General features: G+C 57.1%; 78 protein-coding genes, 2 tRNA genes, 2 rRNA genes and 2 pseudogenes (1 of these 84 running past the window's edge). 57 read left to right on the forward strand and 27 right to left on the reverse strand.

What is annotated here, in order from left to right; genetic code table 11:
* Both G8764_RS19365 and rrf read left to right on the forward strand, forming a co-directional pair.
* Window positions 1-76, forward strand: a 23S ribosomal RNA gene (locus G8764_RS19365); the annotation flags it as partial.
* Window positions 77-289: 213 nt separating this feature from the next.
* A 5S ribosomal RNA gene (gene rrf, locus G8764_RS19370) occupies window positions 290-405 on the forward strand.
* 397 nt (window positions 406-802) lie between these two features.
* Here rrf and yhbY read toward each other — a convergent pair.
* Complete coding sequence (gene yhbY / locus G8764_RS19375) at window positions 803-1,105, reverse strand: ribosome assembly RNA-binding protein YhbY (protein WP_166166906.1); 303 nt, start codon at window positions 1,103-1,105, stop codon at window positions 803-805.
* A gap of 96 nt (window positions 1,106-1,201) precedes the next feature.
* On the opposite strand from yhbY, the gene rlmE reads away from it, so the two are divergent.
* From rlmE to G8764_RS19410, 7 genes are all read left to right on the forward strand, one after another.
* Window positions 1,202-1,825, forward strand: a complete 624-nt coding sequence (gene rlmE, locus G8764_RS19380) for a 23S rRNA (uridine(2552)-2'-O)-methyltransferase RlmE (protein ID WP_166166909.1) — start codon at window positions 1,202-1,204, stop codon at window positions 1,823-1,825.
* Window positions 1,826-2,044: 219 nt separating this feature from the next.
* Complete coding sequence (gene ftsH, locus G8764_RS19385; protein WP_166166912.1) at window positions 2,045-3,961, forward strand: ATP-dependent zinc metalloprotease FtsH; 1,917 nt, start codon at window positions 2,045-2,047, stop codon at window positions 3,959-3,961.
* A gap of 117 nt (window positions 3,962-4,078) precedes the next feature.
* Window positions 4,079-4,873: a dihydropteroate synthase gene (folP, locus tag G8764_RS19390; RefSeq protein WP_207951982.1), complete on the forward strand. Its 795-nt coding sequence runs from the start codon at window positions 4,079-4,081 to the stop codon at window positions 4,871-4,873.
* A gap of 22 nt (window positions 4,874-4,895) precedes the next feature.
* Window positions 4,896-6,233 (forward strand): phosphoglucosamine mutase, encoded by a 1,338-nt coding sequence (gene glmM / locus G8764_RS19395; RefSeq protein WP_166166918.1) that lies wholly within the window; start codon window positions 4,896-4,898, stop codon window positions 6,231-6,233.
* A gap of 127 nt (window positions 6,234-6,360) precedes the next feature.
* A complete protein-coding gene (gene tpiA / locus G8764_RS19400; protein WP_166166921.1) occupies window positions 6,361-7,101 on the forward strand; it encodes a triose-phosphate isomerase in 741 nt (246 codons plus the stop codon).
* A 73-nt stretch (window positions 7,102-7,174) separates the two neighbouring features.
* Entirely contained in the window at window positions 7,175-7,594 is a 420-nt protein-coding gene (gene secG, locus G8764_RS19405; RefSeq protein ID WP_166166924.1) for a preprotein translocase subunit SecG, read from the forward strand.
* Between the two features lie 8 nt (window positions 7,595-7,602).
* Window positions 7,603-7,687: transfer RNA gene (locus tag G8764_RS19410), tRNA-Leu, on the forward strand.
* 134 nt (window positions 7,688-7,821) lie between these two features.
* On the opposite strand, the gene G8764_RS19415 is transcribed toward G8764_RS19410, so the two are convergent.
* The 3 genes and pseudogenes from G8764_RS19415 to G8764_RS19425 all read right to left on the reverse strand — a co-directional run bounded on the left by G8764_RS19415 (window position 7,822) and on the right by G8764_RS19425 (window position 10,551).
* Window positions 7,822-8,331 carry a Fic family protein gene (locus tag G8764_RS19415; protein WP_166166927.1) on the reverse strand — a complete coding sequence of 170 codons (510 nt, stop codon included), beginning with the start codon at window positions 8,329-8,331 and terminating at the stop codon, window positions 7,822-7,824.
* A gap of 826 nt (window positions 8,332-9,157) precedes the next feature.
* Window positions 9,158-9,367 (reverse strand): annotated as a pseudogene (locus G8764_RS19420) (ATP-binding protein); the annotation flags it as partial.
* Window positions 9,368-10,551, reverse strand: a pseudogene (locus G8764_RS19425) (IS3 family transposase).
* A 350-nt stretch (window positions 10,552-10,901) separates the two neighbouring features.
* On the opposite strand from G8764_RS19425, the gene G8764_RS19430 reads away from it, so the two are divergent.
* From G8764_RS19430 to G8764_RS19440, 3 genes are all read left to right on the forward strand, one after another.
* The gene (locus G8764_RS19430) at window positions 10,902-12,620 is read left to right on the forward strand and encodes an arylsulfatase (RefSeq protein WP_166166930.1); all 1,719 of its coding nucleotides are present in this window, start codon (window positions 10,902-10,904) and stop codon (window positions 12,618-12,620) included.
* Window positions 12,621-12,954: 334 nt separating this feature from the next.
* The gene (locus tag G8764_RS19435) at window positions 12,955-13,380 is read left to right on the forward strand and encodes a hypothetical protein (protein ID WP_166166932.1); all 426 of its coding nucleotides are present in this window, start codon (window positions 12,955-12,957) and stop codon (window positions 13,378-13,380) included.
* An 82-nt stretch (window positions 13,381-13,462) separates the two neighbouring features.
* Window positions 13,463-14,518: a transporter gene (locus G8764_RS19440; RefSeq protein WP_166166935.1), complete on the forward strand. Its 1,056-nt coding sequence runs from the start codon at window positions 13,463-13,465 to the stop codon at window positions 14,516-14,518.
* 31 nt (window positions 14,519-14,549) lie between these two features.
* Here the strand turns inward: G8764_RS19440 and G8764_RS19445 are convergent, their stop codons facing one another.
* The 3 genes from G8764_RS19445 to hppD form a co-directional block, all read right to left on the reverse strand.
* Window positions 14,550-15,656, reverse strand: coding sequence for an AI-2E family transporter (locus G8764_RS19445; RefSeq protein WP_166166938.1), 1,107 nt, complete (start codon window positions 15,654-15,656; stop codon window positions 14,550-14,552).
* 109 nt (window positions 15,657-15,765) lie between these two features.
* Window positions 15,766-16,992: a hypothetical protein gene (locus G8764_RS19450; protein ID WP_166166941.1), complete on the reverse strand. Its 1,227-nt coding sequence runs from the start codon at window positions 16,990-16,992 to the stop codon at window positions 15,766-15,768.
* Window positions 16,993-17,222: 230 nt separating this feature from the next.
* Complete coding sequence (hppD, locus tag G8764_RS19455; protein ID WP_166166944.1) at window positions 17,223-18,311, reverse strand: 4-hydroxyphenylpyruvate dioxygenase; 1,089 nt, start codon at window positions 18,309-18,311, stop codon at window positions 17,223-17,225.
* Between the two features lie 180 nt (window positions 18,312-18,491).
* Between hppD and G8764_RS19460 the strand changes: the two genes are divergently transcribed.
* The 4 genes from G8764_RS19460 to G8764_RS19475 all read left to right on the forward strand — a co-directional run bounded on the left by G8764_RS19460 (window position 18,492) and on the right by G8764_RS19475 (window position 21,748).
* Window positions 18,492-18,968 carry an Lrp/AsnC family transcriptional regulator gene (locus G8764_RS19460; RefSeq protein ID WP_166166947.1) on the forward strand — a complete coding sequence of 159 codons (477 nt, stop codon included), beginning with the start codon at window positions 18,492-18,494 and terminating at the stop codon, window positions 18,966-18,968.
* Between the two features lie 278 nt (window positions 18,969-19,246).
* Window positions 19,247-19,654 carry a YidB family protein gene (locus G8764_RS19465; protein WP_166166950.1) on the forward strand — a complete coding sequence of 136 codons (408 nt, stop codon included), beginning with the start codon at window positions 19,247-19,249 and terminating at the stop codon, window positions 19,652-19,654.
* Window positions 19,655-19,814: 160 nt separating this feature from the next.
* Window positions 19,815-20,060 (forward strand): hypothetical protein, encoded by a 246-nt coding sequence (locus G8764_RS19470; RefSeq protein WP_166166952.1) that lies wholly within the window; start codon window positions 19,815-19,817, stop codon window positions 20,058-20,060.
* Window positions 20,061-20,254: 194 nt separating this feature from the next.
* On the forward strand, window positions 20,255-21,748 hold the full coding sequence (locus tag G8764_RS19475) for a helicase HerA-like domain-containing protein (RefSeq protein ID WP_166166955.1): 1,494 nt from the start codon (window positions 20,255-20,257) through the stop codon (window positions 21,746-21,748).
* 97 nt (window positions 21,749-21,845) lie between these two features.
* On the opposite strand, the gene G8764_RS19480 is transcribed toward G8764_RS19475, so the two are convergent.
* Complete coding sequence (locus G8764_RS19480) at window positions 21,846-23,519, reverse strand: oxaloacetate-decarboxylating malate dehydrogenase (protein ID WP_166166958.1); 1,674 nt, start codon at window positions 23,517-23,519, stop codon at window positions 21,846-21,848.
* A 240-nt stretch (window positions 23,520-23,759) separates the two neighbouring features.
* Here G8764_RS19480 and aroG point away from each other — a divergent pair, with 240 nt between their 5' ends.
* Window positions 23,760-24,833, forward strand: a complete 1,074-nt coding sequence (gene aroG / locus G8764_RS19485) for a 3-deoxy-7-phosphoheptulonate synthase AroG (protein ID WP_166166961.1) — start codon at window positions 23,760-23,762, stop codon at window positions 24,831-24,833.
* Between the two features lie 246 nt (window positions 24,834-25,079).
* Here aroG and G8764_RS19490 read toward each other — a convergent pair whose 3' ends face one another.
* From G8764_RS19490 to G8764_RS19530, 9 genes are all read right to left on the reverse strand, one after another.
* Window positions 25,080-25,862: a slipin family protein gene (locus G8764_RS19490; RefSeq protein ID WP_166166963.1), complete on the reverse strand. Its 783-nt coding sequence runs from the start codon at window positions 25,860-25,862 to the stop codon at window positions 25,080-25,082.
* Between the two features lie 2 nt (window positions 25,863-25,864).
* Window positions 25,865-27,214 (reverse strand): NfeD family protein, encoded by a 1,350-nt coding sequence (locus tag G8764_RS19495; RefSeq protein ID WP_207951984.1) that lies wholly within the window; start codon window positions 27,212-27,214, stop codon window positions 25,865-25,867.
* Between the two features lie 284 nt (window positions 27,215-27,498).
* On the reverse strand, window positions 27,499-28,779 hold the full coding sequence (locus G8764_RS19500) for an MSMEG_0569 family flavin-dependent oxidoreductase (RefSeq protein WP_166166969.1): 1,281 nt from the start codon (window positions 28,777-28,779) through the stop codon (window positions 27,499-27,501).
* Window positions 28,780-28,846: 67 nt separating this feature from the next.
* The gene (locus G8764_RS19505) at window positions 28,847-29,131 is read right to left on the reverse strand and encodes an MSMEG_0570 family nitrogen starvation response protein (RefSeq protein ID WP_166166972.1); all 285 of its coding nucleotides are present in this window, start codon (window positions 29,129-29,131) and stop codon (window positions 28,847-28,849) included.
* Window positions 29,124-30,197: a sll0787 family AIR synthase-like protein gene (locus tag G8764_RS19510; protein WP_166166975.1), complete on the reverse strand. Its 1,074-nt coding sequence runs from the start codon at window positions 30,195-30,197 to the stop codon at window positions 29,124-29,126. The genes G8764_RS19505 and G8764_RS19510 overlap by 8 nt, the downstream gene beginning before the upstream one ends.
* Entirely contained in the window at window positions 30,187-30,795 is a 609-nt protein-coding gene (locus G8764_RS19515) for an MSMEG_0567/Sll0786 family nitrogen starvation N-acetyltransferase (RefSeq protein WP_166166978.1), read from the reverse strand. Before G8764_RS19515 ends, G8764_RS19510 begins: the two co-directional genes overlap by 11 nt.
* A 35-nt stretch (window positions 30,796-30,830) precedes the next feature.
* Window positions 30,831-31,937, reverse strand: coding sequence for an MSMEG_0568 family radical SAM protein (locus G8764_RS19520; RefSeq protein WP_166166981.1), 1,107 nt, complete (start codon window positions 31,935-31,937; stop codon window positions 30,831-30,833).
* On the reverse strand, window positions 31,915-32,919 hold the full coding sequence (locus G8764_RS19525; RefSeq protein WP_166166984.1) for a Nit6803 family nitrilase: 1,005 nt from the start codon (window positions 32,917-32,919) through the stop codon (window positions 31,915-31,917). The genes G8764_RS19520 and G8764_RS19525 overlap by 23 nt, the downstream gene beginning before the upstream one ends.
* A 12-nt stretch (window positions 32,920-32,931) precedes the next feature.
* Complete coding sequence (locus G8764_RS19530) at window positions 32,932-33,414, reverse strand: MSMEG_0572/Sll0783 family nitrogen starvation response protein (protein WP_166166987.1); 483 nt, start codon at window positions 33,412-33,414, stop codon at window positions 32,932-32,934.
* Between the two features lie 411 nt (window positions 33,415-33,825).
* On the opposite strand from G8764_RS19530, the gene G8764_RS19535 reads away from it, so the two are divergent.
* Complete coding sequence (locus G8764_RS19535) at window positions 33,826-35,226, forward strand: aminotransferase-like domain-containing protein (RefSeq protein WP_166166990.1); 1,401 nt, start codon at window positions 33,826-33,828, stop codon at window positions 35,224-35,226.
* 166 nt (window positions 35,227-35,392) lie between these two features.
* Window positions 35,393-35,469 (forward strand) — tRNA-Met (locus G8764_RS19540).
* Between the two features lie 640 nt (window positions 35,470-36,109).
* Here the strand turns inward: G8764_RS19540 and G8764_RS19545 are convergent.
* Entirely contained in the window at window positions 36,110-36,898 is a 789-nt protein-coding gene (locus tag G8764_RS19545) for an SDR family NAD(P)-dependent oxidoreductase (protein ID WP_166166993.1), read from the reverse strand.
* Window positions 36,899-37,001: 103 nt separating this feature from the next.
* Between G8764_RS19545 and G8764_RS19550 the strand changes: the two genes are divergently transcribed.
* A complete protein-coding gene (locus G8764_RS19550; RefSeq protein WP_166166996.1) occupies window positions 37,002-37,901 on the forward strand; it encodes a LysR family transcriptional regulator in 900 nt (299 codons plus the stop codon).
* A gap of 192 nt (window positions 37,902-38,093) precedes the next feature.
* Here G8764_RS19550 and G8764_RS19555 read toward each other — a convergent pair whose 3' ends face one another.
* Window positions 38,094-39,380: a type II toxin-antitoxin system HipA family toxin gene (locus G8764_RS19555; protein WP_166166999.1), complete on the reverse strand. Its 1,287-nt coding sequence runs from the start codon at window positions 39,378-39,380 to the stop codon at window positions 38,094-38,096.
* Window positions 39,377-39,709, reverse strand: a complete 333-nt coding sequence (locus tag G8764_RS19560; protein ID WP_166167002.1) for a helix-turn-helix domain-containing protein — start codon at window positions 39,707-39,709, stop codon at window positions 39,377-39,379. The genes G8764_RS19555 and G8764_RS19560 overlap by 4 nt, the downstream gene beginning before the upstream one ends.
* 376 nt (window positions 39,710-40,085) lie before the next feature.
* Between G8764_RS19560 and G8764_RS19565 the strand changes: the two genes are divergently transcribed.
* Both G8764_RS19565 and G8764_RS19570 read left to right on the forward strand, forming a co-directional pair.
* Complete coding sequence (locus tag G8764_RS19565) at window positions 40,086-41,195, forward strand: polysaccharide lyase family 7 protein (RefSeq protein ID WP_166167005.1); 1,110 nt, start codon at window positions 40,086-40,088, stop codon at window positions 41,193-41,195.
* 163 nt (window positions 41,196-41,358) lie between these two features.
* Entirely contained in the window at window positions 41,359-42,141 is a 783-nt protein-coding gene (locus G8764_RS19570) for an enoyl-CoA hydratase/isomerase family protein (protein WP_166167008.1), read from the forward strand.
* Between the two features lie 88 nt (window positions 42,142-42,229).
* On the opposite strand, the gene G8764_RS19575 is transcribed toward G8764_RS19570, so the two are convergent.
* From G8764_RS19575 to G8764_RS19605, 7 genes are all read right to left on the reverse strand, one after another.
* Window positions 42,230-42,505, reverse strand: coding sequence for a hypothetical protein (locus tag G8764_RS19575; protein ID WP_166166903.1), 276 nt, complete (start codon window positions 42,503-42,505; stop codon window positions 42,230-42,232).
* Window positions 42,506-42,699: 194 nt separating this feature from the next.
* Window positions 42,700-43,869, reverse strand: a complete 1,170-nt coding sequence (locus tag G8764_RS19580; protein WP_166167011.1) for an NnrS family protein — start codon at window positions 43,867-43,869, stop codon at window positions 42,700-42,702.
* A 293-nt stretch (window positions 43,870-44,162) separates the two neighbouring features.
* Window positions 44,163-45,521, reverse strand: coding sequence for an NAD(P)(+) transhydrogenase (Re/Si-specific) subunit beta (locus G8764_RS19585; RefSeq protein ID WP_166167014.1), 1,359 nt, complete (start codon window positions 45,519-45,521; stop codon window positions 44,163-44,165).
* Window positions 45,521-45,814: an NAD(P) transhydrogenase subunit alpha part 2 gene (locus G8764_RS19590; protein ID WP_166167017.1), complete on the reverse strand. Its 294-nt coding sequence runs from the start codon at window positions 45,812-45,814 to the stop codon at window positions 45,521-45,523. Before G8764_RS19590 ends, G8764_RS19585 begins: the two co-directional genes overlap by 1 nt.
* Before the next feature lie 14 nt (window positions 45,815-45,828).
* The gene (locus G8764_RS19595; RefSeq protein ID WP_166167020.1) at window positions 45,829-46,974 is read right to left on the reverse strand and encodes a Re/Si-specific NAD(P)(+) transhydrogenase subunit alpha; all 1,146 of its coding nucleotides are present in this window, start codon (window positions 46,972-46,974) and stop codon (window positions 45,829-45,831) included.
* 286 nt (window positions 46,975-47,260) lie between these two features.
* Window positions 47,261-48,280, reverse strand: a complete 1,020-nt coding sequence (locus tag G8764_RS19600) for a tyrosine-protein phosphatase (protein WP_166167023.1) — start codon at window positions 48,278-48,280, stop codon at window positions 47,261-47,263.
* A gap of 206 nt (window positions 48,281-48,486) precedes the next feature.
* A complete protein-coding gene (locus tag G8764_RS19605) occupies window positions 48,487-49,389 on the reverse strand; it encodes an AraC family transcriptional regulator (RefSeq protein WP_166167026.1) in 903 nt (300 codons plus the stop codon).
* 390 nt (window positions 49,390-49,779) lie between these two features.
* Here G8764_RS19605 and G8764_RS19610 point away from each other — a divergent pair, with 390 nt between their 5' ends.
* From G8764_RS19610 to rpsN, 35 genes are all read left to right on the forward strand, one after another.
* Window positions 49,780-51,198: an aldehyde dehydrogenase family protein gene (locus G8764_RS19610; RefSeq protein WP_166167029.1), complete on the forward strand. Its 1,419-nt coding sequence runs from the start codon at window positions 49,780-49,782 to the stop codon at window positions 51,196-51,198.
* 46 nt (window positions 51,199-51,244) lie between these two features.
* Window positions 51,245-52,411, forward strand: coding sequence for an acyl-CoA dehydrogenase family protein (locus tag G8764_RS19615; RefSeq protein WP_166167032.1), 1,167 nt, complete (start codon window positions 51,245-51,247; stop codon window positions 52,409-52,411).
* Window positions 52,408-53,181 carry an enoyl-CoA hydratase gene (locus G8764_RS19620; RefSeq protein WP_166167035.1) on the forward strand — a complete coding sequence of 258 codons (774 nt, stop codon included), beginning with the start codon at window positions 52,408-52,410 and terminating at the stop codon, window positions 53,179-53,181. Before G8764_RS19615 ends, G8764_RS19620 begins: the two co-directional genes overlap by 4 nt.
* Before the next feature lie 40 nt (window positions 53,182-53,221).
* A complete protein-coding gene (locus G8764_RS19625; protein WP_166167038.1) occupies window positions 53,222-54,334 on the forward strand; it encodes an enoyl-CoA hydratase/isomerase family protein in 1,113 nt (370 codons plus the stop codon).
* 25 nt (window positions 54,335-54,359) lie between these two features.
* Window positions 54,360-55,250 carry a 3-hydroxyisobutyrate dehydrogenase gene (gene mmsB / locus G8764_RS19630; protein WP_166167041.1) on the forward strand — a complete coding sequence of 297 codons (891 nt, stop codon included), beginning with the start codon at window positions 54,360-54,362 and terminating at the stop codon, window positions 55,248-55,250.
* Between the two features lie 382 nt (window positions 55,251-55,632).
* Window positions 55,633-56,088 carry a ribosome maturation factor RimP gene (gene rimP / locus G8764_RS19635; protein ID WP_166167044.1) on the forward strand — a complete coding sequence of 152 codons (456 nt, stop codon included), beginning with the start codon at window positions 55,633-55,635 and terminating at the stop codon, window positions 56,086-56,088.
* Window positions 56,089-56,147: 59 nt separating this feature from the next.
* Window positions 56,148-57,641: a transcription termination factor NusA gene (gene nusA / locus G8764_RS19640; protein ID WP_166167047.1), complete on the forward strand. Its 1,494-nt coding sequence runs from the start codon at window positions 56,148-56,150 to the stop codon at window positions 57,639-57,641.
* 28 nt (window positions 57,642-57,669) lie between these two features.
* Window positions 57,670-60,393 (forward strand): translation initiation factor IF-2, encoded by a 2,724-nt coding sequence (gene infB, locus G8764_RS19645; protein WP_166167050.1) that lies wholly within the window; start codon window positions 57,670-57,672, stop codon window positions 60,391-60,393.
* A gap of 30 nt (window positions 60,394-60,423) precedes the next feature.
* Complete coding sequence (gene rbfA / locus G8764_RS19650; RefSeq protein ID WP_166167053.1) at window positions 60,424-60,855, forward strand: 30S ribosome-binding factor RbfA; 432 nt, start codon at window positions 60,424-60,426, stop codon at window positions 60,853-60,855.
* 42 nt (window positions 60,856-60,897) lie between these two features.
* A complete protein-coding gene (gene truB / locus G8764_RS19655) occupies window positions 60,898-61,839 on the forward strand; it encodes a tRNA pseudouridine(55) synthase TruB (RefSeq protein ID WP_166167056.1) in 942 nt (313 codons plus the stop codon).
* A 226-nt stretch (window positions 61,840-62,065) separates the two neighbouring features.
* Window positions 62,066-62,335 carry a 30S ribosomal protein S15 gene (rpsO, locus tag G8764_RS19660; protein WP_166167059.1) on the forward strand — a complete coding sequence of 90 codons (270 nt, stop codon included), beginning with the start codon at window positions 62,066-62,068 and terminating at the stop codon, window positions 62,333-62,335.
* Between the two features lie 261 nt (window positions 62,336-62,596).
* Window positions 62,597-64,732, forward strand: a complete 2,136-nt coding sequence (gene pnp / locus G8764_RS19665) for a polyribonucleotide nucleotidyltransferase (RefSeq protein WP_166167062.1) — start codon at window positions 62,597-62,599, stop codon at window positions 64,730-64,732.
* Window positions 64,733-64,879: 147 nt separating this feature from the next.
* Window positions 64,880-66,007 carry an NAD(P)/FAD-dependent oxidoreductase gene (locus tag G8764_RS19670; RefSeq protein ID WP_166167065.1) on the forward strand — a complete coding sequence of 376 codons (1,128 nt, stop codon included), beginning with the start codon at window positions 64,880-64,882 and terminating at the stop codon, window positions 66,005-66,007.
* A 541-nt stretch (window positions 66,008-66,548) separates the two neighbouring features.
* Window positions 66,549-67,838, forward strand: coding sequence for a TolC family outer membrane protein (locus G8764_RS19675; RefSeq protein WP_207951987.1), 1,290 nt, complete (start codon window positions 66,549-66,551; stop codon window positions 67,836-67,838).
* An 80-nt stretch (window positions 67,839-67,918) separates the two neighbouring features.
* Window positions 67,919-101,134 carry a DUF4347 domain-containing protein gene (locus G8764_RS19680; protein ID WP_166167091.1) on the forward strand — a complete coding sequence of 11,072 codons (33,216 nt, stop codon included), beginning with the start codon at window positions 67,919-67,921 and terminating at the stop codon, window positions 101,132-101,134.
* Between the two features lie 45 nt (window positions 101,135-101,179).
* On the forward strand, window positions 101,180-101,494 hold the full coding sequence (locus G8764_RS19685; protein ID WP_166167094.1) for a DUF3467 domain-containing protein: 315 nt from the start codon (window positions 101,180-101,182) through the stop codon (window positions 101,492-101,494).
* Between the two features lie 117 nt (window positions 101,495-101,611).
* Entirely contained in the window at window positions 101,612-103,450 is a 1,839-nt protein-coding gene (locus G8764_RS19690) for a GAF domain-containing protein (RefSeq protein WP_166167097.1), read from the forward strand.
* 107 nt (window positions 103,451-103,557) lie between these two features.
* Window positions 103,558-105,708 carry a hypothetical protein gene (locus G8764_RS19695; RefSeq protein WP_166167100.1) on the forward strand — a complete coding sequence of 717 codons (2,151 nt, stop codon included), beginning with the start codon at window positions 103,558-103,560 and terminating at the stop codon, window positions 105,706-105,708.
* Window positions 105,709-107,691: a preprotein translocase subunit SecA gene (locus tag G8764_RS19700; protein WP_166167103.1), complete on the forward strand. Its 1,983-nt coding sequence runs from the start codon at window positions 105,709-105,711 to the stop codon at window positions 107,689-107,691.
* Between the two features lie 44 nt (window positions 107,692-107,735).
* Window positions 107,736-108,578: an efflux RND transporter periplasmic adaptor subunit gene (locus G8764_RS19705; protein WP_166167106.1), complete on the forward strand. Its 843-nt coding sequence runs from the start codon at window positions 107,736-107,738 to the stop codon at window positions 108,576-108,578.
* Window positions 108,579-108,874: 296 nt separating this feature from the next.
* On the forward strand, window positions 108,875-109,186 hold the full coding sequence (rpsJ, locus tag G8764_RS19710) for a 30S ribosomal protein S10 (RefSeq protein WP_111643375.1): 312 nt from the start codon (window positions 108,875-108,877) through the stop codon (window positions 109,184-109,186).
* Window positions 109,187-109,313: 127 nt separating this feature from the next.
* Complete coding sequence (gene rplC / locus G8764_RS19715; protein ID WP_166167109.1) at window positions 109,314-109,955, forward strand: 50S ribosomal protein L3; 642 nt, start codon at window positions 109,314-109,316, stop codon at window positions 109,953-109,955.
* Between the two features lie 19 nt (window positions 109,956-109,974).
* Window positions 109,975-110,589 (forward strand): 50S ribosomal protein L4, encoded by a 615-nt coding sequence (rplD, locus tag G8764_RS19720; RefSeq protein ID WP_166167112.1) that lies wholly within the window; start codon window positions 109,975-109,977, stop codon window positions 110,587-110,589.
* Window positions 110,586-110,882: a 50S ribosomal protein L23 gene (gene rplW, locus G8764_RS19725; protein WP_166167115.1), complete on the forward strand. Its 297-nt coding sequence runs from the start codon at window positions 110,586-110,588 to the stop codon at window positions 110,880-110,882. The genes rplD and rplW overlap by 4 nt, the downstream gene beginning before the upstream one ends.
* Before the next feature lie 13 nt (window positions 110,883-110,895).
* Window positions 110,896-111,723 carry a 50S ribosomal protein L2 gene (gene rplB / locus G8764_RS19730; protein ID WP_166167118.1) on the forward strand — a complete coding sequence of 276 codons (828 nt, stop codon included), beginning with the start codon at window positions 110,896-110,898 and terminating at the stop codon, window positions 111,721-111,723.
* 36 nt (window positions 111,724-111,759) lie between these two features.
* Entirely contained in the window at window positions 111,760-112,035 is a 276-nt protein-coding gene (rpsS, locus tag G8764_RS19735) for a 30S ribosomal protein S19 (protein WP_166167121.1), read from the forward strand.
* 11 nt (window positions 112,036-112,046) lie between these two features.
* Complete coding sequence (gene rplV, locus G8764_RS19740) at window positions 112,047-112,379, forward strand: 50S ribosomal protein L22 (RefSeq protein WP_166167124.1); 333 nt, start codon at window positions 112,047-112,049, stop codon at window positions 112,377-112,379.
* A 12-nt stretch (window positions 112,380-112,391) separates the two neighbouring features.
* Complete coding sequence (gene rpsC, locus G8764_RS19745; RefSeq protein ID WP_166167127.1) at window positions 112,392-113,069, forward strand: 30S ribosomal protein S3; 678 nt, start codon at window positions 112,392-112,394, stop codon at window positions 113,067-113,069.
* Window positions 113,070-113,081: 12 nt separating this feature from the next.
* Window positions 113,082-113,495 carry a 50S ribosomal protein L16 gene (rplP, locus tag G8764_RS19750; protein WP_166167130.1) on the forward strand — a complete coding sequence of 138 codons (414 nt, stop codon included), beginning with the start codon at window positions 113,082-113,084 and terminating at the stop codon, window positions 113,493-113,495.
* Complete coding sequence (rpmC, locus tag G8764_RS19755; RefSeq protein ID WP_166167133.1) at window positions 113,495-113,686, forward strand: 50S ribosomal protein L29; 192 nt, start codon at window positions 113,495-113,497, stop codon at window positions 113,684-113,686. The genes rplP and rpmC overlap by 1 nt, the downstream gene beginning before the upstream one ends.
* A gap of 2 nt (window positions 113,687-113,688) precedes the next feature.
* A complete protein-coding gene (gene rpsQ, locus G8764_RS19760) occupies window positions 113,689-113,949 on the forward strand; it encodes a 30S ribosomal protein S17 (protein ID WP_166167136.1) in 261 nt (86 codons plus the stop codon).
* Window positions 113,950-114,003: 54 nt separating this feature from the next.
* Entirely contained in the window at window positions 114,004-114,372 is a 369-nt protein-coding gene (gene rplN / locus G8764_RS19765; protein WP_166167139.1) for a 50S ribosomal protein L14, read from the forward strand.
* A gap of 42 nt (window positions 114,373-114,414) precedes the next feature.
* A complete protein-coding gene (gene rplX / locus G8764_RS19770) occupies window positions 114,415-114,732 on the forward strand; it encodes a 50S ribosomal protein L24 (protein ID WP_166167142.1) in 318 nt (105 codons plus the stop codon).
* Between the two features lie 53 nt (window positions 114,733-114,785).
* Window positions 114,786-115,325: a 50S ribosomal protein L5 gene (gene rplE / locus G8764_RS19775; RefSeq protein ID WP_166167145.1), complete on the forward strand. Its 540-nt coding sequence runs from the start codon at window positions 114,786-114,788 to the stop codon at window positions 115,323-115,325.
* Between the two features lie 11 nt (window positions 115,326-115,336).
* Window positions 115,337-115,343, forward strand: partial view of a 30S ribosomal protein S14 gene (rpsN, locus tag G8764_RS19780; RefSeq protein ID WP_166167148.1) — the start only. The gene runs 299 nt beyond the window's last position; 7 of the gene's 306 nt are visible here — the first part of the coding sequence; it begins with the start codon at window positions 115,337-115,339; the stop codon falls past the right edge of the window.

A 115,343-nucleotide genomic window follows, 5' to 3' on the forward strand; every position in this document is an offset into this window, starting at 1 on the left:
ACGTTGATAGGCTGGGTGTGTAAGCGTTGTGAGGCGTTGAGCTAACCAGTACTAATTGCCCGTGAGGCTTGACCATATAACTGAAGTTACTGAAGTGTGCGGACAATGCACGGACAGGTACGACAGTGAGAAATACACACGATTGATCGGTAAACAACTTTATACTCGCTTTTTGCTCCTGCAAAAGCGATGTACCCTCCATCCCTGGAGGGCATCCACCACCCTATTTGGACACGGCCAGAGCAGCGCGTAACAGCGCATCAGACTCCAACCGATCCAAGCCAGTTTGGCTGACAACCATAGAGCTTTGGTACCACCTGATCCCATCCCGAACTCAGTAGTGAAACGAAGCATCGCCGATGGTAGTGTGGGGTTTCCCCATGTGAGAGTAGGTCATTGTCAGCCTCTTAAATTAAAAAGGGCCCGTCGCAACGCGACGGGCCCTTTTTTAATTTAAAGATACTATGAGTTAGTGTCACTGTATAACGGGCAACATGTGACCTCCCCTGCGCCGTCGGCGCGGGGAGGGGGCGCCGCAGGGCGCCGCGAAGCGGATGGAGGCAAAGCCTTCATCCCACTGTAGGTCATTGTCAGCCGCTTAAATCAAAAAGGCCCATCGCTGCGCAATGGGCCTTTTTTTGTGTTCGTGGATTGGTGTCCTGTGCCCCTATACTCCGCCCACAAAAAAGCCCCAACCGATTACCGGCACGGGGCTTTCTGTCAGTTGCCTGTGTAGCTTTTACAAGCTTACAGCTGCAGGCGGCTCGGGGACCTTCCGTCCAGGGCCGTCAGGCCCATTCCATTAGCGCAATATGTTCGACAGCCTCGGGTTGGGCTTTTGCGCCGCCCGGTACAGCAGCACTACCTTGCCAATTTCCTGCACGCTCTCCGCCCTGGATTGCTGGCACAGCTGCTCGACAACCTGTTTGCGCAAGTCGCGGTCAACAATCGCCAGCTTTACCTTGATCAGCTCGTGGTCTTCCAGGGCCCTGTTAACCTCTTCCAGCACCGCCTCGGTCAGGCCTTTGCCGGCTATGGTGACCACCGGATTGAGAGTGTGACCGATAGAACGGTATTGTTTTTTACGCTCGTTTGTTAAAGGCATACAATGGTCCAAAATAGCTGTGAATATTGCCCTGCAATCGCAGAAAGGGCGGTATTGTAACTCAAACTTCGATGCAATATAGGTTCGGTAGGAAGTATGGCCAGGTCAAAAAGCAGTAATCGGTGGCTGGATGAGCATTTCGGGGATCAGTATGTAAAGCAATCCCAGCAGGATGGCTATCGCTCGCGGGCCAGCTATAAACTATTGGAGCTGAATAAAAAAGACAAGGTTATCAAGGCCGGGGATACAGTGCTCGACCTGGGCGCGGCACCGGGTGGCTGGAGTCAAGTGGCCGCCAAGCTGGTTGGGCTCAAGGGGCGTGTGATCGCGTCGGATATTCTGCCGATGGACTCACTGGCCAATGTGGAATTTATCCAGGGAGACTTCACCGAGGATGAAATCTTCGAGCAGCTGCTGGCCCAGCTCGGAAAAGGCAAGGCGGACGTTGTAATTTCCGATATGGCCCCCAATATGAGTGGTATGGCCGACGTTGATCAGCCCCGTGCCATGTACCTGGTAGAGCTGGCGCTGGATATGGCGAGGGCAACCTTGAAACCAAATGGCTTTTTTGTGGCCAAAGTATTTCAGGGTGAAGGTTTTGACGAGCTGGTCAAAGACGCAAGAACTTCCTTCAAAAGCGTATTGATACGCAAACCGGATTCCTCCAGGGCTCGATCCAGGGAGGTCTTTGTGGTTGCAAAAGGCTTTCTCAGTGGTTGAGTGTCAGTATCTGCACGGACGTTTGGCACCTTCGACATCGTTTAGAGGTCGTATACAGGGTATACTGCAGGTTGATCCATTTATCTGTGCCAGCACTATATATCTATAGTCCCGGATTGCTGGGTCTGGGCTGACAGGCCGGAAAAGAGAGGCGGGGCCGTTGTTTACAGGCGGTGGTCGCTTTAAAGAGTTTTATACGAGGGTGCTTGATTGAACGACATGGCAAAAAATCTGATCTTGTGGCTAGTAATTGCGGCGGTTCTGCTGGCAGTGTTCCAGAACTTTAACCCGCAAACAGCCCAGGACACCTTGACGTACAGTGAGTTCGTCAAAGAAATTCAAAGCGACAGGGTACGAGAAGTATCCGTCGACGGCCTGATCATTGTCGGTACCCGTCATGACAACAGCCGCTTCGAGACAGTGAGGCCGCAGATCGCTGACGACCGCCTGATGGATGACCTGCTCAACCACAACGTCACAGTGAAGGGCCAGAAGCCCGAGCAGCCGAGTCTATGGCAGCAATTGCTGGTGGCCAGCTTCCCGATACTGTTGATTATCGTCGTCTTTATGTTCTTTATGCGGCAAATGCAGGGCGGTGCTGGCGGCAAGGGCGGGCCGATGAGCTTTGGCAAGAGCAAGGCCAGGCTGCTCGGTGAAGACCAGATCAAAACCACTTTCGCGGATGTGGCTGGCGTTGACGAGGCCAAGGAAGAAGTGCAGGAGCTGGTAGAGTACCTGCGCGACCCATCCAAGTTCCAGCGCCTGGGCGGCAAGATCCCCCGTGGTGTGCTGATGGCCGGACCTCCCGGTACTGGTAAAACCCTGTTGGCCAAAGCTATCGCCGGCGAAGCCAAGGTGCCGTTCTTTTCTATCTCCGGCTCCGACTTTGTGGAAATGTTCGTCGGTGTGGGTGCGTCCCGAGTGCGGGACATGTTTGACCAGGCCAAAAAGCAGGCCCCCTGTATCATCTTTATCGATGAGATCGATGCCGTTGGTCGCCACAGAGGGGGCGGTCACGGCGGCGGTCACGACGAGCGCGAACAAACCCTTAACCAGCTGCTGGTAGAAATGGACGGCTTCGAGGGTAATGAGGGCATCATTGTTATCGCCGCGACCAACCGTCCGGACGTACTCGATAAAGCTCTGCTGCGCCCCGGCCGTTTTGACCGCCAGGTATTCGTCGGCCTGCCCGATATTCGCGGTCGCGAGCAGATCCTCAAAGTGCATATGCGCAAGGTGCCAATCGATGAAAAGACCAAGCCGTCGATTATCGCCCGCGGTACTCCCGGCTTTTCCGGTGCTGACCTGGCCAACCTGGTGAATGAGGCGGCGCTGTTTGCGGCCCGCTCCAACAAGCGCCTGGTGACCATGGAAGAGTTTGAGAAGGCTCGCGACAAGATCATGATGGGCGCCGAGCGCAAATCCATGGTTATGGGGGAAAAAGAAAAGCAGAATACCGCCTATCACGAGGCGGGGCACGCCATCGTGGGGCGTCTGGTGCCCGAGCACGATCCGGTGCACAAGGTTACCATTATCCCGCGCGGTCGCGCGCTCGGCGTCACCCAGTTCCTGCCGGAGGACGACAAATACAGCCTTAGTAAACGCGCCCTTGAATCCCAGGTATGTACCCTGTTCGGCGGGCGGATAGCCGAGGCCATGACTCTGGGCGAGGATGGGGTCACCACCGGTGCACAAAATGACATTGAGCGAGCCACCAGTCTGGCACGCAATATGGTGACCAAGTGGGGCCTGTCGGAAAAGCTGGGTCCCCTTCACTACGGCGAAGATGAGACTGGTATGCCCGGTGTGAGTGGCGCCCCGAACTATTCCGCAGCTACCTCGCAGGCCATCGACGAGGAAGTGCGCAAGATAATCGATGAGTGCTACGCCAAGGCGAGAAGCCTGCTGGAAGAGAATCGGGACATCCTGGAAGCGATGAAGGATGCCTTGATGGAGTACGAGACTATCGATGCGGAGCAGGTGGACGACCTGATGAAGCGCAAGAAGGTGCGCCCGCCTCGCGACTGGCATGACGATGACTTTAGCGGCCATATCAAGGACGAAGAAGTCAAAGACAAGCCGGCGGACAATGGCAAGAAAGGCAACCCGATCGGCGGTCCGGCTGAACATCACTAGTCACCTTCGGGACCCGGCTCCGGGTCCCGTTTTCCCCCGTTTATTTGTAGCGATATCTCTATGACCTCTCTGTTGCGTTGCGGCAAACGCAATCTCGATTTGTCCCGGCCTGCCGTTATGGGAATTCTGAATACTACGCCGGATTCCTTTTCAGACGGTGGTCAGCTGCAGCGTGACGGCGCGCTCGATCTCGACTCTGCGCTGGCCAGGGCCAGGGATATGGTCGCAGCTGGCGCCGATATTCTGGATATTGGTGGCGAATCGACCCGGCCAGGAGCCGAGCCTGTGTCCGTTGCCGAGGAGTTGCGACGCGTCATCCCGCTAGTGGCCGCCATCGATCGCGAGCTGGATGTGGTTATCTCGGTCGATACCAGTACCCCGGAGGTGATGCATGAAGCGGCCGCAGCCGGTGCCGGGCTTATCAACGATGTTCGTGCCCTGCAGCGCAAGGGCGCCATGGAGGCAGCTGCCGCCACGGGTTTGCCCGTCTGCCTGATGCATATGCGCGGCGAACCGAAGACCATGCAACAGCAAACCGACTACCAGTCGGTGGTTGCGGAGGTGCTGGACTATTTACTGGGGCGGGCAGGCGCGGCGCAGCAGGCAGGGATCTCAGCGGATCGGATCCTGCTGGACCCGGGTTTTGGTTTCGCCAAAAGCCTGGAGCAAAATTTAAGCCTGGTGCGGCATTTGCCCGAACTGGCGAAAAAGGGCTACCCCATCCTGGTGGGGATGTCGCGCAAATCAATGCTTGGCCCGATCACCGGCCGTGATGTGGATCAAAGACTGGCAGGAAGTTTGGCGCTGGCACTGCTGGCGGCCCAATCGGGTGCTAAAATTATAAGAGTTCACGATGTGCGGGAAACCGTTGACGTATTGCGTGTGTGGTCCGCGGTAGGCTCTGCGGTATAAGACAGGTTAAGAGGGGCAGTTAATGTCACGTAAATATTTTGGTACCGACGGAATTCGCGGCCGGGTGGGCGATGGCGCTATCACCCCGGAATTTGTCCTGCGGCTGGGCTGGGCCGCCGGCAAGGTGCTGGCGAACCGGTTTCTTGGCAATAAGGGCATCCTGATTGGCAAGGACACGCGCATCTCGGGGTATATGTTCGAGTCGGCGCTGGAGGCGGGGTTAATCAGCGCCGGTGTCGATGTCGGCCTGCTGGGGCCTATGCCCACGCCGGCCATCGCCTACCTGACGCGCACCTTCAATGCCCAGGCCGGCATTGTCATCAGTGCGTCGCACAACCCCTATTATGATAACGGCATCAAGTTTTTCAGCGGCACCGGCACCAAGTTGCCAGACGACATCGAGCTGGCCATTGAGGCGCAACTGGAGTTGCCAGTCACTACGGCAGAGCGGTTGGGCAAGGCCTGGCGTATCGCTGATGCCACCGGCCGCTATATCGAATTCTGCAAAGGCACCCTGCCCTGGGGGTTCAGCCTGGCCGGGGTGAAAATCGTTGTCGATTGCGCCAACGGTGCGACCTATCACGTGGCCCCCAATGTATTCAGGGAGCTGGGCGCCACGGTTGACGCGCTGGCGGTCTCGCCCGATGGCGAGAATATTAACTACGAGTGCGGTTCTACCGAGCCCCAGAAGTTGCAGCAGCGGGTGCTGGAAACCAAGGCCGACTTGGGAATCGCTTTTGACGGCGACGGCGATCGCGTGGTGTTTGTCGATCACAAGGGTGAGGTTGTCGATGGTGACGAGTTGCTCTACCTGATCGCGCTTTACAAGCAGCAATTTGCCGGGGGCTGTAGCGGTGTGGTTGGCACCCTGATGAGCAATTATGGTTTTGAATTGGCGCTGCAGCAGCTCGATATCCCCTTTGCGCGCGCCAAGGTGGGTGACCGCTATGTGATTGAGCAGATGAACTCGCTCGGTTGGTCACTGGGAGGCGAGAACTCCGGGCATATTATTTGTAACGACGTGACCACCACTGGCGACGGCATTGTGGCAGCTTTGCAGGTTTTGCTGGCACTTTCCGTAGCCGGCAAATGTTTGCATGATCTCAAGCAGGGCATGCGCAAATTGCCGCAGCACATGATCAATGTCCGTGCCAGCGGTGATATGAACCTGCACGGCAACACCACTATTGACCAGGCGGTAAAAGCAGCGGAAAGCGAATTGGCGGGCCGTGGTCGGGTGCTGCTTAGGCCGTCCGGCACCGAGCCGGTTGTACGAGTGATGGTTGAAGGGGAAGATCCGGAGGTGGTCGAGCGCATAACCCGGGAGCTGGCCGAATCGGTGGAGCAGGCGCTGGCCTAAACAGCGTTAAAAATTGCTCCAGAACGGCGATAAGGCGTTGTAACCTATGATCTTTTCCGCTACCATTTGCGCCCGTTTTGGCTGGAGCCTAAAGCTTCGGTGGGACAATAGTCTCGGTGAGTGAGTAATGCGACGACCCTTGGTGGTAGCCAACTGGAAGATGAACGGCAGCAAACAGACTAACAGTCAGTGGCTGCAAGAATTTGCCGGATTGTGGCAGGGACAGCAGAACGCTGAAGTCGCGGTCTGTCCACCAGCAGTGTATTTAGCCCAATTGCAACAGGCCTTGGCAGGCCAAGCGGTACTGTTAGGGGCGCAGGATGTTAGCGCCGCGGAGTCCGGGGCTTATACCGGTGAAATATCCGCCGCGATGCTGTCCGAATTTAACTGTCGCTACGCGATAGTTGGGCACTCGGAGCGCCGCGAGTATCACGCCGAAAGCAATGCCCAGGTAGCCGCCAAATTTGTGGCTGCCCAGGCCCAGGGCTTGGTTCCTTTACTCTGCATTGGCGAAACCCTCGCCCAGCGAGAGGCCGGAGAGACGCTGGCGGTAGTGGGAGAGCAGCTGCGGGCAGTGGCAAAATTGGCTGGAGTTGAGGCCATGACCCGCTCCGTTATAGCCTATGAGCCGGTATGGGCAATAGGTACAGGCTTGACCGCCAGCCCGGAGCAGGCGCAAGAGGTGCACGCCTTTATTCGGCAGCAGTTGGGCGGCGTGGCGCAGGACGTCAGGGTGCTCTATGGCGGCAGCGTCAAGCCAGGCAGCGCCGTTGAGTTGTTTGCCCAGCAGGATATAGATGGCGCGCTGGTAGGCGGAGCCTCTTTGAACAGTAAAGATTTTTACGACATTTGTCGGGCGGCGCAGTAGCGAGTCCGGACAAGCGAAATTACATGAACGATTGTTGCTGCGAGTGAGCAGTGACGAGCCTTAAGGCGTAGTGATGGAAAATATCATTCTGGTAGTGCACGTGATCACGGCACTGGCGATTATCGCTCTGATTCTTTTGCAGCAAGGCAAAGGGGCAGAGGCGGGCGCATCGTTCGGTTCCGGTGCATCGCAGACCGTTTTCGGCAGCCAGGGCGGAGGCAACTTCTTCACCCGGGCGACGGCCATATTGGCAACCGTATTTTTTATAACCAGTTTTGGTTTGGCTATAGTTGCCAAGCAACAAGCGAGCATCAGCATGACGGACGGTGTCCCGATGGTTGATGATGCTGCAGCAATACCGGCAGCTGTTCAGGCCGGAGCCAAAGAGAGTGACAGCGACGTCCCAGTGGGTGATGTGCCCGCGTTTGATGCAGGTGGCGCACCAGCGTCGGACATACCTGCAGCTCAGGATCCAGCGGATATTCCTCAGTAAAAGTTTATGCCCAAGTGGTGGAATTGGTAGACACGCTATCTTGAGGGGGTAGTGGCGTAAGCCGTGCCGGTTCAAGTCCGGCCTTGGGCACCATATCAAAGTCTGGAGTAATCCAGAAAAGTACAGAAAGCCCCGCCAGCCGGGGCTTTTTTGTGCCTGGGTGTCCAGCATGGTCTGTTGGTATCCAATGGCGTCCGGCAAATTGGGTAGGTATCGTTGTTGGTATCCTAGTGCAATTCAGAGTCGATACCAACAAATCTTCCTGAGGCCTCCTCGATCGTAATTATTATATTGTTATCCGGCATTGCCCGTGTAGATCTCGCCGCGGTGGCTGAAGGTATTCCGCTATTGGATGTGAATTTATTGTTGCGAAATACTGGGTTTGTGAAGACAAAATCAAGTGCGACTACGTTCCATTTCGAAGACAGAATCTCAGAAAATTTTTGTTTCATCTCTTCATAGAGTGCCCTTATGTTCTCAGCGATGGTTAGATTTCTAATTGCTTGCTGTTCAATTGCCACCAGGAAAAAAGAGCACCATTCGTCCCAGTTCCCACTTTCTGGCACGCGCCGTATGGTATCAATATACTCATCTTTATTTTCTTCAAAGTAGCCGCTGACATAAAAATGAGGCGCTGAAAAAGTCCCGGATCGCCATAGCATTAATATTATTAATATGCGGCCAATCCTTCCATTTCCATCTTTAAATGGATGCAATGCTTTAATGCCTGGCGTCAACTATCTTGGCCGACCGGCCACGCTAATTGTCGCCGAACAGCAAACTATTAAAGGCGGTAGCAGAATATTGTAGGTATCCCCCCCAAAACTTGGCGAACCAGAAGAGGCCCCTTTGTCGCCAATTGGGATGAAATCAGGTTGCGACTTGAATTGATGCCAGAAACGGAAACCACTGCCATAGATAGGGATTTATATTACTATAAGTAACACTAATTTACACTTGCTGTATATGGGGCTAAGTGAGCGTTTTTATCGTCACTCCTACTATATATAGTAGTTTTAGCTATCTTATTAAGTTTTTTAACCCAATCAGGTCGACAAAGTAATCCCTTTCCAGCTAGCTAAACACAAACGGCAGTGTTACTATGTGTAACGAAAGGTAGCAAATCGGTGGTGGTCGAGTTTCCAAGCCCTGACCATCACAAACATGAACCAGACCAGAGGGCCTGAATATGAAAAAGCTTGGTGTACTGTTATGGATGGCATTCCTCGCGCAAGGCGCGGCTCCTGCTACGACTTCACTGATCTCGCGGTCCTGGTGGCAGAGGCCAGAGCCGACTGGGTTACCCGGTCGCCAACTGGTTAACAGCGATGCGCCGTCAAGCTCGAACAACACATCCGTTTTGCCAGTGAAATGCTGCCCGTGAATTTGACACAACGGTCCACGGAGTAGCTCGAAGCTTCAATTGAGCTCTGATCGGCGTGCGCATTGAGCGAATGCGCTCATCTGAGCTGGCCACCACTACTCTGCTAGCGCGAGATTATCCACGCATGTAAAGGCGTATTGCGCCAGTTAACTTTGTTGGTTGATAGGGGGTGATTGTCGTCAGCTCATGATTTGCATCTCCCTTCTATTGAGTGAAGCCTTTTTAGGGTAGCTCTTGCCCTTGATTTCCAGAATGGTGGCGTGATGTACCAGGCGGTCGATAGCGGCAACCGTCATCATGTTGTTGTCGAAGATTTAGTCCCAGGCACTGAAGGGTTGGTTCGAAGTAATCATCAAACTGGAGTGGTCAAGTAATTTGTGACAGACCAGTTAAGCAACTTTCTTCAGTTCAGCCATAGCTGATTCGTAATCATTGGAGCTGCTGCTGTAATCCAGATAGGAGTGCAGCCGCCAGCTGTTATAAAACAACACAATGTAATCCAGAATACCCTGCTTCGCCTCGTCACGAGTTTTATATTGTTTCCACTGGACGCGCTCTTTCTTCAAGCTCCCAAGGAAGCTCTCTGCACACCATTGTCCCAGCAGTTTCCTTTGCGGCTCATGCTGCCTACAAATCCATATTCCCTCAGTAGGCGCCGGTATGCTTTGCTGGCGTACTGTGAAACCCGGCCCGAGTGCACGATCAATCCTGCTTCCGGTTGCCGCCTCCACATGGCCATACGCAGTGCATCAGTAACCAAGTGGGGATTCATTCGCGACCCCATGCTCCAACCCACTACCCGACGGTTGAACAGGTCGATAAACATTGTCAGATACAGCCAGCCATCCTGGGTCCAGATGTAAGTAATGTCTGAGACATACGCTTGATCTGGTTTGTCCGTGGCGAACTGTCTCGCCAACACATTCTCAAGTACCGGTTGTTTGTGATTGCTATTGGTCGTCACCTTGTACTTCTTGCGGTAGCGTGCCCTGACACCTGTTTCGCGCATCAAAGACCGTGCCTTTCTGCGACCCACTGGATAACCTAGTGCATTAAGCCACCGCCGTATTTTCCGGGAGCCGTAGCTGTAACCACTGGATTTCCCAATCTTTTTTACCGCTGCCAGCATCGCTTGATGATCAGGATCTGGGCGTTCATTCTGTTGACCCCTACCTCGCTGGTAATAGGCATTGCGGCTTACACCCAGTAGGCGACACATCACATCTACAGGCAAGTCTTCTTATATTGGGTAATGAGCGCGTACTTTAACGCGCTTCCTTTGCAAAGAAGTGGTGAGGCATTCCGACCGTCGCCTTTTTTAGAATATCTTTCTCCATTTTCAGGCGGCGATTCTCTTCTCGCAATCGACAAATTCGGCCTGCTCCTCCGTCAGCTTGCCATTACCCAGGAACGCCTGCCCATCGCCACCTTGATGCTCTTGTATTCAGCGACCCAGCATATTGGCATTAATTTCCAGGTTGCGCGCTGCCTCCGCTCGCGTATAACCTTGCTCTAGCATCAGACTGATAGCATCCAGCTTGAATTCTTTTGAATACTTCTTTCTTGTAGTCATGTTCAGCCTCCAGGTTCAGGATTTAACTCCTTAACTGGGCTGGTCACATCTATTGAATCACTTCACTATCGAAGACTAGACACCAATAGAGAAAGTAACCCTTATGCGGACGGAAGGCAGCGTCGCAAGAGACCGAGTAGAATCAATTCTTCAAGAGAGTTTGTCGCTGGTTCGCACCTCGTCTGCCCACAATAGTTTGCTCGCCAGCAATCAATGAAAACCCGATGGAGAGTTTAAAAAGACATTCAACTCGATTGCCAATAGTCCGCTATCTACTGTAAATTGGTGGGCTCGGGTATTGACCCTTTCTTATTCTTATAGTGCATATAAATATTTATTCGGGGAAGAAAATGAGCCATAAAAGACTGTGTAAAATAACTTCCAGCTCAGTGTTATTGGTCCTGTTTATTGTATTGATGGGATGTTCTGGTGAGGGTGGATATATTAAAACCACCGCAGAAGATAAATTTGAAGTCGGCAAAGATGAGCAGCGTCCAAATATTGTAGTAATAGTTGCTGATGACTTGGGTATGGCCGATATAGGTGCTTTTGGGAGTGAAATTCCTACGCCTAATATTGATGCATTAGCCAAATCTGGCGTACAACTTACTAATTTCCACACAGCGCCTACCTGTTCACCCACTCGCGCCATGCTACTTTCAGGTACAGATAACCATCAAGCTGGAATCGGTGCAATGAAAGAATTTATGGGGTCTAGTGCACGCTATCTTCTCGAAAAGCCTGGTTATGAAGGGTACTTGAATAACCGCGTCGCAACTTTGCCAGAAGTAATGGCTGAAGCAGGCTACGAAACCCTAATGGTAGGTAAATGGCATTTAGGGTATAAAGAAGATCAAGTGCCATCTGCTAGAGGTTTTCAACGCTCTTTTACTTTGTTAGAAGGAGGGGCAGGCCACTTTGATGATTTCTCAATGATGCCTTTCGCTAAAAAAGCGACTTATCTGGAAAATGGTAAGCCGGCAACATTACCTCAGAACTTCTATTCATCGCCTTTTTATACAAACAAGATGGCACAATATATAGATGAGCGCGATAGCACGAAACCATTTTTATCCTATTTGGCTTATACGGCTCCTCATTGGCCCTTACAGGCACCTGATGCGTCAATTGCTAAATTTAAAGGTAAATATGATGAAGGTTACGAAGTACTTTTAGCTAATCGTGTCGCTAATCAAAAAAAAATGGGCTTAATTCCTGAATCAACTGATGTACCTGAATTGCCTAAAAACCTGAAGCCATGGGCCAGCTTAACTGCTGAAGAGCAAAAGATTTCTGCCAGGAAGATGGAAATATATGCAGCAATGGTTTCTGATTTGGATGCTGCTATTGGTGACTTTGTAAGCCATCTAAAAGAGAAAGGACTCTATGAAAATACCATTATCTTTTTCTTTTCTGATAATGGTACAGAGTATAATACACCTGAATCAAGAGTTTACAGGAAGTTCTTACCTGAATACGTTAAAGCGTGTTGTGATAATAGCTACGAGAACATGGGTAAAATTAACTCATATGTAATGTATGGACCTGAATGGGCGCGAGCTGGAAGTGGTGTGCATCGTTTATATAAAGGCTCTACAGCGCAAGGTGGAATTAATACGCCAGCTTTTGTTCATTTTCCTAAAATGGTTAATGCTAAAAAGTATGATGGTTTTGTTTCAGTGATGGATTTAATGCCTACTATGATAGAGCTTGGTAATGCAAAACATCCTTATTCAGCAGGCAATACAGAGAATAACGTTTTACCCATGCGTGGCTCATCTATGGTAGATATGCTAACCAGCAAAGATGGCCGGGTTCATAATGATGACTATGTTATGGGCTTTGAGCTTCATGGTGGTAAGGCAATTCGAAAAGGGCATTGGAAAATCCTTTTATTAAATCCGCCGGCGGGCACCGGTCAATGGCAATTGTACAATTTGGCCAACGACCCGGCTGAGCAAATTGATTTGTCTGAAAGCAACCCTGAAAAGCTTGAAGAGTTAAAGCTGGCTTGGGAGGAATATTCCAAAGCGGTGGGTGTACAAGCAATTCGGCCTTTGCAAAAATAGGTTAAGAGTAACTGTAAGAGCTCTTGGATCAGCTGGACTGATTTAAGAGCTTTTTCTGTAGGGCACTATAGAACCTCGAAAAAGGGGTAAGCCGCGGCAAGTGCCGTCGCAGGGTTAAGCTAGGAACAGCGGTGGTCTCGTTGCCGGATACTTATGTTGGAATAAGAGTTGGCTCCAGCCGGGTCGCCGTCAGGCTCGAACAACACGTCAGTGATGCCGGTGAAAATAACTGGGTATTCTCGACGGCGCCAAAGCGAGCCCGCCTTGATCCGGTCTGGCAAATCAGGAGCATTCATACTATCCTCTGCGCCCGGCTTTGTTACTGATATTCGCTGTGCACCGACGAACTCACATTTCTGCCTGGCTTCTGCTGGCCTTTCTCTTGACCCGCGCCTGCATGCCGGCTGGCTTTATGCCGGCTGCGCTGGGGCAGGGCGGGCCGGTCGCGCTGTGCCCGGGGGATCTGCGCAGTGCCCGGTTACTGGCGCTATTGGCGGATGATCAACCGCACCACCACCAGCACGCTGAGCATGACCCGAGCGGGGGGCACGACGGTAATCACGGCCACAGTGCCGGTGATTTCGGCTGTGAGTTCTCGGTGCCGGGTGTCGATAGCGCACTGGCTGATACCTGGCTTGATGCCCTCACACCAGCGCCGGTGTCGGCGCCGCTTGTCGCTTGGCGACCTCTGCGGCTGACGCCGCTCGCCTACCGCCTGCCCCTGTCACGCGCACCGCCGCCGCCCTCTGCGCTCGGCTAAATCTGAAAACACTTCTTTTGATTTTCGCGATTGCGGCTCACCGAATGGGGGCCGTGACGCTCTGCGTGTGAGTTTTAAAATTATGAAATTCTTTTCTTGCGTGATTACCACGGGCCTCGCGCTCGCCAGCAGCACCAGCTTTGCCCACCAAAATGATCAGGTCCGCTATCGCCCCGAGAGCCACGCCCCCGCCGGGGTAATGGCTGATCACCAGCACCGCCAGGGGGAGTGGATGGTGGGCTACCGCACCATGAGCCGCGATTTCAGCGGTCTCTACAGCGGCAGCGATAAGGTCAGCGACAGCGTTGCCGCCGCCGCCGGCTACAGTATGGTGGCCAATTCGATGAGCATGGATATGCACATGCTGGACATTATGTACGCGCTCAATGACGACATCACACTGATGCTGATGCCCGAGTATATGACTATGAATATGTCCATGCGCAGTGTGGCAATGTCCGGCGCTATGGGCGGCATGGACATGGGGGCGCACAGTGGCGCCTCCCACACTGGTGGCCACGACCACAGCGTCTCCGGCTGGGGCGATACTACCCTGGCCGCATTGCTGCGGGTGTACCAGCGCGGGCCGCACCAGGTGCACGCCACGTTGGGAGTGAGCCTGCCTACCGGGTCCGTGGACGAGCAGCAGGCCGATGGCCGTTTTGTTCATTACGGCATGCAGCTGGGTTCCGGTACCTACGACCTGGTGCCGAGTATTACCTACAACGGTGTGGCTGGCTTGCTGAGCTGGGGCGCCCAATTCGGTGGTGAATGGCGTTTGGAAAGCGCCAACGACTCCGGCTTTGCCTTTGGCGACCAGTTCAATGTGTTGGCCTGGGGAGCTTATCGGCTGGCAGATTGGGTCAGTGCCTCGGCGCGGTTGCAGTACGAGAAGCGCGAAGACATCAACGGTCACTACAACGGCCCTCACGGTCACAGCAGCCCACCGGACTTGCAGGCCAACTACGGTGGCGAGTGGGTTGAATTGGGGCTTGGAGTAAACCTGGTGGCCCAGCAGGGGCCGCTGGCGGGCATTCGCCTGGGGCTGGAATGGCTGTTGCCGGTGTCCGAGTACTACAACGGTTTACAGGTGGGTCGCGATGCCGGCCTGAGCATGAGCCTGAGCTACGCGCTTTAGGTTGCAGTGGTGGCCCGCCGCGGGCCGCCGTTCAGTCGCTGCCCTCTACTGGCGGCGTTTCCCCAGCAGGCTTGACCGGCGTCCCCCGCTGGTAGAGCTCGCTGCCCTTGTAGAAGTCATGAATGTGGCGCAGCAGCACGGTGATCACCGCTGCTGCGGGCAGGGCCAGTAGCACACCGACAAAACCGAACAGCTGGCCGCCCGCCATAACCGCAAAGATCACCGCCACCGGGTGCATGCCGATGCGGTCGCCCACCAGCAGCGGTTGCAGCAGTGCGCCTTCCAATACCTGACCAATTCCAAATACCCCGAGTATCAGCAGCAGCGGCAGCCACTCCTGGAACTGCAGCGCCGCGGCGATCAGGGCCGAGCCCAGGCCAATGATCAGGCCCAGGTAGGGAACGAAGCTGAGCCCCCCGGCGATAAGGCCTACCAACAGGGCGAGGTCGAGGCCGATCAAGCCCAGGGCAATACTGAAATAGGCCGCCTGCGCCGCCATCAGCAGCAGCTGCCCGCGCACGAATTCGGCCAGTACCAGGTCCATTTCCCGCGCCAGTTGCATCACCTTGGGTTCGATCCGGCGCGGCAGCAGGTCATGGAGGCGGGCGGTCATCAGATCCCAGTCGCGCAGCAGGTAGAAGGTGACTACCGGTGTGATCGTGGCGGTGGCGGCCAGGGCAATAAACACACCCGTGGAATCACCCAGCCAGCGGCCAATAATGCCCAGCAGGCCGCCGAACTGCTGCCAGTGGCTGCGCACCGCCTCGCTGATCGAGGCCATGTTGGCGGTGGGCAGCTGGGTACCCGCGAGCTCGTTGATACGGGGAATGACCAGCTGGTTGATTTTCTCCGCCAGTGAGGGGATGGCAGCGATGGCCGAGCGCACCTGCTGTTCCACCATCGGAAACAGGATCAGCAGGATCAGGATCGAGGCCAGGGTCATGACCGCAAACACCACGCACACCGCCGCGGTGCGATTGAGGCGCCAGCGTTCCAGGCGGTCGGCGATGGGGTCGCCGAGGTAGGCCAGCGCCATGCCGATCAGAAATGGGGGTAGAATCGGCGCCAGCAAATAGCACAATAGCAGCACCAGTATGATCACCGTGGCGAAGAAAATGACGCGACTGGATTGGTTCACCTGCACTCCGGGGGAAATAAAAATGTGAGAAAAATGTGAGGCCAGTGTAGCGAATGCGCTGGGCGAGGGGAATGTCGCCCAACACGCAATACTATCTATCAGACGGCGATCAGACGGCCGGCACCGCCGGGTTGGCCGGTTGCTGGTAGTAGCTCTTCAGGCGCGACTCCAGCGCCGGGTCAGCGGCGGCGGTGAAACCGCTGTGGTTGGAGTCGAGCCATGCCTGCTCCAGCGGGAACAGGTAGTGGGCGTTGAGCAAATGCCCCCAACCTTCATCGCGCACAAAGCGGTGGCCGTCGAGGTGGGTACTGCCGAGGCCGCGGCTGGGTGCAAACATGCCGAGGCGCGCCACCAGGTCCTTGTGGTTGCCAAAGTGCTCGATATAGGGCAGCGGGTTAGGGCCCTTTACCAGGTAGGGCATATGGCTGGCGCAGGTGGCGAAATTATAGATTTCCAGTTTCGCCAGTTCCTGCTCGGTCAGGGGCGGCAGGCCGAGGGCGGCGTCGCCACTCCAGTCGAGCCAGTGCATCACCGTCGACGAAAGCTGTTCTTCGACGCTGTTGCTGAGCTCTGCCAGGCGCAGCAGGGAGGCGCCGGCAGGCCCGGCCGCGGGCAGCAGCACCCGGGCGTCGTGCTTGTGCAGGGTCTCGCGGTCGCGGGCCAGGAGGCGCTCGGCGTGTTGCAGTTCGAGGCTGTCGTTGCTGGGTGGCTGGCCCAGCAGCTCCCCCAGCAGATCGAGGAAAATGGCCGCCAGGATGGTGCCCTGGGAGTGAGCGATCAGCACCACACGATCGATGTCAGGCCGTTTCAGTTCCGAGTAGAACGCCGGGAACAGGCTGCGCACCGCCTCGGTGGCTGCCAGCCAGCCCTTGCCCACCGCGCACTCGGCCAGGTCGAGGACGAAGCCGTGGGTCTGGTTGTGGAGCATGGTCAGGGGGCGGCCGAACATCCGATAGAGGCAAGCGGCGTTGAGGTCGGCAATCTTTTGGTCGGCGCACATACCGTTGAGAAAGAGCCAGCTCTCCCGCGGGAAGTGACCGGCGGCACTGGACTGGGGCGGATAGAGTGCAGTGGAGGAGTCGCGGAACAGGCCGACCTCGTCAGCATGCTGCGGAAGCCAGCCTGGCCGGCCGGCTCCGGATGGCAGCAGGATGCTCTGGGCGGTGCGCAAGTTGCCGGGGAAATGACGCCACTCCGTCAGTTGCAGCTCAGTATCGGGGTTGTTGGCGCGCTTCCAGCTGTCGCGGGTGCCGAGGATCGAGCGCAAGTAATTGGGGGGGAAGAGCTTGATTGCGTGCAATATGTTGGCGAGCAGTGCACCGGTCTTGCGGGCCATGGCGAGCATCCTCTTGGCTGGCAACCTCCATAGAAACAGGGCCCGGTGAAAGGCCCGCCTGCCCATACTACTACCTGTAACCCGTGTTTGTAAGGTATATACGCTGGCTGCCAGCTAAGCGCTGGCAGGGTTGCCCGAAATACCGGTTGCAAAAGCGCCACCGCCCCCCCGCGCAATTCGTCAGGGATAGACGGAGAGTTGCAGGTGCTTCAGTGTTGTCGGAGTGGCCCCTAGGCGACCGGGTCTTTGTCTGTCTTCAGAACGCCGCGATTGATCTGGTCCCGCTCCATGGATTCAAACAGGGCCTTGAAGTTGCCTTCGCCGAAACCCTCGTCGCCCTTGCGCTGGATAAACTCGAAGAAAATCGGCCCCACCGCATTCTCGGAGAAAATTTGCAGCAGCAGTCTCGGCTTGCCGCCCTCGGTGCTGCCGTCCAGCAAAATGCCGCGCTGCTGCAGTTCAGCCACATCCTGGCCGTGCCCGGGCAGGCGCTCTTCTAGCATCTCGTAGTAAGTGGCCGGTGGTGGCGTCATCAGTTTGGTGCCGCGGGCCTTGAGCTTGTCCAGGCAGCTGGGCAAATCGTCGCAGATAAAGGCGACGTGCTGAATGCCCTCGCCATTGTAGGTCATCAGGAATTCTTCGATCTGGCCGTTGCCGCCGGCTTCCTCGTTCAGGGGAATGCGGATCTTGCCGTCCGGCGCCGCCATCGCTTTTGACGTCAGGCCGGTGTATTCACCCTTGATGTCAAAGAAACGATTCTCCTGGAAATTGAACAGCTTCTCGTAGTAGTTGGCCCAGTACTGCATGCGGCCCTTGTAGACATTGTGAGTCAGGTGGTCGATCAGCTTGAAGCCGCAGCCCTCGGGGTGACGCTCTACGCCGGGCAGGAATTCGAAGTCGATGTCGTAGATGGAGGCGCCTTCCTCATAGCGGTCTATCAGGTAAACGATGGCACCGCCGATGCCGCGAATGGCGGGTAATTTCAACTCCATTGGGCCACAGGGGATATCGATGGGCTGGGCGCCCAAATCCAGCGCACGCTGGTAGGCCTTGCGGGCATTACGCACCCGGAAGGCCATGCCGCAGGCAGAGGGACCATGCTCTTCGGCATAGTAGGCAGCGGGTGACTTGGGCTCGTAATTGACGATCATGTTGATCCCGCCCTGGCGCCACAGGTCTACATCCTTGGAACGATGGGTGGCTACCCGGGTAAAGCCGACGGTTTCCAGTACTGGCTCGAGGATACCTTTCTCTTTGGCGGCAAACTCGATGAATTCGAAGCCGTCCAGTCCCATGGGGTTGTCAAATAAATCAGCCATTTCTCAATCCTCTCTCTTATATGCCAATAGCGTGTGTTAAAAATGCGGGGGCTCAAGCCCTTGCCATGGTTGATAATTTACCGCGATTGGGCTGCAATTTTACGTCTATTGTGGCGGTTATTACGGTATAGTTAGCAGGAATCCACCTTTTAATTTATAAAAAAAGACGGAAGTCACCTTATGAAACTGGATCGCTCCGAACGAGACATACTGCGCCTGTTGCAGCGCGATGGCCGCCTCTCCAATGTGGAGATCGCGCAGCGGGTTGGTTTGTCCGAATCACCCTGTTTGCGGCGCATTAAAGCGCTGGAAAATGCCGGCGTTATCGACTTCTACTCGGCCAAGCTGAACCAGCGCTTAATCGGCCTGCAAGTTACGGCGTTTGTACTGGTGTCGCTGGAGAAGCAGGACGAGCGCAAGCGGCGGGAGTTTTTGCAACAGGTGGAGGCGGAGGAGTACATCATCGAGTGCCACGCCATGAGCGGTTCCTACGATTACCTGATGAAGGTGGTGGCCACCAGCATGGATCACTTCTCCGACCTCTGTATGAACCACATTCTGCACTTCGCCGGGGTCACCAATATCGAATCCCAGTTCAGCCTGCAAGTGGTTAAGGAGAACAGCGTGTTACCGGTAAACACCCAGGGTCCGATATAGAATCTGTGGCGCCGTAAACAGCGGATGATGTTGCGGATGGCGCACGAATAATCCTTTTACCTCTCATATTCGGCAATGCCTCTTCTGCACATTGTAAACGTTTCGTAAAAGCGGCCGGTCACGGCTATCAATTTGTCCCGAAGTCGTCACAATGGATCATGTCCTTGTTACCGAGCGTTCGATGCTCGTAGCCCCGATTGGAAATTTGTAACAGGAGGGCGGTACCGGGCAGGCTCCAGGCATTTCGCCGGAGCATTCAATGGCAGCTGGAGAGTGTTATGGATATTCTGAAAATGGGCGCTGAGTTATTGTCGCAAAAACTGGGTGCTAATGCCGATACGATAATGCCGGCGTTGTCGGCATTGTTGGGCGATGGCGAAGGTAATGTAGATCTCGCTGGCCTGGCGACAAAAATGATGTCTTCCGGCGATCTGGGCGGAGTAGTAAGCTCCTGGTTAGGTGACGGCGAAAATAAAAACATCTCACCAGAGTGGGTGACCTCCCTGTTGGGTGAAGGAAAACTGGCAGAGTTCGCCGCCAAAATAGGCGTCGACACCGGCGCTGCGGCGAGTGGTTTGGCCGATGTGTTGCCCCAAATGGTGGACAAAGCCAGTAGCGGCGGCAGTCTGCTGGAGTCAGCCGGCGGTGTCGGTGGCTTGATGGGGATGGCGAAAAAGTTTTTTTAAAAGCTGTCGCGTATTCGTAGCGCGCAGGATTGCTGAACATGAGCAAGAGTGTTAAACCGTCACCTGAGTGGAGTTTCTGCTTCGCTGACTAAAGTAAATCTTTATCCACTGTGTATTGCTAATTCATGGCAATACCAAAACCAAAAAGGCAGGAAATATTATGGCTTACGTTACTATTGATGGTGAAAAATACGAAAAGGAATTGCTGGACCTGGCCAAGGCTCACACAACCGGCAGAGGCGAGGGAAAAATTTCCAAAGCCGAAGCCGCGGAGCTTATCGCCTCAGCCAAAGATGGCCAGAGCGTCACTGAAACCGAGCTTAAAACCCTGAAATATATCCGCACCGCATTTGAGTTTACGGATGCTGCAGCAGCCCAGTTTGATGGGGATTTGGCCGCACTGTAAGGTGTCTCTGTCGATACCGGGCAGCAGTTACACAGTTGTAGTTATACAGTTGTAGTTACACAATCAACATCGCAGTGCAGTTCCCTGTACCAGTTTATTGTTCGGCGTGCGCCGGCCTTGGCTGTTACGGGGCGCTGCATTATCTGTTTCTCGCACAAGAAATTTCTTCAGCCAGGAGAGTGGCGGGCCGCGTTATGACTAATCCTGTTATTGTTGGTGCCAATGCACGTGGTGAACAAGTGCAACTGTTTCCGCGCATGGCGAATCGCCATGGCCTGATCGCCGGGGCTACCGGAACGGGCAAAACCATTACCCTGCAGGTACTGACCGAAGGTTTTTCTGATCTCGGTGTGCCAGTGTTTTTGGTGGATGTAAAAGGCGACCTCTCCGGCCTCGCAGCGCCGGGCAAAGAACACCCCAAGGTGGCAGAGCGGATTGCAAAAATTGGTTTGCAGGAGCATGGCTTTAGCGACTATCCGGTGCAGTTTTGGGATGTGTTTGGCGAGGACGGCACGCCTGCACGAACCACCATTCTCGATATGGGCCCGGTTTTGATCGCCCACCTGTTGGACTTGAATGAAACCCAGGCTGGCGTCCTCTCTATTGCCTTTGCGGTGGCGGAAGATCGCAAGTTGCCGCTGCTGAACCTGCAGGATTTGCGTTCCATGCTCAGCTGGCTGGCGGACAATACCGCCGAGGCTGGCAAAAACTACGGGCGCGTATCACCCCAGAGTATCGGTGCTATTCAACGCCGCTTGTTGACCCTCAGTGACGCTGGCGGTGATACATTTTTTGGGGAGCCGGCGTTGCAGATAGCCGAGTTTATGCGCTGTGACAGTGCCGGTCGCGGTGTAATCAATATTCTCAGCGGCAATAAACTGATTCTCAACCCCTCGGTTTACAGCAGCTTCCTGTTTTGGTTGCTGACGGAGTTGTTCGAGACTCTGCCCGAAGCGGGCGATCTGGAAAAGCCCAAACTGGTTTTCTTTTTTGATGAAGCTCACCTGCTGTTTGACGCCGCCCCCAAGGCATTGGTTGACCGCATTGAACAGGTGGTGCGCCTGATTCGATCGAAAGGGGTGGGTATTTATTTTATCACCCAAAACCCGGGGGATATTCCGGAGGATGTCCTCGGCCAGCTGGGCAACCGAATACAGCACGCCCTGCGCGCGTTTACACCGAAAGACCAGAAGGCTGTGCGGGTGGCGGCGGAAACCTTTCGCCCCAACCCGGAGGTGGACGTCAAGCGCGCCATAGCCGAGATGGGGGTGGGCGAAGCGCTGGTGTCCGTGCTGGATGAGCAAGGCATTCCGACCCCGGTCGAACAGACCCTGGTCAGCCCGCCCCGGTCACAGATTGGCCCGCTGGCGGCAGAGCGCAAGGCCGAGCTGATAGACAGCTCGGATATGCAGGCGAAATACAAGCACACGCTGGATAGCGAATCCGCACACGAACTGCTACTTGCGCGCCAGCAGCAAAAGCAGAATGCCGAGGCCGTCGCCGCTGCAGCGGCTGCCCAGCAACAGGAGCGGGAACCGCAAAAGAACAAGCCAAAACCGCGCGGTCGATCGCGCCAGGGTTATGCCGAAACCCTGGGCAAGTCGGTTTTGCGCAGTCTTGGCAGCCGCATTGCCCGGCAGTTGGTGAAAATCCTGATGAGTCTGTTTTCGGGCAAAGGGCGCGGCTAGCCGCGCCATATGCTGCTGAGTCGATCAAACAACCGGCCTTGATTCCGGCCGATTAACGATGGGCTGTCAATGGGCAGGGTCTCCCTGGTGCCACCGCCTATTTGCTGACCCGCTTGTACGCCCGGTATTTGGGCTGCCAGAAATTCTTGTAGATCAGGGCCTGTAAATGGTCGTCACTGATGACCGGCGCCAGGCCCTGCTCCTGGGCCACTTTGCCGACATTAAAGGCAATCTGCTGGCTGAGACCGGCGATATCGCGCAGGCGTGGCAGCAGTTCCGGGCCTCGATCTTGCGCCAGGGGCGAGTGCTCGGCCAGGGTGCGGGCGGCGACCATCATCATTTCATCCGTAACCAGGCGCGCACTACTGGCCACCACACCGAGTCCCAGGCCCGGGAAAATATAGGCATTGTTGCACTGGGCGATGGGGTAGGTGGTGCCGTTCCAGCTGACATCGGCAAATGGCGAGCCGGTGGCGACAATGGCGGTACCGCCGGTCCACTCGATCACCTGTTCCGGCCGGGCTTCCACCTGGCGCGAGGGGTTACTCAGCGGCAGGATAATAGGGCGGCTGCAGTGAGCCAGCATGGCCGTCACTACCGCCTGGGAGAACAGGCCGCTCTGGCCCGAGACGCCAATCAGGATGTCGGGCCGGGCGTAGTGTACCACCTGCTCCAGGTTGGCCACCGGCGCGCCGCCACTGGACTCCGGGTCGCGGGCAAAGCGGGTCTGGAAATCCCGCAGGTTTGGCTGCGCGCTGGAGAGCAGGCCATCCTTGTCCACCATAAATATATTTGCCAGTGCCTGCTCTTCCTTAAGGCCCTCGTCGCACATGCATTTCAGCAGCATGGCGGCGATACCGCAGCCGGCGGAGCCGGCACCGGCAATGACCAGTTTTTGCCCTGCCAGCGGCACACCTTTGGCCTTGCAGGCGGCCAATACCGTGCCGAGGGAGACCGCGGCGGTACCCTGGATGTCGTCGTTGAAGCAGCAAAAGGTGTCGCGGTAGCGCTGCAGCAGCGGAGTGGCGTTGGCCTGGGCGAAATCCTCGAACTGGATCAGCGCCTGGGGCCAGCGCTTCTTCAACGCCCTGATAACAATATCGACAAAGGCGTTGTAGTCGTCCGCGCCGATACGCGGATGGCGCTCGCCCATATACATGGGGTCGTTCAGCAGCGCTTCGTTGTTGGTGCCCACATCCAGCATGATGGGCATGGTGTAGGCGGGGCTGATGCCGCCGCAGACGGTGTACAGGGCCAGCTTGCCGATGGGGATGCCCATGCCGCCGATACCCTGGTCACCGAGCCCGAGGATACGCTCGCCATCGGTGATGACGATCACCTTGACGCTGTCCTTAATGGCGTTGCGCAGCACCTCTTCTACCCGATCGCGCTGGGACCAGGCGATAAACAGGCCCCTGGCGCTGCGATAGATATCGGAGAAGTGCTCGCAGGCATCACCCACTATGGGGGTGTAGATAATCGGCATCATCTCTTCCAGGTGACTCTGCAACAGGCGGTAAAACAGGGTTTCGTTTTCGTCCTGGATGGCGCGCAGGTAGATGTGCTGGTTGATCGGCTCGTCAAAAGATTTGAACTGGCGATAGGCGCGGGCCACCTGTTCCTCAATGGTTTCGTAGCGCGGTGGCAGCAGGCCTTCGAGGTTGAATTGCTGGCGTTCTTCCGCGGTAAAGGCGCTGCCCTTGTTGAGCAGCGGGGTCTCCAGCAGGTGAGATCCGGACTGGTAAATATAGAGGGGATTGGAGGATGACACAGGCTAACTCCCAGGCGTGGTGTTGGCGTTAAAAGCGGCGAGTACCCATCATCACCCAAATTGCCTGGCCAGGCAATTACCTCCCGGGGACATTTATCGGGTCGCCTGGCCCCGGGTCGCCGGGCCGCCGGACCGCCGGACCGCCGGACAGTTAAGCATTTCTCTTCCACGGGGGTTATCCCTATAATGTGGCCCCCGCCCCAAGCGGCAACACTCACAAGACCGGGAAAATACTTCGCCATGCATTACAACACCGATGACCTGAGGATTCGCAACATCAAGGAACTCCTGCCTCCCATTGCCCTGCTGGAGCGCTTCCCCATTTCCGACAAGGCATCGGCGGTGGTGGCCGCCGGGCGTGAAGCGATCGAAGCCCAGCTGGCCGGCGAAGACGACCGCCTGTTAGTAGTGGTCGGCCCCTGCTCCATCCACGACATCAAGGCGGCACTGGAATATGCGCGCAAGCTGCTGCCGCTGCGGGAAAAGTACGCCGGCACCCTGGAAATCGTGATGCGGGTCTACTTCGAGAAGCCGCGCACCACGGTGGGCTGGAAAGGCCTGATCAACGACCCGCACCTGGACGACAGCTACGATATCAACGAGGGCCTGCGGCTGGCGCGCAAGCTGTTGTGTGACATCAATGACCTGGGCCTGCCCACCGCCGGTGAGTTCCTGGACACCATTTCACCCCAGTACATCGCCGACCTGATGAGCTGGGGCGCCATCGGCGCGCGCACCACCGAGAGCCAGTGCCACCGCCAGTTGGCCTCGGGGTTGTCCTGCCCGGTGGGCTTCAAAAACGGTACTGACGGCAACATCAAAATTGCCATCGACGCCATTGGCGCGGCCGCCAGCAGCCATCACTTTCTCTCCGTGACCAAGTTCGGCCACGCCGCGATTGTGGAAACCAGCGGCAACCGTGATTGCCACGTGATTTTGCGCGGTGGCACCGAGCCCAACTACAGCGCCGGGCACATTGCCGACGCTGAGGCCAAACTGGGCAAGGCCGGCCTGCCGGCCAAGCTGATGGTGGATTTCAGCCACGCCAACAGCAGCAAAAACTACGAGCGGCAGTTGAATGTGTGCGAGGATGTCAGCGGCCAGATGGAGGCCGGTAACCAGTCGATTTTCGGGGTGATGATTGAAAGCCACCTGGTTGAGGGCAACCAGAAACTGGTGCCGGGCAAGGAGCTGGTCTACGGCAAGAGCATCACCGACGCCTGCATCGGCTGGCCGCAGACCGAAGCCGTGCTGGCGCGCCTGTCCCAGGCGGTGCTGGTTCGTCGCCAAACCCGGGAGGAGGCGAAGGACTAACAGGCGAGGGGGCTCATCAAGCCCCCTATGCCCGTACCCGATCAGAGCAAGACGCCATTCCCTCCCAGCTGCCATTCCCTCCCAGCGGTCATTCCCTCCCAGCTGCCATTCCTTCCCAGCGGTCATTCCCGCGCAGGCGGGAATCCAATACCACCGAAGCCGCATTGTTCCCGGTTACCGGGACGCCGCACCGCCGACTGCGCGGAAATGACCTTAAAATAAAATTGCGAAGTCTATGGCTGCAGATTAGCCGGCCGTATCCTTCTTGTCGTTACCCTTAAACAGCGACATCAGCATATCCATGGGTACCGGGAAGGCGATGGTGGAGGTCCTGTCGCCGGCAATTTCAGTCAGGGTTTGCAGGTAGCGCAACTGGATACTCTGGGGGTTTTGCGACAGCACCTGGGCCGCTTCCAGTAATTTGGCCGAGGCCTGCAGCTCGCCCTCGGCGTGAATGACCTTGGCGCGCCGCTCCCGTTCCGCCTCCGCCTGGCGAGCGATGGCGCGGATCATGCTCTCGTCGATATCCACGTGTTTGATCTCTACATTGGCCACTTTGATGCCCCAGGCGTCGGTCTGGCGGTCGAGAATTTCCTGAATGTCGCTGTTGAGCTTGTCGCGCTCGGCCAACATATCGTCCAGCTCATGTTTACCGAGTACCGAGCGCAGGGTAGTTTGCGCCAGCTGGCTGGTGGCGTCCTGGTAGTTCTCCACCTGGATGATGGCTTTCTCCGGGTCTATGACCCGAAAGTAGACCACTGCATTGACCTTCACCGAGACGTTGTCCTGGGAGATCACATCCTGGGTGGGCACGTCCATGACAATGGTGCGCAGGTCCACCCGCACGATCTGCTGCACAAACGGGATGATAATGATCAGGCCCGGCCCCTTGACCGAGGTGAAGCGGCCGAGGGTAAACACCACGGCGCGCTCGTACTCTCGCATAATCTTGAAGATGAGCGGCAGGATGATGGCCGCGGCGACGATGAAGTAAATGATCGTCGGCAGACTGATAATGGCTATGTCCATGATTAGTGCTCCTCGGTAGTCGGTTCGACCTCCAGGATGAGCCCTTCGAGGCCCACCACTTTGACGTTTGCCCCGCGCGCCACTGGCTGGCGGGCGAGCGCGCGCCAGGTTTCCCCGTGGATATGCACGTGCCCTTCGCCGCTAAAATCTTCTGTCGCCACGCCGATGCTGCCGAGCATTTCCTCGGCGCCACTGACCACCGGCCGCCGCAACGAGCTGATCGCCAGGCGCGCGGCCACCAGCACAAAAGCGGCGGTTACGGCACTCACTACCCCGATCAGGGGGTAGGCGATTTGCAATTGGCCGCCCTCGCCGTCAAACAGGATCACCGAGCCGAACACAAACGCCACCAGCCCGCCAATGCCCAATACCCCAAAGCTCGGGGCAAAGGCTTCCCCCACCATAAACATGACGCCGAGAATAATCAGCCCCAGACCGGCGTAATTGACCGGCAGTATTTGCAACGCGTAGAGGGCCAGCAGCAGGCAGATGGCACCGGTGACCCCGGGCAGGACAAAGCCCGGGTTGACGAACTCGAAGAACAGCCCGTACATGCCAATGATCATAAGGATATAGGCCACGTTGGGATTGGTGATCACCGCCAGCAATTGGTTGCGCCAGTCCGGGCTGAATGATTCCAGCGCCAGGTTGGCGGTATTAAGGGTTCGATTTTGGCCGTTGACCTCCACCTGGCGGCCATTGGCCTGGGCCAGCAGGTCATCCAGGTCCCGGGCGACTATATCGATTACCCCTTTGGCCAGGGCCTCTTCGCTGGAGATGCTGGCCGCTTCCCGCACGGCTGCATCGGCCCACTCCACATTGCGGCCGCGCATCTCCGCCAGGCTGCGAATATAGGCGATGGAATCGTTGAGGACTTTTTTACCCATGGCGCTGGTCGGGGCGCTGTCGCTGCTATCGCTGTCCTTTTTGCTGTCATCGCCTTTTTCGTCCGGGCTGCCGGGGGCTTTGGGCGGATTCATACCGGGCAGGCCGCCACCCCCGAGCTGCACGGGGGTGGCGGCACCGAGATTGGTGCCCGGCGCCATGGCGGCGAGGTGGGAGGCGTAGAGCATATAGGTGCCGGCGCTGGCGGCGCGGGCGCCGGAAGGCCAGACGTAGGTAATGACCGGTACGCTGGAGGCAATAATGTCCTGAATAATCTCGCGCATGGAGGTATCCAGCCCCCCCGGGGTGTCGAGTTGCAGTATGACGACCTCAGCATTGAGTTCACGGGCGCGCTCCAGGCCGCGGTGGATATAGTCGTTGCTGGCGGGGCTGATGGCGTCGTGAACGGTCAGGATCAGGGCGCTGCGGGCAAGTGGAGTGGGGTTTGCCTGTACGAGCAAGGCCACAGCCAGCGCTATGAGTAGCGCGGACAAAAGTTTGAGCCAGCGTACGGCCGGATTTCCGGCCGGGTAAAGTATCCACATGCCGATAAGCCAATTGATTTACATTGGTTACTATATCACCAACAAGCTGGACATGCGTCTACCTGTGCGTTTCTGCGGCGTCGCGGCTAAGCACTGCGTCAGACGGGCCGGGCCTGTTGGCAACACCCTCTGGTTTTATTACGCAGCACGGTAATGGGAGGATCTCCCGCAATTGGCAATTTGTCGCGGCTAGCCGCCAGAGCCCATCAGGCCGACTTCAACTCAGCGCCCGCGCACTGCTGCAGGGCAGCGATTTGCTGGCTTAGATACTCGGCGTCCCGGGCCACTGCGGCGAAGCGCCCCGAACCCCAGGTGTGCAGCCAGGGCAGGCCGATAAAATACAGGCCCCGGGCAGTGGTGACCCCGCGCTGGTGTTGCGGGTAGCCTTTGCCGGAAAACACCGGTACGTCCAGCCAGCGATAATCCGGCTGAAAGCCAATGCACCACACCACGCTGCCGATTTCGGCGTCGGCCAGGGAAATCGCCGTGCGCTCTGTCTCCGGTTGCCAGACCGGTTGATAGCGGCTGGCCGGGGGGGCACTGATTTGCCGGGCGGCAATATAGTCATCGATGCGCTGGTTGATGCTGTTGTAGGTGGCGTCGGCCTGGTCGAGGTTGGCGCCGAGATTGGGGTTGAAACGCAGCTGCTCGCGATCGCAGTCTGCCAGGCTGCCATAGAGCTCCATGCCCTCCAGGGCAAACTGGCGCAAGTCGATGTCGCGGCCGTTGTCGCGCCCGGTGACGTAGTGGTTGGTGTTGTCGCGCACCCCCTCGCGCAGCGGGTGCTGGTCTACCGGTATATCGTAGTATTGCATCTCCGCCAGCCAGTCCACCACATCGCGGCCGCGGTAAAAACGCGCACAGCGCGGTGCGCTGCCGGTGGCCAGGTGCACCTTGCGCCCCGCCAGGTGCAGGTCCTCGGCAATCTGGCTGCCGGATTGGCCGGAACCCACCACCAGCACGGCGCCCGGCGGCAGGGATTGCGGGTTGCGATACTGGTCAGTGGTGATCTGCTGAATGGATTGCGGCAACTTTTCCGCCGCCCGGGGAATGACCGGGTTGTGATAGCCGCCGGTTGCCACCACCAGCTGTTCCGCCTCGAAATCGCCGTTGCTGGTCTGCACGCGGTAGGTCCCGCACGGCTGTTGATCGACCTGCAAAACCTGGGTGTGAGTCAGTACCGGGGCGCTGAGCTTGGCTTCGAAACGGCGCAGGTAGGCATTGATTTCATCGCGCTTCATAAAGCCGTGCGGGTCGTCGCCATCGTAGGGGTGACCGGGCAGGGCGCACTGCCAATTGGGGGTCACCAGGGTAAACGAATCCCAGCGCTGTTCGCGCCACACGTGCATGGGGGTGTGCCGTTCGATCAGCAGGTGTTCGATACCGAGTTGCTGCAAATAATGGCTGACGGAAAGGCCGGCCTGGCCGGCACCGACAATGATCACAGGGTAACGGGTAAGCAGTTTGCTGTTGTCGCGCAACGGCATGGGAGGCTCCTTTGATAACAGGGTGGGTGAATAAAACCGGGGCCAGTGGCTGTGGCCGCGATTGTGATTAGCCAATTTGATGCACTGTCACCACATGCTCCAGGTCGGCGTCAAAATGGCTGGCGCGCTGTTTGATCCGCTGCAATTGATCCATGGCGCTGGAACAGGCAAAGCCGTACTTTTCCTGCACCCGCCGGCTGGCGTGGCTCAGGGCTTTCTCGCTGCGGGCGACAAACTCCGGCACCGGGTAGGACTCGCCAGCGCTAAAATAGTCGTTGATTACCGATGAGGGCGAATAGCAGATCTCTTCCTGGCCATCGGGCCAGCGCACGTAAAAATGTTGTTCAGGCACAGGGGGCATCTCCCAGCGTTGCTTGTTGGATGGTCGGGTTTACGGGTTGCTGGCCGGCGATGGCTAGCGGCTGCACGCTTTGCGCCTCCGGGCCGAAGCCGGTGAAGGCTTGTTTATTCAGGTCCCAGAATTCGCCACTGGCAGCGCCATAATTGACCCGCAGGATTTTGTCGTCAGTAATTTCGCCGATGGCCGCAGCGTCAATGTCGCGCTGCGCAAAGCGCGCCAGTAGCGCCGGCAGCTGCTCAGTGCTGGTGGTGAGCAGGTAGCCAAAGCTGGGAAAGGTTTGCAGCCAGTCAAACCAGTCCACCTGCGCCGGCTTGGGGATTTGCTCCAGCTCGATCTGTGCTCCCACCTGGGAGCTCTCCAGCAACATAGTGGCGGTGCCCAGCAGGCCGGCCTGGCTGATGTCCTTGGCGGCGCAGGCCAGGCCCTGCTCGGCGATCTGCGGCAGCAACTCCAGGTCGCCGCGCAAGCGTTGGGGCGGGGCGGTGGTGGCGGCGTTCCAGTTGCGAAACGGCGGCCGGTAACTGCCGCGCAAGTCGATGGCGGCCACCAGCACTTGCCCTGGCACCGCGGCAAAGCTGCTGAGCAGGGACCTGGCGCGGCCCATGATGGCCACGCTCAGGTGCAGTTGCGGGCTGTGCAGGTTGGTGTGGCCGCCCACCACCGGCACCTGGAATACCTGGGCGGCGTGGCTGAGGCCGAGCAGAACTTTACGAGTCACTTCGTCGCGGCCGCCCCAGAGGGTATTGGTAACCGCCACTGGCCGCCCGCCCATGGCGGCGATGTCACTGATATTGACCATCAGCCCGCACCAGCCGGCAAACCAGGGGTCCTGTTGCACAAATTCCGGCAGAAAGCCCTCCGCCGCCAGCAGGTCGTAGCCATCGCTGGAGCGAAGCACGGCGGCATCATCGCCGTTGGGGTAGTCGCTGGCAGGGGCGTCGCCGCAGGAGCCGGTTCGGCCCGGCGGATGGAAAATATCGGCGATCGCCTGGATGTCCTGTTTGTGGTCGATGGCGGCGGACTGGCGCAGGGCAGCCAGCAGGGCGTCAAGCTGCATGGGCGGCCCCCGCCTGGCAATTGGCCGGTGGCTGCCTGAGCAGCAGCGGCATAATGTCCGCCGGTATGGCGGGCGCGCGGTTGGTGAGCACGTAACCGCTGCGTGGCTGCAGGCAGGGCGGATAGTATTCCAGGTCGGCCTGCATCAAGACGTGGGGGGCGCCGGCCAGTTCCAGGGTGTGCTCACGGCGCCAGTGCAAACGCTGGAACAGGCGCTCATTGCGAGCTTGTACTGTGGCGTAAAACTGCTCGCAGCCCAGGGCGTGGGCGCTGCTCACCGCCAGCTTGATCAGCGCCGCCGCCAACCGGCTCTGGCCGCGCAAGTCGCTGGCAATGGCCAGCCGCGACCCCCACCAGACACCGGCGCTGGCCTGGTGAATACGCACCGTGCCGACCACCCGTTCGTGCCAGCCGCCGTGATTGGCGCTGGCCACCAGCAGTTGTGCCTGCGCATCAACATCATCGGCATCGGTGCCCTCGAACAGGCCCTGTTCCTGGCAGAATATGCGCTGGCGCAACTGCTTGGCGGCGCTTATTTCCCAGTCGAGAGTGGCCCATTTGACGGTGAAGTCCGAGTAGTATTGCTGTTGGCATGCCATGGGTTTACCCCCTTTGGTACTGGCCGGATTCAGGTTTAGCTGGCCGTTTCATAGCGGCTTTGGGTGGAGCAGGCCCCACAGCGCCCGCAGCCGGCCTTGATGTCGCTGGAGTGCAAGCCGGCGGCGCCGATGGCACGGCCCAGCGGTTGCAGAATGGCGGTCATAAACTCACTGTCCGGTGGCGGGTGATCCTCCAGCGGTGTGCCGCGGATGGGTACGAAGGGCACCACAAACGGGTAGACCCCCAGCTCCAGCAGTTCGGTGCAGGTCTCCAGAATGGTCTCGCGGCTATCCCCGAGGCCGGCGAGAATGTAGGTGCTGACCTGGCCGCGGCCAAACACCGCCACTGCATCCCTGAAGGCCTGCATATACTGCGTCACCGTTACCTCGGCCTTGGCCGGCATGATGCTGCGGCGCAACTCGGGGCTGATCACTTCCAGGTGCATGCCCAGGGCATCGGCACCCGCCTCGCGCAGGCGCTGGAACCAGGCCGGGTCGTCCGGCGGTTCGCACTGCACCTGGATGGGCAAGTCCACCGCGGTCTTGACCGCGGCCACGCTCTCACACAGGATTTTGGCGCCGCGGTCGGGCGAGGCGGGGGTGCCGGTGGTCATCACCATGTGTTTGACGCCGTCCAGCTCGACCGCCGCCCGGGCCACTTCCGCCAGCATGGCGGGGGTCTTGTAGGCGATGGTGCGCCCGGCCGCCAGCGACTGGCCAATTGCGCAGAACTTGCAGGTTTTGCTGCGCTTTTCGTAGCGGATGCAGGTCTGCAATACCGTGGTGGCCAGCACATCGGTGCCGTGCAGAGTGGCGATCTGGTGGTAGGGTATGCCGTCCGCGGTTTGCCGCTGGTAAAACCCGGGGCTTTGGGCAAAGCCCACTTCGGTGAGAGGAATGCCGTCGCGCAGTAACTTGTGGGCGCGCTGCTCGTCTTCCTGCAGGGTAAAAGGCGAATACATGGCGGCGCCGGTATGCACCGGTACCATAATCGTCTCGCCGTTGATCACCAGTGCCTGGTGATCCGAGGGGCCGGCCCCGCCGCGGCGGCTGACGTGCTCCTGGCTCGGGTTGAGCAGGCGCACGCCGCGGGTTTGCAGCGCTGTGAGCAGGTCTTGCTCAGTGGTCGCAATTGAGTTCATGGGGGTGCTCCTCCACGCTGGTCGGTGGTTGCTCGGTAGCTGTGAATGTCGACATGGGGCTGGCGCACTGCGCCGGTTTGGCATTGATGGCCAGGCTCAGGAGTTCCGGCCGGGCGTAGTGACCCACGGAATCCATCATGCGCTTGCGCTTGGTGATCAAATTCATGTCCAGGTCGGCAATCACCAGCCCCTCACCCTCGCGCAAGGGCTCAGCCAGGTGTTGCCCCTCCGGTGAGACAATGGCGGTCATGCAGCCATCGCGCAGGCCGCGCTGTAGTTTTTCATCGCTGCTGATGCTCTCGATCTGTGCGTCGCTGAGCCAGCCGGTGGCGTTGACCACAAAGCAGCCCGACTCCAGCGCGTGATGGCGAATGGTGACTTCGATCTGGTCGGCAAAGATCGGCCCCACCAGCGAGCCGGGAAACTGGCTGCAGTGGATCTCCTCGTGCTGGGTCATCAGGGCGTAGCGCGCCAGCGGGTTGTAGTGCTCCCAGCAGGCCAGGGCTCCCACTCGGCCGATCCGGGTGGCCGCCACCTGCAGGCCGGAGGCGTCACCCTGGCCCCAGATCATGCGCTCGTGAAAGGTGGGGGTGAGCTTGCGCCGCTTGAGCAGCAATTCACCGCTGGCATCGAAGATCAGTTGCGCGTTGTAGAGCGAGCCGTGGTCGCGTTCGTTCACTCCGAGCACCACCACCATGCCATGCCGTTTGGCCCTGGCGGCCACGGCTTCGGTCACCGGGCCGGGCACCACCACCGCCTGCTCGTACAGGCGCATGTGTTCAGCGCCGCTTTGCAGCGGCGGGGTGACGAAGGAAAAGTAGGGGTAGTAGGGCAGCAGGGTTTCCGGAAAAACAATCAGCTCAACCCCTTTGCCGGCCGCTTCGTCAATGCAGTCCAGCACCTTGGCTAGCGTACCGGCACCGCTTTGCAGATCCGGCGCCAGTTGCGCCGCGGCTGCCCGAACCACGTGATTGGCAGTCATGGCGCAGCTCCCCTACACGGTCCAGGTGTCGATGATAAAGGCGTTCTCCCGGGTGTGCAGAAGCTTCAGATCGAGCACGTCCAGCGGGCTGATGGGGCGAATGCCCTCGATCAGCGACGGTTCGCCGTGACCGTACAGCGCCTGCAGGGCAAAGCGGCAGGCGTACACCTTGCCGCCTTCGCCCATAAATTTCTTCAACTGATTGGTGAAATTCTGGTGGCCGGGAAAGGCCTCGTCGCCGAGGGTGGGGAAGCCCCGCTGCAGGCCGAGGGTGACGCCCGGGCCGTAGAGTAAAATGGAGGTCTCGTATCCTTTGCGCTGCAGGCGGGTGGCTTGCAGCATATTGACCAGGCCGATAGAGCCCTCGAAGGCCACGGTGTGAAAGGTCACCAGGGCCTTCTCGCCGGCCTCGGCCTGGACATCTTCAAATACCTTTTCCTCGTAGTCGACAAAAAAGTCGCCGTCTTTGTGCTTGGGGGTAGTGACTTCAGGCATGGTTGCTTCCTCTTTGGATGTTGGGGTGTGGTGACAGGGAATGGGCCCGCAGGGCAGGTTTTTGGCTGTCACTCAGGGGAAGAACATTTGCAACCCATATGCCAGTGGCAATCTGCAGGCAACCAATCAAGCGCCGATCAACGGCAGGATATCGGCTTGATTGGCCATTGATTGGCGTGTGCTTGGCCCGGCTACGCGGACTTGCCACCATGCACAGGAATGGCGCGCCAAGGGAGTGCTCGCATCAAAATGCGCCACAAATACTGGCGCCAGTTGCGATCATTGATTGGTGTGCGGTGCGATCAATGATCGCCAGAGCGCTGGAATGGATTGTGCTTTCCGAGTTGGTCAGTGTCGCGGGGCCTGTTCCAGGGGTGTGGCGAGTTGAGCAACGCAAAGGTGTGCAAGAGTATGAAGAATCGCTACAGCCACTGGTTTGCCGCATTGGCGAGCGACGATAAAAGCCCGGTCTATCGGCGCCTGGTTAACCTGATCGCCGCGGATATCGACAGTGGCCTCTACCAGCCCCAGGAGCGCCTGCCAACGCTGCGCGATATGGCCGCGCGCCTCAGCCTCAACTATTCCACCGTCGCCCGGGCCTACAGCGAAGCGCGCAGCCGCGGCCTGATAGATTCCAGCCCGGGCACCGGCAGCTACGTCAAGGGCAAGACGCCGAGCTTCTCGCTGCGCGGCGGCGGTGACGTGGAGATGACCATGAACTCCCTGCCGGAGCCGGCCGACCCGGCGCTGCTGGAGGCGCTTAACGCTGAGGCCGCGGCGCTGTTCGACGGTGGTAATCTGCAGTCGCTGCTGCGCTACCAGGATTTCGGCGGCAGCGAGGCGGACAAGCTGGCCGGGGTGCAACTATTGGCGCCCCTGCTCGAGCAGCCTTCGGTGGAGCGGATGCTGGTGTGCCCGGGCATTCACAGCGTGCTGGTGGCGCTGCTGTCCATGCTGGCCAAAGCCGGAGATACGGTGTGTGTACCGGACCTGGTGTACCCCGGCTTGAAAGCCATTGCGGCGCAGCTGGGGGTCAGTCTCAAGGCACTGGAATGCGACAGCGAGGGGCCGACAATCCGCTCGCTGGAAGCCATGTGCCGGGCCGAATCGGTGGCCGCGCTCTACCTGAACCCGACTCTGCAAAACCCCACCACCCACACCATGAGTATGCGGCGCCGGGAGGCCATCGCCGACCTGGCCCGGCGCTACAGCCTGCCCATTATCGAGGACGACGCTTACGCCCTGGTGCCCGAAGTGCCAGTGGCACCCATCGCCAACCTGGTGCCGGAACTGACCTACTACGTTACCGGCTTGTCCAAGTGCTTCGGGCCGGGGATGCGGGTTGCCTACCTGCATACCCCGGGCAAATTGATCGCCAAGCGCACCGCCGGCGCGCTGCGCTCGCTGTCGGTGATGGCGAGCCCGGTCAACAATGCCCTGGCAACCCGCTGGATCGACAAGGGCATGCTGGCGGCGATGGTCACTTCTATTCGCGCCGAGAGCAGGGCTCGCCAGGCACTGGCAGCGCAATATTTCAGCGACTACAGCTACGCAGCTCACCCGGACGGTTTCCACCTGTGGCTGACCCTGCCCGGCGCGGTGGAGCAAAGCCCCTCAGTGGTGGCCAGTCACCTGCGTACGCAAAAGGTGGGGGTAGTCTCCAGCGCGGCGTTTTCCACCAACAACCGACCGCCACCCGCGGTGCGCCTGTGCCTCGGCGGCACCACCACCCGTTATCAGTATGAAGAGTCCCTCAAGCTGGTGGTGGATATACTGGAACACCCCTCACATTTGAGCAGCATTTCGTTTTAAGCAGCGCTTTACCGGGGCCGTCGCCGCTGCAATTTTTACGATTTTGGCCCTTTTGCAACTTGTTGAAAAATAAACGCAAAATTCCTGTTGCAGCTGTTGACCACTGTAAAAACCATCCCTATAATGCGCGGCCTTGGTTAGGGAAACACACCTACCAAGTTGTTGATGCGGGGTGGAGCAGTCTGGTAGCTCGTCGGGCTCATAACCCGAAGGTCGTAGGTTCAAATCCTGCCCCCGCTACCAAATTCCAAAAAACCGCCAGTGCTTGAAGCCCTGGCGGTTTTTTTATGGGCGCAAATTTTGGGGCCAAGGGGGTAGGGTGCAGAACCTACCCAGGTTCGAGTGATTGCGGCTGAGCAATCACCAACAAGCCGCGCTAGCGGCGCAGCCCGCAGGGGACTTGCAGCCCTTAGGCTGCAAGGATTCAATCCTGCCCCCGCTACCAAATTCCAAAAAACCGCCAGTGCTTGAAGCCCTGGCGGTTTTTTTATGGGCGCAAATTTTGGGGCCAAGGGGGTAGGGTGCAGAACCTACCCAGGTTCCAGTGATTGCGGTTGAGCAATCACCAACAAGCCGCGCTAGCGGCGCAGCCCGCAGGGGACTTGCAGCCCTAGGGAGCCTGCCAGACTTAGGATTACCCTGCTGCGGCGGCGGGAAATTGGCTCATTTTTCCGTTCATTTTCGTTGAATAGAACCACTATTCGCCTCAAATGACCAAAAAAATGATCTCAATTTCTCGCGCGCCTCGTTACGGGCACCTAAGCCCGGCAGGCTCCGTGGCTGCAAGGATTCAATCCTGCCCCCGCTACCAAATTCTAAAAAACCGCCAGTGCTTGAAGCCCTGGCGGTTTTTTTATGGGCGCAGGTTTTGGGATTAATCAGATTAGAATACTGAACGTACTATCCCTCCATCAATTCTGAGCGCCGCGCCGTTGATCGCCGAAGAGAGAGGGCTGCTTAGGAAGCATACAAAATCAGCAATCTCTTTTGGGTCAATCAGGCGACCTATAATGGAGGTTGGACGATTTTCACGCATAAACTTCTCTTCAGCGGCCTCGTATTCCATTTCGGGAAATAGGTCCTGAATAAATGTTTTCACGCCTTCGGTACGAGTTGACCCCGGCAGGATGGTATTTACAGTAACGCCTGTGCCTTTTGTTAACTCAGCCAAGCTGCGCGATATGGACATCTGCATTGTTTTAGTAGCGCTATAATGAGCCATTTCCGGTGCTGGGTTCACAGCGGATTCACTAGAGACAAACAGCAGGCGACCCGTGTTGCGGGCAATCATAGCTTGTAAATAATGGCGGCTGAGACGAACACCGGACTTGATATTCACATCGATGATTTTTTGCCACTGCTCATCGGTGCTGTCGAAGAATTCGACCGACTCATAGATACCCAAGTTGTTAATTAAGATGTCAACTCCAGGTAGCTCCCTGATCGTCTTTTCATTGCCTTCGAGCGTTGCGTTGTCAGCGACCAGACTGATTAGTTGCGCATTTGGTACCCGCTTGACAATGGCTTCCATCGCGCTCTGAACAGCCTGTTCAGAGCGTCCATTGATGACAACATTAGCTCCTTCAGCGGCTAAAGCGGTAGCGATTTCCAGGCCGATCCCTCCTGAAGAGGCTGTGATCAATACTGTTTTTCCGGTTAGTTCTAGATTCATGGGATGTCTCTGCCTATCACGTTGAAAGAGATGGCAGAATAATTCATTTTATTCGTGCAATTAATGCCTATAATTAAACAATACTTTTGCAAACGAGGAATCAATGAGTGTCGCCGTCGATCAGCTAAGAGCCTTAATTACTGTTGCTCAATCTGGAAGTTTCAGTCGTGCCGCCGAGCTGCTAGGGCAGACGCCGTCTTATGTTAGCCGAAAGGTCAGCGGCCTTGAGCAGCAGTTGGGTATTCGGCTGTTTACTCGAACTACCCGTAAATTGAGTTTGACCCCAGAGGGGAGTGAGGTGTTAGGGAAGGCTTTAGAGGCCATGAGGATTATTGATGACATTGGAGACAATGCTCTCCACGGGCAGCGCGAACCTCAGGGCAAGCTTAAGGTCGATGCTGCTTCGCCCTTTTTACAGCAGTGCATCATTCCCAATATTGCTGGTTATCAACAGGCATACCCGAAGGTGGAAATCGAGTTGACGAGCTTTGATCGGGTAGTAGATCTCGTCGAAAACCAGATCGATATTGCCTTCAGGATTGGCGAGCTTCGTGATTCTTCGCTGCATTACAAACTCATTGGACGCTCCAGGCTGCAGATACTGGCTAGCCCGGCTTACCTGGAAAAGTATGGCAAGCCGGAGACCCCTGAGGCTCTGAATCAACATAAATGTTTGGGATTTTCTCAGCCGCTTAGCTTGAATAAATGGCCGGTAAAGGTTGCTGCAAATAAAGACGGATTGGTTATTACTCCCGTGTTAACGGCAAGTAGTGGTTCGGCGCTCAGGCAGCTGGCACTAGAGGGCGTAGGTGTTGTTTGCCTGGCAGGGTTTATGACTTACGACGATATAATATCAGGCCGGCTTGTGCCTTTGTTGGGCGACTATGTTTTAGAGCGTTATCAGGTGATCAATGCAGTCTTCTATCGTGATTATCAAAGTTCAATGAAGCTAAATAGTTTCATTGATTTTATTAGTCAGAGCATAGCGGGTCGATTGGAATAAGAGCTGCGGTGATTTAATCGGGCCCGCTGCAAGCTTTAACACGCGCCGCGGCGCGCTTTAAGTTGTTCGTGGATAAGGGGGCGAAGGGATTATTTTTGAACCAACTTATCCTGCCAGTGCTTGTAGCTCTGGCTTTTTTTATGGACGCAGCTTTTGGGTTGAATTCAGAAAAGCCGCTAGAGTCAAATAGCTCTAGCGGCTTTTTTTATGGGCATTTGTTTCTATTTGGAAGTCTGCATGCAGACTCGACCAGTGATTGATCAGTTGTTTTTTGTGAGAAGTGTTCATGGGCAGGTCTTTTAATGCAATCGGCCACAGCTCTCTGGCTTTGTTCATGGTATCGTTTAGATGTGGTTTTATCGCCCGCCAGGGCGCACCGGATTTTTTAGCAAAGCGCTCGAAATGGTTCAGGTTGACTCTGGCCCATTCCTTGTTTTTTACCAAATTGAGTGCGAATTCTTTTTCACCCTCGATGTATACACTGGTTGTGACGATATCATAGGCCGGTGAGAGTTCCGGCGTGATCTGGTCTGGGTAGAGCAGACTCCAGTTTTTTAAATGCGCATCGCCATTGGCAAGCAAAATATTGATCAGCAGTCGCCGTGCAAACTGCTGGACGTTCGCCAGTCCGTCCCCGGTGTAGTCATACAGGATTTTGCCGATATTTTCATAGTTGCCACCTTCATATTTCTGGTGCGGGTATTTCACCAGAACTTGCGCGAAATCCTCCATGTGAATGCGTGCCTGCCTCTCGCGGTCAAACCGCTTGATGGCGAAAGCTTGCTGTTCATTTGGCAGATTAATTTGGGGCAGGGTATCAATGCTGCCCATATCCACAAGCTGGATCTCGGGAATATCCACGCCGGCCAGTGCGGCCAGTTTCATCGCGGTGTATTCATTTAGCGGTACATCCTTGTGGCGCGTAGAGGGCGTTTTGATAATCCAGTCACCAAGTTCACCGTTTTGTGCCAGTTGATAGCGGCCATCTTTTTCTTTCATGGAAAATTTCATTTGCACCCCCGCCAGTGAAAACCGGTTGCCGGGGCTTTGCGTTTCCATTTTTATCGCATTGGCTTTTCCGTGATTGCTGAGAATGTGCTCCGGCACTTCGTCTGGCGCCATCGCCGTGGCGATCACGGCTCCGGGCAGGTCGAGACCGAGATAGGAAAAAATCCGGAACTCATTATCGGTGTGAGTTTTGAGGCCTTGCGCCAGCAACTCCCGAAGCGCACCCTCGGGTAAAAGGTTCGAAAGTGTCGGGTAGAGGCGCTGGTTTCTGGCGTGGGTTTTGGAAAGCACTTTATCGGCGTTTGCGAAGTGCGGATGGGTAGTCAGGCTGAATGTCGGGCGCTGTGGGTCATTCCGGAAGTCGTCGGCAAAGATCAGCTCATTGCGGCCGCCTTGGTAGCCGACCAGATAGCCGACCAACACGTCATGCAGGCTCAGCTTGAGGACTTGTGCGCTTTCTTGATCGTTCATTCATCACCTTCCAATATGTCATCCCACGGGTTGGTGTCTGAATCATTGCTTCTGCTGTCTTTGTTGTTTTTGTGTGGCGATTTGCCTGGCTTTGAATCGTAGCGTCCTTCAATCACGGCCTGAACCATTGTGAGCTTTTCCTGCGGGATCAGCATGAGTTCCATCTTCAGTCCTTTGGCTACCAGCTCCAGGTTATCCAAGCGCGGATTGCCGCCTGATTCGAGGCGCTGGTATTGCTGGCGCGGCATACCGATGCGCATAAACATATCGCCCTGCTTGAGTCCAAGGGCCTTGCGGCGTGCTTTAAGTTGTTCGTGTATTCTGCTCATCACCACCACCAAGAAGCATATATGCTGCTTTAGAATATATTAGCTACATATACGTTTCTTTTTTCTTAAAAGCAACAAAAAAGTATCTTTGCGCCTGTGATTGTCTAAAATACCCAAAAAGAAATATATATGTTGCTTTTTATTTGTCGGTTTGAAAATCATAAATCTCCGCTTCCATCATGATCTCAGGGCTAACTTTCTCCCGACCTTCCTGGCCGCTGCCGACTTCAGGACAAATCAGGGCGTGATTTTTTTATGGCATTCTGGGAATATGTGCGGCTCATCTCGACCACAAATAATATTCGTCAAGTTTTCTTCCGGTCTGCAGTGCCAAAAGCTCCAGCACTGGTGGCAAACTTTTATTTGGAGTTTTGCAATGTATAACACTCGCTGTATCCTGGCTCTCGCCGCCACTATCGCCCTGGCTGGCACGGGTTGCTCCCCGGAATCTTCGCAGGAGACGGCCGCTGTCACAGACACTACACCGGCCACGCAGATCAGCGCCGCGCCGCCGGTGCCGGCCAGTAAATTCGATTTGAGCCACTGGTACCTCGATGTGCCGGTTGACCTGAACCAGGACGGCAGGGCCGATACCATCAGTGCCGCCGAGCTGCAAAACTATTCCCATCCCGACTTTTTCTATCTGGATGAGCAGGGCCGGCTGGTGTTTGCCAGCCCGAATAAAGCCACAACAACCAAGACATCCACCAACACACGCAGTGAGTTGCGCTATATGAGTCGCGGCGCAGATACGTCGATCCCGACCAAAGCGCCGGCGAATAATTTTGCCCTTGCGGCCCACAAGGACGCTGCCAGTTTTGCCTCCATCGGCGGCCGCATGGAAGCCACCCTGCAGGTCGATCACGTCTCTCGCAACGCTGGTCACCCGCACAAATACCCGGCTTACTCCGCCGTAATCGGTCAAATTCACGCGCTTAAAATGGAGCAAAAGACAGACGGTTTTGGCTATGGCAATGAGCCGCTGAAGATCTTTTACAAGAAGTGGCCCAACCATGAGAATGGGTCAGTGTTTTGGACCTACGAGAGAAACCTGCCGGTGGACGACCCCAATAGGGTAGACATCGCCTACAGCGTATGGGGCAACAGCTGGGATAATCCGGACGATCCGGGCGACCGGGGTGTGGCACTGGGAGAAGAGTTCAGCTATACGGTGAATGTGCATGAAAACACCATGCATCTTATCTTTGCAAGCGTGAAGCACGGCACGGTGCGCCATTCGATCAACCTTGCCAACAATGTCGACGCCAATGGCAAGGTTGACAGTAACGATCACCCGCTGGGCTACAGTGGTGATCCGCTCTACTTTAAAGCCGGCCTGTACAATCAATGCAGCACCAAGGTGGATGAGAGCTTTCGCTATCCCGCCTGCCCAGGGACTGGCGACTGGAAAACGGATTACGCCGCTGGTAACTACGCCAAGGCAAGGTTTTCCCGGCTCGTCGTCAGCGATGCCACGCCGATGTAAATCGATCCGGGCGGTGTCGCGTTTACAAGTATTGACGCAGCAGGGCCGAAAGCCGGGTTATAATCGCCGCCCATCAGATACAAGACAATGAACGAAATTCACAGAGCCAGGTAGCTGCCACAGCGAGCAGCGAGCACCAAGCACCAAGCAGGAGAAATTATCCATGAGCGACTACCAAACCCTGAACTTCGAAATGTCCGGCAGTGTGGCGGTGATTACCCTCAACCGCCCGGAGGCTGCCAATGGCATCAACTTGCAGATGAGTGTGGAGTTGTCGGAAGTCGCGCGGCGCTGCGAGTGCGACCCGGAATTGCGGGCCGTGTTGCTGACCGGTACCGGCAAATTGTTTTGCGGCGGTGGCGATGTTCATGAAATGTCCACCTATAGTGATGCTGGCCTCAAGCTGAAGGAGCTGGCGGATGCCTTGCACCGCGCATTGATCAGCTTCGCCAATATGCGCGCACCTTTGATTGTCGCCGTCAACGGCACCGCGGCCGGCGCCGGTTTTAGCCTGGTGACAGGCGCGGATTACGCCATCGCCGTAGACAATGCCAAATTCACCATGGCCTATACCAAGATTGGCTTGAGCCCCGACGGTGGCGCCAGCTATCACCTGCCGCGGCTGGTGGGCGCGCGCAAGGCGTACGAACTGATCGTCACCAATCGAGTGTTGTCGGCCCAGGAGGCGCTGGAGTGGGGTTTGTTAAACCAGGTCGTAGGCGCAGACGAATTAATGGATGTGGCAATGGGATTGGCCAACTCGATGGCCGCGGGCTCGATCGATTCCAATGGCAGCGTCAAGCGGTTGTTGAAGGCGAGTTTTGGCAACAGCCTGGAAAGTCAATTGGAGCTGGAGTCAAACAATATCTCCAGCAATGCCCGCAGCGCTAACGGAGTGGAAGGAGTAAAGGCGTTTACCGAAAAGCGTGCGCCGGTCTTCAAATAACTTGCTAGAAGTAACTTGCCAGAAGTAACTTGCCAGAAGTAACTTGCCAGTAGCGATGCAGATATTCCAGGTTTAAGCGGGCGCCGGGTTACTCGCCCAGTGCGTCCTTGGCGCTGACCGCCGGCCGGCTTTCCCGGGTGCCGCGCATGGTCTTTTCGATCTTGTCGATGGGCACGTTGGGGTCGTAGTGGGCGAGCATGACATGGTCGTCGGCGACGCTGACCAGGATGCCGACAAAGGGCATGTCGCCAAAACTCTCGGGTACCCGGTAACTGACGATGTCGCCGGGCTTGAAGGTCTTTTCATCAAAGTTAAATTCAAATGGGCAGTTGTCGCCGTTGCTCTCGCCGCTCATGTCTTTCATCGGTGCGTACCTCGCTGTTGCACTATTCGTTCAGTTTTAATTTTTTTTATTCACTATGGCCCAGTTTACTCTGCTGGCCAGGATTTATCCCAGGCAAGATTTGTTAATGCGATTGTGGGTTGCGGGCCGTGTGGTGTGCAACGGCTATTGGCTGGCCTTGGCACTGGCTGGTAATGGTATTCGCCGGGCAGGGGTTAGCCCGGTTTGCCATCCGCCCTTGGGCCTACCAAGATAGGCAGGTAAACCAGGGCAAAGACTGTGAAGCTGGCTATCCAGAGCACTTGCGCCAGCAGTATCCAGCTCTGGTAGTGCGCGGGCCACAATAGCGGCAACACCACTCGCACCACGCCGCTGGCAAACAGCAGGCAGAAAATGGGCCCAAGGATTCGCGGTGCTGCATAGATATTACGGCCGGTGTGGCCCAGGGCGATGCGTGCCATCATGCCGAGGGTCATGCTGGCGATACCGCTCATGGCAAAGGCGTGCAGTGCGAGCAATGGATTTAACTGCAGGGCAATGCTGATGGCCTTGAAGGCGAAACTCAGGGTCAACAGTAAATAGGCGAGGTAGAGTACCCAAAGCAGTGGTTGTTGCCAGATGACACCATGGTACCAACCCGCCAGGCGAATACTGTGCAAGACAAACAGTAGCGCGGCCAGCAGTGCCGCCGGGGTGGAAAACGGCAGCCACAATTCCGCCAGCCAGAACAGCAGGAACGCCACCAGGCTGCTGAGGTCGAGCCAGCGCCGGTTCCTGAGTTGCAGGGGTTGCTCGCTGGCGCGCTCGATAAAAAAGGGCAGCACCCGCCGGCCGATGGTCAATACCAGCGCGAGCACCAGGTAGAGGCCGCTGTACAACCCCAGGCGCACGCCGTCATTGATCACCTCAAAAATACCCAGGTAAAACACCAGGTTGCTGGCGCAAAGTAACACCAGCTTGCCAATGATGGCGTAATTGGCGCTCGACCTGGCCTTGATAATTGGCGCGCTGGCGGCGGCAGTTAAGCCCAGCATAAACAGCAAGTCGAAGCTCGCAACCCATGCAATTGGCACTTTACTGCCGCAGAGAGGCAGTGCCCGGGCGGCGAGCCAGGCCAGGAACAGCAGCGCGAGCGGGTAACCGTGCAAGGTGCGGATGCCGGTCCAGTTGCCGATGGCGGTCAGTAAGAACCCGGCCACCACCGCCATGGCGTAGCCGTAAATCATCTCGTGGCCGTGCCAGCTGACGGGATTGACCGGGTAGAGCGGCAGCGGGATCTGCAGGCTGTAGATTGCGGTCCACAGGCCCATGGCCGCGATCGCGTACAAGATGGCGCCGAGGAAAAAGGGGCGAAAGCCGATACTGAACAGAGTTGGGGAGGACATATTGGACTAGCCTGGTTCGCTGGGCATGATGGGGGCCGGGCTCTGGTAGGGGAAGGCGGTTAGTTGTGGCTGGTTAGTTTTGGCTTGATAGTTTTGGTTTGAAAATTTTGCTTGGGTAGCTGGGTACCGCTGTCTTGGAATAACAGGAGGGTACGGGAACGGAGCTTTGCTGGCAAGATTTGTGCGCGGCGGGGCTTGTGTGGCAGGGCGGGGTTTGTATGGTAAGGCGGGTTTGGCAAAATTGCTTGCCGGTGCGCAGTGCACCGGCAAGCAGCTTCGTTTAACGGTCTGGCTTAGCCAAATTCCCGAATCAGGTGACTCAGGGTTTCCTTGGCGTCGCCGAACACCATGCGCGTGTTCTCCTTGAAGAACAGCGGGTTGTCGATGCCGGCGAAGCCCGAGGCCATGGAGCGCTTCAGGACAAACACGGTGCGGGCCTTGTCGACGTTGATCACCGGCATGCCGTAGATGGGGCTGCCCTCCATCTCCCGGGCGGCGGGGTTGACCACGTCGTTGGCACCGATAACGATGGCCACGTCGACCGTTTCCATGCGCGGGTTGATGTCGTCCATCTCCAGCAGCAGGTCGTAGGATACATCTGCCTCGGCCAGCAGCACGTTCATGTGGCCGGGCATACGACCGGCCACCGGGTGAATACCATAGATCACCTCGGCGCCGTTCTCTTCCAGCAGTTCCTGCAGTTCTTTCACCGCGTGCTGGGCCTGGGCCACCGCCATGCCGTAGCCGGGGATGATGGCCACGGTGCTGGCGGCTTCCAGTACGTAGAAGGCGTCGTCGGCGGTGATCGGCTTGACCTCGCCCTCGATCTTCATGTCCATGGACTTGACCTTGCTGAAACCGGAGAAGAGCACGTTGCTCAGGGAACGGTTCATGGCCTTGCACATGATGTTGGTGAGGATGATACCCGAGGCGCCCACCAGCGAACCGGCCACGATCAGCAGGTTGTTGTTGATGGCGAAACCGGCGGCACAGGCGGCCAGACCGGAGTAGCTGTTGAGCAGGGAGATCACCACCGGCATGTCGGCGCCGCCGATGGGGATGACCACCAGCACGCCGAACACTACCGCCAGGGCGATGGCCGCGTACAGGTAGCTGAGGTTCTCCGGCTGCTGCACAAACAGGTAGCCGGCGACGAAGATGGCGATGATCACCGCGCTGTTGACCACGGCCTGGCCTTTGAACATCAGCGGCTTGCCGGGCATGATCTCACTGAGCTTGCCGTAGGCCACCAGGCTGCCGGTAAAGGTCACGCCACCGATCAGGATGGAGAGGAAAATGGTGGTCAGCACGATACCGCCGGCGTCCGGGGCAATGGCCGCCCAGCCCACCAGCAAACTGGCGATACCGCCAAAGCCGTTGAACAGGGCCACCATCTCCGGCATGGAGGTCATGGCGACGCGACGGGCGGCCACAGCACCGATAACGGCGCCAATGGCGACGGCGATGGCGATGTAGCGGAAGTCGACAATGCCCTGGTCGAGCAGGGTGACCACCACGGCGATCAGCATGCCGATGGCCGACAGGGTGTTACCGCGGCGCGCCGTGGCCGGCGAGCCGAGCATCTTCAGGCCGATGATAAACAGCGCCGCGCTAACGACGTAACTGAATCCGATCAATGATGACAAAGCCATTACTTCTTATCCCCTTTCTTCTTGAACATGCCCAGCATGCGGTCGGTCACCATGTAACCGCCCACCACGTTGATGGTGGCAAAAGCCACTGCGGCGGCACCCAGCAGGGTCGCCATTTGCGGGTCGGCACTTTTGCCGGCCAACACGATGGCGCCGATCAGGGTGATCCCGGAAATGGCGTTGGAGGCCGACATCAGCGGCGTGTGCAAGGTGGCGGGGACCTTGTGAATCAGTTCGAAACCCAGTATCACTGACAGCATCAGGATAAAGGTTAAAAAGATATACACTTCCATCAGAGTTACTCCTGTTAGCCCTTGTCGGGCTGGTAGTGGTTGCGGATGGTGGCGTTGACCAGCTCGCCCTCATGGGTGATGACGCAGCCACTGATGTCGTTGTCGAAATCCAGGGTCATGCGCTTCTGTTCTTCGTCCCAGAACTCATCGATCAGGTTAAAGACGTTGGAGGCGTACATCTGACTGGCATCCCGCGGGACTTCATTGGACCAGTTGCCGGTGCCGATGATCTTGACCCCGCCCTCGGTAACCACCACTTCGCCGGGCCTGGAGCCCTCGACGTTGCCGCCGGTCTCGGCGGCCATGTCCACAATCACACTGCCGGGCTTCATGGCAGCGACCGCATCGGCGGTGACAATCAGCGGCGGTTTGCGACCGAACACCTGGGCGGTGGTTATGACGATGTCGGACTCGGCGATCTCCGCCTTCTGTCCTTCTTTTTGCTTCTCCAGCTGCTCCGGGGTCAACTGCACGGCGTAGCCGTCCTTGGTCTGGCCGGTTTCACCGAGATCGATATGCAGGAACTTGGCACCCACCGACTGCACCTGTTCGGCTACCACTGAGCGGGTGTCAAAGGCGGTGACCTTGGCGCCGAGGCGCTTGGCGGTGGCGATGGCCTGCAGGCCCGCTACACCGGCGCCGATAACAAACACCTTGGACGGCTTCAGGGTGCCGGCCGGGGTCATCATCATGGGCAGGATCCGGTCCAGTGCGGCGGCGGCTTTCAGCACCATGACGTAACCGGCCAGGTTGGCCTGGGAGCTGAGGGCGTCCATTTTCTGCGAGCGGGTGGAGCGGGGAATCATCTCCATGGAGATGCCGGTGACCCCGGCACTGCCCATAGCTTCAATCAGGCCGCGCTCATTGAACGGATCGAGGTAGCTGATGGAAATAGCACCCTTCTTATAGCTGGCCAGGTCGTCGCTGGATGGCTTGTGAATGCGCACCACGATATCGGCGTCCTTGAGGCTGGCTTCAATGCCTGTGACCACTTCGGCACCGGCTTCACGGTAGCTGTCATCGGTAAAGCCGGCACCGGCACCGGCACTGGCTTCAATGGCAACGCGCGCACCGACCCGGCTGAGCTTTTTGACAAACTCGGGAATCAGGGCGACGCGGTTCTCTCCTTTTTGTTTCTCTTTCGGCACAACGATAAGCATGGGGACCCCACTGTTTATAGCATTTGGTCTACTTGAAATTGGTCGCGAATTGTAGCAGATGAATTGCGCGCGGATAGTGTCTAAACGGATTAAAGCCTATATTTTTGGGGAATATTGTCCATATGGTGAGATAATAATGCTGTAATCGGTTGCAGGATTTGTTCAGTATTTGACCAGGTGGTGGCTGGTATCAGCCGGCCGCTGCTTCGGCCAGCGGCGTCCGGTTTTGTCTATTTTATGGCTGTTCTTGAGGCTATACAGTTGAGGCTAAGGGGCTGGCTGAAAATCAGGGTTCCAGGTAGCGCTGGCGCAACGCCTGGAGTGCGTGTTCATCCAGCTCCATCTTGTTGCGGATAAAGGTGTCCACATCACCGTGTTCGGCCTTGATGGTGTCGAAGGCGGAGCGCAGGTAATCGGCGTGAACCTCAAAAATAGGCTCTGCTGCCTTCTTGTCCAGGGTGATTCCGGTGAAGTCGCTCAGCCAACGCATCGAGTAATCCATGTCGAGGAACTCGTTGGTGAGCAGGTAATCGTGAAAAATGGTTTGCTCCGGTACTCCGAGCGCCGCCAGAATAATAGCCGCCCCAAATCCGGTGCGGTCCTTGCCGGCGGAGCAGTGAATCAGGGCGGGGCCCTCGCTGGCCAGGATAGACTGAAACATATCGCGATAACTTTCGGTTTTGTTCTGCACGATTTCGCGGTTGATGTGCAACATTTTCTTGCGCCCCGCGGCGCGGATAGCATTCGCCCCCTTGATGTCTTTCAGCATGCCGAACAGCTCGATGTTATCGCCGGGGTTGAGTCGCAGCTGGACGATTTGGGGTGTGTGGCCTTCGGCGAGGCTGGTGGGGTTCAGGTCCATCTCCGGCTGGGTGCGGAAGTCGCACACCAGGTTGATGCCCAGCGCGGCGATCATCTGCTTGTCGGACTCGGTCAGCGAGCCCAGGTGACCGCTGCGGTACAGCGCCTGCCAGCGCACCCGGCGGCCGTCGGTCGTATGGTAACCGCCAAAGTCGCGAAAGTTACGCACCCCTTCAGCCGGCACGACCCGGTCGGTGATGACGTGCTCTTCTCCGCTCGGGGTCAGCAGGTGAAAAAAAACCGTGCCCTCGGTGTCCGGCACGGTAATCACCGCTTGTTTGGCGCTGTAATCCAGCTCCGTTTCGCAGACCAATTTACTGTTTATGGCCTGCTGTGGGGAGTCGGTCACGGAGACCTTGAGCTTGCCGCTTTTACCACCCGGCCAGCGCAATTCGTAGGCGTTGTGGGCGGTGCGGCGGGCGCGATAGGGTTCTGCTGTTTTCATGGTGCATCTACTGTCAGTAAGTCTGTTTAGCCTGGGTTGGTTCTGCATGGGACGCAAGTACATGCCGCGTTGATATTAGTGGAAATTTAAAAGGGATGACATGGCCGTCGCCGCAACATTATGTAAGTTATGGTAAAGCCGGCCGCGAATACTCTTTCTCTATATTGCGGGGGCAATGTGAGCCTGTACTGATTCACCTGGTACATTCAGATAGCGTGCAGCTCGCGGTATTTCTGCGGCGAAATCCCGATGATTTTCTTGAACTGGCGGGAAAAATACAATGGATCGGTGTAACCCAGTTCCGCGGCCACGGTTTTGATGGCCGCTTCGGAGCTGTCCAGCAATGCACAGGCGCGCTCCATCTTCAGGTGGATAAAGTGCTGGATGGGGGTGTGCCCGGTGCTCTCCTTGAAGCGGCGAATAAAGTGGTATTTGGACAGGTTGGCCATGGCTGCCAGCTCCTCCAGATCCAGGTCCTTGGCGATATGGCGCTGCATATGCTCCAGCAGTTGCTCCATGCCCAGGTTGGGGTTGAGGGTCAGGCGGCGCTGGGACACGGCCGCTGCCATATCGGTCAGCAGTGCCCGCAGGTGATTGGCGGCCTGGATAAAGCTGTTCAGGGCCAGGCCCTGGCGACGAATGCCGAGCAGTTCTTCAAAGCTGCTGATCAGGCTCGCCTGCAGCCCAAGGGGGGTGACCACTCGCTCCAGCTTGATGAAATCCACGTAGGCCTCGCTGAGCGGGCCGACAAAGTGCACCCAGAAAATGGTCCAGGGCTGCTTGCGGTCAGCCCGGTAGCTGTGGGCCAGGCCGGGTGGCAGCAAGATCAGGTCGCCGGAGTTTACCGTGTAGTCGGCGCTGCGGGCGTGCAGGGTGCCTGCACCCCCGGTGCAGTACATCAGCAGGTAGGAGTCGTGACTGCGGCGCGCCATGCGGTGTTTTTCGGCCCGCGGGTAGTAGCCCATGGCCAGCGGCAGCAGGTCGGCGCTGAGAGGGTGTTGCAGCAAGCTCGAGACAATGAACTGCGGGGTTATCTGGCGGATGCCGGCTGCCGGCAGGGGCCAGTGGGAAGTGATTTTGTCGTCGTCTGTAAAGCGGGAGTCAATCATGGTTATTATCCATAAATATAGGCCGTGTGCCGCAATCATAGCTCAGTTCAATAGCTCTCAATAGCAATATAGTCCATATAGTCCGCAATTTAATCAATTTTTACTGCCCCTGACAGGTGCTTAAATAGCCCTCTATCAATGACTAACAACAACAAAGCGTTGCAGCAGTTTTATCAGCCTCCCCGGCTGGCAGTGGGTTTTGTGGCGGGCATGTGCGCCGCAGCAAAGTTGAGCCGTTGCCGTATGGATACGCCGAAACAGTTTCTTCGATGCCACTTTGCCAGACCACTGTTCGATGCCGCACAGGCGGGCAGCGGGGCCTGATAGTCAGCGGTAACTTGTTGTAACCCAGAGAGAATTATTACAAGCCCACCGGGCAGGAGAAGATTGATGACAGTACAAGCCCCAATCGCACAGTCTGCGGACGCAGCTGAAATCGCGGCCCTGATCGAGCGCTCACGCAAAGCCCAGGCGCAAATCGCCAACTACACCCAGGCGCAGGTGGATGAGCTTATCACCGCCATGGTGTGGGCAGTGTGCCGGCCCGGTGTAGCGGAAGAGATTGCCCAGTTCACCGTCGATGAGACCCAGCTGGGTAACTACGAGGGTAAATTCCTGAAGATATCGAAAAAAACCCGCGCCACCCTGGTGGATATCATCGACGACAAATCGGTGGATGTGATCGAGACTGACCCGGTGCGTAATATCATCAAGATTGCCAAGCCGGTTGGGGTTATCGGGGCGCTGATCCCCTGTACCAACCCGGAAGCCACCCCGGTAATCAAATCTATTTCTGCCATCAAGGGGCGCAATTCCATCGTGCTCGCGCCGCACCCGCGCTCCAAACTCACCAACAAAAAGATCGTCGGCTTGTTGCGCGAAGCCATCAAGGCCTGCGGCGCGCCGGAAGACCTGGTGATCGGCATCGATGTGCCGAGCATGGAAAAAACCGAAGCGCTGATGAAGCAGTGCGACCGCATCCTCGCCACCGGCGGTGGGGCCATGGTCTCTGCCGCCTACTCCTCCGGTACTCCGGCGCTGGGTGTGGGCGTGGGTAACGCAGTCATTACCGTGGACGACACCGCCAATTTGGACGAGGCAGCGGAAAAAATTCGCATCTCAAAAACCCTCGACCTCGCCGCTTCCTGTTCGTCCGACAACTCGGTCGTGGCTTTCGCATCTATATATGACCAGTTGTTGGAGAAGCTGATCGCCGAGGGCGGTTACCTGGTCAATGAAGTTGAAAAGCAGAAGTTGCAGGAAATTATTTGGGAGGATGGTCACGTCAATTCAGCCATCGTGGCCCAGCCAGCCAGCAAGATTGCCGCCATGGCCGATATCGACCTGCCCGAGGGCAAGACCTTCTATATTGTGCCGGAGACCGGTGCCGGCGTCGATTACCCGTTCTCGGGTGAAAAGATGTCAGTGGTTATGGCTTTCTACAAGGTAGCGGATATGGATGAGGCGATTGCCCTCACCAATGCCATCCAGGCCTACCAGGGGCAGGGACACTCCTGTGGTATCTACTCCTACAGCGACGACAACGTGCTGCGCTACGGCCGCGAAACCAGAACCTCGCGGGTGATGGTAAACCAGCCGCAGGCGCCATCCAACAGTGGTAATATCTGGAATGGCATGCGCCAGACCTTCTCCCTGGGCTGTGGCTCCTGGGGCGGCAACAGCACCAACAACAACATCACCTGGCAGGACCTGGTGAACATCACCTGGATCTCCAAGCCATTGGAGCAGCACAAGGTGATTCCCTCCGATGAGGAGTTGTTTGGTGCCGTGATGAGCAAATTTAACTGAGTGAGCGCCGCTAAAAACACAACAAAAGCAGAGACGGGATACGCTTATGGATTTCAATCTTAACGACGAGCAAAAAGCTTTCCAGGAGGCGGCTCGCGCCTTTGCCCAGGGTGAAATGGCGCCGCTAGCGGCGGAGTGGGACGAGCAGAAAATCTTTCCCCGCGATGTGATTAAAGCCGCCGGTGAAATGGGCTTTTGCGGCATGTACTCGCCGGAAGAATGCGGTGGGCTGGGCTTGTCGCGGCTCGATACCAGCATAATCCTGGAGGAGCTGGCGGCCGGTTGTACCTCCACCGCCGCCTTTATCTCCATTCACAATATGGCCACCTGGATGCTCTGCAGTTGGGGCAGCGATGAACTGAAGGCCGAGTGGGCCACGGCCCTGACCAGCGGCGAAAAGCTGGCCTCCTACTGCCTGACTGAACCCAGTGCCGGCTCCGATGCCGGCGCACTGCGCTCTACCGCCAGGCTCGATGGCGATGAGTATGTGATCAACGGCAGCAAGATGTTTATCAGCGGTGCCGGCAGCACCGAGATGCTGGTGGTCATGTTGCGCACTGGCACTCAGGACTCCGGTGCCAGGGGCATTACCGCCTTTGCCATACCCGCCGATGCCGAGGGCATCGAGTATGGCAAGAATGAAGTCAAGATGGGCTGGAACAGTCAGCCCACCCGGGCGATCAGCTTTGATAACGTGCGGGTGCCCGTGAGTCACCGTCTCGGTGCCGAGGGTGAGGGCTTCAAGATTGCCATGAAGGGCCTGGATGGCGGCCGCATCAATATCGCCATCTGTTCCGTGGGCGCGGCCCAGGCCTGCCTCGACATCACCCAGCGCTATATGCGCGAGCGGGAACAGTTTGGCCACCCCATTGCCGAGTTCCAGGCGCTGCAATTTCGCCTCGCCGATATGGTGACCGAACTGGTCGCAGCGCGGCAGATGGTGCGCATGGCCGCGGCGGCAGTGGACAACAACGACCCCGAAAAAACCGTGTACTGTGCAATGGCCAAGCGCTTTGCCACCGACGCCGGTTTTGAGGTTTGCAACCAGGCGTTGCAGTTGCACGGTGGCTACGGCTACCTGCGAGAGTACCCCATTGAGCGATTCCTGCGAGACTCCCGGGTCCACCAGATTCTCGAGGGAACCAACGAAGTGATGCGGGTGATTACCGCGCGTCGCTTATTACAAGAAGGCGCAACCGAGGACATTCGATGAGCACACTAAAGCTGGAAAAACGCGGCCATACCGCCATTGTCACCATGAACAACCCGCCGGCCAATACCTGGACGCCGGAGAGCCTCAACCAGCTCAAGGACATAGTCACCGAGCTGAATGCCGACCGCGACAACTACGCCCTGGTCATCGCCAGCGAGAGTGAAAAGTTTTTCAGCGCCGGCGCCGACCTGAACCGTTTCAATCACGACGATAAAGGCCTGTCGTTTGAATTTGCCAACGCCTTCGGCTCAGCCTTCGAAGCACTGGCCAATTACACCGGCGTATCCATCGCCGCCATTACCGGTTACGCCATGGGTGGCGGGCTGGAAGTGGCCCTGTCCTGCGACTTGCGCGTGGCCGAAGAGCAGGCGCAAATGGCCCTGCCAGAGGCCGGCGTCGGCCTGTTGCCCTGCGGACTGGGTTCCCAGCAACTGCCCTGGCTGGTGGGCGAATCCTGGGCCAAGCGCATGATCCTGCTGGGGCAGCGCCTGAAAGCCGACAAGGCGCTGGAAATCGGCCTGGTGGAAGAAGTGGTGCCCACCGGCTCGGCCCTCGACAAGGCGCTGGAACTGGCGGCGATGGCGGCCAAGCAGAGCCCGACCTCGGTGCGCTACTGCAAGCAGTTGATTATGGCGGCTCGCAGCCAGCCCATGGCCACCGCGTTTGCCACCGAGCGGGAGCTGTTCGTCAAATTGTGGGACAGCGAAGACCAGAAAGAGGGCGTGGGTGCCTTTGTCGAGAAGCGCAAACCCGAGTGGAAAAATCGCTGATCGCAGCGTTCCTGAACGAACAAGCAGTTGGGCAAATATTATGACGACAGAAGATAACAACGCGCCGGTATTAATCGAAACGCTGCCATCGGGTGGCGGCTACCGGGTGGGCCTGGCGACCCTCAACGCGCCCAAGTCACTCAATGCGCTGACCCGGGATATGGTCGATATCCTGCTGCCGCAGCTGCAGCAGTGGCAAGCGGATGACTCTATTGCTTGTGTGGTACTGCGCGGCAGTGGCGACAAGGGTTTTTGTGCCGGCGGCGATGTGGTGCAGTTGCGCAACTCCTCCCTCGCCGGCGACGGCGCCGCCGCCGCTTTCTTCGAGCAGGAATACCGGCTCGACTACCTGATTCATACTTACAGTAAGCCCATAGTGGTCTGGGGGCACGGCATCGTTATGGGGGGCGGTCTCGGCCTGTTGGCGGGAGCCAGCCATCGGGTGGTCACCGCCAAGACCCGGCTGGCCATGCCGGAAGTGACCATTGGCCTGTATCCGGATGTGGGCGGCTCCTGGTTCCTGAACAAGATGCCCGGTCGCAGCGGTCTGTTTGTGGCCCTCACCGGGGTTTCCATCAATGCCGGTGACACCCTCTACCTGGGCCTGGCGGATCACTTCCTCGCCCATGAGCAGTGGGCCGAATTTATCGCCGGTCTGGGGGATATGAGCTGGGCCGAACCCGTCTCTCACAGCGCAGACCTGACGCGCTTGTTACAGGGTTTATCCACCAGCGCCGGTGAGCCGCCGGTCTCCGCTGTGCGCGAGCACTATGATGTGATCCAGGCCATGACCGCAGGCCCCACCCTGGAGGAGGTGGTCACTGCCATCACCAGTTACAGTGGTGATGACAAGTGGCTGGCCGGTGCCGCCAAAACCCTGGCCAGTGGTTGCCCGACCACAGTCTACCTGATTGCCGAACAGCTCAAGCGCAGCCTGCACATGTCCCTGCGCGAGGCGTTCCAGATGGAGCTGGTGCTGTCCGCCAATTGCATGGGTTTCCCGAACTTCGCCGAGGGCGTACGCGCGCTGCTGGTGGATAAGGACCAGCAGCCCAAATTCGAGCCTGCAACCCTCGCTGCAGTTACCCCCGAGCTGGTGGCGGCCCATTTCGTGCCGCCCTGGGATGGCGCCAACCCCCTCGACGACCTCTGACAATAATTTGTACAAGGAATAACCTATGTCTCAGCAAGTAGCATTTATCGGCCTCGGTAATATGGGTGGGCCCATGGCCGCCAACCTGGCCAAGGCCGGCTTTACCGTCAAGGCGTTTGACCTTTCAGCCGAGGCGCTGGAGAAGGCCGCCCAGGCCGGCTGCCAAACCTTCACTGACCCCTGTGAGGCCGCCACCGATGTGGACTATGTGGTCACCATGTTGCCCTCCGGGCCGATTGTCGAGGCTGTCTATATCCACCAGCAGAAGCTGCTCGACGCGGTCGGTAAACACACCCTGCTGATCGATTGCTCCACCGTGGCCGCGGAAAACTCCCGCAAGGTGGGGGTTGAGGCGGAGAAGCGCGGCCTGCACTTTATCGACGCGCCGGTATCGGGCGGCACCGGGGCGGCGGCAGCGGGTACCCTGGCCTTTATGTGTGGCGGTGAGCCCGAGGATGTCGAGCGCGCCAAAACCGTACTCAATGCCATGGGCAGCAATGTCTTCTACGCCGGTGGCCACGGCGCCGGCTCGATTGCCAAGCTGTGCAACAACATGCTGCTGGCCGTGCATATGATCGGCACCGCCGAAGCCTTGCAGATGGGGGTCAACAACGGTCTCGACCCCAAGGTGCTGTCGGAGATCATGCTGAAGAGTTCCGGCTGTAACTGGTCGCTGGAGAAGTACAATCCCTACCCTGGCGTGATGCCCAATGTACCGGCCAGCAAGGGTTACGAGGGCGGCTTTATGATCAACTTGATGCTGAAGGACCTGGGGCTGGCCATGGATGCTGCCAAGGGCTCCAATTCTGCCGTGCCCATGGGTGCGCTGGCCCAGAGCCTGTATACGGTTCTCAAGCACCAGGATGAGCGCCAGGGTATGACTGACTTCTCCAGCGTTCTCAAATTGCTGCAGTGAGGTCTGTGGCCGCGGCCGGCTATTTAACTTGATGCTGGGCCCGGTATTTTGCTATACTTCGCCGCCTCGATTGTGCGGGCTTGTTTCAGACGGTCAACACCAGTCGGTCAGGCATCACCGGGTGAATTGAATCCGGGGCTGTGGCTTGAAGCTGGTAAGGTGTACTGAAACCGGGTAAGGACGCAGCAGGAAAGCCCCTCATGCCAGGGGCTTTTTCGTATGTAGAGTTTTGCTACGTACGGCATTGAGCGCGAGTGTTCCCGCCGCTTGGGCCGGGTTTACGCGAAACGATGAGTTTAATGGTTGCGACAGGCAACCGTAGACGCGATGGGCCTAGTGCCCATTTTTTGTTTGTACAGATTGCCGGGTAGCGGTTGCGAAAATGGCCTCCAAACACGATCAATTGTTAGAACTTCTGGCGCCAGTGGTTGAATCCATGGGCTGCCAGCTCTGGGGCCTGGAGTACTTCTCCCAGGGGCGCCACAGCACCCTGCGCATTTATATCGAGCGCCCGGAAGGTGTCGGCCTGCAGGAATGTGAACAGGTCAGTCGCCAGGTCAGCAGTGTGCTGGACGTGGAAGACCCCATTGCCGGGGAGTACACCCTGGAGGTGTCTTCGCCGGGTATGGATCGGCCGCTGTACACGCTGGAGCAATTTGCGCGCTATGCCGGTGAGCAGGTGTCGGTAAGGCTGCGCTCGGCGTTCGAAGGGCGCCGCAAGTTTAGCGGCCAGTTGCGCGGCGTCGAAGGTGACGAAGTATTGGTGGTGGTGGACGAGCATGAGTACTTGTTGCCCATCGAGTTAATAGAAAAAGCGAACGTAATTCCCCGCTTTTAGGGGCTGCACTGTTTTAAAGGGCTGCACTCGAGGCAGCGGAACGAAGCTGAGGCTTAGACATGAGCAAAGAAATTCTGTTGGTCGCGGATGCGGTTTCAAACGAAAAGGGTGTCGACAAGGGCATCATTTTTGAGGCGATTGAGCTGGCCCTGGCTGCGGCTACCCGCAAGCGCTACGACGAAGACTCCGACATCGAGGTGAAGATCGATCGCAAGACCGGCGATTACGTCACCACGCGCCGTTGGGAAGTGGTGGCGGATGACACCATGGCCCTGTTGGGCACCCAGTTCACCACCGAAGAAGCGCTGGAGAAAGACCCATCGCTGAAAGTGGGTGACATCTACGAGGAAGTGGTCGAAAACGTTGAATTTGGCCGTATTGCCGCCCAGGCCGCCAAGCAGGTGATCGTGCAGAAGGTGCGCGAGGCCGAGCGCGAGCAGGTGGTTGAGCAGTACCGCGACCGGGTCGGTGAATTGATCAGCGGCACGGTCAAGAAAGTGACCCGCGACAGCATCATTGTCGACCTGGGCAACAACGCCGAAGGCCTGCTGCCCCGCGACCAGCTGGTCGGGCGCGAGGTCTTCCGCATGGGTGACCGAGTGCGGGCCCTGCTGCTGGATGTGCGCAGTGAACTGCGCGGCCCGCAGCTGTACCTGAGCCGCTCCTGCCCGGAGATGCTGGTGGAGCTGTTCAAAATTGAAGTGCCGGAAATTGCCGAGCAGGTGATTGAATTGAAAGCCGCAGCGCGGGATCCGGGCTCACGGGCCAAGATCGCCGTCTACACCAACGACGGTCGCATCGACCCGGTAGGTGCCTGTGTCGGTATGCGCGGTTCGCGGGTGCAAGCGGTATCCAACGAGCTGGGTGGTGAGCGCATCGATATCGTGCTCTGGAACGACAACCCGGCCCAGTTTGTCATCAATGCCATGGCGCCGGCAGAAATTGAGTCCATCGTGGTGGATGAAGATACCCACTCCATGGACGTTGCAGTGGCAGAGGACAACCTGGCCCAGGCCATTGGTCGCGGCGGCCAGAACGTGCGCCTCGCCACCGAATTGAGCCAGTGGGAAATCAACGTCATGAGCGTTGAAGAGTGGCAGTCCAAGCAGCAGGAAGAGTCGGGCTCCTACATGGAGGTGTTCATGCAGGCGCTGGATATCGACGAAGATGTGGCCACTGTACTGGTAGAAGAAGGTTTCACCAGCCTGGAAGAAATCGCCTACGTACCGCTGGAGGAACTGTCCAATATCGAAGGTTTTGACGAAGACATCGCCGAAGAGCTGCGCTCCAGGGCCAAGGATGCGTTGCTGACCCAGGCGCTGGCGTCGGAAGAGCAACTGGAAAATGCCGAACCAGCAGAAGACCTGCTGAATATGGAAGGTATGGACAGGCATCTCGCTTACCTGCTGGCCAGTCGCGGCATTGTGACAATGGATGATCTGGCGGAACAGGCAGTGGATGAGTTGCTGGACATCGATGGTATTGATGAAGAACGTGCCGCTGCATTGATCATGAAAGCTCGCGAGCCTTGGTTTGCAGAGGACCAGGGTTGAGCAGCATAGAGAGAATTGGGGAAAGATCATGGCAGAAGTAACCGTTAGCGAACTCGCCAGCTCAGTGGGGACAACAGAAGAGCGCTTGCTGAAGCAAATGGCCGAAGCCGGCCTGAAGCACAGCAGTGCCGGTGCGCTGGTGTCGGATGAAGAAAAGCAAAAGCTGTTGGCGTTTCTCAAGGCCAGCCACGGTGAATCCACCGAGGCGCCGAAGAAAATTACGCTGAAGCGTAAAACCACCACCACCTTGAAAACCGGCAGCGGCAGCGCCCGCAAGCTGGTCAATGTCGAGGTGCGCAAGAAGCGCACCTACGTCAAGCGCGACCCGGCGGAACTGCGCGCCGAAGCGGAGCGTGCAGCGGCAGAAGCTGCGGCAGCCGCCGCGCCCGAGGACGCCGCAGCCGCGGAAGCGGCCAGTGCTGATGCACCGGTGGCGGAGCAGCCAGTAGCGGCACCGGTGGTTGAGAAGGTCGAGCCTGCGGTTGTGGAAGAGCCGGTTTTTGTCGAGGAGATCCCCGAGCCGGAGCCAGCGGTGGAACACACCCATGAAAGCATTCTGGAAGCGGCGGAAGAAAGACGCCTGGCGGCCATGAGTGCGCGCCGCGAAGAGGAAGCTCGTCGCGCCAAAGAAGTTGCTGCAAAAGCCGAGAAAAAGGCCGCGGAGCAAGAGCCGGAACTGAGCGACGCCGAGATGCGCGCTGAGGCTGAAGCCAAGGCATTGAAGGCGCAGCAGGAAGAAGAGAAGGGCAAGCACGGCAAGAAGAAAGAGAAGCACCCTGTCACCGCCGACCTGGATGACAGTGACGATGACTCACCGCGCAAGAAAACGCCGAAGGCGGTGAAGAAGCCGGGCGCCAAGAAAGCCAATAAAAAAGCGCTGTTAAAAGAGTTGGACGAAGAAGACGATATCCTGGCGGATGGCTCTCGCAGGGGCCGTAGATCTTCCCGTCTGGCAATTAAACTGACAAACACGCATGGCTTTAAACGGCCAACGGGAAAAATTGTGCACGAAGTTCAAATACCTGAAACCATCGTGGTTTCCGACCTCGCACAGCGCATGTCTGTGAAAGCAGGCGAAGTCGTTAAAACGCTGATGAAAATGGGTACCATGGCGACCATGAACCAGGCCATTGACCAGGAAACTGCTCAGTTGGTGGTGGAAGAAATGGGTCACAAGGCCGTGCTGATGACCGGTAATGAGGTCGAAGAGCAGCTGGAAGAATTTATCGTTGCCGAAGGTGAGCTGCGCGGTCGCGCGCCGGTGGTTACCGTTATGGGTCACGTCGACCACGGTAAAACCTCACTGTTGGACTACATTCGCAACACCCGTGTGGTGTCCGGCGAAGCCGGTGGCATCACCCAGCATATCGGCGCCTACCGGGTGAAAACCGAGAAGGGCGAAATCGCCTTCCTGGATACCCCCGGCCACGCCGCGTTTACCGCGATGCGGGCCCGCGGTGCCCAGTGCACTGACGTGGTGATTCTGGTGGTAGCCGCCGACGATGGCGTCATGCCGCAGACCGAAGAAGCCATCCTGCACGCCCGTGCAGCAGGTGTGCCGATCGTGGTCGCCATCAACAAGTGCGACAAGGAAAACGCCGACCCGGATCGGGTCAAGAATGAACTGGCCGCCAAGGAAGTCATTCCGGAAGACTGGGGCGGTGACGTGCAGTTTGTGGAAGTCTCTGCCCACACCGGTGATGGCATCGACGAGTTGCTGGAAGCCGTGTCCCTGCAGGCGGAACTGCTTGAACTGCAGGCGCCTGTTGGCGTACCGGCGCGGGGTGTGGTGATCGAGTCTCGCATGGACAAGGGCCGCGGTATTGTTGCCACAGTGCTGGTACAAGCTGGCGAATTGAAACAGGGCGATATCATGCTGGCCGGCCACAGCTACGGTCGTGTGCGTGCCATGAACAACGAGCAGGGCAAGTCTGTCAGCGAAGCTGGCCCCTCCACTCCGGTAGAAATCCTGGGGCTGGATGCCGCTCCGGAAGCCGGCGAAGAATTTGTGATTGTGCCCAACGAGCGCAAGGCGCGCGAAGTGGCTGAGCACCGCTCCTCGAAAGAGCGGGAAGGTCGACAGCAGCGCCAGCAGGCCGCCAAGCTGGAAAATATGTTTGCCAATATGGGCGCCAATGACCAGAAAATCCTGCCGGTGGTTCTGAAAACTGACGTGCGCGGTTCACTGGAAGCCATCCAGTCGGCTCTGGTCGACATCGGCAACGAAGAAGTACAGGTGAATATCATTGTCGCCGGCGTCGGCGGTATCACTGAGAACGATATCAACCTGGCGCTCACCTCTGGTGCCATCGTCATAGGCTTTAACGTGCGGGCCGATGGCAGTGCGCGGCGCCTGGCCGAGCAGGAATCTGTCGAGATTCGTTACTACAGCATCATCTACCAGTTGCTGGATGACGTGAAAGGCGCTCTTTCCGGTATGCTGGATCCTGAGCGGGTGGAAGAAATTGTCGGTATCGCCGATGTGCGCGAAGTGTTCCGCTCGCCCAAGTTTGGCCAGGTGGCCGGCTGTATGGTGGTGGAAGGTACGGTGTATCGCAACGAGCCGATTCGGGTACTGCGCGACAACGTCGTGATCTACGAGGGTGAGCTGGAATCCCTGCGTCGCTTCAAGGATGACGTTGCCGAAGTTCGCAACGGCATGGAGTGTGGTATCGGTGTGAAGGACTACGACGTGAAGGTCGGTGACCAGATCGAAGTGTTCAAAGTCAAAGAGGTGGCGCGCGAGCTGTAACGGCTCGGGCACCGCCACGACAGGCAATTTATGGCCAGAGAATTTAAACGTACCGACCGGCTGGCGGATGAGATACAGCGTATCCTCGCCCACCTGCTGCAATTTGAGGTGCGCGACCCACGCATCGGCATGGTTAACATCAACGATGTGGAAGTGAGCCGCGACCTCGCCAACGCCAAGGTGTTTGTGACCTTTGTGGACACCCGCGGCCAGGACGAGTGCGAGCTCGGGGTCGAGGCATTGAACCGGGCGGCGGGCTTCCTGCGCTCCATGCTGGCCAAGGAACTGGATATTCGTATCACGCCGCGGCTGGTGTTCAAGTACGACCAGACCTCGGTGCGCGGGCAGGAGTTGTCGCAGCTGATTGACCGGGCGGTCAAGGCCGACAAGGCGCACAGCGAAAGCACCGCGCCGGCAAGTGCTGAGAAGACAAGCGTCAAACCCGAGCAGGACGAAGGTTAGTAGCCTTCCCGCTTCCCTGTTAGAGAGCAGTTGAGAGCAGTTGTGAGTCGTAGAAGAGGTAAAGGCCGGAACATCAGTGGCGTGGTGATATTGAACAAGCCCGCGGGCATGACCTCCAATGCTGCCCTGCAGCAGGCCAAACGCCTGTTCTTCGCCGCCAAGGCCGGCCACACTGGCAGCCTCGATCCCCTCGCCACCGGGGTGCTACCCCTGTGTTTTGGCGAGGCCACCAAGTTTTCCCAGTTTTTGCTGGACGCAGACAAGCGCTACCGCACCACCTTTCGCCTGGGCGCCTTCACCACCACCGGCGATGCCGACGGCGACAAGTTGGACGAGTGCAGTGCGGCGGCAGTAACCAGCGAGCAATTGCAGCGGGCGCTGGCGCCATTCAAGGGTGATATCGAGCAGGTGCCACCCATGTATTCGGCCCTGAAGCACAACGGTGAGCCCCTCTACAAGCTGGCTCGCCAGGGCATAGAAATCGAACGCAAAGCCCGCCCGGTCACCATATTTTCCCTGCAACTGCTGGATTTTCGCCCCGGTGTTGCGGCGGAAGTGGATCTTGAAGTTCACTGCAGCAAAGGCACCTACATTCGCTCCATCGCTGAAGACCTGGGTACCGCCCTCGGTTGTGGCGCCCACGTAGCGGTGTTGCACCGCGTCAGTTGCGGGCCATTTGCAGAGTCCAGTGCGGTCACCCTGGAGCAGTTGCAGGCGGAGCGCGGTGAGGGTCAGGCAGAGCTGCTGGATCATCATTTATTGCCGGCAGACACCCCGGTGCGGTCGCTGGCGGCCATTACCCTGGGGGCGGATGCCGCCTATTATTTCCGTCAGGGCAATCCCATTATGGACCCGCAGGTCTATCGCAGCGGAAAAGAAGGTGATATGGTGCGCGTCTTCGCTGAAAATGGTGATTTTTTGGGCGTTGGGTTGCTCGACCCGGAGGGCCGGGTAGCACCGAAGCGATTGGTTGTCGCCAGCTGACGCAAGCGCTGTGCACTGAGCTACTGTGAAGTTAGGGGCGCGAGCAGAGAGACAGGAAACGAATTTACCGGTGGCGCCAGGTTGAACTGGCCGCCGCAGGTGAGTGCCAGCCCAGGGACGGGCTGGGTACAGTTACGCGAGGGCACGCACACCAAGCTAGCCGGTCTGTAAATATGCACGGGCTGGGCTGGATCGTTTTTACGCATATTATTACGAGGAATGAGTTATGGCACTGAGTGCTGCTGAAAAAGCTGAAATTGTTAAAGGTTTTCAACAAGCTGAAGGTGATACCGGGTCTCCGGAAGTGCAAGTTGCACTGTTGACGCACAACATCAACAAGCTGCAGGGTCACTTCGTTGATCACAAACAGGATCACCACTCACGCCGCGGCCTGATCCGCATGGTAAACCAGCGTCGTAAAATGCTGGATTACCTGAAGAGCAAGGACGTAGCTCGCTACGCCGCCCTGATCCAAAAACTGGGTCTGCGTCGCTAAGTGTCGCTACAGGGTGCCCGCTGCTGCGGGCACTTTTGTTTATACCCCAGGCAAGAACCTGAAAAGGGTATAAATAAATGTCGCGAGCGCGACAATTCCTCTCCCCGGCGATCTATTCGTACAGCGGGGATTGATAGCTGAATTAATAATACCCGGCGCTCAACGCCGGATGGTTAACACCAGTTTTAGCATAATCCTGCAATTAGTAGATTTTATCCAAGTAAACTTTGAAATAGTAAGAGAAACTATAAGGAAAATGTCGTGAATCCCGTCATTAAGACCTTTCAATATGGAAACGATACCGTCACCCTGGAAACTGGCCGCATAGCACGCCAGGCGACCGGAGCAGTGATGGTAACTATGGGCGAGACCCAGGTACTGTGTACCGTAGTCGGCGCCAAAACAGTCAGGGAAGGCCAGGACTTCTTCCCGTTATCAGTACACTACATCGAGAAAGCCTACGCCTCCGGCAAGATCCCCGGCGGCTTTTTCAAGCGTGAAGGGCGTCCCAGCGAAAAAGAAACCCTGACCTCACGCCTGATCGATCGCCCGATTCGTCCGCTGTTCCCCAACGGTTACATGAACGAAGTACAGGTTGTCTGTACCGTTATGTCCGCCAACAAGGATATGGACCCGGATATCCCGGCCATGATCGGTACCTCGGCGGCACTGTCCATTTCGGGTATTCCGTTCAACGGTCCTATCGGTGGCGCCCGTGTGGGTTACACCCAGGCCGACGGCTATTTGCTCAACCCTGGCTACGAAGCCCTGCAAACCTCCGAGCTGGAAATGGTGGTTGCCGGTACCAAAGATGCGGTATTGATGGTGGAGTCTGAAGCCAAGGAATTGCCGGAAGACATCATGCTGGGTGCCGTGCTCTACGCCCACCAGGAAATGCAGGTGGTGGTGCAGGCGATCAATGAGCTGGCCAAAGAAGCGGCCAAGCCCGCCTGGGAGTGGACAGCCGAAGCCGACAACGTGGAATTGAAAAATGCGCTGGCCGATGCCTTCGGTGCCCAGATCAAGGAAGCCTACAAAATTACCGATAAAATGCAGCGCTACACCCAACTCGGCGAGTTGCGCAACGCTGCCATTGCCCAGTTCGCCAACGACAGCGTCAGTAATGACGACGTCAAAGGTGTATTTGGCAAGTTGGAAAAGCAAACCGTGCGCCAGAGTGTGGTCGCCGGTGAGCCCCGTATCGACGGTCGCGACACCAAGACCGTGCGCCCGATCCAGGTAGAAGTGGGCCTGCTGTCTAAAGCTCACGGTTCAGCGCTGTTTACCCGCGGTGAAACCCAGGCCATCGTTGTGGCAACCCTCGGCTCCGGCCGCGATGCCCAGATGATCGATGCGCTGGAAGGCAGCCGCCGCGATCCGTTTATGTTGCACTACAACTTCCCTCCCTACTCGGTGGGTGAAGCTGGTCGCATGGGTGGCACTGGCCGTCGTGAAGTCGGTCACGGTCGCCTGGCGCGCCGCGGTGTGGCGGCGGTACTGCCGTCGGAAGAGGAGTTTCCCTACTCCATCCGCGTGGTCAGTGAGATTACCGAATCCAACGGTTCCTCTTCCATGGCCTCTGTGTGTGGTTCATCCCTGGCGCTGATGGATGCCGGTGTACCGCTGAAGGCACCGGTAGCGGGTATCGCCATGGGCCTGGTGAAGGAAGACAACGGCTTTGCCGTGTTGACCGACATTCTCGGCGACGAGGATCACCTCGGCGACATGGACTTTAAAGTGGCCGGCACCTCCGACGGTATCACTGCCCTGCAGATGGATATCAAGATCGAAGGTATCACCGAAGAGATTATGGAAATTGCCCTGCAGCAAGCCCTGCAGGCCCGTTTGCATATCCTCGCGGAAATGAACAAGGTCATCGACCAGTCGCGCAAAGGCGTCTCTGCAAATGCGCCCCAGTTCGAAACCATCAAGATCGATCCGGACAAGATCCGCGACATCATCGGCAAGGGCGGCGCAACTATCCGTGCCATTACCGAAGAGACCGGTGCTTCCATCGATATCGACGACAACGGTACTGTCAAAGTCTACGGTGAAAACACCGAGTCGCTGCAGGCCGCTCTCGATCGCATTGGTGAGATCACCGCCGAAGCTGAAATCGGTGAGATCTACGAAGGCAAGGTCGTGCGCATTGTCGATTTCGGCGCCTTTGTTAACTTCCTGCCCGGCAAGGATGGCCTGGTGCACATTTCCCAGATCGCTGAAGAGCGGGTGGAAAATGTCACCGATTACATCAAGGAAGGGGAAATGGTGCGGGTCAAGTGCCTCGACGTCGACCAGCGTGGCCGCATCAAGCTGTCCATCAAGGAAGCCAAGCGCGATGACGCGGCGGCGGCGGAAGATGCCGAGCCTGCGGAAGGTGCTTCGGCCCAGGAGTAATCCGGGGCCGGGCCGGGCGCAGCAATGCAACCTGGCCCAGCGACAGCTGTAGCCGCCGGGTAATCTGAAGCCCGCCTGGTTGGCAAAAGCCGTTACAATAAAACGCCCCGAGTTTTCGGGGCGTTTTGCGTTGTGGGGGAGGGTGATTTGACGACGGATGTGGATTCCATTGTGATCGGCGCCGGGGTGGTGGGCCTGGCGATCGGTCGGGAGCTGGCCCGCAGTGGCCGTAGCGTGCTGGTGCTGGAGCGCAACGCCGGCATCGGCGAGGAGACCAGTTCCCGCAACAGTGAGGTCATTCACGCTGGTATCTATTATCCCCGCCACAGCCTCAAGGCGCGCCTGTGTGTGCGGGGCCGGGAGTTGTTGTACGCCTACTGCCACTCTCACAGCATCGCCCACCAGCGCCTCGGCAAGCTGATTGTTGCCACAGATAATGACCAGCTCTCTCGCCTGCAGGATATCTACCTGCGCGGCCGCGCCAATGGCGTCACTGACCTGGTTTATGTTGACCAGCCTGAGTTAAACGAGATGGAGCCGGCCTTGCGGGCGGTCCGGGCAATCCTGTCGCCCTCCACCGGCATTGTGGACAGCCACCAGCTGATGCTGGCCTTGCAAGGCGACCTGGAGAGGGCTGGTGGCAGTGTGGTGCTGCGCAGTCCGGTTGTGGGTGGCGCCGTGCTGGCGGGGGGCGGAGGCGGCTTCCGGTTGACCGTGGGAGGTGTCGAGCCCATTGCTATAACTTGTCGGGAGTTAATCAACTGTGCCGGCTTGCAGGCGCAAGCAGTGACAGGCGCTATCGACGGCGTACCATCGGCATCGATCCCGGCGCAATACCTGTCGCAGGGCTGCTATTTCAGTTTGCAAGCCAGGTCGCCTTTCAAGCGCCTTATTTACCCGCTGCCGAATCAACAGGGGTTGGGAGTCCACCTGACCCTGGACCTGCAGGGGCGGGCTCGATTCGGCCCCGATGCGCGCTGGGTGCAGGGCATCGATTACAGTGTCGACCCGGCGCTGGCGAGGGATTTCTGTGAGTCTGTACGCCACTATTACCCGGCCATAGAGGCGCAGCAGTTGCAACCCGCCTACGCCGGTATCCGGCCCAAGCTGGCCGGGCCGGGTGAGGCCGCGGCGGATTTTATGATTCAGCCTGAGGCCGAGCACCGGGTGCCCGGTTGGCTGGCGCTGTATGGCATCGAATCGCCGGGCTTGACCGCGGCTCTGGCAATTGGGGAATATGCGCGAATGCAGCTGGACAACCACAGGTGCGGATGAAATCGGACGCCACGCGTGTCGGTGCGGCGCTAAAAAATATGGCTGTTTTATAGCCTTTCCTGCACTTTATTCAGTTGCAATCCAAGCGTCTTAAGCACTTAGTTGCGTTTGCAATATGGAGTCACTTCTAGTGTTAATGCACGACACACTCTGTTACATTGGCAAGGGTTGCCCCCATATTCCTGTGTCGAACCCAAGCTAACAAGCTGGCACGGAATATGCCCAGAGTTATGGGTCAGGGAACCTTCTATAGATTGGCTGCGCGCTAGATACTGCAGCGTTTCTTTTCAGCGCCTTGCGTTGTGGTGAGTTCTCACCAATTTTGAATTTTATGATTCTGTGCCAGTTCCTGCTTTCAGGTATATGAGGAGCTGATTTAACAGGTGCTCGGCGCAGGAATCCAGGGAATTTGCTGGCCTGCTGTGCGAGCTGGCAATTGCCTCATAGAAAACCGAAACGAACAACAAAAAGAAGACGGTGGACGATGAAGCTGTGCAAGGCAACCGGGGCTGGTGTTAGAGCCCTGATATGTTTGTTATTTATGGCTGCTGGCTGTTGCCAGGCTGAAGATTTACTCGGGCTGTATCGCGCAGCCTTAAAAGCCGATCCCCAATTACAGAGTGCAATATTCGATCACAGTGCCGGTAGCGAAGTCATAACCCAGGCCTGGGCGGATTACCGGCCGACAGTGACCTTTGATTACGACAAGGTCGACACCACCCAGGATATTATCCGCAGCGATAACCCGGTGTTTGCCAATGGCAATACCTCCTTTCCCACCACCAGCTGGTCACTCTCGATAACCCAGCCGATTTTCAATTACGCCAAGCTGCAGCGCATTGGCCAGGCCCGTGAAGAGGTCAAGCGGGTCGACGCCGAATTGGTGCAGGCCCAGCAGGACTTGATGCTGCGCCTTTCCGAAGCTTACCTGGCCTGCCTCGCAGCGGAAGATGAACTGGAGTTTCTGCGGGCGGAGCGACTGGCAGCAGAGCAACAGCTGCAATTGGCTGCTGGTCGCGAAGAGGCGGGCATTGGTCGCCCGGTGGATCGCTACGATGCCGAGGCGCGTCTGGCCTCAGTAGTGGCAGATTACGCCGCAGCCGAAGTGGCGCTGCGCGACGCCTATGAAGCCCTGTATGAACTGGTGGGCCACTACCCGGCTGGCCTCGCCAGCTTGAAGGAAGATATACAACTGCAGCGGCCGCACCCCGAAAATGACCAGTATTGGGCCGATGCAGCCGCCCAATACAACCCGGCGCTGGTGGTCCAGCGGCACGCGGTAAATGTGGCTCGGCGCGAAGTGGCGCGCCAGAACGGTGGTCACTTCCCGTCAGTTGATGTGGTGTTGCGCAGTGGCAGCCAGGATACCGGCGGCACCCTGTTCGGTGGCGGCAGTGAAGTGGAAACCCGGGAGTTGATGCTGCGGGTCAGTGTGCCTCTTTACAGTGGTGGTGCAGTGAGCTCAAAGAAACGTGAGTCCTGGGCCAATTTTCACAGTGTTGAGCAGCAGCTTACCCGACTGCTGCTGGAGTCCCGGCGCCAATCCAAGGACGCTTACTGGAGCGTGGTCAATGCGATCAAGCGAGTACAGGCCCTGAACAAGGCGATGGCGGCCCAGCAGGCAACCCTGGAGCTGCGTCGTGCTGCGTACGAGTCGCGGCTGGAAACCGCCATCAGTGTGCTCGATGCCGAGCGCGATCTCTATTCGGTCAAGCGCAACCTGGCGCAGGCCAAGTACGATTATATTTTGAACGGTCTGCGTCTCAAGGCGCTGACCGGAGTGCTGACCAAAGAGGAGCTTGGTCAGGTCAATAACTGGCTGGATGGCTAGTAGAACAATGAAAATGGATGTTTTTTCCTGAAGTAACGGTGAAGACATAGCTGTAACAATAAAAACGCTGGAGCGTTGCTATGAATACCTTTTTCAGGCGGGGCAAGAAAGCCCGCAAGGCGAGTAAGAAGAAGCAGAACTTGCAGCTGGAAGCGCTGGAAAACCGGGTTCTGCTCTCGGCCGATCTCGGCATTACCGTCGCCGATCTCGAACAGCAGGACGACGCCAATGCCACGGAAGTCATCAGTGCGGAACTGCAGCTGTCCAATTTTGACAGCAGTGAGTTCGAGCCACAGATTATCGCGGTGGATGACAGCCTCACGCGGCTGGCCGAAGCGCTTGCAGGCGCAGCTGCAGCGGCGACTGATGAGCCGGAGGTGGCGCCAGCAGCTGGTGCGGAGAGCTCCGCTGCAGCACAGCAAGCAGAGTCCGGGGCCACAGCGGCAAGCGAGAGCCCCACCGCAACTACCGCTACAGAAGATTCTGCAGTAGCAGCGGATCCCGCCCTGACGGCGGCGGACCTGTACCTGCTGCAGCGTATGCAGGCAGCACAAATCTTTATTGTCGATGCCGCCGTGCCGCAACTGGAGTCGGTGGTCCGCGACCTGGTCAACGCGGAATCCAGCGCCATCGCTGACACCATCAGTAACCTGGGCGCGACCTCTGCTGAACTACCGTCTCTCGACAGCGCTGCAACGCAAGCAGATCCGGAAGACGGCGACGACCACACTGCAAAACTGTTGACGGCCAGCTTGCCGCAGCAGTTGGCGCTCAATGCCGACCGGGATATCAAGGTCTTCGTGCTCGACAGCGAGCGCGATGGGGTCGAGCAAATCAGCAGTATTCTCGATTACTTCGAAAGCGTGGCTGCCGTGCACCTGCTTAGCCACGGTTCCGCCGGAGCCCTGTTCCTGGGCAGCAGCAAACTCACTTCCCAGCAGTTAAAAACCAATCAATCCCAGTTAAAGCGTTGGGGTAATGCGCTCAGCGATGACGGTGACCTGTTGCTTTACGGTTGTGATGTGGCCAACGGTGAACAGGGGCTGGAATTTGTGCAGCAACTGGCGCTACTGACCGGCGCCGATGTGGCGGCCTCCGATGATGCCACCGGTAATACAGCGGCGGCGGACTGGGAGCTGGAGCAGACTGTGGGCCTGGTGCAAACCAGTACCTTTATCAGTTCCAGCCTGCACGGCACACTGAATACACCCACCGATGGCAACGACACCCTGACCGCCAGCAGCGGTACACTGGCGGGCCTCAAGGGTGACGATACCTACGATATCGACACCATCAGCGGCAATATCACCATCACGGAAAACAAGACCGAGGGCGACGATACCCTCGACCTGTCCGGTGTCAACCAGGCGCTCACCATCACCATCAAGAAAGGCGATGTGGTGCAGGTGAGTAATGGTACCCATACCATTACCGCCACCCATATCGAAAACATCATTGGTGGGCAGCAGAACGATACCTTTATCGTCGAAAAGGGCGCCAAACTTGCCGGTGAACTGGACGGCGGTGGCGGCACCAACACCCTCAAATATACGTCCACCAGCAACAGCTACAGCAATGAAGTGGCGATCGATTTCTCCGTCGGCAGCCAGGCGGACACTGGCCGGGCTTCCGCTATCGACGGCTTTGCCGTGGGCGGCATCAAGCGTATTCAAGAGGCGTTTGGTGGCAAAAACGACGATATTCTGCGCGGCAGTGACGTCGCCGATAACCTCTCCGGCGGCGCCGGTGATGACACCCTGCAGGGCAACGGCGGCGCCGATATTCTGGTCGGCGGTGAGGACGACGATACCTATCGCTTCAGCGGCAGTAACTGGGGCGGCGCAACCATCACCGAATTGCTCAACCAGGGCAGTGATACACTGGATTTCAGCAAGGTTTCCAGCTCCCTGACCTTCGACATCAATAACCCCAACCTGAATATTAGCGACGGCAGCCAGACCATCTCCGGCGTGCAACACGTTGAAAAGCTGGTGGCTGGCAGCGGCAGCAACAGCTTCGTCTTTCGCAACGACTGGGCGACACAAATAGTGGTGGAAGCAAAATCCTCGGCTAGCGTCAGCCTCGATTTTTCCAACGTTTCGGATGACCTGTATTTCACCATCAAGGCCAATGGCAAGGTAGAAGTAGCCGACGTCGACACCCGCACGGGTGGCCACCGCGCCATTATCGAACAAGTCGATAATATTACTGCGGGCTCGGGCAGCAACCACTTCCGGTTTGAGGCGGGAGCCCAGATCAGCGGCAATTTGATGGGCGGGGCTGGCGTCAATATCCTCGACTACAGCGGCTTTGGCCAGACCATCGACCAGATCAACTCAAGCGCGGTTGCCGGGATCGGGGGCACCCTGTCGACAGCCACTAACGGCACCTGGCAGGTGCTTGGCAGCAGTAAGCAGGATCTGCTGCAGGCTACGGCGGGCGGCCAGACGCTGTCCGGTGAGGGCGGTGATGACGTTATTCTCGGCGCGGCCGGTAACGATACCCTGACCGGCGGCCGGGGCGACGATGTGCTCAGCGGTGGTGGCGGCACCAACAGCCTCGCCGGTAACAAGGGCGATGATACCTATTACATCAGCGAAGGCCTGGGCCTGGACAACATTATCGAGGCCCGCAAGGAGGGCACGGACACGGTCAGCTTTGCCGGTCGGGCGGCGCAAACCTCACCAGCGCTGGGTGCCATTAATCCGGTCACCAGTGACTTGACCCTGACGGTCAGTGCTGCGGCACTGACCGTGAAAGAAACCGTTAGCAGCAACAACAAACTCAGCATCGCCGCCGACAGCTTCCCCTATATCGAAAACCTGGTGGGCGGGGAAGGCGAAAATAAGTACACCTTTGTGGATAATTGGGGCGTAGGCATCGTCAATAGCAATAAATATTACGCCGATCGCATCAACATTGACGATACCCACAGCGCCAGCGGCAAACTGGGCAGCCTGGATTTCTCCGCTGTCACCAGTGACCTGGTGTTTGTCATCAGTGAGCAGTCGGGTGTCACCCAGGTGACCGTGACCACGGTGGTTGGCGGCAAGCAGTACAAGGTGGTCGCCAGCGGTATTGACAGCCTGGTCGGTGGCTTGGGTGATAATCAGTACCGTTTCGAAGGTGCCCCTGTGCTGGGCGGCAGCCTGCAGGGCTTTTCCGGCAGTGGCAGCGCGACCCTGGACTTTTCCGCTTACGATGGCGGCAGTGGTCATGGCGTTAAAGTGGACCTGGCGGGCACCGCCAAGGCCGTCGTTGACCCCGCCAATGCCTCCCTGGATACCGCCCTGGTAGTGGGCGGGATTAGCAATATCAATGACCTGATCGGCAGTGACTATGACGATGAGCTGACCGGGGATGCCAGTAACAACGCCCTGAGTGGTGGCGACGGCGCCGATGTGCTTAAAGGCGGTGATGGAGAGGACACCCTTATCGGCGGCAAGGGCAGCGATACCTTGCAAGGTGAGGGCCACAACGACACTTATCAAGTTGAATCGTCATGGACCAAAATCGATATCGGCCAGCCGCTGGGCCAGACCGATACCATCACCGATAACGATGGTAGCAACACCCTCGAGCTGTCTGCCATCAAGAAAGACCTGCAGGTGGTGCTCAGTGATCCATTGAGCGGCACTGGCGCCAATATTGATGTGAAAGTCACCCTGCCCGGTGGAGTGGTGAAAAACACGCTTTCCATTGCGAATGCCAATAGCGACTGGGACATCAATACCGGCGCTGGTGACGACACTGTCACAGTTACCGCCGCGGCCAGTTTTGGTGGCGACCTGGATGCGGGTGATGGGGCTAATACCCTGGATTATTACAATGGCACCGATGGCAGTAATGGCTATGCCGGTAGTGTCAATGTCAACCTTTCGGATACCAACTCAAATGGTGTCAACGCCGGTACGGCGACTGGCTTTGGCAGTATCGCCGGTATCGGCGATGTCTATGGTTCCTTTGCCAGCGGCGGCGATATCATTATCGGTGACGACCAGGATAACACTATATACGTGGGCCGCTGGGCGGACGGCGATGATGCACATACCATTATCGGTGGCGGCGGCAGCGACACCGCCAGCTTTGCCAACTTTACCAACTCCAGTTTTCACATATTTGCCGACCTGGGGGTCGACGACGCCGGTGTAAGCGACGTCACCCTGGACGGCGATGCCGGTAAAATCATTGCCCAGGTCAGCGAAATCGTCAACCTGATCGGCGGTGCCGGAAACGACACCCTCAGTGGCAACAGCAGTGCCAACTTGCTTGATGGCGGCGCCGGCGACGATAGCCTGACGGGAGCCGACGGCAACGACATCCTCATCGGCGGTGATGGCGACGACACACTCGATGGCGGTGCCGACGACGATACCTATCAATTTGCTTCCGGCTGGGGCCAGGATGATATTGTTGAAGCATTGGATGAAGGCACCGATGCGCTGGATTTCTCCGCTGTTACTGAAAATTTGACCGTCAATATCGGCCGCGACGATGCAGCCGCTGTAGCGATCGTTGATGCGGTTAAGCGGGGAATTTCTGTCACTGATAACAGTTCCCCGACAGCGAATACCGTAACTCTGGCGGCGGCTGCTGATCCCGCAACCCGCTCTGCAGGTTTTAATGTCGAAAAATTCACTGGTCTGAAAGACACCGATACCCTTGAGCAGGCCAATGTAATTCTCACCGCGGCTATGCAAGATCAGCTGATCGCAGGCCTGGAAGCTTTTAAAGCGATTGTTGAAAAAACCGCAACGCTCACCGAACTGACCGATGTGTTGGGCTTTAATGTTCCGCTGCTGGGCCAGGGTAATGATCTGGCCAGTTTGCTGTCGAGCACGGCTGCTGATGTTGGTGCGGCAATTGTTGAGCTTAAAACAACAATAGTTGCGGAACTGGATATCCGCATCGCAGCGATGAAAACCGCGTTTTGGGGAGATGCTGCGGCTACGGTAAATGACGATAGTGCAGATTCAGATACCGATACGCTGCTAGGCCTGACTGATGATGGCCTGGTCACCGGTAATAAACTCTTCAGCATCACCCCTAATACCCGCTTGCTGGAAGTAGGCGCCAGTTTTGAGCTGGCAACCCGAACTCAGTCGTTAGACCTCGACCTGGGTTCCACGCTAAGTGAGATTCCTGGTGTAGATGTAAACCTTTCTCCAAATGTAACAGCTACAGCCAGCTTTGACTTCGCGTTGGGTATCGTTGAGTCGACGGCAGGCGATGCTACACCTGAATACTATATTGCTGACCCGGCGTTAAATTTTGATGTGTCGATCTTTGACGATCAACTCTATGCGAGTATGAATCTGGGGCTAATCCAGGCGGCCATCGGTGGGCCCGGCGGCAGTGACCCGAAGGGGGCTGTGGCTCTGGAGCTGGGGCTTGCACTGGCAGCTGACGGTATAATCAGTCAAACCACTTTGCTTAATTCCCTTACGACACTGGAATCGCTGCTTAGCTTTTCAGCAGATACCGATACGGGAATTACCGCAGACTTGCCAATTGTCGTTGATACCAGCGCTTTGGGTATTGATCTGCCTTCCTTGCCGGTTATCTCCCTGTCAACACCGAGCCTGCCATCTATCGGCAGCTTGTCCGACCTGATCGACTTTTTCGCTGTTAACATGAACTGGGAACTGCCGGACCTGAGCGATCTCTTCGACCTCAGCTCCATCAGCCTGGACCAGCTGCTGGCCATGCTCAGTAACGGGCTCGACTTCCTGCTGGATAATTTCGATTTTGACCTGAAAATCCCGGGCATCGATATCTCCCTGGACGATATTTTCGGTCAGTTGCCGGGTATCGACGGGCTCGAGGATATGCTCGCTGACTTGCGCGATCTGCTCAGTGGCATTGACCCCAGTATCGGCCTACAGGGTCTGGAAGCGTGGTTGAATGGCCTGTTGGACGACCTGTTGCCCGACACCTGGCCCATTCCCGCCTTCCCCAGCTTTGATCTCGGTTGGGACGGTTTCAGCCTCGGCATAGACTTCGATTTTAATTTCAGTCTCTCGGATCTGTTGCCCAACCTGGAGCTGGATTTCGATATCGACCTGGCCGACCTGGGCCTCGATTTCCTCGGTGACGCGGTTACCATCGCCGCCGGCGGCGAGCTGGCAGTCGACGCCATTCTGGATATGAACTTTGACCTGGATGTTGAACTGCAGGAATACGCCAAGGCGCTGCTCGGCAATAGCTCCACCGACCTGGCCAGTTACGTCTACCTGGGTGATGACACCGGCATCGATATCGAAGCCACGGTCACTGGCGACAACCTCAATGCCCAAGCCACCCTCGATCTACCCATTGATATCGGTTTTGTGATTGCCGGTGGCGTGGCGCTGGCCAGTGCCAACGCCAGCCTCGGTCTCAACGCCAGCAGCAACGGCCGCTATAACCTCAACCAGCTGAGCGCTGGCGCTTTCGACGCATCCGCTGGCGGTAACGCCAGTATCGAGCTGCCCATCTTTATGGGCATTACCGATGCCGGGGTCGGCTTCCTGCCTATGGGCGGCACCGAGGCGGATCTCAATGGCGATGGCTTTGGCGACAATGTACTGCACGCCGCCTTTGGTTTTGGTATCGACGGCGGCGGCTTTACCACCGACGACCTGTTGATCATCACCCCCGATTTCGGCGGCTTCGACTTGCTGGGCTGGTTGAACAACCCGCAGAACCTGCTCGATGGCCTCGGTGGCTTCTTTGATGGTATTGATGATGTTGCCGGCGCTATCGATGCCATTGAGCTGCCGCTGATTGGCGGCGCCCAGTTTGACTCCCTCGCCGGCAGCCTGCGCGATATCCGCAGCCTGGTACTGGGTGACGGCAGCAGCGGTCTGCAGTATGAACTGCAGCAGATGATCGACAACAACGAAACCCAGGTCTCGGCGGTAATTCTGGGCCTCTTGCGCCAGGAGCTGTTCGACGGCCTCTCGGGTATCAACAGTGACTTGCTGTCTTTCGTCACACCCATCCTCGATGACAACGGTGAGCACCAGTATGGCACTGACGGCAAGTTGCTGACCAAGCGGCCGCAGAGTGCCGACGACATTCAGCTGGTGCTGAACGACGCCGGCGAACTGACCTTTAACCTGCTGTTTGGCGGCGCCCTGATCGGCGAAAAACTGGAGTTTAATTCCGACGGCAATATTGTCGCCTGGCAGAACAATGTGCAGGTGGTGCTGGATGTTAATACCGGCAATGTCATCCAGAACGATACCAATACCACTGTGGTGGATTCGAACGTAGACCCGGTCGGCCTGCCCATTGATTTCTCGGTCGGCATTCCCGGTCTCGGCCTGGAAGCGGATGCCAATATCGATGTTAGCCTGGATTACCTGCTGGGGCTGGGGCTTGGTCTCAGTCTCGGCGACGGTGTGTTCCTGGATACCTCGGGGGTCAATGAAGATGGCGAGGAAATCGCCATGGATGTGCTGGCGGTACTGGATACCGGCAACACGCCCATCACCGGCACCCTCGGCTTCCTGCAGATGGACCTGTTAGGCAACGCCAGCCTCGCGGGCCATTTGGGGGTGGACCTGGACGGCGGCGCAGATGGTCGTCTCACCTTTGGTGAAACTCCAACGCTTACCGTAAATGCAGGCGCCGTCGCTGCTGCAGATGTGCAGGCCACGGCTTCGACGCTGTTCGACTTCCTGCCGCAAATGACCGCCGGTATTGAGTACAACCAGGTATTGGGCGACGCCAGCTGGTCACCCGGTGCCGATTTTGAGCTGGAAATGGGTGATCCAGAAGTCGTGCTGCGTGACGTAACCCTGGACGCTGGCTCCGTGATGGGCAGCTTCCTGGGCGAGTCGCTGAATGTGATCAAGGAGATCATCGAGCCGACCCGTCCGGTGATCGATTTGCTGACGTTAGAAGTTGATCTCGGCATCGCCCAGTTGCAGCTGATCGATATGGCCTACCTGAAGCTGCCAGCGAAAACCGTGGATACGGCGAAGAAAGTCATCAATGTGTTCAAGAGCACGCTGGAGTTTATCGATTCCCTCGACAGTGTCGGCGGCGTAATTAACTTCGGCGACTTCTATCTTACCGACGCGTTCCTGGGCGACCCGGATTCGCAGCCGTCCAGCAGTGATCTCAAAGCCCAGGATGGCAGTAGCCGCAGCGCGCCCACTGGCGGCTCGGATTCCACCAAAAAAGCCAGCAAAGGACCCGACCAGAAAGGTCTGGATAGCAGCGGTGAGAAAAGTTTCCGCCTGCCCATTCTGGAAGACCCCTCCACTATCCTGGGCCTGATTACCGGCAAGCCGGTGGATCTGTTCTGGTACGATCTGCCGGACCTCGACCTTGAGTTTGAATACAGAAAATCCTTCCCGGTATTTCCGGGCCTCAACGCCGGTATCGGCGGCAGTGTTGGCGTCGAGACCAACTTCGACTTCGGCTTTGATACCTCGGGCTTTATCCAGTTCCAGGAGGCCGACTACGCCACCTCGGAAATCTGGCGCATCATGAACGGTTTTTACCTGGATGATCACGGTCTGGAAAACACCGCCGGTGACCTCGATGAAATTACTCTCAGGGCGGCGTTGTCAGCAAGCTTGTCCCTGGGGCTGGGTGGCCTGGTGGAAGCCGGTGTGGAAGGGGGCCTTGAAGCCCTGATCGGATTCGACCTGAATGACAAACTGAGCCAGTTTGACAATGGCTTCCCCATTGGCGACGGCAAGATGTACGGCGCCGAACTGATTGATCGCATCAGCCACGGTCCGCAGTGCCTGTTTGATATTCATGGCTCCTTGTCGGTCTTTCTCGAAGCTTTCCTTTGGGTTGGTGTCGATCTGGGCTTCTCCGAAATTACCATTTTTGAAGCCAGGGAGCGCTTTGTCGACGAGATCATTGCCACCTTCGAATGGGAGTGTGTACACGCTGCGCCAGAGCATATCTCGGAAAAATCTGGCAGTGAGGTGAAGCTGAAGTACTCCGGCAGCGACTCCGGCGGCCAGCACGCATACACCGTGAAACAACTGGATGCAGCAGACAATACCGGTGGCTGGACCATTGAAACCCTGTTCCGCCAGGGCTTCCTGGATTTCGATTTCTACACTTCCGCTGAGCTGCGCGAACTGACCACTCGCTTGAGCAGCTACGATGGCCATGATCTGCTGGTGATCAGTACCGGCCAGCGGGTTGAAGTCTACAAGGCCAGTGAGATAACCACCATTTCCACGGCCGGCACCAAGTTCGATGATCACTACCGGATCAGTAATGTCGACAGCCATGTGCAGTTTATCAACCTGGCCACCGGTGACGGTAACGACCTGATTGAGATTAACCTTGATGGCAAAGCGGCCAATGGCGATGCCAATCGTAAAATCACCATCGACACCGGTGACCATAATGACATTGTCACGATCAATGGCAGCGCTGACGACACCATGGGCAGCATCGTTATTGACGGCGGTGCCGGCGATGACCGGATCAAGGTGGCCGCGGCGATTACTGCCAATATATTTGCCCTGGGTGGTACCGGCAGCGACAGCCTGCGCCTGGATGGTGAACAGAGTAACTACAGTTTGTTTGCCGCCTTTGGTGGCGCTGGCAACGATACCATTATGGGCGGCGACAACACCGACTTTATCTTCGGTGACAATAATTTTGATTTAAACCAGATAGACAACTTTATCAGCGCCGCACAAACCGCTGCCGCTGGCAGTGGTGCCATCAATACCAGTGGTACCGCATTGGCGGGTGTGCAAGCGCAGTCTCCAGCCGATAAAGGCGGCATGGATGCCATCTTCAGTTACGGCGGTAGAGACTATGTGGAAGGCGGTGATGAAACCGTGGCCCTGGTCTACAGCAACAAGTCTGACGATGCCGTGGTCCATGTGGGCACCTACTTTAACGGCTACGATCCGGAGCTGCATAACAAGGTGCTCAGTGTCTATTACAAGCCGGACGGAACGCCGCTGGATATGCAGGACTATATGGCGGATGGCACTCTGTCCGCCTCGGGCCTGCTGCTTACCGATGTGATTCTGCAAAACCGTCACGGTGACCTGATCAGGACCGACGCCGGTGACGATACTGTGTTTGCCGGTAAGGGCTTCGACGATATCAATGGTGGAAGCGGCGCTAACTATGTCGATGCCGGTCTGGGGGACGATATTATCGATGCCCGGGAAAGCTCCGGTACGGTGCTGGCGGACGAGGGTGACGATGTTATCGAGTGGCTGTATGAGCCGGGCACAAACCTGGTTGTGGATGGGGGCACTGGCGATGATCGCCTGGTTGCAACCCTGCAGGACCAGAGCGATAGCGGCACCAGCCAGGGTGTGTATATCTTTGCTGATTCCGGTGCGGCAGTGCTGGCGGTTGATTACGCCCCGGGAAATTCCCCGCAAGATCTGGCCACCATTAAGGCAGTCGACCCTGCGGACAGTAGTGATACAGTCGATCATATTTCCCTGACCGGGGTCGAAGCACTGACGCTGGCGCTGGAAGATGGCAGCGACACCCTGATGATAGACGATGTGATCGCTACCGACCTGCGTTCCATCGATGTCGATGCCGGCTCGACCCTGAAAACCGAATTCTATGCAGACCGGGATGCGGACAACAACAAATTTGCCTCCCGCGCTGATAATCACCTGCAGTTCCTGCCTTTTGTGGCCGACGGATCTACTGGCGTTACCCTGATTTACATGGATCAGGAAATCAATATCTCCAGCTTTGATGCCGCTGGTATTGCGGCCGCGCTGAATACCGCGCTGCAGTTGAATATCAAAGCCGACGAACTGAACAAGGCTGAATTCGGTGGTCAGGAGCGCTGGATTATCGACTTGGCTGAACTGGGCGTTGATGTCGACCTTAATGCCAATTATGAGTTTTTGAGCCTGCGCTATAACGGCGTTACCGAGCAGGCCGCGACCGCGGTCGCCAATGGTGGCATGAACGCCCAGCAAGCGGATTACTTCTACCGTGCCAGCCTGGCTTCCGGCGATTACCTGTACGATGCAAATGGTGATCCACAGTTGACCCGTCACTATATAGCGTCAACCCAGGCATCGCAGGCCCAGGAAATTGAAGTGGGCCAGGGGCTGGACCGAATTACCTTGTATGCCGGCTACCAGGATAATGCGTCGATAAATTACGGCCTGGGGTCAAGCAACTCTGTAGACGTTTACTCGTGGATGACGGCAGAACAGGTGCAGGCAGTGCTGGATGGCAACAGTGAGTTTGCCGGCATTAGCGTATCCGACCTCTATGTAGACACCAATAGCAATTCCATTGTCGATGGCGCCTGGAGCTTTAGTGGGGCTACCGATACGCTGGCCTACAGCTACCAGACCCAGGACTACAATGGGGTGCTGGAAAGCATCGAAGATACCCGTGTGGTGGATACCTTCTACCGCGCCACCGGCTTCAGTGCCGGTTCGGTGAGTTACTTGTTCGAAAACAATGAACCCGTCGTCGCTATCGAGTCGCTGTTAAGCGGCAGCAGCCTCAGCTGGGCTGACTGGATGAGCGGTGCCAGTCTTAAATACGGCAACGAGACCGCGTCACTGGCGACCGTTGGCGCACTGGTGGAAGAAGCCAAGGCCAGCGCCACGCCGGACTACACCAAAGCCACGGTTGCCCTGCAGACACAGCTGGATAACTTCAGTGCCAGTGGCAATATCAAGCCGGTGCAAAGCGAGAGCAATGGCAATCCGGTCTGGACAGTGTCTGAGCGCATTGCCCCGGCAGAAACGGTTACCTACAGCATCGATAATGAGGCGGATTACCTGTTTTATCGGGGCAGCTACCAGGCGCTCGACCTTTCCGGCAACGATGCCGCTGACCTGCTCAATGTCGCCGCTGCAATCAAGCAATTAACCGGCAGGAATGTGGTGGTTAGCGATGACGGCAGCCACTGGTCATTCTCGGTGCCGGGAGCCCTGGAAAAGCCGCTGCAGTTCACCGACGGGGCTGACCTGAGCACCGCACTGCCCACACCAGTCGGGGCTTATGTGTACAGCTTCGCCCATGCCATCGCGGCCGATGCCGCCAACGTTTCCCTCAGCTATAACGGTAGTGCTCCCGAGAGTATCGATCTCAGCGGCGATGAGGCCGCAGATCTGGTCAGCATCAATGCGGCACTGAGCGCACTCAACATTGGCCAGGATACTTCGGTCTCTATTGTCAAAGACAAGTGGCAGGTCAGCGTTGCCAATCCACTGGCATTTGACCTGCAGATAATCCAACCGCAAGCCACCGAAAACGCTGTGGATATCAGCACCTATTTGGGTGATACCACCGCTGCCGTCACTGGCAAGGCATTCGACCTGACCCTGGCCCAAGGGGCCGGGTCAATTGAGCTTTATACCGAGGTCGTCGAAAACCGGGCTGCCTCGACCCAGACAGAGTCCCAGGTTAGAACTGAAATTGAGGCACTCGCCCATGTTATCCCTGAATCAATATCGATAATCGATACCGATCCTGATAGCGGGGTCGACTGGCAGGTACGTTATGCAACGCTGCAAACTATCACCATCGACAACAATTCGACCGACGTTAGTATCAAAGCCGATATTGCACTCAATAATAAGATCAATATTGCCGATGTAGATGTGGTCGATGATGGCAATGGCAACTGGCAGATCAGTTTTGCCACCGATGCCGGCGGCATGCAGGCGGTCGCCTACAGTGCGCTGCCGGACAACCTGGTGGTTGAATTGCCGTGGCAGGAGTACAGCCTGGTTTCGGAAGAGCGCATCTTCGATCGGGTTGCGGCGGAGAACTTCCAGGATGTCGAACAGTTTATCATTCCAGCTATGGCCGGTATTACAGGCATTACGCTGCAATTGAAAGCCGGTAGCAATACCGTGGATTCCATCGCTATTGCAGATGTGCAGGATGCGAACGAGCTGAAAACCGCCTTTGCGGCATTAACTGGTGCAACCGCTGCCAACATCGTGGTGGTTGAGGAGAACGGCGGCTGGCGTGTCGATCTGGGTCAGGCTTTGGCCGACCAGCAGTATTTTCAGCTGACGGGCACCCGCAGCGACGGCAGTGCCACCACCATTCAAATCAGCAACGCGATTCAGCAGAATGTACAGCAAGCGATCAGTATTCCCTCCGGCTTCACCACCTATTTGCTCAGTTATAACAATGGTACAGCGAAGCAGGTAACAGAAACACAGCTGCTCAATGGCTCTGCGTTTAACCTGGCGGCGGGCTATATCAATACCATTGACCAGGCCATTGCCAGTACCGATCCACAGGTCACAGTGACGGAGTTTGTCGACCTTGATAGCTCAGCGCCGGAGCGGGTTTTGCACCTCACTATGCTCGCTGGACAGGACGAATATTTCAATTTCGTATTGCAGCCGGTTTATGAAACGGCCGCCAAAGATATCAGCAACGTCTCTGACACCGCGAATATCAGCTATATGAAAACCGTTGAGCAACTGCAGCAAAACGGTGAATGGATTAGCCTGACTGAATCTGGCAATACCGCGGTATTCGATTTTGAGACCAACACCAATACGACCGGCGAGTTTTTGTCGGCGTTCCAGGTTGTTGAACGTGAGTTACCGCGTCAAATCCTGAAAGATGTCTGGGACTTCAACGCCGAGGGAATTGCGGAAAAAACCGGGGCCAAAGACTGGTTCCTGGACCCCCGCATCATTGTCGACGATAAGGTCGACGCCATCAGTATCTTCGGTTCCGACAGTCTCAACGACCGGTTTGTGGTGGGTAATGAAATTATCAATCGGGGTGTAGAAGGTCTGGAAGAGATCCACTTCGATGTTATGCAGGTGACCCATACCCAGGAGACTGTCGCTGATGACTGGGTGGTGATAACCCTGCGCAGCCTGACATTGGATTACGAGGCGGATAATTCCGGTACGCTGGTTAACGATACCGTCAACATCGACGCACTGGGCGGTCATGATACCTTGCTGGCCGGCGCGGTGCCCAACCGGCCGGATGTTGTGGCGGGCAAGGATGTATTGCTGGGCAAGGTAGTCAATCAATTGGGCTTGTTTGGCGGCAGTGGTAATGACCAAATCGTCGGCAGCCTGTTCGAAGATTATATTGATATGGGCGACGGCATTAACCGCGTCACCGGTGGTGAAGGCATTGATTCGTTTGTTAACAGTGGTACTGGCGCATCATCCAATACGTTGATTGAGTCTTTCGGTACGTCCAATAGCACCTTTGTGCTGACCGATGACAGCCTGGCGATTACTTTTGAAAAGAAAACCACCGAGGAAATTAATGGTGAGTTGGTGGCCGAAACCAAAGAGGTGACTGAAACAGAGTCCGATGCTAACGGTAATGGTATCGGTCTGTTCGACTACTTCTACCTTTACGGCGGCGCTTTCGATGACAGCTTCGGTATCGGCGACTTTACCAAGCAGGCAGTGTTAGACGGTACCGAAGGCGGCGACACCTATACCCTCACCCTGAGCGGAAATCTTAGCGGTGCATCCAACGTTCGGGTTGTGGACAGCGGCCAGGGGATTGATACCGACAGTGTGATCCTGCAGGGCAGCGATGCTGACGACACCATCCAGCTGGATGTCGAGGTCTCAACCTCCGATTATGAACTGGTTATGACCGGTGATACCGCTACCCTCAGTTATAACGGTGTCGCGGCCCAGATAGACTTAGGCAGCATTGGCAGTGGCCTCGATCCGAATGCAGCCGCTGGCGGTATTAGCACCCAGGCCAAGCGCGATCATATTGAAGCCAGCATAGAAGCCCTGGCAGGCATCAATGATGCCACTGTCAGCGGTGACGGCACCTTTACCAAACCGTGGCGTATCAGCCTGGTGGATGTGGATGACACCAGTCTGCTGCTGACGGCGACCTCCAGCGGCGATAGCCTGACCGGTATAACCACCGCCTTTGTACAGCGCCTGGATGCTGGGATTGCGGACCAGTTACTGGCCGGCGCACCGGATATCGATTCGATGTTCGATAACCCGATCAACAAGTCACAGCTGTTTAATCGTATCGCCGGCACCGCCAGCGATGGCGAGTCATTTACCCTGAACTACCACGACACCAGTGTCTCGTTTAGCTACGATGCCCAGAGCAGCGACAGCTATTCGGCGCAATTGCTGGCCGCCCTACAGCAAATTGATGCCACGGTGCAATTGCTGGGTGACGGCACCGAGCAAAGCCCCTGGCTGGTTACCTTTGACTCAGCAGTGCAGAATGCAAAAGGCGACTTTTATCTCTTAACCCTGAGCGGTGGTGTTGCCTCTGATTTCACCAACCCTGCCGATATTGCCGATGCGGCCGCCGAGACCCGGGCCTCGGGCGACCTGAGTGCTACGGGCAATTACCAGCGGGTTTACTACAACTACACCACTGAGCGGGTATCGATTCATGGTCGCGCGGGTAATGACACCTTTATAGCCGATGATACTGCGGCTGCGATTAGGGTTCATGGTGACCAGGGTAACGATAATTTCCTCATTGGCCGGGTACTGAAGACCAAGACCGTCACCGTAGATGGCCAGCAGGTGCAGATTATCGATGATGCCGATACCGATGGCGACGGCATCGGCGATGGTATTACCGCTGGTGTGAGCTACAACGCGGAATTCTTTGGCGGTAGCGGTGATGACTACTTTGAGGTCAATCACAATGTCGGTGAGTTGAAACTGTTTGGTGAATCCGGTGACGATACATTCTTCCTGAAAGCCCATAAAGTCGAGCGGGATAACGAGATTGTCGAGGACGATGGCGGCAAGATTACCACCGGTGCCGGGGATGAAGAGGGCACTGTTGACGAGCGCGATAAGGATATCCTGCTTGACTATATCGAGAACAACCGGGTCGAAATTTTCGGCGGCTCCGGTTTCGACACGGTAGTGATAGCCGGTACAGCGCTGGAAGATAAATTCTATATTTACACCGATAATGACGGCCAGCAGTACCTGTTTGGCGCCGGTCTGAAACTGGATAATATCGACAGTATCGAACGTTTGGCGCTGGTGACCGGTGCCGGTGATGACCAGGTCTGGCTCTACGGCCTGGATGAAGGCCTGAGCCTGCTATTGAACCTGGGCTCTGGCGATGACACGTTGCACCTGGGTGGTGCCCAGCAGGAGTTTACAGTCACCTACCCCGATTCATCGGCCAGCTATACCGCTACCCAGACCGTGCTGCAGGAGATCCTCACTAACACTGCCCTGACCACGGACAATATCAGCCTGGCGCGTCGCACCCTGACCCAAACCGAGAAAGATGCGGCCTTCCGCGAATTCTACGCCAAGTGGTACCCCGAGGGTGCCGACCCGACCAAGGTCTCCATGACACCCGAGCACTGGAACCTGCTCGAAGCAAATGTTGCGGTCGCCCTGTATCACTTCGCCAATGCGGTAGAGAATACCGATACCTATATTTATGATCCCTACAACGAGTGGGTTACACACTCGACCAATCTCCTGTTTTGGCAGGTTCAGTGGTCGCACTGGCACGATAACTTCGATGCCAGCAAGGTTCCATTTACCGATCAAAGCAATATCAGCAGGTTTTCCACTTACGAGATGAACACCAGTGCGATCCGGGCCATGCTGGACGACACTACACCGCTCAATTATTTGAATTCGGGTTCCTCCGGCAACAACAATTTCTATGCCTCACTGGTTAATGGTACGGCGCCGAAGATGCAAGCGCGGTTGCCGATCGATGGCGTGCTGGAATTGATGAAAGGTAACAATATCTGGATCGACGGTTATCGCGGTGGCGGCTTTGGCCAGCTGTCGGTGGACGACCTGCTCTACGATGAGTTCCTGCGTTACGCGGTCGACTACGCCCTGGCAGGGGACCTGATCCACGTTCACGACCCAATCGATATCCATGGCCAGAACGATATCCTCGGCGATAGCCTGTACACCACCCAGGTACAGAACAAGGGCAATATGCCCCACGCCCCCGGAGTCGGTGACAAGTGGCATATGAACCGCCCGATCCAGAACAACTACAGCGGCGGCGACCTGCTGGCGGACTTGCTGGCCCTGTTCTACAAAGTCGAAGCCACCAATGACGTCGACTATAACCAGGTGGAAACCTGGACCGCAAAAGCCACCGAAGGCCTTGCCACCTACCGTTTCGATACCTTGCCGGAGCGCTCCGAAACCCGCTACCTGCCCGAAAGTTACGACCTGTCGCGGATTGCCGGGGTAGTGCGTGTGGCCGGGGCGGCGGGAGATGACTCTGTTATCGTCACGGCCGAAAGCAGCGCTGCGAATACGACCCTGGTTGCTGACCTGCAGGCGCAAACCCTGGAGCTGGGTGATTTCAGTTTCAGTGCGACACCGCCGGCAAGCTCAGTGGTTGCCGAAATAGAAGCGCGTATAGCGGCCGGTGAAACAGTTTCCCAGAATGACCTCAACCTGGTCGATGACTATTACTACGACGACGCCCACACCATCAGCCACTTTGATGTGCAGGATGCGTTGATTCGGGCGCATAAAGAACTGGATATAGGCGTTCTCGACAAACTGCTAAATAATCAAATCGTTGACGTTAGCGTGGACATCTCTATCGACCGTGTGGTGCCGGATTCGGGCAATAACCCCGATCCGGATGGGCTGTTTAACCGCACCCTGCAGTCGGTGCTGACGGATGTCAGTGCCGCCCATGGAGTTGTCGCTGCCGCAACTGTAATCTGGGATAACACTTCCGGTACTACCATTGCCGCTGATCGCGCGGCCTGGTTTGATTCACTGCTGGACTTTGCCAATCGTGGCCTGGAGTTGATCGACCAACTGCCGTCGAATACCACCGTACCTGAGGGCACCCAGTTCTCATTGACCGCACTGAATGCCTTTATCAACAGTGACGAATTGGCGGACTTGAAAACACTGAACGGCAGCCTGTTCGATAACCTCAGCGCAGCGCTGAACAACCTGCTCTCCTATATCACCCTGGATATCGTCAATACCGATAGCAAGACCGCCAACCTGGAAACCATTGGTGACTCCGGATTGAACGTCTACCTGCCCAACAGTCACGGCACGGTCACTTCGTCCGGGGTGCAGTTGAGTACCTATATTGCCGAACGCTCCTACCGGGATGACCTCTGGTCGCAGTACGATGTCGATCTCGGCAACCTGTGGAACAGTCGATTGGATCTGGCCAATAGCAGCATCGGTTTTCTCGATCGACTGGTGGCCAAGCCCGATAAAGATGGCAACGACTCGGAGGCTGTTGCCCTCACTACCCAGGGCAACGCCGATCCGACCCTGGTGAAAATCGTTACTTTCGGTTTGCCCGGCGCCAATAATTTGCTCGTCGGTGAAGGCGATACAGCCACTGAAGACCTGGCGGCCAACAAGGTTGAGATGCTGAAAGAATATGTGCAGCAACTCAACTCCCTCAATGACGCCTACTATACCCAGAGCTATTACAGTGTCGATGGCGCCGGCGATAAAGTGTTGAGCGCAGTGGCGATCAATCGGGTGAATGGCCTGGTGGATGGGGTTGAGGCACTGGAAAATAATGTTTATCTCACCGCTGAAAACTGGAACGACTATGTCACCGCGGTCGGCCAGACTGGCATGGTTGATTTTGACTTTACGGATGCCAATGTTAAAAACCTGATCGAAACCGCGTTTGCCCAAACCCAGCGTACCGACATCAAGGCACCGGTTGAAGACGGAACCCGGGTGAAGCTGGATAACAGCGGCCGTATCGGCTATTTCGATATCCAGACGGTGAAGGATGATAATAACTTCTTCCTGCCCAGCCTGATCCAGATTCGCGAAGACTTTAGCCAGGCTGTTACCGTAACCGCCCAGGAAGGCTATGTAACTGCGAAGGCCAATGCCTACGATGTCGTTTACGATACATTGACCCTGAGTGAGGACGGCCAGGACCTGAATTACGGCTTCTTCCTCAACTCGTTCGAAAATATCGATCTCAACCTGAATACGATTTCCAGTGCAGACACTGAACTCGACGTGGGCACAACCCGCTACATCGAAGATCTGGTTATTACTACCGGCGCCGGTGCCGATAAATTGAATATCGATAGCAGCGCCCCCCTGAGTACGCTGCTGGTGGATACCAATGGCGGTGCTGATATTGTCGATATTGCCGCGTCCGCTACCGCCAGCCTGGTGCTGACAACCGATGCAGGCGAAGACCAGGTTACCCTGACAGAGCTGACCGGCAGTATCAGTATCGACACCGGGGATGACAGCGACACCATTACCCTGTCCGATGAGTTCGCGGCGAATGGCGCCATTATCGAGGTTGACGGCGGCGCCGAGGGCGATATTTATACCTTTACCGTCGCCTCCGCTATGACCGGCGGCAGCCTGATTAATCTCAATGATACCGGCCTCACGGGTGATGACACCTTGCTCTATAAGGGCAGTAGCGATCGGCTTAACGGCGACCTGATCCAGCTGGACACCATCAACGCACGCACCCTGGCGGCGTTTGGCGCCTTTGGCAGCAAACTGGGCAAAGAAGGTGAAGGCCTGCTGATCTCGCACTTTGATAACGTCGCCGCCGATATCAACGCTGTTGATCTCGACGATACCGATGCCTTGATGGCGGTGAAGAAAACCACCCTGAGTGACCCGAATAATTACCAGGTTCTCAATTATACCTCGCTGGAGAAAATCACCATTCACACCGGTGACGGTGACGATAAGGTGATCAGTGATGACACCACCAAGGAAATCGATATCTTCGGCGGTAAGGGCGATGATGAATTCTATATTGGCTCAATACTTGGAACTGACGAGGTTTCGGTTGAAGGCCGCTTAATCGATATCGTCACTGAGGTCACCAACGGCAACTCCTTCAAGATGAATATTTATGGTGGCGACGACAATGATTATTTTGAAGTCAACCATAACTCGGAGGATATTGGTTTATACGGTGACAAGGGCGACGACACCTTCTTTATCAAAGCCCTGCTAACCTTGAACGAAGACGAAGACCTGGTCGAACTGGAGAACAAGGTCGCGACCGTCAGCGGTACCTTCGGCGATAACAGTGAAGTCAGCGACAGTGACGATGATGTGCGCCAGGTGGACGTGGATTCCCTGGTCTACGTTGAAAACGCCAATATCAAGATCGACGGTGGTGCGGGATTTGACTCTGTTGCCATTGTCGGCACGGCGCTCAGTGATACGTTCTATATCTTTACCGAAGAAGACCCCAACACCCAGGAGACCGTTCAGCGCATCTATGGCGCGGGCGTCAAGCTGCGGGAGCTGCTGAATATTGAACGTATCCAGATTATCACCGGTGCCGGTGATGACCGGGTCTATATTTATGGTGTTGATATGGGTGCAGTTGCCGACATGGTGATCAACACCGGTACCGGCAGTGACACTATCTACTTTGGTGGCCCGGAACTGGAGTTTGACCTCAACTTCCCGACCCGCAAGCGCACCGACTTCGCCACCGTGGATGGCTACGAAGGGGGTGGTACCGCAGCGGTTAATTTCGGCCTGGATATAGAGCTCAGTAGTCATTTGGACCGAATCGTACCCTTTGAAGTGGTTACCCCCGCCCAGACCCTGACCAAGAAAGTCGCCGCAGCTCCTACTCTGGCCGGCATCCTCAACCCGGTGCTGGTGCAGGATCCGGACGGTTATATAGATACGATCGTATTCAATAACCAGGCCGGCCCCAATGAGTTGACCTTTGAAGATCGCGACCTGCTAAAGAAAGAAATCATCACCGATGTCACCAAGGTGACCTTCCCGACCACGAGTAGCACCAATAGTGCCGGTGAGACTGACCTCATCGCTGACCTGGTTACCCGCGACCTGTCCAATGCGACTGCCGCGGAAATTGCCGCCATCGCCGAGGTCAAGGAACTGGTTAACGACTATCTGCAAAACCAGGTAATTTTTACCGATCGTTATAACGATCCTGATACGGATACCGGTCCGGGGCTTATCAGTCGCCTGGCGGCATTGACCGGTAACCAGGCAGAAGTGGTAACGATTGCCGACGGTGTTTCCTATGCTGTGTTCCAGAATACCCTGGAAGATGACGACAGTATCACCACTGCGCGTCAGCAGTTGTTCGATTTTCTGCAGGGTACTGGCTATACCATTAACTACAATATTACCAACCCCTCTGGCACTCAGGACCTGTATGAAATAACCAGCATCAGCAATGGCTCAAACCAGCTGGCCTTTGAAGCCCAGTACAGTGAGACCTTCAAGGACGGCGATACATTTCTCGACCTCATAGGTGTGAGTCTGGTGACTGCCGTGGCAATGGACGTCGAACTGGGTTCGGGATACCTCAAGCCGACCGACTCCAGTGACCCGAATAACCTGCAGTACTGGAACGTGGCGCGCACGGATGAACTGAATACCGTGTACGTCAGTGGCGAGTCACCGAAAGTGTATTTCGATGCGCTGGAAGAAATAAAACTCAATCTGGATGCAACAGAAGCTAGCACGCTGATATTGAATAATGATCGCTATAGCGGTTTGACCTTCGTTCAGGGTGGTGCGGAAAACGATAACTTCGAAGTCCAGTCCATCGCCGGCCAGACTTTCCTGCGCGGCGGTGCCGGCAATGACACCTTTACAGTGGGCCAGGGTACCGTCGACCAGATCGATAGCGAGCTGTTCCTGCTCGGGGAAGAAGGTACCGACAGTATTGTAGTGCACAGCGAAGATCTCACCGGCACTACCGATGTGGTGCTGGAGAAAAATACCGTACAGCACGACTTGCAACAGGAAAAACTCAGCAAGGTTACCAATGCCCTCGAACTGGACATTGACGATTCCACCACCGAGGGCGCCGCGGAGAATGCCGCTATCGGTGCCGAGCTTGAAACCGAGTCGGTAGCCTACGCTGAAGAGGTGGCGCAAAAGGTGGATGGGGCCGATTTGCAGGCGATTGCTTTGCAGGCGGCTAACGAGCTGGGCATAAGTCTGGAGGCTGCGCTGGAAGCAACCAAGGCGGCTTTCGAGGCACAGGTAGACGACCTCATTAGCGACCAGCAAAACATCCTGACTTCCTTCCTCCAGAGTAGCCTGGTCAATTACTTTAACGCTCGCAATGCCGTCGCTACCAAAGAGGCGTCCGTAGCTCGAATAGAGGCGCGCCTGGAAAGCCGGGCCGATTCTGCAGTGCGGCAAATATTTGGTAGCTGGGATCTGTGGAAAGACCAGGTGCTTGCGCCCACCAGCGCCTGGCTGACCGCTAACAAAGGCAATTGGTCAGCCTGGTACTTGTATTTCAGTGTCGGCAACCCGCAGGACTTCGACGCCAACCGCGTGCTGGCAAACTATAACGCCACAACTAAAATCCTCACGCTGCCGCTGAAAATGCGTATCTATGGTGACGGCATCTCCAGTGGTTACAAGATCGGTAACGGTGGTTGGAATGCCCTCGACCAGATATTGCCGACGGCGACCACCTATATAATTCCGGTCAATAGTCATCTGGAAAACCAGCTGGCCACGATCAAGTCCCTGAAGGCCCAGTCCCTGGCAGCTAACAAAGAGCTAGAGGCGCTCAGGGCAGAGTTGAAAGGCGCCACAGCGCCGCTGAAGTCCTACTTTACCAATGCGGCGGGCACTACTTATGGTCTGTCCAATACGGTGCTGGATAATTTCTTCACCGATGCGAAGTTGCGCGGCAGTGCCACGGCAGCAGCTACTGCATTGATCGAGAATGTTGCGATTGGTGTGCCCGCGCGACTGGCGACCATAGCCAGTGAGATTGATAGCACCAGCGCTGCCACTTTGACGGCGCTGGACGATGCCATTGCCGATGCGCATGCACTGGCCACCGCAGTGGATAATGTGGCGACCAGGATTGATGCGCTCACCACAGAATTAAGTAACCTGCGTTCGGTGCTGGACGGTACCCCAGGCACCACCGATCCCTGGGATAAGTGGGTTTATCTGTTAAGGTCAGAGTTCCTGGCGGACGTTCAGTTCAACGCTGAAACCATCGAGCTTGGCAGCATCAAGACCCTCTGGAACGCCATACCTAACGCAGCTGGTTACAGTGCAGCAACGACATTCAATGGCTTGTCTGATCCCACCTGGCAACAGGCGCTGGATCTGTTTGACGATACCGACTTTAAAGGCGTCGTCAGTGCTTACAAATTGGCACAGGCTTTAGCCGGTGACTTTGATAATTATAATTCTGCACAATATGAGAATTACCGCGCGGCGCATCGCAATATCCTCAAGTTTGAAACGGCCAGGCTGTATCTTGAAAATGGGTTTAACTTCGAAACATTTAAAACAGATTACCAGGACAATATAACCCAGCTAAACACCGTGGTGGCGTTGCTGGATTCTATTAAACTGGAATCCCAATACAAGGCGCAGCTTGCCTCGCTCCAGGCTGACAAGCTGGAGCTGGATGCGATAGTAAATCACAATGCCGCGGTGGTCGCTTTCTTCCAGGACCGCCTGAATACAGCGATCGCAGCGAAAGATGCGTTGGTTGACCCAGACAGTCAAATGCGTCGTGATTACAAGGTCACCTTTAACTACTTCTTTGGCCTTTCCATTACTATCGACCTGGGTTTCAGTGCCTACAGTAAAGATGCCCGTTACATCGCGGCTCAAAAGGCAATCGATTCTGCGCAGGCGGATCTCAATGCTGCCACCAGCAAGAGTCTCAAGGCACAGGCGGATCAGGCTGCCCTGGGAGCGCTGGGCACAAACCCTGATCAGTCTGATGCAACAGGCATCATCGGCGACATTAGCCAAAAACTGGTTGCGGTGCAGGCAGAATTGAATGCCAGTAATGTCGATCTGGACGCGCTCAAGGAAACGCTGGATCAGCAGTACAAGTTCTTGCGCAACCTGAGTCGTGTCGCCATTGCGGTATTGAGCGAGACCCGGGCCAATGCTGCCCAGGATTTCGAAGATACCAGTAGTCTGGTGGCGGAAGTATTGAGCTATGCCAATAACTATATTGTGACCTCTGCACCTGGTATAGCCGCCGATCCTGACACTGGCCTTTATTCCAGCGCGGATTTCTCTGCGGGTCCGAGTGGCAATTCTGTGGTGGCTACCAGAACGGAATGGGACAGCTTTCAGGTGTTGTCGCTAACGGGCCTGAACAGCGGCGGTATTCACGCCGACTACGACAGTATTGAGAACTTTACCGTGCACTTGGGTGACTCTGAAGATACGGTGACCATTAAAGACAGCCTGGGGCAATCCAATAGCGAGGTAACCGTCAATACCGGTGATGGTAAAGACGATTTCACCGTGGCCAAAGCGCAGAATCTGGACGGTATTGTCGGTACGGTGGTCATCGACGCTGGAACCGATGGGGAAGAGAACACCCTCTCGATCGATGATGGCAATGATAGCTCGAATAACGACTTCACTATGACCAACGCCCTGCGCACCGGTTATACCTCGCTGGCGGAAAGCTCCCAGGGAACAATCCACTACAAGGGTAGCTTCGAGCAAATTGATGGCAGTGCTGGTGTGCAGTTGCAAACCGGTAGTGGCAACGATGATATTTCCATTGACGGGGTAATTGCCGATGCCTTTACCCTGGTTCAGAGTGGAGCAGGTGACGACAATATTACTGTCACCAGCAACACGGTGCGCAGTGACAGTAAGACGTCGCTCACCATCAGGGGCGAACTGGGCGCGGATATCATCGATGCCTCCAAAGCCGGCTTCCAGCTCACTATCGAAGGCAACGAGGGTGACGACATTATCTTCGGTTCGGCCCATGACGACACCCTGTCCGGCAATGAAGACAATGACTTGATCTTCGGCGGTTTGGGTATTGATATCATCTTCGGTCATGCCGGCAATGACCTGCTGCTGGGGGATGTCGGCGGCGTGACCCTGGAGGTGGCGAATATTGGCCCGGTCACAGTGGATTACGCCACTGTGGATGCCGAGGATAGCTCCGGCCTGAAATTCAATTATCAATACTTGCGCGAGGGTACCATCCTCGAATTAATGTCGGGCCTGACTGGCGATACCACCAGCAACGCCGACACCATCGACGGTGGTGATGGTGATGACACCCTGATTGGCGGCGCCGACAAAGACATCATTACCGATGACAGCGGCAGTTCACTGGTGCTCGGTGACCACGGTCTGGTGACTTACCTGGCGGGTATGACCGCAGCGGTGGCCAGTCGCCACAGTGATGAGGGGGATGACGACGATATCACCCTGACGGATGGCAATAACACGGTCATCGGAGGCAGCGGCAAAGACTGGATCAAATCCGCCGATGGCACGGATTTGGTGCTGGGGGATAACGGTGATGTGAGCTGGACAGACGGCCTGCTGGTTTCCATTCTCAGCACCGCTCCGGCCGCTGGCGATAACGATGATATCGACCTGGGTAATGGCGATAAAACCGTCATCGCCGGTGTCGGCAACGACACCGTGGATACTGGCACCAGTGGTATTCACCGGGTGATTGGTGACAACGGTGAGATAACCTATGACGCCGGCGCGCTGCGCACAATGAGCAGCAGCTCGGATACCAATGGCGGCCAGGACACCATCACCCTCTCCGGTGACACCAACCAGGTCATCGGCGGCAGCGATAACGACATCATTACCGTCAGTACCGCCAGCAGCACCGATCATGTGCTGGGGGATAACGGCAGCATGACCTACGTCGGCAGCCCGAGTGACGAGCAACTGCGCAATATGAAGAGTTTGCTCAATGAAACCGGCGGCGACGACACCATCACCCTGGGCAGTGGCGACAAGGTGGTGATCGCCGGCAAGGGCAAGGACGGAGTATTAACCACCGTCGCCAGCACCGGTACCCGCTACGTCATCGGTGACGAGGGCGAATTCGACTACGACACCAACAACATCCTGCAAACCGCGAAGAGCACCAGCACTGAGGGTGACGACGACACCATCACCCTGGGCGGGGTCAGCGGCAGCGACGTCAACGTGGTGATCGGCGGCGTCGGTGGCGATGATATCGATACCGACAACAGCACCGACTACATCCTCGGTGACAACGGCGAATTGCAGTGGACTGGTGGACTGCTCGACAGTATCACCAGCAGCAACGAATCTTTCGGCGGCGCCGACGATATCGATTTGGGTAATGGTTTCAAAACCGTTATCGCCGGTGTCGGTAACGACACCGTGGATACTGGCACCAGCGGCATTCACCGGGTCATTGGCGACAACGGTGAGATAACCTATGACGCCGGTGCGCTGCGCACAATGAGCAGCAGCTCGGATACCAATGGCGGCCAGGACACCATTATCCTATCCGGTGACACCAACCAGGTCATTGGCGGTAGCGACAACGATATCATCACCGTCAGTAGCGCCAGCAGCACCGATCATGTGCTGGGCGATAACGGCAGCATGACCTACACCGGCGCGATTGGGGATGAGCAGCTGGGCAATATGCACAGCCTGTTGCTACAGACCGGCGGCGGTGACGACACCATCACCCTGGGCAGTGGTAACAAAGTCGTGATCGCCGGCATCGGCGCCGATACCGTGCAGACCGCTCCCGACAGTATCGGTACCCGCTACGTGATTGGTGACGAGGGCGAGTTCGACTACGACACCAGCGGCACCACCAATATCCTGCAAACCGCGAAGAGCACCAGTACCGTCGGTGATGGCGATACCCTGACCCTGGGCGGAGCCAGCAGCACTGATGTCAACGTGGTGATCGGCGGCGTGAATGGAGTTGCTGGTACGGACGTCATCGACACCGGTGACAGCACCGACTTTATCCTCGGCGATAACGGCATCATCCAGTGGACCGCCGGCATTATTGACAGCATGGCGAGCGACGACGAAGGGGCTGGTGGCAGTGATGATATCGACCTGGGCGATGGCTCTAAAACAGTCATCGCCGGCGTCGGTAACGACACAGTCGACACTGGCACCAGCGGCATCCACCGGGTCATCGGTGACAACGGCGCTATCGATTACGATGCCACAGCGGCCGGCGCGCTGCGCAGTATACAGAGCACATCGGATACCAACGGCGGCCAGGATGAAATTACCCTCTCCGGTGACACCAACCAGGTGATCGGCGGCAGCGACAATGACATTATCACTGTCAGTACCGCCAGCAGCACCGACCATGTGCTTGGCGACAACGGCAGCATGACCTACACCGGCGCGGCCGGTGTTGAGCAGCTGAGCAATATGAAGAGTTTGCTCAATGAAAGCGGTGGTGACGACACAATTACCCTGGGCAGCGGCGATAAGGTGGTGATTGCCGGCAAGGGCGAGGACGAGGTGTTAACGACCACCGCCAGCACCGGCACCCGCTACGTCATCGGCGATGAAGGCGAATTCGATTACGACACCAGCGGCCTCACCAACATCCTGCAAACCGCGAAGAGCACCAGCACCGACGGTGGTGACGACACCCTGACCCTCGGTGGTGTCGATGGCAACGACATTAATGTGGTGATCGGCGGCGTCGGTAACGACGATATCGACACCGACAACAGCACCGACTATATCCTCGGCGATAATGGCGAGATAACCTGGGCAGACGGTTTGCTGGTCAGTATCGTCAGTCAGGACGAAGCGGCCGGTGGCACTGATGATATCGATTTGGGCAACGGCTTTAAAACCGTGATTGCCGGTGTCGGCAACGACACAGTGGATACTGGCACCAGCGGAATCCACCGGGTCATTGGTGACAACGGTGAGATTAGCTACACGGCCGGCGCCCTGCGCAGTATGAAGAGTACTTCAGATGGAAACGGCGGGGAGGATGAAATCACCCTCTCCGGCGATACCAACCAGGTCATTGGCGGCAGCGATAACGACATCATCACTGTCGAGACAGGCAGTAGCACCGACCATGTGCTGGGCGATAACGGCAGCATGACCTACACCGGTGATGCAGGCGAAGAGCAGTTAAGTAATATGCAAAGCCTGTTGCTGCAGACCGGCGGCGGTGACGACACCATCACCCTGGGCAGTGGCGACAAGGTGGTGATTGCCGGCATCGGCGCCGATACCGTGCAGACCACTCTAGACAGTATCGGTACCCGCTACGTGATCGGTGACGAGGGCGAGTTCGATTACGACACCAGCGGCACCACCAACATCCTGCAAACTGCGAAGAGCACCAGCACCGTCGGTGATGGCGATACTTTAAGTCTTGGCGGCGCCAGCAGCACTGACGTCAACGTGGTAATCGGCGGCGTGAATGGTGTTAATGGTCTGGCGATAGATGACATCGACACCGGCGACAGCACCGACTTTATCCTCGGCGATAACGGCGAGATGACCTGGTCAGACGGCTTGCTGGTAAGCATCGTCAGCCAGAATACAGCGGCCGGGGGCACCGACGATATCGATCTGGGCGATGGTGATAAAACTGTGATTGCCGGAATGGGCAGTGATTTTGTTGATGCGGCTGATGGCCTCCACCGGGTAATCGGTGATAACGGTCGCCTCGATTACTCCGCCGGCGTCCTCGATGTTATGCAAAGCACGGCTCATGGCGACGGTGGGAACGACGCTATTACCCTGGCGGGCACCAATGCGGTTATTGGCGGCTTTGGCACCGACACCATCACCACTCTGGGTGGTGATGACATTATTATCGGTGACAATGGCAGCATTGATTACACAGCCAGCATACTGATCAAGTCCACGGATATTGACGAGACTACCGGCGCCAAGGACATTATCGACGCCGGTGCGGGTTTTAATGTCGTTCTCGGTGGTGCCGGTGGCGATGAGATTGATAGCGCGGGTGACGACGATATCATCATCGGTGACCACGGCGAGGTGTACTTTAATGACGCTGGCGCGCTCAAGCACGTAATCAACACGCTGCCCAGCATCGGCGGTGCTGACATTATCAACGCGGGCGCCGGCGATAACATTGTCTTTGGCGGTTATGCCGATGACCAGATCAGCGTTGGTATGGGCAACAACATCGTTATCGGCGACAACGGTGCCTGGGTGTGTAACCCCGTTGATGGCTCGGTGCAAATTACCAGTACCGATGGCGGTAATGACCAGGGCGGTAACGACATTATTGAAGGTGGTGGCGGCGACGATATCTTCTTCGGCGGTATCGGCGATGACGTGATCGATGGTAAAGCCGGTAACGACCTGATATTTGGCGACCAGGCGGTATTGACCAGTCGCGCAGGCGCGGCCAACACCAATCCCCGCTATCGCGCCCTGCAGGGCGGGCTCCTGTACGACAACCAGGGTGAAGAACTGGTGGATATGAGTCAGCAGTTCAGCGGCCCGAGCGCAGATATTCCCACCTGGAGCAACTGGACCATCACTGTCGGTGACGGTCTCGACGATCTCTTCGGTAACGATTACCTCGCCGGTGGCGCCGACAACGACACCATCTTCGGCCAGCGCGGCAACGATACGATCCAGGGCGACGGTTCCATTGCCAGTTGGCTGGACGAGACCAACAGCGTCAGTGTGGGCGCCAGCCGCGACGCCAATGGCCTGCTGCAAATTCAGGCATCCTTTGAAAGTAGCACTGACGGCGATGACTATATCGAGGGCGGCGGTGAAAACGACGTGATCTTCGGTAACCTCGGCCAGGACGATATTATCGGCGGCAACTCTGAACTGTTTGGCCTCACTGATGCCAGCCAGCGCGGCGATGGCGCCGACCTGCTCTTTGGCGGTGCCGGTACAGCTACTGACCGCAATCACAGTGGTGATGCCAGTGCCAGCGGCCATGCCCGCGATGCCGATATGATTATTGGTGACAATGGCAATATCTTCCGCATAGTCGGTATCAATGGCAGCGCCAACGCCGACCAGTACCTCAACTTCAACTACGACAACTACAATTCCGACACGGGCTCGCTGCACAAGATTACCGTGCGCGCGGCGCAGTTGCTGGATTACACCCCGGGGGGACATGACTTTGATGCGGTCGCGGCAGCGACAGACCTGGGGGCCGCCGACGAAGTGCACGGTGAGTCCGGTGATGACTTTATCTACGGTATGGTCGGCAACGACCTGCTCTTCGGCGACGGCCAGGATGACGACATTATTGGCGGCCAGGGCCACGACTGGGTTTCCGGTGGCAGCGGCGACGATGGCGTGCTGGGCGACGACGGCCGCATCTACACCAGCCGCAACAGCAGCAGCTACGGCGAGTCCCTCAACGGCATCGATCCGTTACTGGCGAGTGACCCCAACACCCGAGCCAGCAATGGCAATGTGCTGAACGAACTGATCACTACCCCGGGTAAAGTGCAATCCGCGGTCATTAATGTGGCTGGCCAACTGAAGAAGACCGTCGACCTCACCCCCTTCAGTGTCGGTCCCAATGGCGATCCGCTGTTCGATGCCGCCCATGCCGATGACATTATCTACGGCGGTTGGGGCAACGACTTCCTCCACGGCGGCTCCGGTGACGACGCCATGTCCGGGGCCGAGGCCCTGCAGGAATTTTACGATAACCCCGGCAATCTCGGTGATGTGCTGGCCTACAGCGCCACCACGGGGGAATTTGCAGCTTATGACGAGTATGAGCCGCGCACCCGCATTGCCAACTTCCTGCTCAACTTTAGTGCTGGCGAAGGTACGCTGGTGGAAGGCAGCATCTACAGCGACGGCAATGACATCCTGTTCGGTGACCTCGGCAACGACTGGCTGGTGGGCGGAACCGGTAATGACAATATGTACGGCGGCTGGGGCGATGACTTGCTCAACGCCGACGATGACCAGGGCGCCGACGGTGACTTGAACGACACGCCCGACACCCACGCCAGCTATGAAGATCGCGCCTTCGGCGGTGCCGGACGCGACCGCCTGATCGGCAACACCGGCGGTGATCGCCTGATCGACTGGGCCGGGGAGTTCAACAGTTATATCGTGCCTTTCGCGCCGTTTGGTAACTTCACCATCAGCCGCACCTTGCAGCCGCAGCTACAGGAGTTCCTCTACGCCCTGTCGGCCGGCGATGGCGCTGACGCCACCCGGGCGGCGGATACCGGCAGTGACCCGGATCGCAATGGTGAGCCCGAGGGCGAGTTGGGACTGGTCAGGCAGCAAGACTTCGCCTGGCGCGACCAGACCGGCGCCCCGGATGACCCGCAGCCTGGCAATATTCCCGGTGGTCCCCGCGACGTCCTGCGTTCGGCCAACTTTAACACCGGCAATATGGACAGCTTCGCTGTGGACAGCGGCAGCTGGGCGGTCAGTGGTGGTGCGTTGCAGGTGGCGGCGGAATCCCTCGGCGCCGATGCGGCGGCGGTCTACCACATCGAAGACGCGGTACCCAATTACTTCGAGGTGCAAGCATCTGTCAGCGTGGTCAAGCCCACTTCGGGCTGGAAAGCCAATAGCTACATTATTTTTGACTACCAGGCAGAAGAAGACTTCAAATTCGCCGGTCTCAATGTGTCCACCAACAAACTGGAAATCGGCCACCGCGATGCCAGCGGTTGGCACGTCGACAAACAGTCTTCGTTCCAGGGTGGTATTAAGGCAGACAGAACCTATAACTTGCTGCTCTCTGTCAACGGCCTGAATGTGACCCTGCTGGTGGATAACAAAACCACTTTCAGTCATACCTTTACCCCGAGGGTGATCGACGGCTGGAGTGTGGGCTTGAATTATGGCCTGGTGGGTATGGGGTCCGACAATTCACGCGGCGTGTTCGACAATATTGCGGTGCAGATATTACCGCCGCAAATTACCTTCCAGGCACTGGAAGAATTTGACTCTGGTACCGACCCCTACTTTGATGCCGCTGCGCCGGGGTGGGAGGTTATTGACGAGTCCTATCGCGCCACACCGGCAGGGGATAAAGCCATCAGCCTGCTGGATCTCGGCGTCGACAGCCTCAACGTGTCGTCGATACTGGAGCTGGCGGCAACGCTGAATACCGAGGGTAGGGCCGGCCTGGTGTTCGACTACTACGACAGCGACCACTTCAAGTTCGTTGCGATTGATGCCGCCACCGACCAGGTGATCATTGGCCACCACACCGCCAAGAGCGGTTGGGTCACCGATGCCACCTACGCCAAAGAGATAGATGTCGGTACCGATTACCGTCTCAGCCTGTCACTGAAAGGCACTTCGGTGAGCGTCGAAATCGATGGCAACGTGGTCTTGGGCTACGTGTTTAATGCGGCCACCGTGGATGGGCGTTTTGGTCTGCTGGCCACTGATGGCGTTGCTAACTTTGATGATGTCGAGGTAAAAACCAACGACCTCGCTTTCGAAGAGAGCCCGGAGACCTTGTTGGCGGCAGCCGCCCCCACACAACAGCTGGCGAGCGCCCCGTTGCCAGCGTTGACGGCCGAGCAGCTGGGTGCCACCGTCCAGGCCGCGATAGCGCGCCTGGCCTCAACACTGGACGCTGCACAGTTGGAGGCTCTGCATAACACTGCAGTGCGCATTGCCGACTTGCCCGGCCTGCAACTGGGCACCTACGACAAGGGCGTAATCTGGATTGATCGCGAGGCGGCCGGTTGGGGCTGGTTTGTCGATGCCACCGCAGCGAGTGACAGTGAATTCCGGCTGTTGGCTGATGGCAGCCTGCAGGCTGGCGATGAAGCCGCCGGGCGCATGGATTTGGTAAGCGTATTGTTCCATGAAATGGGGCATGTACTGGGCCACGGCCACGGGGCAACCGATCATGACGCGGAGCAAGGCGACTGGATGGATGCCACCCTCGCCGCAGGCACCCGTGAACTGCCCGCATGGATAGACGCGAAACTGCTGGCGACTTATGCCGGCGCGTTTAGCCGGCCAGATGCCACAGTGTCACGCCCGGTTAGCCCCGGTGCCAAGATCAAAGCAGCGGCTCGCCAGGCAGATACCATGGCTGCGGATACCCCGGCACCGGATACGATCTTGCAGGCCAGGCTCAAGCAGTTGCGGGCTAGCCATGAGCATCTGCTGGTGCCACTGCCCGAGCAGCCCCTCACAGCCGCGGAGTTGGTCACTACCAGCGTGGATGCTGCAGGGCAGAGCGTGGATGCTGCAGGGCAGAGCGAGCCTGCTGCAGCCGTTACAGAGGTCACAGCGAGCCCCAATCAGGCGCCGATGACACAGTCACGACAGGCTGAGGTAAGCGCCACCGAAACAGACACGGATGAGCTGACTATAAGCGCGGTTTTGCCTGGCAGTGACGGGGATAACAAACTGGCGGCCGTCACCGCAGTGGCCGGTCTGGCGGGTTGGAAACTGGCTTCTGGCGAGAGTTCCAATTCAGTGAAGATTGTGCAGCGGGGATTTGATAAGCTGCGTCACAAGCAGCGTCACGTTAAACGCTGGGATGAGCGCAAACAGTGTTTTGTTGGCGCTGGCGAAACAAAGCCTGTCGCCTGCAGCGCGTGGGAGCAAGCTTTCAGGAACACCAAGTTGCACTGAAGTTAGATAATTATAACTTTTCACTAACAGACAGCGGGAATAAAAATGGATAAGCCAAAAGAAGCGCCAGCAGCACCGAAGATCAAATGGGATGATACCCGCATGAAGAGCACCTACGCCAACGTGTGTAATGTGTCCAGCACCCGGGAGGAGGTGACACTGTTATTCGGCTTGAACCAGGCCTGGAATGCACAGCAGAGAGAGCTGGTGATTGAGTTGTCTGACCGTATGATTCTCAACCCCTATGCCGCCAAGCGCCTCAACACTCTGCTAACCAGTGTGTTGAGCAAGTACGAAGAGCGCTTCGGTGAGATTGGCGAAGGCAGTGTCGAGGCAACGGCTGCCCAGGGCAGTCACTAGCATTGTTTGTATCCAGCTATCTGCGCAGCCGTAAGTAGTGGGTAAAACCAAACCCTGCCCGGATAGCTTTCGGGTGGGGTTTTTCTGTCGCGTGAAGTTGGTTAATGCAGTAGCAGTATGCAAATAGAATCGGATACAACCCAGGCTGGGTTGCACGATGGATTGCGCCAGGCCTGGGCCCAGTTCAGCGCCGCAACCAGTTATGAAGAGTACTGCCAGTATTGGCTGCAGTTGATGTGCGTTCGTGTTGGCGGCGTCACAATGGCTGCCCTGGTGCTGGACAGCGGCGACGCCGGCTTCTTGCCCACGGCGGTCTGGCCGGAAAAATCCCAACCTGACGAAGAGTTTACGGCCCTTATCGAAGAGGGCCTGGCCGAAGCGGCGGGGCTGGTGCATTCGCTCGCCTCTGGCGGCTATGGGCTGGCTTTCCCCATTCGTGTCGATGATGAGCTGGCCGGGGTGGTGGCACTGTCGCTGCGGGCCTCCAGTGAGGTGCTGCCGGCGATTATGGAGCAGGTGCAGTGGGGCAGTGCCTGGATTGAACTGTTGCTGCGCCGCCATCGCGGGCGGGAAAAGAATTTGCAGTTTGAGCGCCTGTCAGGGGCGGTAGACCTGTTGGGTGCGGTGCTGGTGGAGGCGGACTTTAACAGCGCCGCCATGACCTTCGTCAACGAGTTGGCGGCGGCCTGGACTTGCGACCGGGTCAGCTTCGGGCTGGTCAAAGGCACGCTGGTGAATGTCACCGCGCTGTCCCACAGTGCCCAGTTCGGTAAAAAAATGAACCTGATTCGGCGCCTGTCCGGGGTGATGGATGAGGCGGTGCAGCAGCGCGGGGTGATCAATTACCCGTTGCCCGCCGATGCCGGTGGGCTGCTGGTGGCGCGGGAGCACGCCCAGTTTTCGTCGTCCTACGGCAATGCCAGTTTACTGACCGTACCGCTGTATTCGGATAGTCACTACTTTGGCGCGGTGACCCTGGAGCGACCGGCGGACACCCCCTTCAATGAACACGAGGTGGACCAGATTCGCAGCATTGTGGCGCTGTCCGGCGAGGCGCTGCGCAACAAGCGCGAGCAGGATAAAAACTGGTACCAGCACCTGTTTTCCGCCTGTGCCAGGCAACTGGGTAGGCTACTGGGTAGCGGTTACCTGGGGCGCAAGCTGGCCCTGATCGCTGTATTGCTGGTGGTGGTATTTTTCAGTGTCGCCGAAGGCACTTACCGGGTCTCGGCCGACAGCGTGCTGGAGGGCTCGGTGCGCCGGGCCATCGTCGCACCGTTCGAGGGTTACCTCGAGGCGGCGGATGTGAAAGCCGGTGAGCGGGTGGTGGCCGGACAGGAGATGAGTCGCCTGGACGACCGCGACTTGACCCTGGAAAAACTTAGCTATTTGAGTGAACAGGCCAAATTACAGCGCCAGTACGAAGAGGCCGTGGCCACTCGCGACCGGGCCGAGGCGGCAGTGCTGCAAGCACAGCTGGAGCAAAATCGGGCCCAGTTGAACCTGCTCGACAGCCAGTTGGCCCGCACCCGCCTGCGGGCGCCCTTTGACGGCATAGTCACCAGTGGTGACCTGAGCCAGCGGCTGGGCAGTGCGGTGGAGCAGGGCGAAGTCCTGTTTGAAGTGGCGCCGCTGCACAGTTACCGGGTGATATTGTGGGTCGATGAGCATCGCATGGCGTCTATCAAAGAACAGCTGCGCGGTCGCCTGGTGCTCAATGCCATGCCCGAACATGTGGCGGAATTTGAGGTCTCGCAGGTGACGCCGGTGACCGAGGCCCGGGACGGCGGTAATTACTTTCGGGTGGAGGCCGTGCTCAACGACCCGATCGACGGTATGCGCCCGGGCATGGAAGGCGTCGGCAAAATAGAAGTGGGTGAGCGCAAACTGATCTGGATCTGGACCTACCCGCTGCTGCAGTGGCTCAAGTTGAAGGCCTGGTCCTGGTGGCCCTGATGTACATTGAAAAGCAGAAGTACTTTGTCGTGCTGAAGTACTTTGATGGCATAAAGTGCCGCGCTGCACAGATGTTCTGTAAATTGCTGCAGCGCACTGAGGTGTAGATGTCAGCCTCGCTGTTCAGTCCCTCCTGGCACCGGGTCGCGGACTTAAAACCGCGTTTGCGCTCCCATGTAATTATCAATCGCCACGTGTTTCGCGGCGCCGTCTGGTACGTGATCCAGGATGACGCCACCGGTCGCTACCACCGCTTTACCCCGCAGGCCTACAGTCTTATCGGCTTGATGGATGGCCGCCGCAGCCTGGATGACCTGTGGCACAGTGCCGGCGAGCAACTGGGCGACGAAATGCCGTCCCAGGATGAAGTGATCCAGCTGCTGTCGCAACTGTATCGGGTCGATGCCATCCAGACCGATATCATCCCGGATATCGCCGAACTCAATAAACGCCAGCGCAAGGAAAAACAGAACCGCCTGCTGGCCGCAGTCAAATCGCCGCTGGCGGTAAAGATTCCGCTGCTGGACCCGGAGCCGTTCCTGGCCCGCACCGCCGGCCTCAGTCGCTGGCTCTACAACCCCCTCAGCGGCCTGATCTGGTTGTTGTGTGTGGGCTGGGCGCTGGGGCAGGCGGCGTATCACTGGCCACAGCTGACCGAAAACCTGGCCGACCGGGTGCTGGCGGTCGAGAACCTGTTTTTGATCTGGCTGGTGTACCCGCTGGTGAAACTGGTGCACGAGTTTGGCCATGCCTATGCGGTCAAGCGCTGGGGCGGGGAGGTGCACGAGATGGGCATCATGTTCCTGATCTTTATGCCCATTCCCTATGTGGATGCCTCGGCGTCGGCGGCGTTCCACAGTAAATACCAGCGCATGCTGGTGTCGGCCGCGGGTATTTTAATCGAGGCGTTTATCGCCGCGGTGGCGATGTGGGTGTGGGTCAGTGTCGAGCCGGGGGTTGTTCGCAGCGTGGCTTTCAACACCCTGCTGATCTCCGGTGTCTCGACCCTGCTTTTCAACGGCAACCCTCTATTGCGCTTTGATGCCTATTACACCCTGGCGGACTTTCTCGAAATTCCCAACCTGGCCTCCAGGGGCACGCGCCAGGTGGCCTGGCTGTGCAAGCGCTATATGCTCGGGTTTGGCGATGAAGCGACCAGCCCGGCCTATGGCAAAGGCGAGGGCCGTTGGCTGCTGATCTACGCGCTGGCCAGCTTCGTCTACCGGGTTTTCATTACCTTTACGATTGTCCTTTTTGTCGCCAGCGAGCTGTTTTTTGTTGGTATTCTGCTGGCGCTGTTGGCACTCTATAACATGTTTGGTAAACCGCTGGTGGCTATGCTCAAGTTTTTGATGACGGATAAAACGGTGCGCAGGCAACGGGCCCGGGTAGCGGCGGGGGTCGCTGCACTGCTGGTGGCAGTGTGGGTGCTGCTGTTTATCATTCCCCTGCCGAAGATGACGGTGACTCACGGCGTGGTCTGGGCGCCGGATGAGGCGCGCATTATCACCGCCAGTAACGGTTTTCTGCAGCAGCTGGTGGTGGCTCCCGGCTCCATGGTGAGTGCCGGTGAGACCCTGCTGGTGAGCCAGAACGAAACCCTCGACACCCAGGTAGCGAAATTCAGCGGTCGCCTGAAGGAGTTGCTGGTGCTGTACCAGCGGGCGGTGGCCGACGAGCGCCAGAACGAAGCCGGTATCCTCGCAGAAGAGATTGCCCAGGCCCGGGCGGAGCTGGCTCGCAGCCTGGAAGAGCAGCGCGAGTTGGTGGTCAGGAGCCCGGCCGCGGGGCGCTACCAGTTGACCCTGCCGGTAGACCCCGAGGCCCGCTATATCCCCCGGGGCACACTGCTGGGCTACGTCCTGCAACCGGGGGAGTACCAGGTGCGTGCGGCGCTGGGGCAAAACGACATCGAGGCGGTGCGCAGTGACGTGCGCGCCGTCACCGTCAGGGTGGCGGAAGATTTCGACCGGGTGGTGCCAGCCAGGCTGATTCGGGAAGTACCGAGTGCGCAGCGGGAATTACCCAGTGCGGCGCTGGCGGTGGAGGGGGGTGGCCTGTTTGCCCTGGATCCGGCCAACCAGCAAGCGGCGACGGCGTTTGAGCCGGTCTTCCTGGTGGATCTGCAGCTCACGGGCTCCGCCGCCTACCGGGTCGGGGAGCGCGCCTATGTGCGCTTTGAACACTCCCCGGAGCCGGTGGGCTATCGCATCTATCGCAGCTTGCGCCGGATCTTGCTGCGCGAACTGGAGTTCTAATTGATCACCTCGGCATGCCACGCACCGGCTGATTATCGCCACCGCCCCGAGCGGCCGCCGCCGGAGTCTGGCTGGCTGCAGCGCTTGTCGACCCAGGCCAAAGGCAAGCTGGAGCTGAACCGCTGGCGCTTGCGGAGGCGCCAGCGCCGTTTTTTGCGCCTGGTGACCGAGCACAGCCGGGGCTGTGAGGCCGAGACCGAGCAACAGCTGCTGCAGCGGGTGCGAGAGCTGGCCGCTGCCCTGCGCCAGCAAGGCCTGCAGGACCCGCTGGTGGCGGAGGTGTTCGCCATCATTCGCGAGTTGTCCGGGCGCACGCTGGGCATGCGTCACTTTGACAGCCAGTTGCTCGGCGGCTGGGTGATGTTGCAGGGGCGGGTGGCGGAGATGAAAACCGGCGAGGGCAAAACCCTGACCGCGGCGCTGCCGGTGATTACCGCGGCCCTGGCCGGCATGCCGGTGCATGTGGTCACGGTCAATGATTACCTGACCCAGCGCGACGCCGAGGAGATGGCGCCCCTGTACCAGTGCTTCGGCTTCTGTGCCGGCCTTATTATCCACGCCACCACGCCGGCGCAGCGACGCCAGGCCTACCAGGCCGATATTGTTTACGTGACCGGCAAGGAGCTGGTGTTTGATTACCTGCGCGACCAGATGAAACTGCCACAAGTGCAGCCGCTGCGCCTGCATGTTGAAGCCCTGAAAAGCCCCCGCTTCGAGTCCGCCTTGCAACTGCGCGGCCTGCACTTCGCCCTGGTGGACGAAGCCGACAGTGTCCTGATCGACGAATCGCGCACGCCGCTGATCATATCCGCCAATCGCGGCAACGAAGACCAGCAGCAATTTATCGAAGAGGCCTTCGAGCTGTCGCTGGAGTTGCAGGAGGGGCTGGACTTCAGCCACGATGTCCAGCGCCGTGAGATCGAGCTGACCGAGCAGGGTACCCGCACTATTCGCGAACTCAGCGAGGGCCTGGGGCCGCTGTGGCGAGGCGCCATCCGGCGCGAGGAAATCGTCCACAAGGCGCTGCTGGGGCGTTATATCTACCAGCGTGACAAGGATTACCTGGTGCGCGACGGCAAGGTGGAGCTGATTGACCCGCTGACCGGTCGGGTGATGGAAGGCCGCTCCTGGGAGAAGGGGCTGCACCAGATGGTCGAATTGAAGGAGGGCTGTGAGCTGACCCGGCAGCGGGTCACCGAGGCCAGGATCAGCTACCAGAACTTCTTTCGTCGCTACCTCTGCCTCTGTGGCATGACAGGTACCGCCTGGGAGGTGCGGCAGGAGTTCTGGGATACCTATGGCCTGGCCGTTACCCGGGTCCCGACCCACAAGCCGGAGCGGCGCCGTATCGACCCGCCGCGGGTGTTCCTCACCGATGCCGAGCGCTGGCAGGCACTGGTGCGTCGCTGTCAGGAATTGCTGGTACAAAACCGGGCGGTGCTGATTGGCACCGGTTCGGTGGCCAGTTCGGAAGAGGCCAGCGACTATTTGCGCCGGGCCGGCATCGAGCACCAGGTGCTCAACGCCAAGCAGGACCAGGCCGAGGCCGAACTGGTGGCCCAGGCGGGACAGCCGGGGCGGGTGATGGTGGCGACCAATATGGCCGGCCGCGGCACCGATATCAAACTGGCACCGCTGGTGCGGGAGGCCGGTGGCCTGCACGTCATACTCACCGATCGCTATGAGTCGGGCCGTGTTGATCGCCAGTTGGCCGGCCGCTGCGCCCGCCAGGGGGATCCGGGCAGCTTCGAAATGCTGTTGTCGCTGGAGAATGCGCCGGCCCGGACGCTGCGCGGTAAAAGCCTGCTGGCCAGCAGTCGCTCGCTGGGACTCAATAATGCCGCCGGTCAAAAAATGGCCCTGCAGGCATTACAGGTGGAACAACAATTTGTGGAGCGGCAGAACTATCTGGCGCGTCAGTCGACACTTGAATATGATCTAAAGCAGGGCGATTTGCTGGCTTTCTCTGGACGCGGTAACTGATGTTTATACGACCCCGATTATTACAACTTCTATATATACGGCCAATGCTTGTACCGTGTGCCTTGTTGTGGGCCCTGCTGCCGTTGCCGTTGGCTGCCGCCCCGCAGACGGAAGCAGAAAAACTGCTGGCCGTGCCCCTGGGCCAGACCCTGGAGTCAGACTCGGGCGGGAGCGCAAGCGCGGCGGGATCAGACCTCGATGACAGCGGCCTGCCAAGGCTGGGCTGCCTGTTGACGCCCAGTCTCGACGTCATGATTGCCAGCCCGGTAGTGGGGGTGATCGAAGAGGTGGCGGTGAAAAAAGGCAGCCTGGTAAAAAAGGGGGATGTGCTGATCCAGCTGCGCTCCGAGGTGGAGCAGGCGACCCTGCGCCTGAACCAGGCCCAGGCGGACTACGGCCGGCGCACCATTGAGCGCAATGAAGAGCTGTACCGCAAGAGCCTGATTTCGGAGCAGGAGCGGGACGAGATAATTATCACCAACCGCATCTACGGCTATGAGCTGGAGCAGACCCGCGCCATGTTGCAGCAAAAAACCATCCGCAGCCCCCTCGATGGCGTGGTGGTGGACACGTTCCTGGAGTTGGGCGAATACGTGGGTGAAGAGCCGGTGCTGAATATCGTGCAGCTCGACCCGCTGCATGTGGAAGTGGTGGTGCCGGCCAGGTACTACGGCGCCATCGCCAGTGGCGGCAGTGCCAGCGTCAGCCTGGACAAGCCCTGGAACGGCAGCTACCAGGCGACCGTCGATATAGTGGACCAGGTGCTGGATGCCGCCAGTGGCACCTTCGGTGTACGCCTGCTGCTGCCCAACCCGGATTATCGCCTGCCGGCCGGCCTGAAGTGCGAAATCCGCTTTTCTCCCGCCGCGGCCCAGGTCGCCCGCTAGGCTGGCGCGCCAGCCTCAACACCAGCCTCAACACCAGCCGCCACATCCGAATTGCGCGCCTGGCTCTTGTAATCGCAGGCTTTATTGATTACAGTCGCCGCCCTCGGCAAACCATTTGGGTTTTACTCGGTATTTGCAGCTCGGTGCTTGCAAATAGGGACGCAAATAGGTGTTGACTCTCCCTGCCAAGCTCTATAGAATTCCGCTTCTTTTTTGGGTCTACCCAAATAAGAAAGTGTGTAGGGTCGCTGTAACCGCGGCCCTGGTTCTTTGAAGATTACTGGAGTTTGGTTCACATGCAGAATCAACGCATTCGGATTCGCCTTAAGGCTTTCGATCACAAATTAATCGATACTTCTACCCAGGAGATCGTTGAGACCGCTAAGCGTACAGGCGCCCAGGTGCGCGGCCCGATACCGCTGCCGACTCGCAAAGAGCGTTTCACCGTATTGATCTCTCCGCACGTCAACAAAGACGCGCGCGACCAGTACGAAATCCGCACACATAAGCGTTTGCTTGATATTGTGGAGCCCACCGAAAAGACTGTAGATGCATTGATGAAGCTGGACCTAGCGGCCGGCGTCGAAGTGCAAATCAGTCTTGGCTGATAAAGCGGTTTATATAGTTCAAGTTTAAATACAATTTGTGCCGATACCCAACTAGTTTGGGTTGTGTAACGCTCTGAAATGGGCGGCCATAGCGGGTAAAAGCCCCGTACACTGAGAGGTTATTGAAATGACGATTGGTATAGTCGGTCGGAAGAGCGGTATGACCCGCGTTTTCACCGCAGAAGGTGTTTCCCTTCCTGTATCTGTGATTGAGGTTAGCCCCAATCGCATCACCCAGGTTAAGAGCGAAGAAACCGACGGTTACAATGCTGTACAGGTAACCGCAGGGTCTCGTCGAGCCTCCCGTGTGACCAAGTCTCAGGCTGGTCATTTTGCCAAAGCATCTACCGAAGCCGGTCACGGCGTTTGGGAACTGCGCAACGACGAAGGCGAAGCTTTCGAAGTTGGCGGCGAGATCACTGTTGCTGCTTTCGAAGCAGGTCAGTATGTCGACGTAACTGGTACATCCAAAGGTAAAGGCTTTGCCGGTACCGTCAAGCGCTGGAACTTCTCCATGCAAGACGCTACTCACGGTAACTCCTTGTCTCACCGTGCGCCTGGCTCTATTGGCCAGTGTCAAACTCCGGGCCGTGTAATGAAGGGCAAAAAAATGTCCGGACACATGGGCGCTGAGCGAGTAACTGTTCAGAACCTGGAAATTGTTCGGGTCGACGCCGAGCGCAATCTGCTGCTGGTTAAAGGTGCTATCCCCGGTGCTCCCGGTGGAGATGTATTCGTGCGCCCTGCAACCAAGCGCCGTGACGGTTAAGATTCCGAGGGTATCGACGATGGATTTGAATATTGCAACTCCCGAAGGCGCCAAAGGTACAGTTTCTGTATCGGAAGTCACCTTCGGAAAAGAGTTTAATCAAGACCTGGTTCACCAGGCGGTCACTGCCTATATGGCGGGTGCACGTCAGGGAACCAAGGCACAGAAAAACCGCGCAGCGGTTTCTGGTGGCGGTAAGAAGCCTTGGCGTCAGAAGGGCACTGGTCGTGCTCGTGCTGGTACTATTCGCAGCCCGATTTGGCGCTCTGGTGGCGTTACTTTTGCTGCCCAGCCTCGCGACCACGCTCAAAAGCTGAACAAGAAAATGTATCGCGCAGCACTGCGTTGCATCTTGTCAGAGCTGAATCGTCAGGATCGCCTGGTTGTGGTTGAGTCTTTTGATATTGACGCTCCCAAGACCAAGTCACTGGTTCAGCAGTTGGCTCAGTACGACCTGAAAGATGCGTTGATCGTTTCTCACGACATTAGTGAGAATCTGTATCTGGCTTCGCGCAACCTGCACAAGGTTGACGTACGCGATGTGCAGGGTGTTGACCCTGTCAGCCTGATTCGTTTCGACAAGGTAGTAATGACCGTACCTGCTCTGAAAAAGTTTGAGGAGATGCTGGGATGAGTCAAGAGCGCCTGTTTAAAGTCCTGCTGGGGCCTGTAATTTCCGAGAAAGCTTCACTGGCTGGTGATACCAGCAACCAGGTGGTTTTCAAGGTATTGCGCGACGCCGCCAAGCCGGAAATAAAAGCTGCAGTTGAAAAGCTGTTCAAGGTTAATGTCGAAGAAGTACGTACGCTGCTGGTCAAGGGTAAAACCAAGCGCACCCGTCATGGTATGGGCAAGCGCAGCGACTGGAAAAAAGCCTATGTACGTCTGGCCGAAGGTCAAGAAATTGACTTTTCGGTAGCGGAATAAGGGGATAGTTGCGATGCCTATTGTAAAACGTAAACCAACATCTCCCGGTCGTCGATTTGTTGTCAGTGTTGTTAACCCGGATCTGCACAAGGGTGCGCCTTACGCGCCTCTGCTGGAAAAGCAAAGCAAGTCTGGTGGTCGTAACAACAACGGTCGTATCACTACCCGTCATGTGGGTGGTGGTCACAAGCAGCACTACCGCGTTATCGACTTCAAGCGTAATAAAGATGGTATTCCGGCTACTGTAGAGCGCCTGGAATACGATCCGAACCGCACTGCCAATATCGCACTGGTGTGTTATGCCGACGGTGAGCGACGCTACGTTATCGCCCCCAAAGGTGTGAAAGCCGGTGATGTGATCGAGTCTGGTGAGGCTGCCGCTATCAAAGCTGGCAACACCCTGCCGATTCGCAACATCCCTGTGGGTAGTGTTATCCACTGTGTTGAATTGAAGCCAGGTAAAGGTGCCCAGGTGGCCCGCTCTGCCGGTACTTCAGTCCAGCTGGTGGCGCGCGATGGCCAGTACGCGACCTTGCGGTTGCGCAGTGGTGAAATGCGCAAGGTTCTCAGTGAGTGCCGTGCAACGTTGGGTGAAGTATCCAACAGTGAGCATAATCTGCGTTCTCTGGGCAAGGCTGGTGCTACTCGTTGGCGCGGTGTGCGTCCAACTGTTCGTGGTGTTGCTATGAACCCGGTAGACCACCCGCACGGTGGTGGTGAAGGTCGTACTTCTGGTGGCCGTCACCCGGTATCCCCGTGGGGTACACCTACCAAGGGTGCGAAGACACGCAAGAACAAGCGCACCGATAAGATGATTGTACGCCGTCGCGGTAAGAAATAAGCGACAGGTTAAACACTAGCTGAAGAGGAAAGTGCAGTGCCACGTTCACTGAAAAAAGGTCCTTTCATCGATCTTCATTTAATTAAGAAGGTTGAAACAGCGATCGAAAAAAATGACCGTCGTCCGATTAAGACCTGGTCTCGCCGTTCCATGATTATGCCGGAAATGGTGGGCCTGACTATCGCTGTGCACAACGGTCGTCAACATGTCCCCGTTCTCGTTAACGAAGAAATGGTTGGACATAAACTGGGCGAATTTGCTGCAACACGTACCTATCGTGGTCACGTTGCAGACAAGAAAGCCAAGCGCTAAGAGGTCTAACAATGGAAGTATCAGCAAAATTACGCGGTGCTCAGTTGTCGGCACAGAAAGCGCGTCTGGTAGCCGATCAGATACGGGGCAAACACGTGGAAGAGGCACTGGACATTCTGGCTTTCAGTCCGAAAAAGGGCGCAGCGATTGTTAAGAAAGTGCTGGAGTCTGCGATAGCAAACGCCGAGCACAACGAAGGTGCTGATGTGGATGAGTTGACTGTGTCAACTATATTCGTCGATGAGGGTCTGACCATGAAAAGAATCAGGCCGCGTGCTAAAGGACGTGCAGATCGCATCCTTAAGCGCACTTGTCACATCACCGTTAAAGTAGCCGATCAGTAAGAGACGGACGTTATGGGTCAGAAAGTACATCCGACAGGTATTCGTCTGGGCATCGTCAAAAAGCATACCTCTACCTGGTATGCCGGTGGCGATGAATACGCAGACAAGCTCAACACCGATTTGAAAGTACGTAAGTACATAGAGAAGCAACTGGCAAGCGCCTCCGTCAGTCGTGTGGAAATTGAGCGTCCGGCTAACACCGCTCGCATCACTATCCACACTGCCCGTCCAGGTATTGTGATAGGCAAGAAGGGCGAAGACGTTGAAAAGCTGCGGCTTGAAGTTGGTAAGCAAATGGGTTGCCCAGTGCATATCAACATCGAGGAAATCCGCAAGCCGGATCTGGATGCAACTCTGGTTGCACAAAGTGTAGCTCAGCAGCTTGAGCGTCGTGTTATGTTCCGTCGTGCTATGAAGCGCGCGGTACAGAACGCTATGCGTCAGGGCGCTGAAGGTATCAAGATCCAGGTTAGCGGTCGTCTGGGTGGCGCAGAAATCGCGCGCACCGAGTGGTACCGTGAAGGTCGTGTACCTCTGCACACTTTACGTGCTGACATCGATTACGCCCACGCCGAAGGTCTAACCACCTACGGTATCATTGGCGTAAAAGTTTGGATCTTCAAAGGCGAAGTCATTGGCGGCATTGATGCTGTTGAAGACAAGTCGAAGAAGAAAAAAGGCTCAAGGTAAGGGGTACGCAACATGCTGCAACCGAAGCGTACAAAGTTTCGCAAGCAAATGAAGGGCCGCAACCGCGGTCTGGCCCAACGTGGCTCCAAGGTTAGCTTTGGCGAATATGGTTTGAAGGCAAATGCACGTGGTCGTCTCACAGCGCGTCAGATTGAAGCTGCGCGTCGTGCTATGACTCGTCACATCAAGCGTGGCGGAAAAATCTGGATTCGTGTGTTTCCTGACAAGCCAATTACCAGCAAACCCCTGGAAGTACGTCAGGGTAAAGGTAAGGGTAACGTTGAATACTGGGTCGCCCAGATTCAGCCAGGCAAGGTTCTTTATGAAATGGAAGGTGTTTCTGAAGAATTGGCTCGCGAGGCATTCGCACTGGCCGCTGCCAAGTTGCCACTCAATACAACTTTCGTGAAACGTTCGGTGATGTGATGAAAGCTCAAGAACTCCGCGAAAAATCTGTTGAAGAGCTGAATGCTGAATTACTGAAGCAGCTTGAAGAGCAGTTTAAGCTGCGTATGCAAGCTTCTACTGGTCAGCTGAATCAGACACACCTGCTCAAGCAGACACGTCGCGATATTGCTCGTATTAAAACAGTGCTGAATCAAAAGGCAGGTGACTAACAATGACAGACAAGCTAGTACGTCAGTTAAGCGGTAAGGTCGTAAGCGACAAGATGAATAAAACCATCACTGTCCTGATCGAACGCCGTGTTAAGCACCCGATTTATGGTAAGTACGTTAGTAAATCAACCAGGTTGAAAGCTCATGATGAAAAGAATGAGTGCAAGACAGGTGATGTGGTAGTGATTGAAGAATCCCGCCCGCTGTCTAAAACCAAGACCTGGTCGTTGGTGAAAATAGAAGAACGCGCCACAGAGGTTTAATCTCTCACCCCGCGTTGTAAAGACTTAGAAAGTTTAGAGTTTCGGAGACGGACGATGATTCAAACGCAAACATACCTGGATGTGGCAGACAACAGTGGTGCCCGCCGCGTTATGTGCATTAAGGTACTCGGCGGGTCGCATCGTCGTTACGCCGCAGTGGGTGACATTATTAAGGTTACCGTAAAGGAAGCAATTCCACGTGGTAAAGTGAAAAAGGGTCAGGTAATGAAGGCCGTGGTTGTACGTACCAAAAAAGGTGTGCGTCGCCAGGACGGGTCTCTGATCAAGTTTGACGATAACGCCGCCGTGCTGCTGAACACACAGGATGCTCCTGTGGGTACACGTATCTTCGGCCCTGTTACTCGTGAACTGCGTGGCGAGAAATTTATGAAGATCATCTCTCTGGCGCCAGAAGTTCTGTAAGCCAGGGCTTTTGAAATCAGTAGAGAGTTGAGGAACAGGGTTATGCGTAAGATCAAACGTGATGACGAAGTGATTGTGATCGCTGGTCGCGACAAAGGTAAGCGCGGTAAGGTAGTTAACGTACTTGCTGACGATCGCTTGCTCGTGTCTGGTGTGCACATGATCAAAAAACACCAAAAACCAAACCCGCAGTTGGGTGTGGCCGGCGGAATTGTGGAGAAAGAATCTCCGATCCAGGTATCCAATGTTGCTATTTTCAATAGCGCCACTGGCAAAGCGGATCGCGTGGGTTTCAAAGTCCAGGAAGACGGCACCAAAGTGCGAGTTTTCAAATCCAACGGCGAAGTCGTGGACGCCTAGTAGCTCTCCAGCAACTACGCACAGACAGCGACAAAAGCAGACGGTAATTGAACATGGCTAAGTTTAAAGAGCTTTACCAAAACGAAATCGCAGCACAGCTGAAAGAAGAGCTGAAGCTGGATAACGTGATGGAAGTGCCTCGCATAACAAAGATCACCTTGAACATGGGTGTGGGTGAGGCTATCGGGGACAAAAAAGTCCTCGAGAATGCGGTTAGTGATCTGGAAAAGATCTCTGGCCAAAAACCTGTAGTGACCAAGGCGCGCAAGTCAATTGCTGCGTTCAAGGTCCGCGAGGAATGGCCGATTGGCTGTAAGGTTACTCTGCGCTCTGAGCGTATGTACGAGTTCCTTGAGCGTTTGGTCGGCATTGCGATCCCTCGTATTCGCGACTTCCGCGGTATCAGCCCGAAGCAGTTCGACGGGCGCGGAAACTTCTCAATGGGTGTCTCTGAGCAGATCATCTTCCCTGAGATTGAATACGACAAGGTCGACAAGTTGCGCGGTCTGGATATTTGTATCACGACTACCGCTCGCACTAACGAAGAAGGTCTGGCGCTGTTAAAAGCGTTTAACTTCCCGTTTAAAGGCTAAGGAATCGGATAATGGCAA

It is taken from the genome of Pseudomaricurvus alcaniphilus (assembly GCF_011440395.1).
Lineage (GTDB): Bacteria > Pseudomonadota > Gammaproteobacteria > Pseudomonadales > Cellvibrionaceae > Pseudomaricurvus > Pseudomaricurvus alcaniphilus.

Coding starts and splice junctions, on each gene's coding strand:
- G8764_RS19590 (WP_166167017.1), bottom strand. CDS start 45,814: ATGGAAGTGTATATCTTTTTAACCTTTATCCTGATGCTGTCAGTGATA.
- G8764_RS19705 (WP_166167106.1), top strand. CDS start 107,736: ATGCTTGTACCGTGTGCCTTGTTGTGGGCCCTGCTGCCGTTGCCGTTG.
- rplC (WP_166167109.1), top strand. CDS start 109,314: ATGACGATTGGTATAGTCGGTCGGAAGAGCGGTATGACCCGCGTTTTC.
- G8764_RS19475 (WP_166166955.1), top strand. CDS start 20,255: ATGACTAATCCTGTTATTGTTGGTGCCAATGCACGTGGTGAACAAGTG.
- G8764_RS19570 (WP_166167008.1), top strand. CDS start 41,359: ATGAGCGACTACCAAACCCTGAACTTCGAAATGTCCGGCAGTGTGGCG.
- G8764_RS19520 (WP_166166981.1), bottom strand. CDS start 31,937: ATGAACTCAATTGCGACCACTGAGCAAGACCTGCTCACAGCGCTGCAA.
- secG (WP_166166924.1), top strand. CDS start 7,175: ATGGAAAATATCATTCTGGTAGTGCACGTGATCACGGCACTGGCGATT.
- rpsO (WP_166167059.1), top strand. CDS start 62,066: ATGGCACTGAGTGCTGCTGAAAAAGCTGAAATTGTTAAAGGTTTTCAA.
- G8764_RS19690 (WP_166167097.1), top strand. CDS start 101,612: ATGCAAATAGAATCGGATACAACCCAGGCTGGGTTGCACGATGGATTG.
- G8764_RS19530 (WP_166166987.1), bottom strand. CDS start 33,414: ATGCCTGAAGTCACTACCCCCAAGCACAAAGACGGCGACTTTTTTGTC.
- G8764_RS19555 (WP_166166999.1), bottom strand. CDS start 39,380: ATGAACGATCAAGAAAGCGCACAAGTCCTCAAGCTGAGCCTGCATGAC.
- G8764_RS19565 (WP_166167005.1), top strand. CDS start 40,086: ATGTATAACACTCGCTGTATCCTGGCTCTCGCCGCCACTATCGCCCTG.
- G8764_RS19695 (WP_166167100.1), top strand. CDS start 103,558: ATGTCAGCCTCGCTGTTCAGTCCCTCCTGGCACCGGGTCGCGGACTTA.
- folP (WP_207951982.1), top strand. CDS start 4,079: ATGGGAATTCTGAATACTACGCCGGATTCCTTTTCAGACGGTGGTCAG.
- rplV (WP_166167124.1), top strand. CDS start 112,047: ATGGAAGTATCAGCAAAATTACGCGGTGCTCAGTTGTCGGCACAGAAA.
- G8764_RS19600 (WP_166167023.1), bottom strand. CDS start 48,280: ATGAAAACAGCAGAACCCTATCGCGCCCGCCGCACCGCCCACAACGCC.
- nusA (WP_166167047.1), top strand. CDS start 56,148: ATGAGCAAAGAAATTCTGTTGGTCGCGGATGCGGTTTCAAACGAAAAG.
- G8764_RS19575 (WP_166166903.1), bottom strand. CDS start 42,505: ATGAAAGACATGAGCGGCGAGAGCAACGGCGACAACTGCCCATTTGAA.
- infB (WP_166167050.1), top strand. CDS start 57,670: ATGGCAGAAGTAACCGTTAGCGAACTCGCCAGCTCAGTGGGGACAACA.
- G8764_RS19545 (WP_166166993.1), bottom strand. CDS start 36,898: ATGAATCTAGAACTAACCGGAAAAACAGTATTGATCACAGCCTCTTCA.
- rplN (WP_166167139.1), top strand. CDS start 114,004: ATGATTCAAACGCAAACATACCTGGATGTGGCAGACAACAGTGGTGCC.
- tpiA (WP_166166921.1), top strand. CDS start 6,361: ATGCGACGACCCTTGGTGGTAGCCAACTGGAAGATGAACGGCAGCAAA.
- rpsQ (WP_166167136.1), top strand. CDS start 113,689: ATGACAGACAAGCTAGTACGTCAGTTAAGCGGTAAGGTCGTAAGCGAC.
- G8764_RS19440 (WP_166166935.1), top strand. CDS start 13,463: ATGAAATTCTTTTCTTGCGTGATTACCACGGGCCTCGCGCTCGCCAGC.
- G8764_RS19550 (WP_166166996.1), top strand. CDS start 37,002: ATGAGTGTCGCCGTCGATCAGCTAAGAGCCTTAATTACTGTTGCTCAA.
- rpmC (WP_166167133.1), top strand. CDS start 113,495: ATGAAAGCTCAAGAACTCCGCGAAAAATCTGTTGAAGAGCTGAATGCT.
- rpsC (WP_166167127.1), top strand. CDS start 112,392: ATGGGTCAGAAAGTACATCCGACAGGTATTCGTCTGGGCATCGTCAAA.
- rplX (WP_166167142.1), top strand. CDS start 114,415: ATGCGTAAGATCAAACGTGATGACGAAGTGATTGTGATCGCTGGTCGC.
- G8764_RS19500 (WP_166166969.1), bottom strand. CDS start 28,779: ATGCCGTTGCGCGACAACAGCAAACTGCTTACCCGTTACCCTGTGATC.
- G8764_RS19525 (WP_166166984.1), bottom strand. CDS start 32,919: ATGACTGCCAATCACGTGGTTCGGGCAGCCGCGGCGCAACTGGCGCCG.
- G8764_RS19580 (WP_166167011.1), bottom strand. CDS start 43,869: ATGTCCTCCCCAACTCTGTTCAGTATCGGCTTTCGCCCCTTTTTCCTC.
- rplP (WP_166167130.1), top strand. CDS start 113,082: ATGCTGCAACCGAAGCGTACAAAGTTTCGCAAGCAAATGAAGGGCCGC.
- G8764_RS19685 (WP_166167094.1), top strand. CDS start 101,180: ATGGATAAGCCAAAAGAAGCGCCAGCAGCACCGAAGATCAAATGGGAT.
- G8764_RS19470 (WP_166166952.1), top strand. CDS start 19,815: ATGGCTTACGTTACTATTGATGGTGAAAAATACGAAAAGGAATTGCTG.
- rlmE (WP_166166909.1), top strand. CDS start 1,202: ATGGCCAGGTCAAAAAGCAGTAATCGGTGGCTGGATGAGCATTTCGGG.
- rplD (WP_166167112.1), top strand. CDS start 109,975: ATGGATTTGAATATTGCAACTCCCGAAGGCGCCAAAGGTACAGTTTCT.
- G8764_RS19465 (WP_166166950.1), top strand. CDS start 19,247: ATGGATATTCTGAAAATGGGCGCTGAGTTATTGTCGCAAAAACTGGGT.
- G8764_RS19460 (WP_166166947.1), top strand. CDS start 18,492: ATGAAACTGGATCGCTCCGAACGAGACATACTGCGCCTGTTGCAGCGC.
- G8764_RS19560 (WP_166167002.1), bottom strand. CDS start 39,709: ATGAGCAGAATACACGAACAACTTAAAGCACGCCGCAAGGCCCTTGGA.
- G8764_RS19605 (WP_166167026.1), bottom strand. CDS start 49,389: ATGATTGACTCCCGCTTTACAGACGACGACAAAATCACTTCCCACTGG.
- rplB (WP_166167118.1), top strand. CDS start 110,896: ATGCCTATTGTAAAACGTAAACCAACATCTCCCGGTCGTCGATTTGTT.
- G8764_RS19510 (WP_166166975.1), bottom strand. CDS start 30,197: ATGCAGCTTGACGCCCTGCTGGCTGCCCTGCGCCAGTCCGCCGCCATC.
- rbfA (WP_166167053.1), top strand. CDS start 60,424: ATGGCCAGAGAATTTAAACGTACCGACCGGCTGGCGGATGAGATACAG.
- G8764_RS19535 (WP_166166990.1), top strand. CDS start 33,826: ATGAAGAATCGCTACAGCCACTGGTTTGCCGCATTGGCGAGCGACGAT.
- rplW (WP_166167115.1), top strand. CDS start 110,586: ATGAGTCAAGAGCGCCTGTTTAAAGTCCTGCTGGGGCCTGTAATTTCC.
- G8764_RS19595 (WP_166167020.1), bottom strand. CDS start 46,974: ATGCTTATCGTTGTGCCGAAAGAGAAACAAAAAGGAGAGAACCGCGTC.
- mmsB (WP_166167041.1), top strand. CDS start 54,360: ATGTCTCAGCAAGTAGCATTTATCGGCCTCGGTAATATGGGTGGGCCC.
- rpsJ (WP_111643375.1), top strand. CDS start 108,875: ATGCAGAATCAACGCATTCGGATTCGCCTTAAGGCTTTCGATCACAAA.
- glmM (WP_166166918.1), top strand. CDS start 4,896: ATGTCACGTAAATATTTTGGTACCGACGGAATTCGCGGCCGGGTGGGC.
- G8764_RS19430 (WP_166166930.1), top strand. CDS start 10,902: ATGAGCCATAAAAGACTGTGTAAAATAACTTCCAGCTCAGTGTTATTG.
- G8764_RS19675 (WP_207951987.1), top strand. CDS start 66,549: ATGGCTGCTGGCTGTTGCCAGGCTGAAGATTTACTCGGGCTGTATCGC.
- ftsH (WP_166166912.1), top strand. CDS start 2,045: ATGGCAAAAAATCTGATCTTGTGGCTAGTAATTGCGGCGGTTCTGCTG.
- G8764_RS19490 (WP_166166963.1), bottom strand. CDS start 25,862: ATGGACATAGCCATTATCAGTCTGCCGACGATCATTTACTTCATCGTC.
- G8764_RS19610 (WP_166167029.1), top strand. CDS start 49,780: ATGACAGTACAAGCCCCAATCGCACAGTCTGCGGACGCAGCTGAAATC.
- G8764_RS19625 (WP_166167038.1), top strand. CDS start 53,222: ATGACGACAGAAGATAACAACGCGCCGGTATTAATCGAAACGCTGCCA.
- G8764_RS19515 (WP_166166978.1), bottom strand. CDS start 30,795: ATGGCATGCCAACAGCAATACTACTCGGACTTCACCGTCAAATGGGCC.
- G8764_RS19585 (WP_166167014.1), bottom strand. CDS start 45,521: ATGGCTTTGTCATCATTGATCGGATTCAGTTACGTCGTTAGCGCGGCG.
- G8764_RS19620 (WP_166167035.1), top strand. CDS start 52,408: ATGAGCACACTAAAGCTGGAAAAACGCGGCCATACCGCCATTGTCACC.
- yhbY (WP_166166906.1), bottom strand. CDS start 1,105: ATGCCTTTAACAAACGAGCGTAAAAAACAATACCGTTCTATCGGTCAC.
- rimP (WP_166167044.1), top strand. CDS start 55,633: ATGGCCTCCAAACACGATCAATTGTTAGAACTTCTGGCGCCAGTGGTT.
- G8764_RS19615 (WP_166167032.1), top strand. CDS start 51,245: ATGGATTTCAATCTTAACGACGAGCAAAAAGCTTTCCAGGAGGCGGCT.
- G8764_RS19450 (WP_166166941.1), bottom strand. CDS start 16,992: ATGGCCCGCAAGACCGGTGCACTGCTCGCCAACATATTGCACGCAATC.
- hppD (WP_166166944.1), bottom strand. CDS start 18,311: ATGGCTGATTTATTTGACAACCCCATGGGACTGGACGGCTTCGAATTC.
- rplE (WP_166167145.1), top strand. CDS start 114,786: ATGGCTAAGTTTAAAGAGCTTTACCAAAACGAAATCGCAGCACAGCTG.
- G8764_RS19680 (WP_166167091.1), top strand. CDS start 67,919: ATGAATACCTTTTTCAGGCGGGGCAAGAAAGCCCGCAAGGCGAGTAAG.
- aroG (WP_166166961.1), top strand. CDS start 23,760: ATGCATTACAACACCGATGACCTGAGGATTCGCAACATCAAGGAACTC.